A 113,055-nucleotide genomic window follows, 5' to 3' on the forward strand; every position below is an offset into this window, starting at 1 on the left:
AGTAATGAAAGAAACGACAAGCCAAAACGCACAAACTCCGGTTAAGAATGCAATCGAAGTGCGTAACCTAAACTTTTTCTACGGATCCTTTCAAGGTTTGCAAAATATAAACTTGGATATTGAAGAGGGCAAAGTAACCGCCTTTATTGGCCCTTCTGGTTGCGGCAAATCTACTTTGCTTAGAACCTTGAATCGTATGTATAGCCTGTATCCAGGTCAACGTGCCGAGGGTGAGATTAACTTCTATGGCCAGAACATTTTGACTACAGATCAGGATGTGAACCTTCTACGCTCAAGAATCGGTATGGTTTTCCAAAAGCCAACTCCATTTCCAATGTCGATTTATGAGAATATTGCTTTTGGTGTACGTCTTTACGAAAAGCTTTCCCGCTCTGAAATGGATGAGCGTGTTGAGTGGGCCTTAAATAAGGCTGCTTTGTGGAACGAAGCAAAAGACAAGCTGAACCAAAGCGGTTTATCTCTTTCCGGTGGCCAGCAGCAGCGTTTATGTATTGCCCGTGGTGTGGCTGTTAAGCCTTCCGTAATGTTGCTAGATGAGCCAACCTCTGCTTTGGATCCAATCTCTACGGGTAAGATTGAAGAGTTAATTAATGAACTGAAGCATGAGTATACGATTGCGATTGTGACTCATAATATGCAGCAAGCTGCTCGTGTATCGGATTACACTGCCTATATGTACCTAGGAAGCTTAATTGAGTTCGGTAAGACTGATGAAATCTTCATTAAGCCTAAGCGTAAAGAAACAGAAGATTACATTACCGGCCGTTTCGGTTAATTGGAGAAATAAATGCAAGATAAGCACCTTTCGTCACAATTCGATGCCGATTTAAATGGGCTTTCAAGCCGTTTGCTAGAAATGGGTGGTCTCGTTGAATCCCAAATTTCCACAGCGATGCGTGCTTTTACGCAAATGGATATTGAGACGTGCAATGTTGTCATCCAAAACGAAAAGCTCGTAAATGATCTCGAGATCCAGATTGATTTAGCCTGTACTGAACTCATTGCTCGTCGTCAGCCTACCGCTCGAGATCTTCGTCTCGTCATGGCTGTCTCAAAAGCGATTACCAATTTAGAGCGTGCCGGTGACGAGGCGGAGCGCGTTGCTAAGAGAACAAAACATTTAATTGAAGCCAGCGCTACTCATAATATTAATGTTGCCGAAATTCGTCTATCTGGACAGATGGCAATTTCTCTCTTGCGTCGCAGCTTAGATGCTTTTGCAAGGTTAGATACGATTGCTGCTGCAGAAGTAGTTCAGGAAGATCGCCAAATTGATGAAGAGTTTAGAGGCTTTGTTCGTAAGCTGATTTCATACATGATGGAAGATCCCCATACTATTTCAACAGCCTTGGATATGTTGACTATTGCTAAGGCGATCGAGCGTATTGGTGATCATGCAAAGAACATTGCTGAATTCGTTATTTATATTGCCAAAGGCTCTGATGTGCGTCACATCCCTCATGAGGATTTGGTCCGCGAGGCAAATAAACCGTAACTCATCAAAGCGGAATCCAAGATGACTCACCGAATATTGATTGTTGAGGATGAGCCTTCGATTGCTGAGCTGATTGCAATCAATCTGACTCATGCAGGCTATGAAGTTGAAAGGGCGCTTCAGACTGATCTTGCTCTGAATATGATGCGAGATCAGCTACCTTCTCTTTTAATCTTGGACTGGATGCTCCCTGGTAAATCAGGTGTTCAGTTTGCCAAAGAGCTACGTTTAAATGAGCGTACTCGCTCTTTACCTATTCTGATGTTGACGGCTAAGAGCGATGAGTCCGATAAGGTTCTGGGCTTAGATTCTGGTGCAGATGACTATGTAACTAAGCCTTTCTCACCTAAAGAGTTGGTTGCGCGGGTCAAGGCGATTCTACGTCGCCAAACCCCATTAGAAGACTCTGGACCTTTGGCTGTGGGTCCACTCAGAATGGATCCGCTTTCTCATCGTGTGACAGCTGTTTGGCCTAATTTAGAGCCTCAATCCATCCCCTTGGGACCTACCGAATACCGCTTATTGCAGTTTTTGATGTCCAACCCTGAGAGGGTGCACTCCCGGACAAATTTACTCGACAAAGTCTGGGGGAATGAGGTCTATATCGAGGAGCGCACGGTAGACGTTCACATCAAGAGATTAAGGGCGGCCTTATCACCTACGGACTGCGATCGCTATATAGAGACGGTGCGTGGCAGTGGTTACCGAATTACCAAGATGCCGACCCAGACCTAATTAGAATCGAGCTGTACACCAGAGTTTTAGGTCTGATGGAGCAGATGCTCTAAGATTGTCGTATGTTATCTGTTATTTCTCGCTTTATTGTGCTGATTTGCCTGGCTTTTCTTGCGGCATACATAGCATCTTCCAATTTAGGCTCCTTTTCGGGGGTTGCGGCTGCAGTATCCGTTCTATCAATCCCCCTGATTTATTCCTACATCAATTTAGCTCGTTTAAGAAAATTTACCTTATCCGACTCACTCGAATCGATGCCTTTGCCAAGTGGCTACTGGGAGGAAATCTTTTTTCGCCTGCAGCGCTTAGTTCGCAATCTCAAGCAGCAAATAATCTCTATCGAAAAACAGCACCATCGTTTCATTGAGGCTTTTCAGGCCTCTCCTAATGGCATTGTGATGCTTGATAGCGAAGATCATATTGAGTGGTGTAATGCCATTGCTGAGCGTTTCTTTGGCTTGAGTTTTAAGCGTGATGCGCTCCAGAGGATTAATTTTCTGATACGACGCCCAGAATTTATTCAATATTTATATAAGAGGGACTTTGAGGATCCATTGTTTATGGAGAGAATGGGGTCAAACGCTAATCTGAGTTTGATGTTGCAAATTTTCCCATTCGGTGATCAACGACATCTCTTGCTTGTACAGGACGTAACTGACCTTCAGAAAGCTGACGCAATGCGACGTGATTTTGTGGCTAACGTGTCACATGAAATGAGAACGCCAATCACTGTTTTGATGGGTTTTTTAGAGACCATGCAATCGCTTGACCTAGATAGAGCCCAGCAAAGCCAATATTTTGATATGATGATGTCTCAGGCTCAGCGAATGAAGAGTTTGGTGGAAGACTTACTGACTCTGGCCAACCTAGAGGCCAACACCTTGCCCGCCCCATTGCAAGAAATGAGTATTACTACTCTGATGGCACTTGTAAAGAATGATGCAGAGGCTCTCTCTCAAGGCCATCATGCCCTTAGCTTTGAGATCTCAAATCCAAATAATTTAATGGGTGAGGAGCGGGAAATTCTTTCTGCATTTGGTAATCTGGTTTCTAATGCTATTCGATACACACCAGAAACTGCTTCAGTTAAGGTGCGTTGGAGCGTAAATGAACGTGGGGAAGGTGAGTTTTCAGTTGCCGACACGGGGCCGGGCATTGCATCCGAGCATCTTTCAAGGCTGACTGAGCGCTTTTATCGCGTGGATAGAAGTCGTTCTAGAGATACTGGAGGCACTGGTTTGGGATTGGCGATTGTGAAGCACATTGCCAACCGCCATCAAGCCCAACTCATTATTACTAGCGCCCCCGGACAGGGCAGTACCTTTACTCTTCGATTTCCTAAGGAGCGTATTTCAGAATAAAGGCACGTATATTACTTAGTCCTTCTTGTCTTTCTTATCCTTCTTGTCTTTCTTATCTTTTTTCTTCTTAGACTCTTTCGGTAGCTTGTCTAACTTACCGTTGGCATACAGACACCAAACCTTGATCTCCTCAAATAGCTCGTTTAAGTCTTCATAAGATAGATTTTTAAAGTCTTGTAAGCCAATAGCACCAGACTCTTGTAGCTGTTTTACAGCATCTTCATATTTATATTCGCTCATGGGTATCCGGGTAAAGAGTAATAAGAACGAGTTAACTTTATCAAAGTAATATGACAAAAGTGCTTTTTTCGCATCTGGAAGCGCTTTTATTCAGGATCGGGGGGGTTTTGGCAGGCAATATCCCCCGTCTAATACTAGGGCACTGGCCTCCAGCCCCCTATTTAAGCAATCTAGCTGATCGGTGTTAGATGATTTTTCTGACCCTAAGGACGGTGTATACAGTAGCACCGGCAATTGCCATGAGAACCATGACGAAATAAAAAGATTCTTTGAGGCCTGGCAGGTCCTCCATATTCATACCCATAATGCCGGTTAGCAGTGTCATCGGTAAGAAAATGACGGTCATCACAGATAAAACTTGCAGATTTCTTGCATTAAATTCTGCAACGTGAGCAGCTTGCTCATCCTGCAATACTTTAGCGCGATCATATAGATTAGAAATCTCTTGCACCAAGAATGAGAGTAAGTCTAAGTCGTCATTTAGGCGGAACTTATCGTCCTCAGAGAACCAGTAAGGAAGACGTTTTTGTAGGCGATGTAAGGCAATCAGTTCGGGAGAAAATTGACGCCTCAGGCGGCTACATTGGATTCGAATCCTACCCAAAAACTCATGCTCAGGAAGCTCTTTTCCTTTGAGCAGAAGCTCCTCCAAGTCATCCATCGTTTCGGATAAATTATTGAGGAGCGTGCGCAAGTATTCTGCGCGTAAATCAATCAACTCATGAAAGAGTTCGATTGCGGAGTTCGGATTGAGTAGGCCGGACCGCAAATCAGATCGTAAGCGATCGGTCGTTCTCAGCGGGATATTTCTCAAGGAGATCATGAGTCGTGGGGTAAGGATGGCCCAAAGGGTGCCTAATTCACCATTACTAAGGTCATCCCCAAACTCTTGCTCAAAATCATTCATCACCATTAATAGGCAGTCATCTAACTTTTCAATCCTCTCTAAGCGACTACGAGTTACGCCCTCATCGATCATCTCCACAACCCGATCCGGAATGAGGGGGGTATTTTTAAGCCAGCGCTGTACTTGAGAGTTAGATAGGTTGAGATGCAACCAAACTGATAAATCTGAATTGTTTAAGGCATCTGCAATATCAAATAAGGGAATTTCATAATTCTTGCCATCCGTTGTCATTGCCCAAGCAAAAACAACACCATTAATGGGGAAGGGAAGAGTAGGAATTAAAGTCAAAATAAATTTCCCGGGATAGTAAAAAATATCTACTTATTGTAAGCGTTTGACATCAGTCTGAAATACTCAGGCGATAGGATGAAAGCAATTGATTTTGATTAACTCTGTGGAGGTTTGTATGAAGCGATTTTTTGTTAAAGCGCTGATTATTTGGCACGAAATTAGAGTGGCCTATCGCAATCGGAATACTCAACATCGTCTAGGTAGTTAAAAGCGCCAAGTGAACCCGATCTCTGAGCGAGAGGCATTGATGCCTGAATTACTTGCAATGATCCCCATATTTGCAGCGCTTCTCATATAAGAGATGCCAATATCCACACTATCGCTTGCCGAGATGATAGCCGCAACTAAGGCGTAGTTGCTCAGATATTGTTCGTTGCTGGGTGGATTAGTCGTCAAACCCAAATCCAGTGCCAGTCTGACCTTGTCTGCCACCCTCCAAACGGGTGCCATAGAGAAGAACCAGATATTGGTCCTATTTTCTGTAACACCCGAACCAATGCTGTAATTTGTGTTGTAAAGGGACTTGCTATACATTGCATTGAAGTGAACTTCTACTACGTCCCAATATCGTGAAGCAATCAGATTGACCCCATAGTTTGGCAGCGCGAGGTCCAGTCCAGCAACCTGCTGCTGCGGGGAACCAGGCAGAGTGATGCTGGGTTTAACTGCCAGGCCCCACTGATCATTTTCAGCAAAGCGCCATTTCATGGCGATTACCTTATTAGATAGCGGCGAGAAGCTGCCCCTTGGGGCTGCAAAGTAGGTGCTACCTAAGGATAGCTCTACGTTTTCTGCAACCCCTCGGATATAGGTAAATGGGAAAGCCTTAGCTCCTTGCCCGCCAAAATATTCTTCTCCGGGAGTAATAATATCTGCGGTATTAGCAGACCCGCCACCATGTGAGGCAGTAGTAAAAAAATACTGCTCAATCTGATTTAAACCCTTAGGTACTGTACCGGAATCATCTGTGTTCAGTGGTTCAAATGCCTGACATACGAACGGAATCAGCAGTAAGAGGACGGCAATCGATCGCATTTAACTGGTATACCTAAAGCTTCAGATTCTAATTACAAAACATGACAAATCGATGTCAAAAAAGAGCTGATCCCTTGGTGTATAGACTCTAGAATTGCAATGAATCTGAAATATTTTCTTCTTAATATCAGTATTTAATGCTTACAAAAGTACACCATGAATACGAACGACGATATTAATCTATCTACTATATTTCGGCGCAATCTTGATACGCATGCACCAGATAGCATCAATATCAAGCAGCAATTTCTCAATGAAAAATATGATAAAAGTGAGTACCGTACCAGTGTATTTCTGGTTGATAAAAAGTACGCCTTAAATCTCGATGAACTTATTTAGCGATTGAGCCATGGAAAAAAATTACAACATTCTCTTTCTTTGCAATGAAAACTCTGCGCGATCGATTATTGCGGAGGCGCTGACCACTACACTAAGTCACGGTCGCTTTACGGGATATTCTGCAGGCGCCAAGCCTAGTGGCACAGTTCACGAAATTGCTTTTGAGATGGCTAAGTCCATGGGATTTCCCATTCAGCTTCTGAGAAGCAAAAGTTGGGATGAGTTTAGTCGCGAAGGCGCTCCCAAGATGGATTTTATTATTACCTTGTGTGACACTGCCATCGCTGAGGAGTGCCCGATTTGGCCGGGGCATCCCTCAACAGCCCACTGGGGATTCCCTAATCCAGCTGATTCTAAAGTTGGCGATGATGAAAAAATATCTCAGGCATTTAAGCGGGTAGAGATGGGTTTGCGGAACCGAATTGAGTTGCTGATTGACTTGCCAATTGAAACTTTGAATAGACTGCAAATACAAGACCAACTTCATAGCATTCATTACAGTAGTTAACTCAAGCGACTCTCAGCATTATTCGTATTGTAGGAATTTGTATTATCAATATTTTAGTGTCACGATAATGACATCAAAAGTGACGATCATAAAATTCACTCACACTATAAGAAATGACGTATGCCTTTAATCAAAATTGCCTATCCAATTTTATTTATAATTCTTCTTCTGCAGGCAATTTGGGTTGAGGCTGCGGCTATCTATCCCATTAACAAGGCTTCTATTCTTGCAGGCTCATCATTTGATATCAAGATTGAATTTGATCAAGAGCACAAATTTGAGGACTTGGATATTCAGCTTAATAATTCACCCCTCAAAGCGCAGATCAAGTCACAGCCAGTATTTATTTCAAATGAATCAGGAAAAGGAAGCTCTCTGATTTATCGAGATGTTCAACTTACTAAGCCCGGTCAATACTCGCTCATTGCCAAGAGTGGTCAGGAGAGTATTCAGGTGAACTGGGATGTCTATGCAAGTGGTCCCCGAAAAGTAAAGAATGTCATCTTTTTTGTTGGTGATGGAATGACGATTGCAAATCGTACTTCAGCTCGTGTTTTATCTAAAGGCATTGATGAGGGTAAATATCAGGGTAAGCTGTCATTTGATGACATGCCCAATATGGCGCTCATCGGAACTTCTGGATCTGATTCTCTCATTACCGACTCTGCAAACTCGATGAGTGCTTATACAACGGGTCATAAGACTGCGGTGAATGCCATGGGGGTGTATGTTTCACGAGCCACGGATAACTTATCCCACCCTAAAGTAGAAACTATTTCTGAATTAATTAAGCGCAAAACTAAAATGTCAGTTGGCATTGTCTCGGATGCTGAATTACAAGATGCGACTCCAGGTGCGATGGTTGCTCACACCAGAAGACGTGCAGATAAGCCCTATATTGCTGATCAACTCTTTGCTAGTGGGGCTGAGGTCATTTTAGGTGGAGGCTCCGCATACTTTTACCCGCAGTCTACTAAAGGGTCCAAGCGCAAGGATGATAAAAATCTTGTAGCCCAATTTGAAGCTTCAGGATATTCCATCGCCTTAAACAAACAAGAGTTATTGGCAGCTGGCAATGCTAAGGAAACTAAAAAGCTGTTTGGTGTATTTCATCCAGATAATATGGATGGGTCTTTAGACCGATTTTTCTTAAAGAAAAATACGGTTGCGCAATATCCTGATCAGCCTGATTTAACAGAGATGACGCAAGCAGCCATCAATGTCTTATCCAAAAATCCTAACGGCTTTTTCTTGATGGTTGAAGCTGCTTTGATTGACAAGTTTAACCATCCACTGGACTGGGAGCGAGCTGCTTTTGACACCATTATGTTGAGTAATGCTGTACAAATTGCAAAAGATTTTGCAAAGAAAAACCCAGATACTTTGATCATTGTGACCCCTGACCATACCCATAGCGGCTCGATCAGTGGCGTTGTGAATGACGCTAAGCCAGGACCCCTAAGAGACAAGGTTGGCGTATATGCAGAGGCTGGCTATCCAAACTATCCCAAAGCCAATGTGGCGGGTTATCCAAGTCAGATTGATGTAAGTAAACGTTTGGCCTTCTTTTACGGAAACTACCCCGACCACTATGAAACGCTTCACCCAAAACTCGATGGCACATTTAAGCCAGCAGTAAAAGATGGGTCCGGAAAGTATATTGCCAATCCCAAATATATTCAGCTACAAGAAGATGCTATTCATATGACTGGCAACCTGCCTTTACACCAAGAGATGGGTGTTCACACGGCTGATGATGCAGTGCTAAATGCCATGGGCCCCGGATCGGAAAAGTTCCGTGGATTCATGGACAACACTGAGGTATTCAAGGTCATGGTCGAAACTCTTGGTTTGGGTTATACCAAGCGTTAGCAAACAAATTGAACGATGCCATCTAAGATCGAACACCTTAGATGAATCTCTATTTGACTGTGCATTTACTTTATTAATTGATTGCTGTCATTCGATGGCTTTGTAGTTCACAATGAATACTGACAAGAAATCTCTTGTTATGAATGGACTTGGTCTTAATGAAAAGAAAGTTATACGATTCACTGGTAGATTTAAGACTGACAGTTTCTAAAGTCCTGGGGTTCACTCAAGAGATCCAACAGATCACCCCAATCACCACGATGGATGGGTTAGGGTTTGCTCAGGATACCTCTCATAAACCTTTAGATGTCATTGAGCTACCGCCTAAAGAGGGGCCTACTAGTCCTAATCCACTTTTCAAGCCAAAGATAGACCTTGCTCCGCTAGAGACTCGGTACTTTGATATTGCGGATGAGGGTGGCAATAGAAAGCTTGCTTACAGCATTTCTGGGAATATAAATGCAGAAAAAATATTGCTTTGCTTGCCTGGTCTATTGGAGACCAAAGAATCCTTCACTGTTTTGCATGCGCATTTTTTAAGATTTGAAGATTGCAAAGTAGTCAGCGTTGATTTTCCTGGAAGAGGGGATTCTGAGTCCATTGCATTGTCTCAAAACTACACTATGTCTCTCTATTTATCGGACATCAAAAGCCTCATCAAGATGCTTTTAATTAATCATTCATCGAGTCCCCAATTTACTATTTTGGGGACAAGTATGGGTGGTGTGTTAGCGATGTACTTAACACAGTCACTAGGAAAAAGAATTTCCGAAATCATTCTGAATGACATTGCCTTAACTGTGAATTGGACTGCCCTCTATTCTTTATATAAATCCATGAAAAATGAAGTTGGTTTTAAAGAGGTCAAACAATTGGCAAAAGATTTGAGGGTGGACGAGAGAGCATTCGCAGATGTTCAATTACCCGGTCACTTTGATTTAAGTTACAAAGCTGATGTGTGGGGGATGAACTTTCATGAGGCTATGGAGGGCTACAAAGGGAAGGTGGCGCTTATTTATGGTGCCGACTCAAAGATATGTACGCGCCAACGTGTACGCTCAGCGAAGACTGCAATACCTGGGTTAATTACTTTGGAGATCGAGGATGCAGGGCATCCAGTTCCTTTTACACCCCAGGTTTGCGAGTTCATCCAACTACAGATGAGGCTTAAATAAGCTGTCGCTAATTATTTTCTTTGAGAATAATTGGTCTAAAGCTAAAGGGTTGCTCTTGCGCAGGGTTTACCTGAACCTCAACCGCCTGAACTTGATCGGCTCCCATCACTTGTAGCCGTAATACATTCTCCAGTACCTTTTTTTGATTCTTACGATGCAGAGGCTGGTCAATTTTGAGTCGATGAGTATCACCATGAATCAACAGCACTGGTTTATTAAAAATTTCCGACTTGGATATGAGGCTCTCTAATGTATCGCGATAGCCGCTATCGCTGCTCGTCAATTGGCTGGGCTTATAAAACATATCGGCTTGATAGGCAAAGATGATGCCATTCAAATTTCTTTGGGTAGCCAAATTAAATGCTTGATCGATCCATGCTAGGTTCGCTTGATTTCTATCTTGATATTCCTTGATGGCTGTCTCTGTACCCTCATTATTGTTATTGGATCCGGGTATATGGATACTGACAAACAGGAAATTATTTTTGATCCAGTAGGCGTTCTCTACGTACTTAGAGTATCTCGAATCAAGATCTGCCTGCCTTTGGAGGCGGATTGTATTTTTACCTAAGCTTTGATTGCTACTAAAAAATACTGTCCTCAGCGCTTCCAATCGTTCTAAAGGGTCGTAAGCGCCGGCTAATACCCGGTGGCAGTCAGTCCATTCATTATCTCCAGGGCTGTATACCAAGGGTGTCTTAAAGCTTGAAAAATAGGATTTAATGATTTGATTGTGCTCATCACTGCAAAGCGATGAGCCAGATTTAGTATCACCAATAAAAATACTGAAGCTAGGTTTTAGCCGGTTAATTTCTGCAATTAAGTTTTCAAAGCGTCGCAAATCCTGCGGTAGCGAGTAGGGCATATCACCCAAGGCAACGAACTTAAAAGTCTGGCCAATCGCAGCTGTTGAAAAACCCGCTATGGTTACAGTAAGAAAAAAAAGACCGAGGCGAAGTGTTTTGAAAGATTTCATTTACTTATATTGTTCAGGTTCATCATTGATTTCTTTAATTTCTAGCTCACCAAAGATATACGTATTTTCTCCCATTGCCTTCCATCCTAGATCTTGAAAGACATGGGTGTATTCCCCTGAAAACTTTTTCGATTTGCCATAAAAAATATCTGTAAGCTCATCTTGCTCGTCTTCATCTACAGTTTCAGAAAAGTAGATGACCTTTTCTCCATCATAAGTCTTACTAATTTCTGCTCCAGGTATATCCCCAATACAGATGCCCACTTGAGCTTGATAACGACTTATGAACTTCGGTTTTATAGTGGTAGTGATGGATCCAAGCTTCCAAACTGTCCCACATTTAATTTCTTTATTCTGTTTTTTAAAGATATATCTTTGGACTAATGAGCCCATTTCAAGAGGGATAATTTGATACAGCATCCCATATCTCCTATAGTGAATTTAAGCTCTGATCATGCTCTTAAAGTATGACGATTCGGTGAAGATCGGTCGGTCTGGATCCATGTCTTCATTCTGTAATAGTTCCAGTTCATGATCAGCCCTGTGAATTCACTGCATACAACTATCACCTGCCCCCACTGCCGCGGACAAGAAACCCTTGAGATCTCTGTAGGCTACTCCCAGCATTTATATCGCTGCCCAAGTTGCAGTACCATTCTGAGGTCTAGATCAGGAGATTGCTGTATTTTCTGCAGCTTCGGAAGCCAAGATTGCTCTAGTGCGGAGCAAAATTTAGCTGCTTGAGCTACTTCCCAGTAGACTAAGGTCTCGTTTCATGAATGTGTCATCAGAGTTTCATAAAATAGACATATTCAAGTAAACCTGTTTCTATTGGAAATGCTGTGGCCTTACAACCAAATAAATCCCTAATGAATGCTACTGAGCTTGTCGCTGCTGTCGACCTTGGCTCCAATAGTTTCCGTATGTTAGTGGCCCAAGTCGTCAAGACGCCCTCGGGCACTCAGCTTCGCCCAATTGATACTCTGCGCGAGTCTGTCCGCCTTGCTGCTGGATTAACGGATAACAAGTTATTGGGCAATGATGCCTATCAGCGTGGTATTACAGCAATTCGGCGTTTTGGTGAGCGTATTCGGGGTTTTGATCCAGCTAATGTGCGCGCTGTTGCCACCAATACCCTGCGTGTAGCTAAAAATGCACCTCACTTTATCCGGGAAGCTGAGGAAGCTTTAGGTTTCCCCATTGAGGTGATTGCAGGAGTTGAAGAGGCGCGTTTGATCTATATTGGCGCTGCTCATGAAGTGCCGGCAGTGCAGGGTAATCGCTTGGTAGTGGATATTGGTGGAGGCTCCACCGAACTGATTATTGGCAAAGGTTATGAGCCCAGGTTAATGGAAAGCCTATATATCGGCTGCGTTTCTCATAGCCTAAGATTCTTTCCTAAGGGCAATATCGATTCTCATGCTTTTAAGGAAGCAGAACTAGCCGCAAGAAGAGAAATTCAAGTCATTTCCGAGGCTTATCTGAAGGCTGGCTGGAAGCAAGTGATTGGTTCTTCCGGAACTGCACGTGCTTTAGCCGAACTGATTGCCGAAAACAACTTCAATGGTCCGGTAGATGGCTCCGATGGTTTGATTACCCGCGATGGCTTAAGAGCCATGAAAAAGCATCTGCTGAAATATGACCACATCAATCAGGTAGAGCTTCAAGGCCTTAAAGATGATCGACGCTCAGTATGGCCTGGCGGTCTTGCCATCATGATTGCTGTATTTGATGAGCTTGGTATTGAGTCTATGGAGGTCACTGATGCTGCTTTGCGAATCGGTGTGCTTTATGACTTACTAGGCCGCTCGCAGCATGAGGACATGCGCTTTGTGACGGTTGAGCAATTTATGCAGCGCTATGCTGTAGATCGGGAGCAGGCTAAGCGTGTTGGTAATCTCGCTGCTGAGTTCTTAGCGCAATTACCGAAGCCAGATGAAGAGAGTCGGGCCGATAATATCGCACTACTGCAGTGGGCTGCCAATCTTCATGAAATCGGTTTATCGATATCGCATAACGGATATCACAAGCATTCTGCATACATTGCTGGTAATGCTGATATGCCCGGTTTCTCAAAAAATGATCAAGCTAGATTGGCCGCCTTACTGATTGGTCATACAGGTAAGTTAGGGAAGTTGGCGAATAACGCCTCGTTCTCTGATTGGCGTATGTTATTTTGCATGCGGCTTGCGCAAGTACTTTGCCGTGGGCGAAGCGACATCAATTTACCCAAAGTGAAAGTCTCTGAGCACAATGGAGACTACTTAGTCAGTCTTTCCAAGGACTGGGCTAGAGAACATCCATTGACTGAATTTAGTCTGCAAAAGGAAGCGGCCGAATGGGAACGCATCGGCCGACCTTACAACATTAGCTTGAAGTAATTTTTACAGCCCGAAGAAGTGTTTAGCGTATCTAGGATTGATATCTGATAGACGTAACATAGTCAAGACATCTGCTGTATTGAAATCTGGATCCCAGGCAGGTGCGCTACAAATCTTAGCGCCTAACTTTAAGTAACCTTTAATCAACGGTGGAGGTTCTACTGCTAGGCCGCCATTGAGTCGCTCGAGAGGTAAAGGTAGGCGAGGGAAGGCATGGTTTTCAACTGGCGCCATCTGATCATTGCTCAGTGAGTTGTATAGACTGGCTGCAAAGTGACCACCATCACCCATAGGGATACTGGCGCAACCGAGCATGATTTCATAATCGTGTTTTTGCATGTATTGCGCTAAGCCGCTCCATAAAGCCATGATGACCGCACCAGAACGAAAGTCTTCGTGCACGCAAGATCTACCAAGCTCAACTAATTTAGGGCGTAAGTGATCCAAGCGGCTTAAATCAAACTCGGAGTCTGAGTAGAGGCGTCCAATCTCTAGCGCTTTGTGTGGAGGGAGTACGCGATAGGTACCGACTACTCTTAATGACTCCTGATCACGTATCAGCAAATGATCGCAATAGGCATCGAATTCGTCAATATCCAGGTTTTCAGGATTACTTGGAAGCTTAGCCCCCATTTCCTCTGCAAATACCTTGTAGCGCAGGCGCTGTGCTTCTTTAATCTCACTAGCGCTACAAGCCCAAGTAATTTGAAATGCAGGGCGCTTTGGCTTAGCGATTGCCTTCTCAACAACTGGCTCTATGGTTCTGAGCTCAGCTCTGGCTTTAGTGGCAAATTTTTTACCAAATAGCTTCTTTGCAATTTTTTTAGAAAAAAGCTTTTTAATCGCCTCAGTTTTACTCTTTTTAAACTTCTTTGGCTTTGCTTCAAAGCGCGAATTAAAGAGATCAAATGCAGCAAGAGGATTTGGAATATCAGACATGGCGTTCCTTAATTATTAATGATCAATAGTAAAAAATGGGTATTACTAATTGATGACAAGGGGTATACAAATCGTTGCCCACAATAAAGCGGCAATGAGTAGGGCGAGCATGACTGCAGCTGAGCCAAAATCTTTCGCTCTTTTTGATAAGTCATGATGATCAAATGAAATTCTGTCGATAGCCGCCTCAACACTGGAGTTGAGTAGCTCCACCACTAAAACCATGATGAGCGATGCAATCAGAGCGCATTTCTCGAGAGGGCTAATTGGCAAGAAAAGGGCAATGGGGCTCAGCACAATGAATAAGAAAAGCTCTTGTCTAAAAGCACTTTCCTCTTGAAATGCATAGACTATGCCGCACCATGAGTTTTTGGCGGCATGCCATGCTCTGGTGAGTCCCCGATTCCCTTTATGGGGGTTTTGCTTAATGTCGTAAGGTGCTGACAAAATAAATTCTTAAGCAAGGGCGGTGGAATGAACTGCAGTCGAGGGCACGGGCTTTAGATGTTTGGCAAACTGCTCTGAAGCTGCTCTCCAAGAAAACTTCTCAGCATGTGCTCTGGCTAGTTCACGAGGAATCTTCAGAGCTTGCATACAAGCCACTCGTAGATCTTCATGCATTGCGCCGGCAGTAGAATTGCCTAAAACATCAATTGGACCGGTCACTGGATAGGCTGCTACTGGCGTGCCACAAGCCATAGCCTCTAATATCACTAGCCCAAAAGTATCGGTTTTACTTGGGAAGACAAAAACATCGGCAGCAGCATATACCTTGGCTAACTCCTGTTGCTGTAAAACGCCAAGATAATTGATGTTAGGATATTTTTCTTTAATGCTGGCCATTGCAGGTCCATCACCAACAACCCACTTGGAGCCTGGTAGATCTATCTCCAAAAAGGCATTGATATTTTTCTCTACTGCTACTCGACCAACATATAAAAAGATGGGGTGAGCGCTATTGAGGACTTTGGAGTCTTGCATTTTGAAGATATCTAAATCTACACCGCGAGACCACAGTACGACATTTTTAACACCGTACTTCTCGAGATCGTCTTTAACAACAATAGTTGGCGCCATCACAGCCATCGATGGGCCATGAAACCAGCGAATAAAAGCATAGGTAATGGCCAAAGGAATTCCGGTGCGGGCTTTGACGTACTCAGGAAAACGGGTGTGATAAGCGGTAGAGAATGGCAAGTTATTCTTTACGGCATAAGAGCGAGCTGATAAGCCTAATGGACCCTCTGTAGCAATATGCATTGCATCTGGCGCAAATGCTTTAATGCGGCGAGCTACTTCTTTTCCGGGGAATAAGGAAAGGGCAATATCTGGATAGGTAGGGCAGGGGATCGACTTAAAACCTGTTGGGGTAATCATTTCAATTTCATGACCCATGCCGATAAGTTCAGCTATAGTTTGTTTGAGCGTTCTCACAACACCATTGACTTGTGGATCCCATGCATCAGTAATGATCATAATTTTCATACGGAAACCTCTTTAATTAGCGCTGCAATCTCGGGTTGGAGAGTAATTTCAGGTACTTCCACTGGATCACCGTGAATCTGAGTCCAGTAAATAATTTTGAGTTCACCAGTCGTGGTCTCAACTAGTGCAGATAGGCTTTCGACCCAATCGCCATCGTTGCAATAGAGAAGTCCATCGATTTCACGAATTTCTGCTTTATGAATATGACCGCATACGACGCCATCACAATTTCTTAAGCGGGCTTCTCTAGCCATGATGTGCTCAAAGTCGGCGATATAGCTGACTGCATTTTTTACTTGATGCTTGAGGTATTGAGAGAGGGACCAGTATTGCAACCCCATCTTGACCCGCATCATATTGAAGTAGCGATTGATGTATAAAATAAAGGAATACAGTGAGTCGCCAACATAGGCAAGCCATTTAGCGTATTGCATTACGCCATCAAATAAATCACCATGAGTTACCCAAAGCTTACGTCCATCTAAGGTCGTATGTATGACCTCTTCTTGCACCTTGATATCTCCAAAGGACATACCAAAATACTGCCGAGCTGCTTCGTCATGGTTGCCGGGGATGTAAATCACTTCGGCACCCTTACGGGCTTTACGTAATAACTTTTGCACCACATCATTGTGGGTCTGTGGCCAGTAAAAGGACTGCTTTAAGCGCCAACCATCGATAATGTCACCTACCAAGTAAAACTGGTCAGCTTCATTATGTTTTAAGAAATCGAGAAGGTAGTTTGCCTGACACCCTGATGTTCCTAGGTGTATATCTGAAATCCAAATCGCTCTGTAATGCGTCATGAGTAACTATTAAGCCGATTCATTATGAAGGCCTCATGACACTTTTACGACAGTTTGATGACTTGATTTATATTACGGCTAGATATGAAGCGCTCACAATCAAGCCCCACCTCAATTCCCACCTCAGCCCTAAGTGGTTGGCTTCGCTATTGTAAATGGATGCAAATCTTGGCCCATGTCATTGGTGGGGTCTGCATACTATCTTTTCTGTTTCCTTGGCTAAATCGAGGGCAAAAGGACCGCCGCATACAGCAATGGTCTCAGAAACTATTAAAAATCTTTGGTATTCGGTTGCGGGTGATTGGCGCCGAGAGATTGCTAACTAGCCCCTATTTGCTGGCGTCAAATCACATCTCCTGGTTAGACATTCATGTGATTAATGCATTTAAACCCGTCCGTTTTGTTGCCAAATCGGAAGTCCGGGGATGGCCTGTATTTGGATGGATGGCAGAGCAGTTGGGTACCGTCTTTATCCGTAGGGATAGTGCGCGCCATGCAAGGCAGGTTGTAGACCAGATGGCCGAGGTTCTGAGAGTAGAGTCGGTCTGTATTTTCCCCGAGGGGACTTCTACCGTCGGGGAGGCAGTATTACCGTTTAAGCCCAATTTATTTGAGGCTGCCATCCTGGCGCCTGCGCCAGTCTTTCCGATGGCAATTGCTTACCGATCAAGGTCTACGGGTCTGAGGAGCGATGCCCCTGCCTTTATTGGAGATATGGGGCTACTAGAATCGATGTCCAATGTCATTTCCAGCGGGGATGTGGATGCCCATTTAAGCCTAATGGATCCCTACTTAATAGGCGGTCCAAATAATCCGGATCGCAAGGAACTTGCTCTCTACTGCCAAGAGGCTATTTCTAAAACCTTATAAACAGCATATGTAATAAAAATGTCATATGCTAGAGGTACAAAGAAATACCTGTATCGGAAAGTGACATGACATCAAAGCATAAAGAAATAGATGAGTGGTACAAGAGCGCTCGTGAAGACATTCTAGACAGCATGGATGAAGAGCTCGAAATGGAGCTCGACGATGATCGCCTGTCACCGGATGGCGGAAGTGCCTCTGTCATACCTCGAAATGTTTACTTTAAGGAATTGTTTCGCCTGCAAGGTGAATTGGTCAAACTCCAAGATTGGGTAGTGGAAAACAAACTCAAGGTGGCTGTTTTATTTGAAGGTCGCGATTCTGCTGGTAAGGGTGGGGCGATCAAACGGATCACACAACGTCTTAATCCTCGCGTTTGTAAAGTCGTTGCATTGACTGCGCCTAGCGAGCGTGAAAAAACCCAGTGGTACTTTCAGCGCTACGTATCTAATTTGCCTGCTGGTGGTGAGATCGTATTGTTTGATCGTAGCTGGTACAACCGTGCTGGCGTTGAAAAGGTCATGGGATTTTGTAATGATGCCGAGTATGAGGAGTTCTTGCGTACAGTTCCTGAGTTTGAACGCATGATTATTCGCTCCGGAATCATTCTGATTAAATACTGGTTTTCTATCTCAGACGATGAGCAATATAGTCGCTTCATGGTGCGCATTCATGATCCACTAAAGCAATGGAAACTGAGTCCAATGGATTTAGATGCTCGCCGTCGCTGGGAGGACTATACCAAGGCAAAAGAGATCATGCTTGAGCGTACAAATATTCCTGAGGCGCCTTGGTGGGTTGTGGCTGCAAACGATAAGAAAAAAGCCCGTCTTAATTGTATTTCGCACCTGCTGTCTCAAATTCCCTATAAGGAAATTGATCATCCTGAAATCACCTTGCCTGAACGAGTGCATAATCCGGATTATCTTCGTGGACCGGTGCCGAAAAATATGTACGTTCCCGAGATCTATTGACTTTCTAATATAGTCCTCGAAGTGTTAATCTCTCAGTATTTACCAAGGGGAGTAGCACTTGAAACCAAAGCAAGGCATTACTAATAGAGAATTTAAGCTTCTGATTAAGCCTCAGGGCTTAGATAGACGCAGCCGCATCACTATATTGAGCGATCAAATTCTTCAGTTTTGCAAAAAAAGCAAGGTGGAATTTTTTCACTTAGATAACGCTACAACAGGCTTACGGAATATTTATTTTTACGATACGCCTGGTGAAGATTTCAGGCGCAATAATATTATTTTGCGTGTACGTGAGTCTCGTCAAAACATCTGGGTTGATGACTGGTGCGAGATTACCCTGAAGTGCCGTACAGGCGATTTACAGAAGTCTCATGAATTTGATCCATCACCTAAAAAAACAATCAAATCACGTTTACGCCTGAAAGAAGAAATTCTACGAGGCGATACGGTTGGAACAAGCAGGGCGATTTACTCCAATAACGCCATTTTAGATGCGGTGCCTATTGACAGCCTTTTTGAAAAATCCTTAGCTAGTGTTGCCAAGTATTTCCCTGGCTTGATGACTTTGCCGATAGATAAAAAATCACCGATTCGGATTGTTGGTGGCCGTACGAATAAGATTCTTGAGGCATGTCTGCCGATCGGTAATCTAGTCTTTGGGGATGGCGTTCAAGCGCATTGTGAGATCGCCATCTGGATGAAGAGTGTGGGTGATCCTATTGTTGGAGAGCTGGCTTTTTCTTATCGAGTCAATGATGCCAACCGTGGTCAAGCTAAAGCGCATAAGCGCGCTGATAAGTTCTTCAAGAAACTCCAAGTGGAATTAGAAAGTTGGCTAGAAATTGGCAGCACCAAAACTGCCTTGGTATACGGAAAACCTGAGTGAGCTCACCGCTTCCAGTGAATACACAGTTAGCTAAGTCTCCCGACTTGGTTGATCTGTTTATTCAGTTTTTAACTATTGGCGCCATCAGTTTTGGTGGGGGCATCATTGCCTACGAACGAATCCTCTTGGTAGAAAAGCGCAAGTGGCTCAGTGCTGATGAGTTTATGGCGTACTTAGCTATTAGTCAGACAATGCCGGGCTTAAATTCTGTCAATATGGCTGTGCTAGCTGGAGATCATCTTCGTGGTGTCCTTGGCGCTATCATTGCGACCCTTGGCTTGATCCTGCCGGGCTCAATCTTTGTATTGGGCATTGGCCTCATTTACGCCAACGCTGGAGACCACCCCTCGATTAATTGGATTCTTGGAGGTATTGCAGCGGCAGCTACCGGTTTGCTGGCAGCCATTACTTATAAGATCGGCGATACCCACTGGCGTCACGTGAAGTCTCTAGCGATCATTATTTGCACATTTGTATTGATGAGCATCTTCAAGCTTTCACTGCCATATGTGATCTTGATTATGGCGCCAATATCGATCTATCTCTATAGTCCGGGTCAATCCCAATGAGTCTATTGATTCACTTGGCCTGGACTTTTGCTTTGCTTTCCATTTTGGCGGTTGGTGGTGGCACTGCCGTGCTGCCAGAGATGCAAACCATACTCGCACATCAGTTCGGCATAGACCATACTCAATTTGTTCATATTTATAGTATTGGACAGTTGGCGCCCGGCCCCAATATGTTGATGGTCTTAGTGATTGGCTATCAAATTGCTGGGCTCCTCGGTGCAGGCGTAGTCTTGCTATCTTTCTTTTTACCTTCAAGTCTGATGTGCTTTTATATGGGAAGACTTTGGAATCGTTTTGGAGAGAGTCCTTGGCGACGATCTATTCAAAATGCACTTGAACCCATTTCTATTGGCCTCATGTCATCCGGTGTTTATGCTGTTGCTAAGGCATCTATAGTGAGCAGCATTACCTTGGCGCTTGCTCTCGTCACTCTGTACCTTATCCTCAGAACCAAGATTAATCCGGTGTTAGTTATTCTTGGCTCAGGAGGGTTTGGTGCTTTACTAATGGCCTATTTGTAATAAGAAAAAATTAGAAGGTTCCACGTAATCCAAGCATGAGGCTTCTACCGGGTTGCGGCGCAAAGAGTCTGACAGCCATTGGTGTAGTGGCATACCGAATTTGCTCATTAAGTAAGTTTTTCAGATTCAGATACACAGTCCAATTCACATCTTGAATTTTCTCTGTATAAGAGATGCCAGCATTTAATAAGTTGTAACTCGGTGCTGGTCCAATTTCCCAGTTAGCCAGTTTGTTCTGTTGATAGCTATAGATGTAGGTAGCATTAGTAAGCCAGCCATTACGCTGATGTGCGATCTCAGCGCCTAAACGCGGAGCAGGCTGGAGTGGCAGATTGCCACCTGCATCAAAGGTTCCTTGGGAAGCATCTCCAAAAACACGACCACCAACACCATGCTCACGCCAGTTATAAGTAAGCTCGCCCTCAACACCCTTAATGGTTGCTGCAGCTTGCTGTGCTGTAACTACAGAGAAGTTTTCTTGGGTAGGGATATATTGGCCAGTGTAGTAACCATAAATATAGTTATTAAAACGATTGGCATACACACTAGCTTTAGCGCGCATCAATCCACTAGTTTTTTGAAGATTGAATTCTAGATTATGTGAAGTTTCTTTATTAAGATTGGGATTGCCAATATCAAAAGTAGCAGTAGATTCATGTGCACCATACGAGTAAAGTTCTTGGGCGCTCGGAGCACGTTGTGAAACTGTATACGCTGCACCTGCACCATGACCTTGCATAAAGTTCCATAAACCACCAGCTGAGTAAGAGAGTAAATTAAAGCTACGATTTTGCAATGTTATCGCTGGTGTATTTCCACCGGTATTGACTGTTTGTTGCTCTAGCGCAGTTCCAAGATTTGGCTTTTGTGCCATATTGTTATAGCGCAGGCCAAGATTACCTTGTAGAGAATTCCACCTGCCTTCCTCAATCCAAAATAAAGCATTGGAATTGGTTTTAGTTGGCGGCACTATTGCATAGCTTCCGGTGCCAAGTTCCGTAGCATTGAGTGAGGCTGTAGATATCTGCGCCCCAAAAGTGCCTTTCCAGCCGGCTATTGGATTATGGGCTAATTCAAAACGCGCTTCGTTAGCAATATTTTTCCAGAGTGATGCTGCTACACCCGTGTTATTAAATTCAGTGTGGTTGTAATTTGAATTGGCTGCACTAAATTTGAATGAAGAAAAGCCTGCAAATGGATCGCGCGTTTGATGTTGCAGATCATATCGATTTTGCGACTGATTGATTGATCCACCTTCAGGTGTTGGTATGCCGTACTTATTATTTAAGCGCTCGACTGAAACGCCGGTATATCCATTTTGGCCAATATGAGAAACACCAACGCCCAAATTATTCTGATTACTAAATGAGTTTGGCAACTTACCTGAGTATGGAACGCTCTGCGCTTGGCCAGGATTAATAGACCACGCTTGATTTGGACCACCCTGATTGGCGTATCCAGGTATGCGATAGTCATTGGCATTATTGATGGCGGTATCTACGTGAACCGCTACTGAGCCAAAAGCGCTATCTACCTCTACCGCTCCAGCTCTGCCATTGTTCACTGTTTCATAGCTGGTATTGATAGCGCCCGTTGGTCGATCAGGTAGGTTAGTCAAAATACGATCATTCACTACGTTAACCAGGCCGCCACTAGATCCCGAGCCATAGAGGAGGGCAGCAGCACCACGCAAGATTTCAACTTGATGTGCATTTTGCATATTATTACCAACCGCATGATCTTGCGAGATGTTTGAGACATCGCCCACTGATAGACCATTTTGCAAAATTTGTACTCGAGCACCTTCAAGGCCGCGAATGACTGGACGCGATGATCCTGCGCCATAGCCTGTTGCGGATATACCTAATTCATTGGCAAGCGTGGCACCTAAAGTACTGCCTAATTTATTAAGTAGCTCATCGCCTTGCAAGATCTTGGTTGGCGTCAAAATACTTTGTGTTGCCTCTTGAGATCCAGTAGCCGTGATTTCAAGAGAGGGCTCAGATTGTGCGAGGGCGGCAGTGCCAATGAATCCTGATATCAAAACATAGATCAGCTTGTGCTGAGCTAGTGGCTTGTTGGTTTGATACATGTAATTTCCTTCAATCCTTATGCGCGCTAGCAATTAGATAGCGCAATAAATCTAGAGGCCAAACATGTTTAGTTTGGCGTGTCGGGTGATTTACAGGATGAAGCTAGGTGGGGCTCTAGATTGGTATAGCCCAATTTGAATTCGGGCTGGTGAAGGATTGTTTGATGCTAAATGTGCTTCCTGAGAGAGATCGCTAGGAAGGAAAAGTTTTGATGTTGAGGCAACAAAGCCAGCAAGCGTCAGGGCATCGAGTAAATGACAGCTTTCAAAGCTATGACCAGTTACAGGCGCTTGATCTGTGCAACTCAGTTCAACAGTTTGATGATGTATGCCGGAGTGAGAAATGCTGTGAGCAAAGCCAATCCAGTGGGTACCCAATAAGCTAGCAAGTAGAAAACTGAGGGCAAGAAATCCCCTGAGATGCTTTCTGAATTTGCTTAAAAATGAGGCTTCCATGTCCCGAATCTTACAGTATTTGCCCCTGTAGGGCATCTCGGTGTAGAATATCAATTCCGTCGGAGTGTAGCGCAGCCTGGTAGCGCACCTGCTTTGGGAGCAGGGGGTCCAAGGTTCGAATCCTTGTACTCCGACCACTTTCCCTTATTGTTCTAGATAGACCCAGCATATAACTGCCCATAGCTCAGCTGGATAGAGCAACGCCCTTCTAAGGCGTAGGTCGCACGTTCGAATCGTGCTGGGCAGGCCAAAAACTAAAAGCCGAAAGCAAGTAAAACAAAGGCTTGCGGGTAGAAATCTCAAGAACAGATAACGCCGACTAGATTCAATTTATACACCCTTTTTGACCAGATTTGACTATCGTTTGACCAAAATTTGACCACGTTCAACGGCTTTTGGTTGCAAATACTAGATATGGGGTACCACCCCCACCTAAGTATTTTTCCTAAGTCCTAACAAAGACCCCTATACCCCCGATACACAGTTAGGAGTCCCTAGATCAGACTTACATAGTATTTTGGACAAAGGTCTTCGTATGCACAAACTGATAAAAATATGTGGATCTTGGACGCTATTTTAGAAAAATAAATCTCTTGCAAAACTAAGGTCTCCAATTCAAGATTGAAATCTAAATAAGGGGCAGTTAATGAAGGGATTTTTTATTATGTGGGGCGTGACGTTTTTATTTACTTTTATTACGGGTATGTTTGATAAAAGTTATAAGGAGCCTTGGTTTAATAGAGCATTTAGAGCGGCTGGCTACACATTTATGTTTTGTATCGTCTTAGTAATTCTTAGTTTTTTGGGTATAAGTGGGTCTGGTGATGAATACGGCGAGACTTATTACCGACGTTAAGACTAATGGCAAAAATTGAACTCTACTTTGGAAACCCCACGACCGATAAAGAGTGGGAAATGGTTGAGGCAGAGGCACATGCTGGTGATATATGCATTGAATCTGCGGTGATACAAGACTTTTACTCAATAATTAAACCAATGTTGGTAAAGACGAAGGAGGGGGATAACTACTTTGAATTAGTCATATATAGGCTTTTTGATGTCCTAGTTACGCTTCCACGCATATCTATGGGTGCTTACAGGCACAATGGTTTTGTATTACCAAAAATGACAATTCATGGGGAATATGCTAAAGATAAAGAAACGCATGAAAAAATAATGATTTCAGACACAATGATTGAGGATTTAGGAAGTGAGTTTGAATACAAATGGAATTTTGAATATTTTGACTTTAAGCGTATAGGCAAGGTTGAAGTGTTAGAAAACGAAGTGATTTACCTGCTTAAAAATAAACCGCATGTTTACCGTTTTGGTAGTTTCATGCAGGCTAAAAGGATAAAAAATGCTTAAAAGCCTATTTTTTTTATCTATCTTATGTTCAGTCACGGCATACGCTAAGACTTATGATTTAATTCTGACCCCTTGCGATGTAGGAACAAACTGTAAAAAGTGTTATGAAGTTGTAAAGGTGTCTTATTCAGTTGATGTAGTTAAAAAACAAGTAACCATCTCAGGTAAGAGCATTGAAGGAAAAGACATTAATGAGGTTAATGACAAATGCAAGGTGATCGATGGGAAAAACTGGAGCTGCGACTCGGTCTTCATGACTACTCAAGCAAAGAGCGGAGTCGTTACTATTGCCAATAAATCTTCATCAAGTCTAGCAAACAATAAAAAAGAGGTTTGCTTGGTCAGTCTTTAACTTTCTTTAATTTACGTACTGCAACCAAGGGGGATCAATGGGGTCATTTCATAAAGCAAGCTGTCCTTGTGGATTTGAAACAAGCGTTGTTGTCGGCGGGAGCAGAGAAACTTATATGACAGATTCTACTTTCCCCTTTTACTGTGAAGAGGATGGTCTTATATCTGTAAATTTTAGAGAAGAGCCTTTTACTTGCGATTGTTGTAAGTCCACCGACATTAAGCAGTACGGTATCCCGCCGATATCTCTCCCACCTACGGGTGAATCCCCTTGGCCAACACTTCAAGCATGGGATTTTCAGGCATATCGAGAGGGCAACCTTTGCCCAAAGTGTAAAAAAATGACTCTTATCTTTGGTGGCTCAGAAATACGTTTTGATTAAATCTTTTTAGTTATTAAAAATATATGAATAAATTATTATGTATGAGTCATGCTCGAGGAGGCACTGTGCAAATTAAGTTAATAGTTTTAACCTTTTTAATTTACAACTCTAATGCGGTATTTGCAGATACTATTTGGTGCAAGATGTTCAATGCAGGCTGTATTACTGAAGAACAACTACAAAAGCAGCGGAACTATTGCGCACAGATGGGAAATGATTCTTATCGTGAAAACCTTAATAAAGCCTTAGCCGACCCCACTGTGTGGCAATTTGCGGGTAGTAAAAGCGCACAAGATTACGCTACGATACGTGAACGTCAGATGACTATTACCTGTTTCAAAACGACTACTCCACAAAGTTACTAAATTGTATTCGAACAAAAACCTAAGCTATTTCTTTGAAAAATATTTTAGAAATTATCTTTTAATAAAGAATTTACGAACAATATTCAAAATAAAAATATGTTATTCCACTGGTGCTTATGTTCTTTAAAATACTAATATTGATCAGCTAACATGAAGTTACCAAAAAATTTACAGCGGTTTCAAATAATTGTTCCGGCTTTTAATGAAGAGGAGTCGCTCGATGCTGTAATACAGCATGCCTATGATTATGGTTATTTCAATAATCTACTCATCGTAGATGATGCTTCTACGGATTCAACGCCCGAAATTCTTAAAAAGTGGAGCAATAATTTCGGACTCCGTGTAATTCGACTTCAGGAAAATTGTAAGAAGGAGGGAGCGGTAAAGGTTGCAATGAAGGCGTTACAGAAAGCTGGCGAATTAAAACCATTTACCTTATTGCTAGATGCTGATTCTATGCTTATCGGGGATCTCTCTAATAAGGACGTACCTCAACAGATCGAAAAGTGCATTCAGCAAATGCTGGTATCTTTGTGCAAAGGCATGGCGTTTCGTATTGAAGTATCGCCGCTTTGCAGTACAACATTTTTTGATAAATGTGCTTTTGCAGACTATACAGCCATGCAGTTTGATCAGTGGCTACTCGCACTTCAACACCAACTTTGGGTTATCAACGGAGTTGGCGGCATATTTGATACAAATCATCTGATGAAAATTTTAGATGAGATAGAACCAGACTTTGAGACGGGCGATTTAATAATTACTGTCAAACTGATGATTGACAAACAGATAGTTGCCTTTTCTTCTGGATTTTCCGTAGAAACATTTGTACCACGGGATCTCCGTAGCTACTTTAATCAACGGCGTCGATGGGAGCGCGGAACTACTAAGGTTCTCTGGAATGAGAGGTTTTTTTACTTTAAACTTTTCCCCGGCCTGCGTTTAATGGCCCTATCAACCATAATCCACCTTTCCCTCTATCTCGGGTTAATTACTTCGACGGTGTTAATTATTTTAGATAATATTACTTGGATCGATTTTTTTACTATTTGGATTTTTTCTGCATTAGCATGGTTTGCGGTAAGTATTATTAAGGGTGCAATCATAAAAATTACAAGGCCTGATTTGCAGATGAAGCGCTTTGTACTATGCGCTGCCCTAAATAGCTTGTTATGGTTTTTTGTAACATCCCCGGCTAGACTTACTGGATTTTTCGAGGCTATTTATCAAATAATTACCGGAGCTTCTAGATTTAAAAGCCATAGCCAAATTACAGTCAAGTATTCATGGGTGCCCACTCAAGATACACATGTTGTTGCAGCGAGAAAAATTGCGTTAACCGAATAATGAAGACAATTTTAGTTATTGTGGTTAGCTTAATTGCGTTACCAGTAGCATTTAGTAATGCTCAAGCATCTATTCAATGCGTCAAAAAGATCTCAGTGCAAGCCCATGACAGAGGGATAGTGGTTGATGGCACATTAATATATGTTAAGTCTGTATCCTATACAGTACCAAAATTATCGAATACTGAAAATGATGATATAGCACTCGTAAAAGCTGATTTTTTAGCCATTAAGAATGCTGGTTTTAATACTATTAGAGGTTATGAGCCACTTTCTCCAGAGGTTCTTGACGAAGCAGAAGATCAAGGGATTTTTGTCATTCAAGCCTTAGTACATCTTAGTGATGAAACAAACTTTGATTCGGATGACGAGCTGCAGGAATTGATAAAGCGGGCGCAGCGAGTAGTAGCTCGAGATCGCTGTCGATCTGGAGTGATACTTTGGAGTATTTGGAACGATGCCCCCTTTAATTGGGGATCCTCTGGCGGTAATGTTGTCGAGCGCTTTGGAGCGCCCGTTGTGCATCAGTTCCTTAGGCGCCTTAGAGACTCTGTAAAGAATGCAGATAAGTCACGTCCATTGACTGCTGCAAATGTCTTAAATGCAAAACATGCCGAAATCGGAATGAGCTTGCTTGATGTTATTGGCGTTAATTCATATCTTGGTATTTTTGACTGGCCTTCACAAAAGTATTCATATACTTTAGCTGCGGAGACTTTAACTCGTATTTTGCGAATCTCAGAAAAATATCGAAAACCTATCTGGATATCTGAAACTGGGATTTCTTCAGTTCTTGGTGCAGATCCGGCTTGGTTAGTAATACCTGATCAATTACAGATGATTGAAGGTAAAAAGTTTCTTGGCTTTTCACTTTTTCAGTGGAGAGATGACCCAGCTAAAGCGATTCAAGGCGCAGAAATAAGTCGAGATATTGAGGCTAACTGGGGGCTTTTAACCTCAGAGGGGAAGCCAAAGAATGCACTTGCGCATGTTTCTGCATTACTTAGGGGGAATGGTAAAAGTCACGAATCCATAAACACTGCTATTGGAGGCTGGAAAGTCTTTAATCCGAATTTACTTAGAATATCGAGGTCAAATATATTTGAGGACTTTCTTTTTTCTGATGTCGAATCGCTTCGATTAGCATATCGAATTCAATCTAAAGGCAAATCTCGTTCTTACATTACAGCGCCGAATAGTCAGGGTCAATTATCAGGAGGAATTCTCGTTCGATATGTCCCAGAGGACTTTGGCGCTTGGCTTGCCTTTGGGCGTATATTAGTAAAGCCCGTTCCCTTAGTGAACTACGATAGTCTCATTATTGATATTGGGGAGCATAAGGGGGGTAGCGTAAACTTAACAATTATGTTTCGACTAACTGATGGTCATATTATTCGTACACCGCCACTCTTGTTACGCAGCAATAAGTCCAATATGTATCAGTTAGATTTAAAGGAGCTTATGGGAAATAGACCCGTGAATGCCCCTGCGATAAATTTTTCGGAGATTAGTTTTAAACTGAACGATGTAGCAAACTTTGAAGAAGTTGGTGTTCCAGTCCGACTTTTAATTAATAACGTACAGCTTATCAATATGCAATGAATAGTTTGGTAGTTGAACTACACCTTCAATACGTACCTGTATACAGTAAGACATTTAGGACTAGTTCCACAGCTTCCCATGATTCATAATTGCTGTAATGTTCTAATGTTCTAATGTTCTAATGTTCTACGATTTTTCCCATTTAGAGCAATAAATTTTATTAATAACCCCCTTGTCCGATCTTCAATTTTTAAAAATACACGGCTGACGTATAGCCCGCCTTAGCGGGCATAACGTCTTTAGACGTACCAAGTGGCTGGCGGGCTTCCCCCTTGTGTTTATTTGGGCTTGAAGTCCGCTAGTTAATGGTGGCTTGCGGCGGGCTTGACTTATCTGCCACAAACCTATATCAGTCATGGGGTTCTAGTCCGCCATGCTACTTTTAGTATTTGAATGAATGGCTGACTTAACAGCGGCCTTGGCAGTATTTACTTTTAGGACTCCCTTTACTTGCTTTGGTATTGAATGTTCCTGACGTTCTATTTCACTTGGCTTATGTATCAAGATGTCACCGCAATCAATTAGACTCTGTAATGTATCCCTTAGCTTTGCTTTACTACATTTAAAGTAACCATCCTTACCTGAGAGGGCATCCAGATTGTTCTTAGTTGTATTTAAGTGAGTATTTATGTATTCAATTATTTTCTGACCTATCTTTTCATACTCAGAAAGTTTTCCCGCTGGGCTAGGAATAATTAATGTGGTCGGCTCTATTACAATTGTGTGAAAGGATGGTGAGAATACTTTTTTAAGCCATACACCTTCATTGGTTCCTCCGTAGCTATTTTTGGCGAGACTGAACCATACATACTCTTTTCTCGATAATTCAAGTCCATGCTTCTTAGCTATAGCTTCAGTCATAGGAATTAATCCTGACATCTGCCTTGTTGCGTTCTCAAATGCAAGCGAACCAACTGCAAATCCTTGCTCAAACTCTTCAGCTTTAATATTATTTTTTCCAATATGAGCTGCAAGTACAACTGAACTCCCCGTAGCATGCACAATCTTATTAGCCTCCCTGCATATTGCAGTTGCTGTTTCAGAGATATTCAAATCTCCCGCGGTAAATCCTTGCATATGATCAAGGATTATCAGACCATCTTTTAACGCATGTTGATTTAAGAGCTCAATTATTTCTTCTGCAACACCAGATCCCTTATAGTGCCCTTTATCAATGACTGTTAGCCTCGTATCTAATCCCATTAGGGGAATTAGTAGTAGGTTGTCGATGGCAGCTTGCCTCTCATTTGCTGGCCATGAGTCAACTAAAGCACTAAATTTCCTATTGACCTCCTCCTGATCTTCTTCGCAAAAGAACATCGCTGATTTTTGTTGATTTAGGGGGTATCCATTCCATTCTTTGCCAGCTGCTACATGACTAGCAATAGAAATCAGGAGTGAGGTTTTCCCCATGGCCCCAAGCGCCACTAGTGTAGATAAGGCATTACTAGGAAATAGTCTAATCCCATCACAAATTTTTGGACCTACAAATTGTCTTGGGGGCATTCCTTGTGGAATGTAGGTGGGCCTATAGTTTGTAATATTTGAAAGGATAGGTTTTTTTATGGTACTTATAGTCGGCGCCGACATTGCTGAATTTTGAATATCTGAAAACGCCTTTTTTAAAGTTCGCTCCCCATATGTTTCTTCCCCCCGTTTTTCATCCCATTTAGCTCTGCAAAGCTGTGAGGTTCTAAATACATGGTCAGCCTCAGAGGAAGTTAAACCTTGCCTAGCTAGGTATCCGCATAAAGCGAGGTCAGCTGCAGAGTGATCGCTTCCATAGGGGCTTAAATTACCGTGGAAGATCTCTTTATATTTATTGCTCCCGCTGGCAGGGTTATAGATATCAGGAAGTTTCATTTGAATACTCATAGGAACTAGTGCCATGTTTTTGCTGACAGCATTTGACGATTGAGTAATGCTTACGGGCTGCTGTTCCCCCCCTTGTGATAGAAGTGTTATGAATTCATCGATTAGATCTTGGCCCTGGATTAGCGTTTTCATTATTTGCCCTCCTTGCTTCCAATCGTGTGACCAGTGACTGTTAAAAACCGTCCATCGTCATAGACTTCTAGACTATCTTTTTTTCGCCCGCCACCCTCTAAGCTACCCGCAACAAATAACCTTATGCCACTTCTACTAGGTGATATTTCGCAATGAGCACCATCTTTAAATGCCTTCTTCACCCATTCTTCAACTTCGGGTCTTTTCTCAAATACTTCTGCTGCATCATCAATATCAATTCCTGTTATTCCATTTCCTGTTAGAAGAACGCCGACTCCAGAGTAATTCTTCTCCTTATAGGCTTTCATTGCTTCTGCCAATGTTCCAAATTTCTTAGGTTGATTTGCGCCTTCCTTCCGACCTGTCAAGGGATTCCTTGGGGCTTTATTCCATTTCCCAGTGTGCTTACCATCTTTATCTAATCTTGGTTCGGCTTTCCAAACGCCCCATGGTTGAGCTTTAAGTTCATCTGGAATATTGTCAAAATTTGGCTCAAGCCAATCTGGTTCGTTAAATTCATCTTCAATAATTACATCATCAATAGTTTTCATATTTTTCCTAATTTCAGTTTTAAAAAGTACTGCGAATTTGGAATATTATGTTTTTTTATCTGTGCGATGTAGGCTATTTCTTAATGTCACCTATTGCTAGAGCAATACGAAAAAACTCAATAAATATATGGCTCTAGAGGTTTTTAAGCTTGTTGTATTTTTTCAACATTTTTATGAAATTAAATTTTTACTTCATCAAGTTTTAAAAATATAGCTTCGTGAGAAGGGTGTGTATATCGCTTTAGCATTTCCAAAGTTTGATGTCCGCTGATGTGAGACAACTCAATTACATTTAGGCCAGCATCAGATAGTCGACTTAGGGCTTCATGGCGTAAATCATGAAATCGTAGGTCATCAAAAGGGTTAGCTCCAACACCATTCCATTGACCTTTTACATAGTCTTTAAGGCGCCCAAATTGGCTCCGCAGAGCGTCCATTCCCATCGGAAATATCTTTTCCTCTTCTTTAGTCAGAGCCTCTAATACCTCCATTGCTTGCTTTGTAAGTGGCACTTGGCGAGGTTCACCATTTTTTGTCTGATGAAGATAAGCTTTACGATTAGGTAGGTCAATATCAGCCCATGTAAGCCCCATGAGCTCTCCTCGCCTCATTCCTGTGTGGATGGCAAATTGAATGATTGAGCGTAGTAGGGGGATTGATAGCTGGTCGCAACCAGATAGAAGCAGAGATTCTAATTCAGCATTGACACGTTTATTTCTACCTTTTGATGGTGGCATCCGTTTTATACCCTTAATAGGGTTTGCAATATCTAACTCCCATTCATCATTGAGCATCTGAAAGAGTTTTGAGACGGTATTGAAATAGTGGTTAATGGTTTCACCAGAGCGTCCTAGCTTAAGAAGGTCGTCACGAAGCGCTAGAACAGCAGGTTTATGGATTTGAACAACTGGTAGGCTTCCCCACCTTTTAATGAGGATATTTAGCCTAGAGATTTCACAGCGCACAATCTTTTTGTGAATAGAGTGCGTTTTTTTATAGTGCTCGGCAGCATCTTTAAAGAGGGTGCTTTTATTCAATATACGTATTGAACTGTTATTAGATGGCCTTACTAGGCCCTGATCGATTTGATTCTCAATGTTTCTGCTCCAGCGAACTGCCTCGGCGTGAGTGTTAAAAGTTTTTGATTGAGTGGGATAACCTCTACGTATAACTCTGACTCTGTAATTCTTTCCACGTTTTTGAATGGCTGCCACAAATGACTCCGTTGACCAAAAATTGACCAAATGACGTCATCTATTTTTTTATTTCCTTACAAGTCTTTGATTCACTTAGTTTTTCCCATAGCTCAGCTGGATAGAGCAACGCCCTTCTAAGGCGTAGGTCGCACGTTCGAATCGTGCTGGGCAGGCCAAAGGCCCGACTGGCCCGCGAGAAGACATCAAAAAACCCAGTTTTATAGCGGTCAGTTGACCAAATATTGACCAAGCTCGTTAATCATATGGATCGCCGCGGTAGGGCGTAGGTTGATCAGTAAATTTGTAGGGTAAACCGACAAATTTCCACTTAGAAAGTGTTTAAATTCCACATTCTTACAGCTTATTCATTAGGGTAACTACGCCCCACATGATCCGTAAATCTATATCTGTATAAGGATAATTATTCTAATTAATACATATATTTAAATGAGTGGGGGCTTCAATGTTCTTTAAAAGATTTTTGGTTGGAGTTTTTTCAATCTCAATAATTACTGGACCTGTATTTGCTCAATCCGATTCTGTCCAAAAACAAAAAAAGCCCAATATTGTTTACTTCCTTGTCGATAACACCGGGTGGGGTTCCTTCGGTGTTTATGGTGGAACAGTAGCCACACCAAATATTGATAAGTTGGCCAGCCAGGGTATTCGCTTTAATAACTACAACGTTGAAGTGCAGTGCACCCCATCTCGCTCTGCCATCATGACCGGTCGTATGCCTGTGCGTTCCGGAACTTACACAGTTCCTTGGCCGGGTCAAGGCAAGGCTGGAATGGCGCCATGGGAGTACACCATCGCTAAGCTGCTTTCTGATTCAGGCTATGCAACTGCTTTGTATGGGAAATGGCATCTTGGAGATACTCAAGGTCGAATGCCTAATGATCAAGGCTTTGATGAATGGTGGGGCATACCAAACACTTGGGATGAGGCAGGATATACACAGTGGCCTCTATTTAAGGAGAGCGGGGTTCCTGTGCCGATGGTATGGGAAGGCAAGAAAGGTCAAAAATCTAAACCCGTCATACCACTTGATCTAAAGATTCGTCCAGTGATTGATGAGAAGTACATCATTCCCAAGACGGTTGAATACATTAAACGTAATGCAGCAGCAGATAAACCCTTCTTTGTTTATGTGGGCTATTCAGAAATGCATGAGCCACCAATGGCTAATCCAAACTTTGCCGGAAAATCTTCTCAACGCGGCGGACTCTTCGCAGATTTAGTTGCCGAGATGGACTATCGGGTTGGGCAGGTAATGCAAGCTGTTAAGGATGCCGGCGTTGAAGACAATACGATCTTTATCTTCAGTAGTGATAACGCTGGAGGTGGTGCGAGCCCACAGATTGGTGGCGCCACCAATGGACCATGGCGCGGCGATTTCTTCAACACTCCGTTTGAGGGAAGCATGAGGGTGCCTGCAATGATTCGTTGGCCAGGAAAAGTACCATCAGGCGTGGTGACTGAGCAAATGTTTGCTGCAGTAGATTGGATGCCAACAATCGCTGGTATGGTTGGCTCATCTAATTTAGTTCCTAAGGATCGACCTATCGATGGTGTTGATGCCTCGCAATTCATGCTGGGTAAAAGTAAAACAACTGGTCGTGATTTATATCCATTCTTTGGTATCGATGGCGAATTAATGTCTATTAAATGGAAAACATATAAGACGATCTTCCGGTACGCGCAATCTCCAGTTTCTATTCAGCAGCCTTATGTGAAAGCACAGATTCCGATGATTTACGACTTGAGTAGTGATCCGCATGAAGATAATAACCTTATGTATACGGATCTGACCTTGGGTTGGGTTTACGCCCCAAGCTTTAAATGGATAGAGGGTTACGAGCAAAGTGTGAAGAAGTACCCAAATATCAAGGTTGGTGAAGATTTCAAAGGTTACACAAATAAATAGGTAGTTGTATTAATAACAGCATAGGAATTGAAATGTTTTTAAAAAGAGTATTGATTGGAGTTTTATCTATTTCAATCGCTGCGCCAACTGTATTTGCACAGTCGGCCCCAGCATCCTCCAAAAAGAAACCGAATGTTGTTTTCATTCTTGCAGATAACGTAGGCTATGGTGATATGGGGCCTTACGGTGGCGGTGAATTACGAGGTGCTCCTACGCCACGCACTGATGAATTAGCCAAGAGTGGGCTGAAGCTGACCCAGTATTTGGTAGAGCCAGCATGCACACCATCTCGTGCTGCATTAATGACCGGGCAATACTCCATTCGGAATGGTTTGTCACTTGTTGCAGAAGCTGGTACTCCTAGCACTTTGCCAGGCAAAGCCTACACAATGGGTAAATTGTTTAAAGATGCAGGTTACGCAACGGCAATCTTTGGCAAATGGCATTTGGGCGCAGCACCTCAAAGCTTGCCTGGCGCTCATGGATTTGATCAGTATTATGGTTTGCCGCCGGATGTCTCTTGGGACTCTGCCACCTACGTTGCACAAGCCATACAAACACACTCCTATTCAAATGTACCCGCTAAGGTCTTGTATGAAAAAGGACCTTGGATTAGTCAGCAAAAAGGAAATGGACCGCTTGAGCGTGTGAAGCCATTTACGATGGAGGTCAGAGCAGAGATTGATAATGAATTGACAGAAAAATCAATTGCATTCATGAAGCAAGAGAATGCCGCTGGTAAACCATTCTTTCTTTATCTGCCGTTCTCAATGGGTCACTCCCCCAATCTTTCCTCTAAACAATTTGCAGGAAAGTCTCGCATTGGTCAGTACGGCGACAAATTGATGGAAGGGGATTATCACGTTGGCCAAATCATGGATGCCCTCAAAGAAATGAATATTGAGGACAATACTATTTTGGTTTTTGCCTCTGATAATGGCAGTACCGGACAATACATGATGACTTATGATCGATTGGGTTTGGGCGCTCCTGACATGGGGTCAAATGGACCGTTTCGAGGGGATTTAGGCGAGGCCACGGAAGGCGCTGTTCGGACTTTTTGCTTTATTCGCTGGCCTGGTCATATCGCTCCAAATACCTCTTCATATGCCATGTTTTCGATCATGGACTTTATGCCTACCTTTGCCGCTGTCTTAGGTGCTAAGCTACCAACAGATCGAGCCATTGATGGAGTCAATCAATTAGATACGCTTACTGGTAAGAACAAAATAGGTAATCGCGAACATTTAATGTCCTTTATTGGCGCAGATTTAGTAGCAGTACGCTGGAAGCAGTGGAGAATGTATTTTAGGGATATGAATCGCACGGGCACTGGACAACAAATGCTTGGCGGAATAGCTGCTAATTCAGTTCCAATATACTACCCAAAGGTTTACAACATCGAAATGGATCCGCATGAAGATTTACAGTTAGTAAATTATGAATCCATTTCAGTTAACGCATTCAAAGTAATTCAAGAGTATCTTGCCTCGGTTAAGAAGTTCCCCAACCCTCCACCTGCTAACTTAACCAACTTTAATCAGCGTTAAGAGGAAATATTGAGTGCATAGCCAGATTTGCAAAAGAGGTTTAGGAATTTTTTCTAAACTTTTTTTGATTTCAATCAGCTTCTTTTCGTCACAAGCACTATTGGCAGATGAGGGTGGAGTTCCCTTTTGGATGTCTGGTCAATACGCCAGTATGGCTGCAGTTCCATCACAACCTGGTTGGTCATTGGTATTGATGCCTTATGTCTATAGTGGTAGTGCAGATAAATCAAAAAACTTTCAACATGGCCAAAGTGTTAATGCTGGCTTAAGCGCCAGAGAATCCATTTTCTTATTTCAGTTGGGATACTCAGCAGAGGAAAAGATCTTAGGCGGGCAGCCCTATGTTGGAGTAGGCTGGGGTCCTGGTTCCAATACCACTACAGCATTTACAAGCGTCTCAAGTCTAAATACTGAATTTAATAAAGCAAATTCGGTAACAGGAAGTACTGATATATATCCCCTGGCCAGTTTGGCTTGGAATAAAGGTAATAATAATTTTATGACCTATGTGACTGGAGATATACCAGTGGGTACCTATAGTGCAACCAGTCTTTCTAGTATTGGTATTGGTCATGCTGCAATGGATGCTGGTGGTGGTTACACTTATTTGAACAACACTATAGGCTTAGAATTTTCTAGCGTGCTGGGTGCCACTTATAACTGGATGAACAATCAAACCAATTACAAGAATGGCATTGATTCCCACTTGGATTGGTCTATTTCACAATTTCTATCGCAAAATTGGCAGGTGGGTATTGCGGGATATGGCTACTATCAACTCACTGCGGACTCTGGTAGCGGAAATAGGGTAGGAGCCTTCAAATCCCAAGTTGCAGCCATTGGCCCACAAATTGGATATCTACTTAATATTGGTAAAAAACAAGCCTATATTAATTTACGTGCCTATAAAGAGTTCTGGGCGCAGAACCGAGTTGAAGGGTATGCCATGATTTCGACCATTAGCATCCCGTTAGGAAAGTAGCAAGATGAAAAATCTGCAGGGTCGCGTGTTGCTGATTGCAGTTCTTGCAGCTTTCGGATTAGGTTCTTATTTACTCTGGACTAATTTCTTTTCTAAGCCTCAGCAAGCTATTTCAGAAATCCGTTTAGGTGATGGCGTTAATGGCCCAAAAGGTATGGCTTGGGTTCCTGGTGGTGAATTTTTAATGGGTAGTGATCATAAAAAAGCGCAAGCCAATGAGAAGCCTACACATAAAGTGAAGGTGTCTGGATTTTGGATGGATACCACTCATGTCACTAATGATCAATTCGCACAATTTGTAAAAGAAACCAATTACAAAACCACCGCAGAGCAAGTTCCCGATTGGGAAACCATTCGCGTACAACTTCCACCAGGAACTCCTAAGCCGCCAGCCTCAGTATTTGTAGCTGGAGCAATGGTTTTTGTTGGTACAAAGACCAAAGTTAATCTGAATGACTACTCTCAATGGTGGGCCTATGTGCCTGGTGCAAATTGGCGGCATCCAACTGGCCCAAAAAGTAATATTGATGGCAAAGGCAATCATCCAGTAGTTCAAGTGAGTTACGAAGATGCTTTGGCATACGCCAAGTGGGCTGGAAAGAGATTGCCTACCGAAGCAGAATGGGAGTTTGCGGCTCGAGGAGGCTTAAATCAAGCAACCTATGTATGGGGCGACCAACTAGAGCAAGAGGGTAAGCTGCCAGCCAATATTTGGGATGTAAAAAAGCAAGCATTCCCGGTAGTGAGTCCAGTCATAAGTCCTAAAGCTGGCGGCGCAATCGGTACCAGTTCCGTTGGGACATATCCTCAAAATGGGTATGGCTTGTTTGATATGACTGGTAATGCTTGGCAATGGGCTGCCGATTGGTATCGCGCTGATTATTTTGCAATACAAGCTAAGGAGTATGGAAATAGCGTTGTGAATAATCCTCTTGGACCTAGTAATTCGTATGATCCTGATGATTATGGCGTTCCACCCAATGCCCCAAAACGGGTCATTCGTGGTGGATCCTTTTTATGCAATGAAGATTACTGCCAGTCGTATCGTCCAAGCGCACGTCGGGGTGCAGATCCATATAGCCCTATGTCGCATTTAGGATTTCGATTGGTAAAAGACTCCTTACAGTAAGATGCACATTAATATTAGGAGGCAGTATTTACTGAGGTAAAAATTATCAATTCTCCTATTTCCCCTCCAGTTGCCACTAGCCTCAAATCTGTCAAACAGTAATTAACTCATGAAAATTCTTAAACTGCATTTAGCCGCATGCTTACTTTTGATTGCCACCCAAGTCTTTGCCGACAATGCAGCGATTTATTTCAATGGCGACATCCTGACGATGGAGGGTGATAAGCCACAGTATGTTGAAGCGGTTGTGGTAAAGAGTAAGAAGATTACTTTTGTTGGCAATCTGCGAGACGCTTTAAATGGAGCCGGCGCTAATCCAGTAATGCAGGATTTAAAAGGTCAAACTCTATTACCGGGATTTATAGATGCTTGGGGCCACTTTACTCTGATTGCTCAGAACACTCTCGCTGTCAATCTGGGGTACTTTTCAAAAAATCCGCCGAAAACTACTAAGCAGCTAATAGACCGCTTGAAAGCAGAAGCAAGGCCATTTAATGGTTGGATTATTGGCGCAGAGTATGCAGACGCTTTTCTTACCGATGGTCCTTTAACCATTGCTCAGTTAGATGTAGCATTTCCGAATCAACCAGTATTTGTTAATAATATTTCTACCCTTACCGGGATTGTGAATACTGCGGGACTAAATAAGCTAGGATTTACCAAAGCCACTAAAGTCAAACAAGGTATGCTGCCCGTTGATCCAAAGACAGGAAAACTCACTGGTGAGTTGATTGGTGATCCTAATTTCGAGGCAACAGCGAAGGTATTCGGTAAGTATTCTCAAGATTTAATGATGGAAACTTATCGCAAAGCCGAACAGATCTATGTCTCAAATGGATACACTACTGCGCAAAGTTATGAAACTACGATTCAAGATATTAGTAATATGCGCCAAGCAGTTGATCGTAATGTGATCAGCTTAGACCTGATTGCGCTTCCCACCTATGATGTGGTTGATCAACTGCTTGCAACTAATAAAAATTATCCTTTTGGAGTCTATACCAAGGGTGATGGCGGCTTTAAGGTTGCTGGAATATTGGTTTCTACAGACGGTGCGCCACAATTGCGTTTGGCCTATTTCACCAAGCCTTATAACGACACTACAGGATTTCCAAAAGAATGGCGCGGTATGGCTGTTGCTTCCCAGGATTTGGTTAATAAGTACGCAAAGTTAGCTTATGAAAAAAATATCCAGTATTTCGGCTATTCCAATGGCGATGCTGGTATTGATATGGCGCTTTCTGGAATTTCTAAAGCAATAAAAGAAACGGGCGTTACTGAAGATCGTAGATCAGTGATCTCTCATTCATTCTTTGTTCGTGATGATCAACTCGACCAATACAAGGCCAATAAAATCTTGCCCCAATTCATGCCTAACCACATCTGGATGTATGGGGAAGTGTATAGACGGATTCTGGGGGACGAGAGAGCTAACAATATGGTTCCACTCAATTTGGCTAAGAAAAAAGGAATGCAATTTGGCCTTCACAATGACACGCCTTCATCTGGCCCCAGTGCATTGTTCACGATTTGGACTGCGGTTAATCGCAAGACCTATGGAGGCAGTACTTTAGGACCCAATCAACGCATAGATCCATATACCGCTCTGCGTGGCTTTACTGCTATGCCTGCATATCAGTACAAAGAAGAGGCATCAAAGGGCACTATTACAGCTGGAAAACTTGCGGATATGGTGATTCTTGACCGCAATCCAATGAAAGTGGACCCAATGGAAATTAAGGATATTCAGATTGTGAAGACCATTAAGAATGGTAAGGATTTGTTTATTCGTCCATAGTTGGACAAATTGTTTTTTTGAGGTTAACTAAACTTCGTGCGATAGATTGCTTTGTGATTAGCAACAGCCCATCGCGGCCCTGACGCTGTAATGTCGGTTTAACCGACACTAATTAATTCAGGTCGCCCAAAGACCCCAAACTGCATTGCACAGTTTATTACACAGTCCCGATTTATTAATCTAAGTCATTGAAATATATAGACATTCCAGTAGCCACGAATTCTTCTAAGGCGTAGGTCGCACGTTCGAATCGTGCTGGGCAGGCCAAAAATTCTGCATCCCTTTAGACTTTACAAAAAAGAGCTATCTCATTGATAGCGCTCCTTGCAGTTTGTAAATATGTAGCCTGTAAGTGAAATACATGCCATCTCTCTTTATAAATTTGTAACGTGGTATTAATCTTAAATTCCTCAGCAACTTCAGCAAGTTTCAATGAGTCAGCTAGAAGTATTTCTTCGCTACCAACTTGTATCAGTAAGGGCGGAAATCCACTGAGATCCTGTGAAAGCGGACTGTGATAGATATCTTTTGAGTCATATTTGTACCAATCAAAAGCCTGTTTCATTAACCCTATCGAAATCATTGGGTCAATCTCTTTTGCAAGTTCAGTTATTGGACTCCGAACCTCAAAATCTGTAACGGGAGATATTAAAAATATCTTATTGGGTAGCAAGAGTCCTAGCTTCTTTAGTTTGAGTGCTAGCGCCAGTGCAAGGCTACCTCCAGCTGAGTCTCCGCCAATGATGATTTGATTAGCAGTAAATCCAATTTCGATTAATTTGAGGTAGCAATCTAATACATTAGAAAGACCTTCCGGGTATTTATATTCAGGCGCAAGCTTATAGTCTGGAGTCCATATCGAGTAGCCTGTAAGCATTGCAAGTCTGGTTGTAATCGATCTATGTGTTTTTGGGCTTCCGAGGCAAAATGCACCGCCATGGATATATAAAATTACCTTATCGGTTTTTTTGTTAGGTGGGTTAAGAATTTCGACGCTGAAATCTTTCAAGCTAATAAATTCTCTCTTCATACCTTTGATACCAAAGAGTAAAGGGGTGATCATCCCCAGTATGAATCGCTGGGTTTTAACACTTTGAGGCGGCCGTATAAATTTCTTGAAAACTAGCTTTATAAGTGACCTTAAACAAAAAGAGCTAATACTTTCAATGAGATTGTTTGGTGGATTTATTTCCATTGAAAAAATTTTCAATTAATGACACATTAGCAGAGAGTGCACATTCAAAAACCTATCCATGCGCCTAGTTTTAAACCTGAAAAAAATCTAGAGCTACTGAAGTTTAGAGCGCTTTAGGCATAGACCATAACTACTCAAATACAAGGTTAGCCCATTTAATAAATGCCATAACCAATGCGAACCACCAATAGAGTCACATAGGGACATATCAATTTGACGACTCAGTAGGGAGGCTGGAAAAACAATGACCGCCATCCATAAGAAACGAGCCGCTGACAGATTCGAGTATTGGGTGGCCAATGCATACATAATCAGCGCCAACCAAGCGCCTAGGTACATGCCAGGGGGTAACCAAGGTAGAGCGGGATTTAAGTAAGTTATTAATAATTGAGCTAAAACAATGCTGAGGATGAGTAGGATAACTGACCCCGACTGAATCAACATCGAGTTTCTCGACCATTGCTTGGGGATGAGAAATGCAAAGGTTACTAAATAGAGTGCTATTGCTAAGACATCAATTAGACCAGTAAGGCGATTTGCAAAAGTATGAAAGCTAAAACTACCTAGGCCAATGAAGATTATCAAAATAGCCATTAGTTTGGAGCGGGAAGATCTTAGGCGCCACAGAAAAAATCCTGCCACGATGAATGACAGGTTGCTCATGGCATTAATGGGCTCAGCCCAAAAACTTGCATCTAAGCGCTCACAATAGATATCTACAGAATTGAACCAAGAATTCATAAAGGGTATCTTAATGGAGCATCAAGAGACTAATGCAATCCCCTGCATAAGCACTTTGCCATTCCGGCATAAAGAAAAAAGCCATCACATGGATGGCTAGATAACAGAAATTAGGGTTTACGCATAAAAGCACAAGATAAAAATTACGGCCAATAAGGCGGTGCATGAAAGAGTCAGATATGTGCCTCGTCCTGGGGTGTGAAACAAAATATCCTTATTCATAATTTACTCCGGACTGAAATGAGCGATCATTGGGCTCATCAAAATCAAATAAGAAGTTATTTTTGCGTCGCCGCAGATGTTTGATGATCAGCCGATCTTTTGGACGCTCTTCCAGGTTTAACTTTCTACTAAAACTTTTGAGTTCAAATAGTTTTGCATTACTTTTGTTCACTTGCATGGCCAAAATCTCCTTGAAAAATGATTGAAGACGTTATATTCCAGGGAAAATGTTCCTGGGAAGTTATTTAACAGCTGTCATATGAAATTTTAATGGCACTCTAGACACAAATAATCAGACTTTTATTGTTGCATGGCCGCATTTCAATCAAGGATAATTGTTTTGACAGGTAAGTAATAATTCACAATACCTAAATTACTATTACTTAATAATTTATCTGTATAAAGAGGCTGTCATATAGATTTTGTAGAATTGAAACATGCAATTAAAAGTAATCGACAGCTTTTTAGCTAAAACAGTTCTTGATGATGACGTAATTGGGCTCACGCCTTTAAAGGCGGGGCGATACCCAATCAAGGCGATTGAAGATGAGCAATATGAGGTTGCCAAATCAAAGACCACAGTTTGCTATCTCACAAGTCATGAGCTTGAGCAAGTCATTAAATCGAAGGCTGCTGTCATCATCAATGAGTGATGTTGATTCGATTTGCTTAGGATGTTTTAATCTGTGGCCTTACACGAGGAGTTAATACATGTGTCGATGGATGGCCTACGCTGGAGAAAAGATTTATCTAGAAAATCTTCTTTTTTTGCAAAAGAATTCACTGATCTCCCAAAGCCTTAAAGCTACAAAATCTAGCTTTACCACCAATGGTGATGGTTTTGGGGTAGCTTGGTATGGGGGTAAAAAAACTCCGGGACTATTTAAGGATGTTTTACCTGCATGGAATGATGAGAATTTAAGACAGCTGAGTCAGCATGTCAAAAGTGGTCTATTTTTAGCTCACGTACGGGCTACTACAGGTACCAGTATCTCCCGAGCTAATTGTCACCCTTACACATATGGCAAATGGAGCTTTATGCATAATGGCCAAATTGGACATTGGCAATTTCTGCGCCGAGATATTGAGTCTTTGATTTCAAAGGATTATTATAATCACCGACTAGGCACCACAGATAGTGAGGCTTTTTTCTTGCTAGCGCTTTCTTGTGGATTGGAGAAAGACCCTATACGCGGCATCAAAAAGGCAATCGAAAAGGTCATCTCTCTTTTAGAGGCTAATGGGGCAACTGAACCGTTTAGATTTTCAGCAGCCCTAAGTGATGGTAAATCTATTTGGGCTTTTAGATATTCAAGTGATCAGCAGTCACCATCCCTTTTTTATGGGACGCCTGATTTACATAAAAAACAAGCTCAATCGAAGATGATTAACACGATTGCGTCTGAGCCATTTGACGATGATTCAGATCATTGGACTGCGGTGGGGGAGTCTAAAATTATTTTATGGAAAAACAAGGCGGTTTCAATTAGTCCGCTTTTCTAATGTGTCTAATAAGATAAACATGCAATTTCAATCAAAATTTCTTTCTTTGATTCTTGCATCCTTCCTGTTCATGAGTCTTCCAGTATTTGGTCAAAATACCCAATACGGAGTAAGACCCTTTTATTTAATTGACGCAATGAAAGAGGGGCCCTTAAAAAGGAAGCTAAAAAGTTGTACTAGTAATACTCCCAAACCAACATCATTTTCTATAGCTCACCGTGGAGCACCCTTAGAGTTTCCCGAACATACCGTACAGTCCAATAAAGCTGCCGCACTCATGGGGGCTGGTATTTTTGAATGTGATGTCACGTTTACTCAAGATAAACAATTGGTTTGTCGCCATGCGCAAAATGATTTACAAGCAACAACGAATATATTGCTAACAAATTTACAAGAAAAGTGCACCAAGCCCTTTACCCCAGCAAATGGCACAGAGCCTGCGCTAGCGGAGTGCCGTACAACTGATATCACCCTAGACGAATTTAAAACCCTGCGCGGCAAGATGGCTGGGTTCAATAAAAATGCTCAGGATATTCAGTCATATCTGGCGGGCACACCAAGTTGGAGGACCGAATTGTATTCAGAGGCGGGCGGTACTTTATTAACGCATCAAGAATCTATCGCTTTGTTTAAACAATTTGGCGGTAAATTTACTCCTGAGTTAAAAGAAGCAGTTGTGCCAATGCCTTATTTAGGATTTACCCAAGACCAATATGCACAAGCTCTCATTAATGACTATAAGCGAGCTGGCGTTTCTCCAAAAGATGTTTTTCCACAATCCTTTAATTTGAGTGATGTGATTTATTGGATTCAGAATGAACCCGAGTTTGGAAAGCAAGCAATTTATTTGGATGGTAGATATGAGCAGAAAGGATTTAATGCTGCACAGCCTGAAAATTTAAAGCCAACCATGCAAGAGCTCTATGCGAAAGGAGTGCGATATATTGCTCCTCCTATATGGGTGCTGCTGACCACAGGTAGTAATGGAGAGATTACTCCATCGGCTTACGCTAGGGCGGCAAAAGAGGCTAAATTAAACATCATTACATGGTCTCTAGAGCGTGATGGGCCGATGAATAAGGGGGGAGGCTGGTACCACCAGTCAATTAAATCTGCCATTTACACCGATGGCCAAATTTACGAGGTTTTAGATGTACTAGCTAAGCAAGTTGGTATTAAGGGGATATTTTCAGACTGGCCTGCAACTGTTACCTACTATGCAAACTGTATGGGACTTAAGTAAGTACGTAAATGAATAATCTCTATTAAGGCATTGCACAGTTTATTACACAGCGCCGATTTATGCGTTTCAGTCATTAAAATATATAGACATTCCAGTAGCCACGAATTCTTCTAAGGCGTAGGTCGCACGTTCGAATCGTGCTGGGCAGGCCAAATTCTCTTATTAATCGTTACTCTAGCTTCAATACAGTGCTCCATTGGCAAGGTTTAGATTGGATCATACCTATTGCTCATAAATCTTCGTTTATAGTGCAAGAAAGCACCCACTCAAAGCTTTTAATCCTTAAATTGCAAGACTCTTATTGGAAATGGAAAGCAGATGGGCGATTACACCAAGATGTCGGCACATTACGACACGATTATGACCTCAGGGTATTACGACTATCCAGCAATTGTTGATGGATTACTTAGTCATCATCCTTTTGAGAATGTTTTGGAGATTGGGTGCGGCACGGGTTTAATTTTGGAGGAGATTGCCAAGCGTGAACCAACAGCCAATATCCGTGGCATAGACTTAACTCAATCGATGCTTGACATAGCACAAAAACGTTTAGAGACGTATCCAAATATTAAGTTAAGTCAGCAAAATATTACCGAGTTAAGTCTTGAGCAGCAATATCGTTTAGTTTTTTCATATGGCGGCGTTTGGTATTTCGTGATTGATGGCAATAAAGAACCATTTCTAGTTAGCCATATCTATGATGAGCAAGCAAACCATCTTGGACTTGAAAGTTTAAGTAAATTTGTTCAGTCCGGCGGAAAATTGCTACTGGGAATTCAAGGACCACACTATGATTATGAAAAGCCAATTTCTAATGGGATGATCTATTCACAAAAGATTGAACCTTTAGAGCTGGGGTTCACTAAGCACTATTACTTAGATGACAAAGATAATCGTGTCATGGCACAGACGATTCACTATCGCACCTATAATTTTAGCGATGCCAAGAAATTGCTATCAAGCTATAGTTTTGAGTATGAAGATCGCACAGAAAAGCACCAACATTTTCTTGAGTTTAAGCGTCTTTAGAAATGTCTATAAAGATGAATGACCCACTAATTGGCTTTATTGGCGTAGGTAATATGGGCAATCCCATGGCAGCTAATTTATTAAAAGCGGGTTATAGGCTAAGCGTATTTGATCTCGAGTCTCATAAAGCAATAAATTTAGTCTCATTAGGCGCAAGTCTTGCTGAAAGTATTGCGCAAATCGGTGAGCAATCCCATGTAGTGATTTGTTCATTGCCAGGTCCAACACAAGTTAAAGAGGTAATGTTTGGTGGCGGCGGGCTCATTAATGTAATAAAGCCAGGATCGACCATTATTGATACTTCCACCAGTTCGGTAGAGCTAGCACAAGAGTTATCAAACCTACTGGAACAAAAGAATGTAGGCTTTTTAGAGGCGCCAGTGACTAATGCTGTTGACTTTGCAGCACTTGGTAAATTATCGATTTTTGTTGCCGGTAAGCAGTCAGATTTTGCGATGTGGAAACCCATTTTTGAAGTTCTTGGCGAAAAAATATTTTATGTTGGTAAACCTGGTAATGGGGCTACGATTAAGTTACTCACCAATCTGCTATGGTTTACACATGCCGCAGTGATCGGTGAGGCTTTGATGTTAGGTGCTAAGGCTGATATTCCATTAGATATTGTTGCTGCAGCGATTCAATCAAGTGCTGGTAATAGCTGGGTAGCTCAACATGACATTCCATCGATTTTTGCAGGTCACTATGACCCAAGTTTTTCTCTAGCGTTATGTTGTAAAGATTTGGATTTGGTCAATCAAATTGCGCAGTCTCAGGGCTTTACGTTGACTATGGGTCAATTTGTTCAAAGCCTTTTCGAGGAGGCTCAAAAAACATATGGGGCATCTGCTGCTGAGTTGCATGTAGTCAAATTATTGGAAGATCGGGTTGGTACTTATTTACGCCCTCAATCACAAAATTTGCTTCCATAACGGTTATACAGATCATGACATTAAAGAATCAAGTCAAACTCATGCAAGAAGCGCACTTGCACATGCCTCAAGGGGTAGCAGAAAATTACCGCTATTGGGGTGATGAGCAAACTGTATTTATCTCCTCAGCCAAGGGGGCTCAGCTGATGGACTGCGATGGCAAAAAATACATTGATTTTCGTTTGGGATATGGCCCAATTATCTTGGGCTATCGCGATGATCGTATTGACCAGGCCGTTATTCGACAAATTCAGGAAGGCGGAACGCTATCGGGTTTTTCTACATCTCTAGATACAGAGGTGGCGAAGCAAATCAAAGCGCTATGCCCACAAATTGATAAGTTACGTTTTGCTAATTCTGGTACCGAAGCAGTGATGGGCGCAGTCAGAACAGCGCGTGGTTTTACTGGCAGAGATCGAATTGCTATTGTAGAAGGTAGCTTTCATGGCCTAGTTGATGAAATGATGTGGAAATCTGATATCGAAAATTGGAATTCTGGCGATCTTCTTCCCCCCAAAATTATTCCATTTGGGGCAGGTATTCCTAACAATACGTGCGAGCTGGTTGACTTTATTGAGCTCAATAATTATGAATCTCTTGAGCAACTTTTTATGGCAAGGAAAGATTCCTTAGCCTGTATTTTATTGGAGCCAATTATTGGTAACGCAGGCAGTATTGCAGCCTGTAATTGCTGGTTACAAAGATTGCGTGATCTATGTACCGAAAACGGTACGATTCTCATTATTGATGAAGTTAAAACGGGGTTTAGGGTAGCTAAGGGTGGCGCTCAATCTTTGTATGGAATTTATGCAGACCTAACAACGTATGCTAAGGCCATGGGCAACGGCTATCCTATTGCGGCTTTTGGTGGAAGATCCGAGGTGATGGACGTGGTTGGTTCTCATCATGGAGGTGTTGTGCATGGTGGAACCTATACTGCCAATTTAGTCAGCTTAAGTGCAGCATATGCAACCTTAGATATTTTGGGAAAAACCAATGCTCTTAAAACAGTGGATGAGGCGGGACAGAAGATTAAAGCGTTATTAGGTCGTGTCTTTACTGCTGCTGGAATTGAACATGCTTTTGCTGGACCGCCTGCAATGTTTGGCATTCACTTTTCTAGGGAAGTACCCAATAATTATCGCCAGTGGCGAAAAGTGAACAATACCCTATATCAAAAATTTGCCTGGAAATTAATTGAGTATGGAGTGATGCTCGAGCCAGACTCAAGAGAGCCTTGGTTTATTTGTGAGGCACATGGTCAAATAGACTTTGCTTGGTTAGAGGATGTGGCCACTAAAGCAATTAAATCCGCACTCTAGAATAAGTAGTCAAACGACCTGCGTTATTGCACGATTTATTACACAGTGATACAACAAATTATTCCATAAAGACTAGTTAAATTACTATCAAAACTAATTTAAAAAAAATCCCAAACAACCGGTGTCACAAAAGTTTCATTTAATTGGCGCAAAATAAATTCACTAGTAGTGCCCTCGAAAATCATAGGATAACCATCAAATTATTAGAAGTATTAGACCCAATCAATAATCAATATGCTTTAGGAAATAAATATGCAATACAAGACAAATAAGCAGCGCAAGCCTGAGAAGCACGACAATCTAAATGTTAAGCACAAACCATGCTTTTACGTATCTTCCACTGCTATTGCAGTTTTCACAACTGTTTTATGTACAGCCGCCTTTGCTATCGATGGCATAGTATCTACGGGTATCAAGATTCTCTCGCTTTAGAAGGCCCGTATTGAGCACATGGTTTGAATCAGTACTATTAAATTGAGTCTTTTAAGCGCTCAACACACTCTAAACCGCATCGCACAGTTTATTACACAGCGCCATTTTTATCGTGTAAGTCATTGAATTTGTTGGACTTTTCAGCAGCCACAATTTCTTCTAAGGCGTAGGTCGCACGTTCGAATCGTGCTGGGCAGGCTACCAAAGTACTCCCCAATTCCTTTAAATCAACGCTTTGCAGTCAACTGCAGCGACTAAGACAGCATTCACTTAGTTGTCCAACATAGCAAAAGCTTGTCCAAAACACGGATTGGATTAAATAACACTTGAATAGATTCCAGACTTAAGGATATACTTTTTCGCAAGCAGGAGAGTGAGGTTTTATCTCCACCGAAGGCGCAAACTCCCATGAACGCTCAGGTATCCATCAGGAAGGTACTGCTTATCCTAAATAGCCGTCTGGAGAGTCACCATCTTTATGGTGCACCGAAGGAGCAAGCACTCAGCCACGCTGCAGTGTGAATCTCTCAGGTATCAGGGACAGGGGGAGCGGCAGCCATATTGATATGGAACTTTAGGAGATTTCGCATGCGCGCACTTCCGAGCTAATTCAGTTTTTGGCAATACAGATCATTTGATTCAATTTTCACTTACTGAATAAGGATATTCATCATGAGCAATAAACTAGTCCAAGAAGCCCCTTTTCATCCTGGATATGAGGATGCTGGCTACAAAAATGAAGTTTCACCAGCAATTGCCGAACTAGAAAGCTTTAGAAAAACAAACGCACGCTATCTCGGCTTTTCAGAGTTAATAGTAGATTTCTGTAAGTCATCAAAGCCATTTACTCCAGCCTGATAGTCAAACAACAACCCCAGTTAGCAATAGCTGGGGTTTATTTAAAGCGTAGGTCTCACGTTTGAGGCATGCTAGGTAGAGTAAAAAAATCTATGAGCATCACCTTAAATAAGGATTCAAACTACATCTTGGTTAATGGATTTATCAGGACACATCTAAAACTCAAAAGTAAATTGTGAGCTTGTATCTTCCCCTTTGGCCTTAGAGCTGTTGCGTTCATTTCTTTTTGCTCGCGAGGCATGTTTATCAATAACAGATTTTTTACCAGCCCGAACTTCTGACAAGTTACGTCTAGCATATAGACGATCTTTAGATTGCTTTGTGGCAATGGCAATTTCTACCACTGGATCTGGGATTTCTTTACCAGTATAGAGTCCGATACTCTTTTGCACTTCCTGAGGCATCATCCATGGCTCAAATATCCATGTATCTGGTATCTGTCGCATGTAAGGAAGCCACTTTCTAACGAAAATGCCTTTTGGGTCCTGGTCTTGCGCTTGCTTAATGGGGTTATAGACGCGAGTCACATTAATTCCGGTTGTGCCGGATTGCATTTGTAGCTGACTCCAATGGATGCCTGGCTCATAGTCTAAAAACTGAGTAGCTAACCATTCCCCTACCGGTCTCCAATGCAGCCAAAGTGGGTAGGCGGCAACAGAGACCAGCATTGCACGCATTCTAAAATTAAGCCATCCCGTCTCGCGCAGCATAGTGACGCAGGCGTCTACCATGGGCCAGCCCGTCTTAGCGTCCTTTAGGGCATTAAAGTAATCTTGATTAAATTCATTCTCACGGAGTCCGTCATATCCGCGGTGCATGTTTTGCCATTCGATTTCAGGTTCACTCTCTAGCTTTTGAATGAAATGACAATGCCAATATAAGCGACTCATGAAGGCACTCAGACCTGATATTTTTCGGCTAGCTTGAGGCGGAGTTTGCAGTAATTCTTCGTTTGTAGCTTGAACTACTTCTCTAATGCTAAGGCACCCATAGCTCAGATATACCGATAAGCGGGAGCAAGCATCTGGCGCGGATAGAGGTGAAGAAATCCCGCCGCGGTACTGCATGCTTCGTTGCTTTAAAAAACTATTGAGTGTTTTGAGGGCGACAGACCTTCCTCCGTGTTGTCTGCGGGGAGGGTTGTGGTGCAAGTGCTGAGGCGCCTGCATTGTTGAGGGCGTTAAAAGAGAAGTGCCTGAATTCAGTACTAAGGTGCTTGAAAGAGGGGCTTTCCAAAAATGAATCTGTGAGAGATCATGTAAGGGTGCTTCCATGTGTCTTTGCCAATTGGCTTGCCATACATTACGGTTCTTAAGACCCCTAGTCACGCCAAACTGGGGATATTCACCCCATTGAATGCCGTGAGACCTGCACCAGTTACCAAGTTCTCGATCTCTGGCGTAAGTAAATCCATTTCCAGTTTCTTCATGAGAATGGATGTCCTGAAAAGGATTGGCTTGCCAAATTTTAGTAAGCACCTCAATCAGTTCACCTTCATGGATCTCTAAAGAGCCGCCACGTAAACGCAGTTGGGCATCTAGGTCTTGAAGGGATTCTCGAATGAACTCAAAATGTTGAAGGGAGACATCTGGTTGCAGCCAAAGCGTTGGCTCAATGACGTAAATGCACCGAATAGGTCCACGCTTTATAGCTTCGACAAGGGCGGCGTGGTCCTCACAGCGCAAGTCACGCTTAAACCAGACCAGTTGATAACTCATAATTTGATGGTATTAAAAATTAACTCAGATTAATGTCAATACATCATTAATCTCTTAAAAAAGTAATCTCCCATCATAAGAGCCTTTGACTAATTTTGCCTAGCTAGCAAGATAACCTTTTACATTTTGTACTGACACCAAGACACTACGTAGACTTTAGCCTTCGACTTTTGCGTGTACGCTCAAAAAATTCATCGGGCTTTAAGCGAACCCACTCAATAAATCCTGCTAAGTCAGCTTGTAGTTTAAGTTGTTCAACAGTGTTATATTGGCGCGCTAGCTCAGCTTCAGTAAAGACGGCGTGTATCTGTCGATGGCAAATGCGATGTAAGACTGCAGTTTGACGACCCCCATGAGATTTAGGAATCAGGTGGTGCTCATCTCGCTGCGATTTTGGGATGGCTCTGTCGCAAAGTGGGCAAATCAATAATTCGGGTTGTGGACCTGGTAAGTTACTTAACTCAGACAGAATCAGTTTTTTCTTGATGCGTCCTGTCATAGCGTTAGTAACCTGAAAATAGGTCGGCTTATTGGGCTGCTAAATCAACAATCACAAATCCAACCGCGACGATATGTACCAGGGTTATAACAACAGATAAACCATGTAACACTAAAAAACGCTGCTTCAGCTTTGCATCCGCAGCTGCATTGATTGCGGGCATCAGGATTTGACGAGTAGGAATAGTGGTTAGAAAAATGAGCGCCAAAATACTAGCGCTAAATAAACTGCTCGTTATAGCTAGTAGCGCTGCAATGAGTGATGTGATGGCAACAAATATATAAAAAGATGGGAAGGCCTTGCGTATTAATGCACGAGCTTCTTCTGGTGGTAAAGATTTAAATAGAAATGCGGCAAAGCTTGCGGAAAATAACAGCATGCCTCCAAATAGTAAGGAGGAGCTTAGTAAGGCAGATGTGTGGAGAACGGTTTTAATCAAAGGATAGCCTCGAGATAAGCAGTTTTACAAGTAGCGCTGTTGGGTAAGAAATAGAATGAATCAAAATAGCAAAGCATTATGGTGAATCAAGTTAAGCCCTGGTCTACGCGATGATTTCAGAAAATAGGCAGAGTGCTGAGTCAGCCACTAAGTTTCTTGCTCTTTTTTCTTCTGATTTTTTTCTCGTTCTTTCCGAAGATCGCGTAACTGCCACCATGCGAATAGTAAAACTCCTCCAAAAATCAGCACTACTTCAATCAAAATAACGGGGCCAAAGTTATCCATTTGCTTCCTAAATCCTATGTACTCATTTTAGGGTCTGCAATGCAAGCCTTAATAGCCTTTGACTCTAGAGTCTTGAGCCACTCAGGCTTTGCTTTTGGATTCATGACTAGCTCATTAACTTGTCGATTCGAAGCATTTTTAGAAATGAAGTCGGCTTGGCAAGCGCAATAGGCTGTAAAGTCCTCCTCAGTGAGGGTTTTACCTTTAATGCCTTGATGTTCAGCTACTTGCTCGCGAGCGCAATTCTTTTGATAATCTTTAGAGATTGCTTGGGCAAATGACTGGTTGGTCATCACCAGCAAAAATACCAAGGCTAGACCTGCACGAAATATTGACATTTTTACTTCTCCCTCAAATTGTTAGATTGCCGTCCTAAATTCCCATCTCCGCAAAGACCTCTTTCGCACATCGGAAACTATCAATCGCTGCAGGTACCCCACAGTAAATCGCCGCCTGCAAAAATACCTCCTGAATATCCTCTTTGCTTAATCCATTATTAATTGCGCCTCGTACGTGAAGCTTTAGCTCATGAGGGCGATTTAAAGCGGTAATCATGGAGAGATTAATGATGCTTCTTGTTTTACGATCTAATCCAGGGCGATTCCAGATTTCATTCCAGCAATATTCAGTGACCAATTCCTGCATAGGCATATTGAACGCATCAGCATTCTTAATAGAGTTGTCTACGTACTCAGCCCCCAGTACTTCGCGGCGAGTTTTGAGGCCTTTTTCAAATGCTTCCTTATTCATACCAATCTCCTGTGCTGTTGCCATGTTTTGAATAGATTTCATATATTGCCACTATTTAGGCAATCCCGTTTAGCCTAGAATGATTTGTATGAATATGACTCTTGCTTTGCGTGTTGCCGCCTTATCCTGCACTCTGACTTTACTGAGTGCCTGTACTGTTGATAAGTTGGAGGCTAGGCTTCAGGCTGATCCACAATGTAAGTCAGTTATGAATGTTAAAACCGGCGCCTTAATGCCATGCCCTGGAACTGATAAAGAATTTTATCAATCTGTAGCTACCCAAAATGCGACTGCACCAAAGGTGACTCAAGCTGAAGTTCAGCGGGCATTTGCTTCTAGCCCATCGCCAACCCCAAAAGCTGTCACCGCACCAGTAGAGTGCAGACCACAACTTCATCAAAAGTCAGGGAGCTTGATGCCTTGCCCAGCACCTTAGGCAACTTAGATTCATAACCTGCATTCAGCGTATGATCTAAAAGATGCAGCTGTAAAGCTGGTATCAAGCAAACCTCTCACCGGAAGAACACATGAATAAATTAGGCGCATTAGTTGCGACAATCTCTGTAGCTACTTTGTTGGCTGCCTGTAGCAATACGCCTAAATTGGCCAGCGAGCCAATGCCCAAGTCGGGGTTTTTGCCAAATTACTCGGTATTAGTGCCGATGGCTACATCTGAAGCGGATACTCGTATTTGGAGATATCGTAAAGCTGGCGTGAATCCAGGCGCCTACACTGCAGTCATTTTGGATCCAATCTACTTGAACCAAAACGCTACGAGGGAAATTTCTCCAGAGCTCATTAATCAAGCGCAGATTGCATTGCAAGATTCCATTGTTAGTGCAGTGAATAGTCGTGGTAGTATTAAGATCGTAAATCAACCCGGTCCAGGTGTTGCTCGAATCTCCGTTGGCATTACTGGTGCAGAGAGTTCGGCAGATAGCTTGCAGCCATGGAATTTCACGCCAATTGGATTGGCAATGAATGCAGCAGCTTATGCCGGTGGCGTGAACTCTAAAACTCCGGCAATGTTGGTAGAGAGCAAGATTACCGATAGTCAAACTAAAGAAGTCATTGGTGAGGGCTTAGTCACTATTCAGGGTGAATCTTTCCGCACGGGCGGTGGTTCAGTTGAATCATTTGTTGCTATGGCTAAAAAAGTAGTCAGGGTTGCATTAGAAACCGCTGCTGATCCAAGAGTAACTTCTGCAAAATAAGAATCTCTGTGCGATTATCCATCGGCAAAATATGCTCTATCAGCGTGGCAGCGTTTATCTTTATAGCAGCCCCTGCTTATGCTGATGACGCATCACGTAATAAAGAAATTCAAGAGCGCTTCGCTAAATGTGATGCCAATCGAGATGGTAGGCTGACCATGGATGAGGCCAAAGACTGTATGCCTCGAATCTATAACCATTTCAGCAGAATTGACGTGCAGGGCAGGGGCTATGTCACTGTTGCTCAAATCGAAGCAATGGCAGATCGTTAATTTAGTGAGCGAGCTTAGGTAACTTTTTAGAATCTGCAGGCCAAGTCAGCACAATCTTTGGATCAATCTTGAAGATCTTCTTGTCTTTGTCTGGGTAATCAACTCGTGACAACAAATTGGCAATCAGATTGAGGTGCGCAAGTCTTTTATCGTTGGCACTAACGACTGTCCAGGGAGCATCTGATGAGCTAGTTTTTTTGAGCATGCTATCTCTAGCTTCCGAGTAAGCGCTCCACATCTTCTGTGCCTTTTGGTCTATTGGACTAATCTTCCATTGCTTTAGTGGATCCTTTGCGCGATCCTTTAGTCGAGCTGCTTGCTCTTCTTTGCTGATATCTAAGTAATATTTAATGATTTGAATATCCGATCCAACTAGTAGAGATTCAAAATCATTGACTGTATTCATAAACTGCTTGTATTGGTCGTCAGTGCAAAATCCCATGACTTTTTCGACGCCCGCACGGTTATACCAACTACGGTTAAATAATACGAATTCACCAGCGGTCGGAAGTTGAGCAACGTATCTTTGGAAGTACCATTCGCCTTCCTCGTGCGGGGAGGGTTTATTCAAAGCAACGACTCTACTATCTCTGGGGCTTAAATGTTCGGTAATACTTTTAATGGAGCCATCTTTACCGGCGGTATCGCGTCCTTCGAAAATAACTAAGAGGCGTTTACCTTTTTGAATAATGTGACGCTGAAGTTTGACTAATTCAATTTGAAGCAGTCTGAGGTCTGCCTCGTAAGTATGTTCATGAATTTCAGAATTACTCACGGGCAGCCTTCGCAAAACATTGGATTATTCAGCAATAGGTGTTTCTGAAATTACTTTTTTCGCAACAGCTTTTTTGGCCACTACTTTTTTAGCTGGAGCCTTTTTTGCTACTACCTTCTTTGCTGGCACTTTCTTAGCTGCAACTTTTTTAACTGGGGCCTTTTTGGCCGCTGCTTTTTTGGCTGCTACCTTTTTAACTGGCGTATTTTTCTCAAGCTTATCCAAAGCTTTTGCCAGCTTGTCGATGAGTTTTTCTCTATCTGCCTCGAGCTTGTCTAGTTTTTTCAATAACTGCTTAACTAATTTTTTCTGACTCATGGTGTATTCCTTTCAAGAGAGTACTGTTTATTTAATCTGCGTAAATGGCCGATGTCTAACTTCTGATGCTACGTTTTATTGCAATCAGTTTCAAGTGATTATGACACTCAGATTCATATTCCCAATATGTTCAATATTTTTTGCGAGGAAAATTGAAGCGATCTTGCAAGAATTATTAAGTTATGCAAGAAGCAGGAATCCGATGATTCGGGGATCAGCTATTGCTTGACCCCCCAAAGTAGAAGACCCCAGACAGGAGATCTTCTAGGTTTTTTGGAGTGAGGCGGATTATTCTGGGTGGAAGTTATTGCTGGCCATAAAGCTAATAGTGCGCTCAAAGCCCAAAATACGAATGTAACGCCAAGCGATATCGCGGTATTTGCTGTCTAAATAGCCAATAGCGACTTCAGGCGTCCTTTTGGACAAGTCGATTTGCTCAATAGTGCGGGCCCAGCGTTTTAGTCTTGTTGACATATTAACTACCTCCATGGTCATACAACGCATGGAAAAGTGGCTGAGATGACAGAAATAAGTAATATTTTTAAAGAATTTGGCAAAAAGTCGGCAAATCAGCTCCTTTAAGGCCTTTACTCTGGGATTTCGGCTGCAGCCCGCTCTTTTTTTGCTGCCTTAGCCCGCGCTTTGATGGGTTTGAGGAACATCAGCAGACAGACAAAACCCACTGTTCCAATGGTGGTCTCTAAGGCTGCCATCCAGAAATTGACTCCAGTTTCCAAAATACGAACTAAGCCCTCGGTGATATAGAGCAGGATCAGCATAGAGGCCCACTGCATGGTGTAGACATTACCTTTCCACAGGCCTGGAATGGCAAATAGTAGGGGAATGGCCTTGAGAATGAGCCAGGAGCCACCGGGCCTGAGTGGGGAAATGAACCATTCCCAAGCAACGCACAGAATGAACAGATCAACAAAAGCTGCCGTAGCTATCAGCTGATAAGGGTTTTTGGAGAGCCAGCTTTTGAACATAAATTACCCTTAAATCAGTTTGATAGCTGCAAGTGCTAAGCGTTTGCCTTGAGCAATCGCTAGGCGCTGTTCTTCAGGGCTAATCGGCGCTCTACCATCGGCATGCGCAAGGTGGGTGACGCCATAAGGGCTACCCCCGCTTGAGGTGCTCATGAGGTCAGGTTCGCTATAAGGAATGCCCATGAGCATCATGCCGTGGTGAAGCAAGGGAATCATCATTGTGAGAAGGGTGGTTTCTTGGCCGCCGTGCAGGCTGCCAGTGCTGGTAAAGACGCAAGCTGGTTTGCCAACGAGTGCACCATTTAGCCACTCTGAAGAGCTGCCATCCCAGAAGTATTTCATGGGAGCGGCCATATTGCCAAAGCGTGTGGGAGAACCTAGAGCTAGACCAATACATTCTTTTAAGTCGGCATATTCAACATAGGGAGCACCATCTGCTGGGACTGCAGCTTCCGTAGCTTCACAGACAGTGGAGATTGCTGGGACAGTGCGTAGTCTGGCATTAACACCCGGGACACTTTCAATACCTTCGGCAATGAGTCGAGCTAAGTCTCGGGTTGCTCCGTAGCGTGAGTAGTACAAAACTAAAACGTCAGATTGGCTCATATTCTTCTCTTATCTTTTATGATATGGGCGATGCGCCTCATACGGAATCCTCAATTATGGCTCTCTCTGGGAAAAGAGATATGGGAGCGTAACCGGGGTCAAAATTTGAAGCAAGTAGCGGCTAGCTTGGCCTTTACTACAACGCTTGCCTTAATTCCCATGCTGACGGTAGCCTCCATTTTGATTGGCTATCTCCCAAGTGTGATTCGAATTAAGTATGCCTTTCAGGCTTGGCTACTAGATACCTATATGCCGGGGGGCTTAAATCAGCAGGTCTTTAATTACTTAGATCAATTTTCAGCTCAGGCTAAAGGCCTCACCTTAATTGGTTTGGTCGGCCTGGTAATTACGACGATCATGACATTAGCTGTCATTGAGAGTGCGTTTAATCAGATCTTTCGCATCTCTGAAACTCGTCCTATTTTGAAGAAGGTGGCAATCTATTTTTCCGCAACCATACTGGGACCTATCTTATTGGGTATTGGTACCTACCTGAGTGGTCTCCTATTTAGTGCGGCAGAGGGGTGGACGGAAACCCTAAGCTTTGGTTTGGGGTTTGTGGCAACGGTGGTGCCAGTACTCCTGGCCATGGCCGTATTTTCAGTGGCTTACAAAATCCTACCTTACGCCAAGATTCAGTGGCGTGATGCTTTGAGTGGCGCCTTCTTTGCGGCTTTAACTTTTGAGTTGATGAAGTTTGGCTTTGGCCTCTTTTTAACTAATGTCGCCTTCTACAAAACGGTCTATGGCGCCTTTGCGATCTTCCCCTTGGCGCTGATTTGGATTTACCTTACCTGGTGGATTACCTTGGCTGGGGCGGTTTTGGTTGCCAATCTCCCTAGCATTCGTAATGGGTTGCTCAAGGTGATTAGCTACTGAAACCTCATATGCCCCTTGATTCCTTTGGGGCATAAGCATATATTGATTAAATGAAAACCCTTTGCTGGAGATCAAATGAAAGTTTGCGACATACTGCGCGTTAAGGGCAGCACACTATTTACAGTGGCACCGGATACTGCTTTGCAAACTGCTGTCTTAGTGATGAGTGAGCATGACATCGGCTCATTGGTTGTGATGGAGTACGACAAACTCGTGGGTATCTTGACATTCCGTGAAGTGATTTCAGCTTTAGCAAAACACCATGGCAAGTTAGATGATCTCAACGTCCAAAGCGTGATGAATGCCAAGCCTTTGACGTGCAATATGGAGACGGAGATTGATGAGGTTCGCCGCATGATGCTAGTTGACCATGCTCGTTACTTGCCGGTGATTGACCAAAAGATGCTGATGGGTGTGATTTCTTTCTACGACGTGGCCAAATCCGTTGTTGAGGCCCAGGACTTTGAAAACTCCATGCTCAAGGCATATATCCGCGACTGGCCAGAAGGGGCTGAAAAAGCTAGCCCATAGGCTCAGCCTAGCCCAAGCCCCCGAGCAATGACATAATGTCTATATGTCAGGAAATACATTAGGCCTTCTCTTTACTGTCACCACTTTTGGTGAATCCCACGGTCCCGCCATTGGCGCTATTGTTGACGGCTGCCCTCCAGGTATGTCTCTGTCTGAAGCTGATTTGCAGCTAGACTTAGATCGCCGCAAGCCAGGAACCTCGCGGCATGTAACCCAGCGTCAAGAGGCTGACAGAGTAGAAATCTTATCCGGTGTATATGAAGGCAAAACTACGGGTACGCCCATCGGCTTGTTAATTCGTAATACTGATCAACGCAGTCAAGATTACGGCAATATCCTGCAAACATTCAGACCTGGTCACGCTGATTACGCTTATCACTATAAATATGGCTTGCGTGATCCTCGTGGGGGCGGGCGCTCTTCAGCAAGATTGACTGCACCGGTAGTTGCTGCAGCAGCAATTGCCAAGAAGTGGCTCAAAGAGCAATATGGCACGGAGTTTTATGGCTACATGAGTCAACTCGGTGAAATTGAAATCCCATTTAAAGACGCGGCACTGATTGAGAGCAATCCTTTCTTTGCCGCTAATACCGATATCGTTCCTCAGTTAGAGGCTTATATGGATGGACTGCGCAAAGCAGGGGATTCTTGCGGAGCGAAGATTGAAGTGCGAGCGCGCAATGTTCCCATTGGATTGGGCGAGCCTTTATTTGATAAGTTAGATGCGGATATTGCTCATGCCATGATGGGCATCAATGCAGTGAAGGGTGTTGAGATTGGCTCTGGCTTTAAGTCAGTAACGCAACACGGTAGTGAGCATGGCGATGAGTTGCATCCAGATGGTTTCGCTAGTAACAATGCGGGCGGTACTGTAGGCGGCATCAGTACTGGTCAAGATTTGCGGGTGTCGATTGCCATCAAGCCAACCTCTAGTATTTTGAGTCCAAAAGAATCGGTTGATTTAGACGGCAAGCCGATTACCGTGAAAACCAAAGGTCGTCATGATCCTTGTGTTGGAATTCGTGCCACTCCAATTGCTGAAGCGATGCTAGCCTTAGTATTGATGGATCACGCTTTGCGTCATCGCGCTCAGTGCGGCGATGTGAAACATCCTATTCCTTCGATCCCAGCTGCACGTCCCGACTCTGTAAAAGATTGATACAAAATTTACTTTAGAAACCTAAAAAGAAAATGACACCTTCAGTGCGTTGGGCCTTCGGGTCCTTTTTCTTTTTATATTTTGCTTATGTTGGTTTAGTTTCTCCATACGCCAGTCTCTTTTTTTTAGATCGTGGCTTTAGCGTTATTGAGATTGCGGTCTTAATGTCCATGCTACAGATCACCCGAATAGTGGGACCGTTCTCTTGGGGGTGGTTGTCAGACTACCTATCGGATCGCATTGGCATCATTCGCTTTTGTGCGTGTTTAGCAGCAGTCACTTTTCTGAGTATCTTTTTTCTCAATAGCTATATTGCATTTTTTATTTGGATGTTTGTACTGCACACCATTCTCAGTAGCTTGATGCCATTGGGTGAGTCGGCAACTGTACATGCCTTATTTAAAGACAATTCATTTGATAAGCGTTACGGCCGTTTGCGTTTGTGGGGCTCAATTGGTTTTATTGCGATGGTCTTATTTGCGGGCGAATTATTTCAACGCAAAGGTATTGAGCTCTATCCCATCGTAGGCGCGGTAATTTTGACCTTCTTAGCGCTGGTCACCTTTCGCTTGGATGAGCCCAAGATGGAGCGTCGCAAGATGGTCAAAGGCGAACTTCTAATTGTTCTCTTGAATCCGGATGTGCGTTGGTTTTTGCTTTCTGGATTTTTCATGATCTTTGCGCATGCTGCTTTATATGTCTTCTATTCGCTGTACCTGGCTGATTTAGGTTACGACAAATTCCAGATTGGATTGTTCTGGGCCTTAGGTGTCGCAGCTGAAGTGATCTTCTTTTATTTCCAAAGCAAAGTACTGAGTCGCTTAGATCCCGAAGTCGTTTTGCAAATCGCTTTTGGTATTGGCGTGTTTCGATTTATCTTGATGGCATTCTTCCCACTCACTTGGGTTCTGATTCTGGCTCAGCTCATGCATGCCGCTACTTTTGGAGCGCACCATAGTGCTGCTACGAAACTATTGCAACGTTGGTTTACTGGTCCACTGCAGGCTCGAGGACAAGCTCTAATGGCAACCGTGTCTTATGGCTTAGGCGGAACCTTAGGCGGTTTATTTGCTGGTTGGCTATGGGATGCTACTGAGCCTCGCAATGTCTTTGTGATGGCCGCTTTAGCCTGCGGCCTAGGGGGCATGGCAATTGGAAAGCTACGACCTCGCCACTAGCCCGCTAGATAACTGGATCAGCAGATTTACATTGATCCATAGTTTGGGCCACCACCACCTTCAGGAGTAACCCAAACAATATTTTGACTTGGGTCCTTGATGTCACAAGTCTTGCAATGCACGCAGTTTTGCGAATTGATCTGTAACTGCGGCTGACCTTCTTTTTCAACATACTCGTAAACACCAGCAGGACAATAGCGTTGCTCTGGGCCTGCATAAGTTTTGAGATTCAAGTTCACCGGTACCGACGCATCTTTTAAGGTGAGGTGAATAGGTTGATTCTCAGCATGATTGGTATTGGAGATAAATACTGATGAGAGGCGATCAAAAGTAATCTTGCCATCCGGCTTTGGATAATCAATTGCTTGATGCTTCGCTGCTGGCTCTAAGCATTCATGGTCGGCATGTTTTAAGTGAATCGTCCATGGCATATTGCCGCCCAAAATTTTCTGTTCAAGGCCAACCATGAGGGTGCCTAAATACAAACCTTTTGACATCCACGGTTTAAAGTTGCGCGCCTGATTTAATTCAGTATGGAGCCAGCTATTTTTGAATGCACTGGGATAGGCGGCCAGCACATCAGCGGAACGATTCTCAGCAAGCGCAGCAACTGCAGCTTGTGCAGCCAGCATGCCGGTCTTAATGGCAGCATGACTTCCTTTAATGCGTGAGGCATTCAAGAATCCAGCGTCGCAACCAATGAGTGCGCCACCGGGGAAAACTGTTTTAGGTAAGCTGTTTAAGCCACCAGCTGTCAGTGCCCGCGCACCGTAAGCTAGGCGCTCACCACCTTCAAAGGTTTCACGAATCTTTGGATGCAACTTATAGCGTTGAAACTCTTCAAACGGAGAGAGGTAGGGGTTCTTATAGGACAGGCCAACTACTAAACCAACGGCAACCTTGTTATCACCCAAGTGATACAGGAAGGAGCCGCCATAGGTATCGCTCTCTAATGGCCAGCCTGCGGTATGAACCACAAGACCAGGCTTACTCTTGGAGGGTTCAACTTCCCACAGTTCTTTAATGCCAATGCCGTAGCTTTGGGGATCAGCATCTTTGTCTAAAGCAAACTTGGCAATCAGTTGTTTGCCTAAATGTCCGCGTGAACCTTCAGCAAATAGGGTGTACTTGGCACGCAATTCCATACCTAGCTGAAATTGGTCTGTGGGTTGACCTTCTTTGTCTAGACCCATAGATCCAGTAATCACACCACAAACTGCACCTTGTTCGTTATAGAGAATTTCTGCAGCAGGAAAGCCTGGAAAGATTTCTACGCCCAAGTTCTCAGCCTGTTGTCCCAGCCAGCGAGTGACATTAGCCAAGCTGACAATATAGTTACCTTCATTCTTAAAGCAATGGGGCAGCATCCAATTCGGAACTTGAAACGAGCTCTCCTTGGTCAGAAATAAAAACTCATCTTGGTTTACTTCAGTATCTAGTGGTGCGCCTAGCTCTTTCCAGTTAGGAAATAATTCAGTAAGTGCTTTAGGATCCATGACGGCGCCAGACAGGATGTGCGCGCCGATTTCAGACCCTTTTTCAAGTACGCAGACGCTGATTTCTTTGCCAGATTCATCGGCTAGCTGTTTTACTTTAATGGCTGCGGATAAGCCTGCAGGACCACCCCCTACGATGATGAGGTCATAGTCCATGGATTCTCTAGGTCCAAACTGTTCGAGTAATTCCTGGGCAGTCATTTCATTTCTCCGACATTACTTATCAATAGGGCACATTAGTCATTAGGCATTGTGGGTATTTAGGTATTTTGAGCATTTCTGCCACCTTTAAAGCTCCAAGCTATACCTATAGTTTAGTTCTAAGCCATAGAAACCAAGTAAGTGCCCAATGCCAATGGGCGCAGGAGCCTAAAGCGTTATGATTACTTTTTTACCTTTTTTGGCAATATTAGGACGAATTTATGAAAAAAACTTACCCATCGGCTGTTGATGCCTTAAGGGATATCTTAAAAGATGGCCAAAAACTGGCTGTTGGTGGTTTTGGCTTGTGCGGCATTCCTGAAGCCTTGATCCAAGCGGTTAAGGACCTTGGTGCGCAAAATCTGACAGCGATTGCTAATAACGCAGGAGTGGATGGCTTTGGTTTGGGTCTACTGCTGAACTCAAGACAAGTCAAAAGGATGGTTGCTTCCTACGTTGGTGAGAACAAAGAATTTGAGCGTCAGTTTTTGGCTGGCGAGCTCGAGCTGGAATTTACTCCACAAGGAACCCTGGCAGAGAAGTTGCGTGCTGGTGGTTGCGGTATTCCGGCTTTTTATACCAAAACAGGTGTTGGTACTTTGGTTGCTGAGGGCAAAGAAGAAAAAGAGTTTGACGGTGAGCGCTACATCATGGAGCGCGCAATCGTTTCTGATATCTCGCTCGTAAAAGCATGGAAGGCAGATAAATCCGGTAATTTGATTTATCGCTACACCGCTCGAAACTTCAACCCCATGGTTGCAATGGCTGGCAAGATCACAGTTGCTGAAGTTGAAGAAATCGTAGAGAACGGTGAGTTAGATCCCGATCAGATTCATACGCCAGGCATTTATGTTCATCGCTTAGTACTAAACACGACGCCTGAGAAGCGTATTGAGCAACGCACTTTGTCTGCTGCTTAATACCCACATACACCATATAAAAACAGTACAGAATATTTAGGAAGATTGATATGCCTTGGAATAGAGATGAAATGGCAGCACGTGCTGCTAAGGAGCTAAAGGATGGTTATTACGTCAATTTAGGCATTGGTATGCCAACCCTAGTGGCCAATCATGTGCCGGAAGGCATGGAAGTATGGCTTCAGTCCGAAAATGGTTTGTTGGGTATTGGTCCATTTCCAACTGAAGAAACGATTGATGCGGATTTAATTAATGCGGGCAAGCAAACGATTACGACTTTGCCTGGCTCCTCGATTTTTTCTTCTGCAGATTCCTTCGGAATGATTCGTGGTGGAAAAATTAATATTGCAATTCTAGGTGCGATGCAGGTTAGTGAGTATGGTGATTTGGCGAACTGGATGATCCCGGGCAAGATGGTCAAAGGTATGGGCGGCGCCATGGACTTGGTTGCTGGCGTAAAGCATGTAGTTGTCTTGATGGAGCACGTTGCTAAGAAAAAAGATGGCACAGAAGAAATCAAGATTCTGCCTAAGTGCACTCTGCCATTAACTGGTGTGGGTGTTATTAGTCGCATCATTACCGATCTCTGCGTACTCGACATCACGCCAAAGGGTTTAAAGCTAGTGGAATTGGCTCCTGGTGTAACTAAGGAAGAAGTCATATCCAAAACTGGTGCCCCTATAGACGTCGCAGGTTTCTAACCTTTTTTGATGGATAGTGAAATAATGGGGTCATTGACCCCATTTTCTTTTTTAAAGACTCCTTTATGAGCGTTGTAGATCATTCACTTCACGCACACAAGCAGGGCGATGCTAAGCATAGCCATAGGAAGGAAGTCTCTAATCAGAATCTCCTGCTCATTGCCCTGGTGCTCACACTGGGTTTTTCTGGAGTCGAAGGGGCCGCTGCTTACTTTGCAAATTCTTTAGCGCTAATATCCGATGCTGGTCACATGGTGACTGATGCTGCTGCCTTAGGACTGGCTTTGTTGGCGCAAATCATTTCTCGTCGTCCACCATCGCCAAAACATTCGTTTGGGTTTGGAAGGGCTGAGGCCTTGGCGGCCTTTGTTAATAGCATTGCGATGCTGGCCTTGGTTGCCTGGATTATGGTTGAGGCAATTAGTCGATTCTATGATCCGCATAAAGTGGATGGCTTAACTGTCACGATAGTGGCGGCCATTGGCTTACTCATGAATATTGTGGTGGCATGGGTGCTGTCGCGCGATAAAAAGAGTGTTAATACTCGTGCTGCCTTGGTTCATGTCATGGGCGACTTGCTAGGCTCAATAGCTGCTCTGATTGCGGGTATCGTGATTCAGCTCACTGGATGGATGCCGATTGATGCCATCTTATCTATCTTGGTCTCCCTTTTAATTTTGAAGTCCACTATTTCTATTCTGAAAGAGTCCTATCACTTCCTGATGGAGGGGGTGCCTCTCCATATCGACTACCTTCAAGTGGGTCAGGATTTAAAAAAGGTACCCGGCGTTTTAGCGGTACATGATCTGCATGTTTGGGAGATGACTCCCAGCTTTCCAGCGCTCATTGGCCATATTGAGATTGAGCATATTGGTGAGTGGCCAGAAATCATGGCGCGTATTAATGAGATGCTGCTCAATAAGCACGGAATTGATCACGTGACTTTACAGCCGGAAGTTCCTGGTATGTCAGATGAGCATGTGCACGCCGAAGACTTCAGTGCTCATCAGAAAATACCGAATGTTATTCATCAGGGAGATACCTTCTTCGTTACGTGTACCAGTCCTGACGGCCCCCATCGTATGGCGTATCACGCCTGGGGCAATCCTGATAACCCCAAAGTCTTAGTTTGTGTTCATGGTCTAACACGCAGGGGAAGTGATTTTAAAACCTTGGCTGAGGCAATGAGTCAGGACTATTACGTTGTTTGTCCGGATGTAGTCGGTCGCGGAGATTCGGATCGACTAAAGAACCCCATGCTCTATGCTGTCCCACAATATGTTGCAGATATGGCAAGCTTAATTGGGCATCTTGGCGTTGCGCAAGTAGACTGGTTTGGTACCTCAATGGGTGGTTTGATTGGCATGGTCTATGCCGCAATGCCTAAGAGTCCGATTCGTCGCATGCTGATTAATGATGTAGGTCCACGCATTGAGCCTGAGGCCATCAAGCGCCTAGGTTCTTATGTTGGCCAAGCTTTTAGCTTTTCTCATCGTGCAGATGCTTTGCAACGCCTCAATGAGATCTGCGCCTCTTTTGGCAGTCACACCCCAGAAGAGTGGGAGATTTATAACGGCCCCATGCTCATACAAAAAGATGGGCTTTGGGTAATGCACTACGACCCTGATATTTCTGTTCCGTTTGCGTCGGTTAATCCGATTATGGCAAAGGCGGGAGAGATGGCGATGTGGCATGCCTTCAAGCAAATTCATATCCCGATGTTGATTGTGCGTGGCGGTGAGTCAGATTTGCTTTCGGCTAAAACTGTAGCCGAGATGTGTAAGGTCAATCCTTATATTCGGAGTATTGAAATTCCGGGAGTAGGGCATGCGCCTGCCTTTGTGAAGTCTGAGCAAGTGGCTTTAGCAAAAGAATTCTTTAGTTAAGGATTTCTATAGCCCATGTCAAATGCTGCTTCTGCATCTGAGAGCATCAAAATTATTGATGGTTGGTATGGCGAGCCTTCTGAGCATCATGCTGCTGGCGTTCTCAGCATACTGAAGTTGCTTCACCTTGATGAAGCAACACTGATCGCTGCACATAATATTGCCCGCACCCATGGCAAAGAATCACTCACCAAACTGATTGGCGACGAGTCAGCTAGGTTACTGATTGGCTATCGCGGCCTGCGGCAGGCTCAAGCCAAGCTAGTACGTAATGATGGCGGCCTGAGTATTTCTGGGCAAGAAGAAATGCTCAGAAAAATGTTGCTCGCGTTTGGTGATGACTTACGTGTTGTTTTGATTTATCTTGCTTCACGCTTACAAACCTTACGTTGGATTACTCAAGAAAAAATCGAGATGCCAACAGCTTGGGCGCAAGAGATTCTCAATATTGATGCATCGCTTGCCAATCGCCTTGGTATTTGGCAAATGAAATGGGAGATGGAGGACTTGGCATTTCGAGTTCTCTCTCCAGAAACCTACCGTGACATCGCCAAGATGTTGGATGGTAAGCGTATTGAACGTGAATCTTTTATTAACCAGATTGTTAGCAAGCTTAAAGAAGAATTAAATGCTGCCCGTATTGAAGGTGAGGTTCAGGGTCGCCCAAAGCACATCTATAGCATTTGGAAAAAGATGCAGGGCAAATCGCTCGACTTTGCTAATCTTTATGACGTCAGGGCATTTAGAGTCTTAGTAGATGACGTTAAATCCTGTTACGCCATTTTAGGAATAGTCCATAACGTCTGGCAGCCAGTCCCACGTGAATTTGATGACTATATTGCCAGACCAAAACCAAACGGATATCAATCCTTGCATACCGTAGTGATGGATGAGCACGGAACAGCATTTGAGATTCAGGTGCGCACCAATGAAATGCATCAACAGGCTGAGTATGGTTTGGCAGCTCATTGGCGCTACAAGGAGGGAGCTTATGTTGGCACTGCAACTCCGCCAAAAAATAAATCCAATGATGTCAATCCAAGTCATCAAACTGGTACCCACAGTGCAGCGGTTGCCTATGAGCGCCAAATTGCTTGGGCAAGGCAACTCATTTCTTGGAAAGAGGATGCTTGGGAGCAACTCAAGCACCATGAGATCGATGACCATATTTATGTACTCACTCCTTTAGGAAAGGTCATTTCTTTAGAGAAGGGTTCATCGCCTATTGATTTTGCATACGCAGTTCATACCGATCTGGGTCATCGCTGTAGAGGTGTGCGGGTAGATGGCGCGATGGTGCCTTTAGATACTTCATTGCAGAATGGTCAAACTATTGAAATCGTCGCTGTAAAACATGGCGGCCCTTCGCGAGATTGGATCAGTCCGAGCCGCAATTACTTGCGATCACAGCGTGCTCGTACACGTGTACGCGCTTGGTTTAATGCCTTGGATGATGAAGAGGCTGGATCTAAGTCCGCCGACACCAAAGCAGAACAAAAGACAGAAGCAAAGGTTATTGCCCCAGCCCCAGAAATCGTTCTTAAACAAAGCGCTCGCAAGCAGGGCCAGGTAAGTGATGTTTTGGTGGTGGGGGTGGATTCATTGATGACCCAGTTGGCGAGGTGCTGCCGGCCGGTGCCACCCGATGCGATTGCAGGCTTTGTGACCCAAGGTCGTGGTGTATCGATTCATCGGCGCTCTTGCAAAACGTTTAGAGGTTTATTGGAGCGAGCCCCTGAGCGCGTTATCCAAACCGCTTGGAATGATTCTGGGCTTGAAACAGCAGTCGTAAATGACCCCAAGCGAGTATTTCCTGCGGATTTAGCTGTAACCGGCCTCGATCGCCCCGAGTTAATGCGTGAGCTGTTTGAGATTCTGTCAAGGCAGGGCGTCCATGTGATTGATCTTCGTAAATCTGCCAAGCGAGGCCTTGCTCAAATACTGCTGACTGTGGAGATTAAGGACTCGGAAGCCTTGCGGCTTACCCAAAATGCGCTAGAAGAAGTCAAAGGGGTGACCCAAGTACGCCGCCGGTGATAAACTCTATGGCTTATATAGGCTCGTAGCTCAGCTGGTTAGAGCACCACCTTGACATGGTGGGGGTCGTTGGTTCGAGTCCAATCGAGCCTACCAACGAATAAAGACCCAAAAGTGCGCGGTTGCCCAAAAGCTCCCGCGCTTTCTTTTTGGTGGATGTTGTGCAGTAAATCAGTCTTTCGGCTGAATCTTAATAAGATGGAGCGGTCATGCTTGTAGTTACTCTGCCAGATGGATCTAAACGTGAGTTTGAAGCTCCCGTGCGCGTTCTTGATGTTGCCCAAAGTATTGGAAGTGGGCTTGCCAAAGCTGCCCTCGGCGGCATAGTAGATGGCAAGATGGTGGATGCCAGCTTTCTGATCGACAAAGATAGTCAATTGGCAATCATTACCGATAAAAGCCCAGAGGCGCTGGAGATTGTGCGCCATTCCACAGCCCACTTATTGGCCTATGCCGTAAAAGAACTGTTCCCGGAGGCGCAAGTCACCATTGGACCTGTCATCGAAAACGGTTTTTATTACGACTTCTCATTTCATCGCGCATTCACGCCTGAAGATTTGGTGGCAATTGAGAAGAAAATGGCTGAGCTGGCTAAAAAAGATGAGCCAGTGATGCGCACAGTCATGCCGCGTGATGAGGCTGTGAAGTTCTTCAAGGATCAGGGCGAAAACTACAAAGCAGAAATCATTTCTAGCATCCCACAGGGCGAAGATGTGTCTTTGTATGCCGAAGGAAAATTCACTGACTTATGTCGCGGACCCCATGTGCCATCTACTGGCAAGCTCAAAGTGTTTAAGCTTCTGAGCGTTGCTGGTGCTTACTGGCGTGGCGATAGCAAGAATGAAATGTTGCAACGGATCTACGGTACAGCTTGGCTAAAAAAAGAAGATCAAGACGCGCATTTGCATATGCTCGAAGAAGCCGAGAAGCGTGACCACCGTCGCCTTGGTAAGTTTTTGGATTTATTTCACTTTCAACCTGAAGCGCCTGGTTTAATTTTCTGGCATCCAAAAGGCTGGTCTATTTGGCAAGAGGTTGAGCAGTACATGCGCCGCGTTTATCAGCGCGAAGGCTACCAAGAAGTTAAGGCCCCACAAATTTTGGATCGCGGTCTTTGGGAAAAGTCTGGCCACTGGGATAACTACAAAGAAAACATGTTTACAACCGAGTCAGAGAATCGTGCCTATGCATTAAAGCCGATGAACTGCCCAGGACACGTGCAGATTTTTAACTCCGGTTTACATAGTTATCGTGAATTGCCATTACGCTACGGCGAGTTTGGTCAGTGTCACCGTAACGAACCGTCTGGTGCGCTACATGGTTTGATGCGCGTGCGTGGTTTCACACAAGATGATGGCCACATTTTCTGTACTGAAGATCAAATTCAGTCTGAAGTAGCCGCGTTTGATAAAGCAGTTCGTGAGGTTTATCAAGATTTTGGTTTTAGTGAAGTTGCTGTAAAGCTGGCACTTCGCCCAGCTAAGCGCGTTGGCGATGATGCAATTTGGGATAAAGCGGAGGCTGCCTTACGTGGCGCCTTGACTGCTTCAGGCCAAGAATGGGAAGAATTGCCAGGTGAGGGTGCTTTTTATGGTCCGAAGATCGAATATCACCTGAAAGACTCGATTGGACGTACTTGGCAGTGCGGCACGATTCAGGTGGATTTCTCGATGCCAGCTCGTTTGGGCGCTGAATATGTCACCGAAGAGAACACTCGTAAAGCTCCAGTGATGCTCCATAGAGCAATTGTCGGCTCTTTGGAGCGTTTTATCGGTATTTTGATCGAAAACCATGCTGGAAATATGCCAGTTTGGCTAGCTCCGACCCAGGCTGTAGTCCTTAATATCTCGGATAATTCTGCTGCATATGCTCAAAAAGTCCAGCAATCTCTGAAAAAACAAGGGTTTAGAGTCGAATCGGATTTGCGGAATGAGAAAATTACGTATAAAATACGCGAGCACGCATTACAGAAGCTCCCATTTTTGTTAGTTGTAGGGGATAAAGAAGCAGAAAGTAATTCGGTGGCCGTTCGTGCCCGTGGCGGAGTGGATTTAGGGGTAATGCCTCTTGATGCCTTCGTTGCCCGACTCCAGCAGGATATTTCTCAGAAAGTCGGACCCGAGCCTAGCTAGGGGTGGAATGGTTTTTATTGTTTTTTTAAAGGAATTAAGAAGATCGCTACTGATAAATCGCAGCGCATAAATCGGGAGATTACTGCTCCTGAAGTGCGTCTGATTGGACTGGATGGAGAACCCATCGGTGTAGTTAAGTTGAGTGAAGCCCTGGCTTTAGCGGAAGAGAAAGAGACCGATTTGGTTGAAATTGCTCCGACAGCTGTGCCACCTGTAGTCCGGATCATGGACTTCGGCAAATTCAAGTACCAAGAAGCCAAACGTTTGCATGAAGCTAAGCTAAAGCAAAAGGTGATTCAGGTGAAGGAAGTGAAGTTCCGTCCCGGCACAGATGATGGTGACTATGGTGTGAAGCTACGCAATCTAATCCGCTTTTTGGAAGATGGCGATAAGACAAAGATTACGCTGCGGTTTCGGGGTCGTGAAATGGCCCACCAAGAAATCGGAGTCAGAATGTTGGAGCGTTTGAAGTCAGACCTGATTGAACATGGTCAAGTAGAACAGTTTCCAAAGATGGAAGGTCGCCAGATGGTGATGGTATTGGCCCCCATTCGTAAGGCTAAGTAATAAACCAAATCGCAAGATGGGGTTTGTTGTTTAAGTAGGGAGGAGCTCCCAAGAATTAATAAGGGCTCTGGTAGTTAGAAGTGCTTCTAGGTACAGGAAGCGTAACCGTCGGTTACCACCTATGTTGCACAAGTAATTGAAGGGGTGCTTTATGCCCAAGATGAAGAGTAAGAGTAGCGCCAAAAAGCGCTTCACGGTTCGCGCAGGCGGAACGATCAAACGAGGCCAGGCTTTCAAACGCCACATCCTCACCAAGAAGACCACAAAGAATAAGCGTCACTTACGTGGTACTACTGAAGTTGCGAAGGCAGACGTTAAGTCAATTCGCTCCATGCTTCCATACGCTTAACCTCAGACTAGATTAGGAGAAATAAATGCCAAGAGTCAAACGTGGGGTTACAGCAAGAGCCCGTCATAAGAAAATCACCGATGCCGCAACAGGCTATCGTGGACGTCGTAAAAACGTATTCCGTATTGCTAAGCAAGCGGTTATGCGTGCTGGTCAATATGCATATCGTGACCGTCGCAATAAGAAACGTGTATTCCGCGCATTGTGGATTGCTCGTATCAACGCGGCAGTTCGTCAGCATGACATGACCTATAGCGTATTCATGAATGGTATGAAGAAAGCTGCGATCGAACTCGACCGTAAAGTGCTTTCTGATATGGCCATTGCTGACAAGGCGGCTTTCGCTGCTTTGGTTACTCGGATCAAATCCGTAGTAAGCGCTGCAGCTTAATTCTTAGTTCATAAAAAACTAAGCTGCAATGGTTTCTCTCGACCACATTGTCGAGGATGCTAAACGTGATTTCCTCGGAGCTGCCGATTCGGCAGCTCTAGAGGACGCGAAAGCCAAGTATCTCGGTAAGTCAGGTGTTCTCACTGAGCGTTTAAAAGCGCTAGGTGGAATGTCGCCTGATGAGCGTAAGAGTGCTGGCGCCCAGATTAATCAAATCAAAACCCAAGTAGAAGTTGCATTACAAGAGCGTCGCCAAGCACTGGCTGATGCAGTATTGCTACAACGTCTTGCGGCGGAATCCATCGACGTTTCTTTGCCTGGCCGTGGCCAAGCAGTAGGTAGTCTGCATCCGGTGATGCGCACCTGGGAACGTGTTGAAGAGATCTTTCGCTCCATTGGTTTTGATGTAGCTGACGGCCCTGAAATTGAAACTGATTGGTTTAATTTCACTGCCTTAAATAGCCCCGAGAATCATCCCGCACGTTCTATGCAGGACACCTTTTATATCGATGGCAAAGATTCCAATGGAAAGCCTTTGTTGTTACGTACGCATACCAGCCCGATTCAGGTTCGTTATGCCAGTGAGCATGTCAAGAAATATGCCCATGCTGATGTAATGCCACCAATCAAAGTGATTGCGCCTGGCAGAACCTATCGCGTGGATAGTGACGCAACCCATTCACCGATGTTTCACCAGGTTGAGGGCTTGTGGATTGCAGAGAGCGTTTCCTTTGCAGACCTTAAGGGCGTGTATACCGATTTTCTCAGAACCTTTTTTGAAACGAATGAGCTGCAGGTTCGTTTCCGTCCATCGTATTTTCCATTCACTGAGCCTTCAGCTGAAATCGATATGGCCTTCGGTAGCGGCAAGCTAGCCGGCCGTTGGTTAGAGATTTCTGGTGCAGGGCAGGTTCATCCAAATGTATTGCGCAATATGGGTATTGATCCAGAGCGCTATACCGGTTTTGCTTTTGGCTCTGGCTTAGAGCGTTTGACGATGTTGCGTTACGGCGTTGATGATTTACGTCTTTTCTTTGAGAACGATCTCCGATTCTTAGCGCAATTTCCGGCTTAATTCGCCAACCTTCTAATAGTAGATAGCGTATATGCAATTTTCTGAATCTTGGTTACGTCAATATGTAAATCCTTCGCTTGATAGCAATGCCCTGGGTCATGCAATGACGATGGCTGGCCTTGAGGTGGAAGAGCAGCATTCAGTAGCGCCTGCATTTACGAAGATTGTCGTTGCTCAAATTCTTTCTGCCGAGCAGCATCCCGATGCAGATCGTTTACGTGTTTGCAAAGTTGATGCTGGTACTGGTCAAGAGTTGCAAATCGTCTGTGGCGCTCCAAATGCACGTGCTGGGATTAAGATACCGTGCGCATTAGTTGGCGCAGAATTGCCACCAGCTGAAGCGGGCGGTAAGCCATTCTTGATTAAAGTAGGCAAGCTACGCGGTGTAGAAAGCCAAGGCATGTTGTGCTCTGGTCGAGAGCTGGGTCTTGGCGATGACCATGAGGGTATTCTGGAGCTGCCTGCTGATGCACCAGTTGGTGAGGATATCCGCAAGTACTTAAGTCTGGATGACCAGATCTTTGTTATTAAGTTAACACCCAACAAAGCTGATTGTTTATCTCTGATGGGTATGGCACGTGAAGTGTCAGCAATTACAGGTGCTGCACTGTGTGCTCCAAAGTGGACCACTGCAAATGTCACTATTGCCGATAAGCTCAAAGTGACAGTTGAAAGCCCAGATCTATGTGGGCGCTTTTCAGGACGCGTGATTCGTGGAGTTAATCCAAAAGCACAAACACCAGATTGGATGATTCAGCGTCTTTGTAATGCTGGGCAAAGAAGTATCTCTCCCTTGGTAGATCTTTCTAATTATGTGATGTTAGAAATGGGTCAGCCGACCCATGTATTTGATATTGATAAATTGACTGGTGACTTATCAGTTCGTTGGGCGAAGCCAGGAGAAAATCTTGAGCTATTAAATGGCCAGACAGTTGTTTTGCAAGGCCCAGATTCTGCGGGAAAACTACAGGATGCTGGTGTTGTTGCCGATCAAAATGGTCCTGTGGCATTAGCGGGAATCATGGGTGGTAATCACTGCGCAGTAACAGATGACACTAAAAATATTTATATTGAAGCGGCTTATTGGCAGCCTTCAGCCATTCAAGGTCGTGCGCGCCGCTTTAATTTCAGCACCGATGCCGCGCACCGCTTTGAGCGTGGTGTTGATCCGCAAAATACGGCTAACTGCTTAGAGTATTTAACAGCTTTGATTGTTGAAGTATGCGGTGGCCAAGTTGGCCCAATGGATGATCAAGTATTAGCTATCCCTGAGCGTAAACCAGTGCGTATGCGTTTGGCTCGCGCCATGAAAGTCATTGGCATTCCTTTGACCGCTGAAATTGTTGCTGATGTGTACAAGCGTCTCGGTTTTGATTTTAAGCAACAAGTAGGTGATGTGTTTGTTGTAACGCCACCAAGCTATCGCTTTGATATCGAAATTGAGGAAGATTTAATTGAAGAAGTCGCCCGCATGTACGGCTTTGAAAATATTCCTGATGTACCACCAGTCTCCTCTTTAAAAATGAGTGCTAGGGCTGAGGCAAAGCGCGGAGTGCATTTATTGCGCCAGCGTTTGGCTCTGCAAGGCTATCAAGAGGCGGTGAACTTCGGGTTTACTGATCTTGAGAGTGAACAACGATTAGCTGCAGCCACGGACAAAGACCTCATTGCTGTACTCAACCCGATTGCCAATCAATATGGCGTCATGCGCAGCAATCTGTGGGGTGGTTTATTGGCTAACCTAAAGTCAAATCTGAATCGTGGTGCTGGCCGTGTCCGTTTATTTGAGACGGGTCGTGTATTTAAGCGTGATGTAAGCGTGCAAGAAGAGGCTGGCAGAGTTGCAGGCTTTCATCAGCCTCAGCAAATTGGTGGTTTGGCTTATGGATCATTCGTAGCGGAGCAGTGGGCAAGCGCTGACCGTGCAGTTGATTTCTTTGATGTAAAGGGTGACTTGGAGCGTGTGCTCGATCCGTTGAATTTCACAACTGAGGCCGCAGTTCATCCTGCGCTGCATCCTGGACGTTCGGCGCAGATTCAATTATTAACCCCATCTGGCAAGCACAACATTGGCTGGATTGGTGAATTACACCCTGGCTTACAGCAAGCTTACGAGTTACCGCAGGCTCCAGTTCTATTTGAAATGGATTTAGAGGCTATTCGTAATTTAGGCATTCCACAGCCGGAAGAATTGAGTAAATTTCCTGCTGTGCAGCGAGATCTAGCGGTAGTGGTGAAGCAATCCGTTCCTTCGCAGGCTCTGCTCGATGCAATGAATGCGAAGAAGCAGAACTTTGTTAAGGCGATTGAGCTATTTGATGAGTTCAAGCCCAAGGCTGGCTCTAGTAGTATGGCTGATGATGAGAAGAGCTTAGCCTACCGTGTGACTTTGCTCAATCCACAGGAAACTTTGCAGGATGCGCAAATTGAAGCGGTTATGACTGCTTTATTGGCAACACTTGAGAAAAATTGCGCAGCCCGTCTGCGCTAGGTTTAATATTAGTAACAGATCTAGTAAGAAGAGACTTCCGCCATGAATGATTTAGTTAGCAACGATACCGTTACCAAGAATGAGCTCTCGGAAGCCCTCTTTGATCAAGTTGGTCTAAATAAGCGTGAAGCTAAGGATATGATCGATGCCTTTTTTGATCGTATTGGCAAGTCTCTGGAGACTGGTGTTGAGGTGAAGATTTCTGGGTTTGGTAATTTCCAGTTACGTAATAAATCTGCTCGCCCAGGCCGCAATCCAAAAACTGGTCAAATGATTCCCATTGCCGCTCGTCGCGTTGTGACATTTCATGCAAGTCAAAAGCTCAAGGACGTAGTTGAGTCTCATGCTCGAGAAAACAGCATTTGACGCTGGGTCGGTGCTGCTGAGTTCGCAGCTTCCCCCAATTCCTTCTAAGCGTTATTTCACTATTGGTGAGGTATCTGAGCTTTGCGGCGTTCGTTCTCATGTACTGCGCTATTGGGAGCAAGAATTTACCCAATTAAGCCCTCAAAAGCGTCGCGGTAATCGCCGCTACTACCAACATCATGAAGTCGTCCTCATTCGTAAGATTAGGTCGCTTTTGTATGAAGAGGGCTTCACGATTAGTGGTGCCCGAAATCGTCTTGATGAGGCTCGTGGTGAGCTTCGCTTGCGCGATGAGTTGCAGGCTGTCCTGCAAATTCTCTCCAAATAGTTACTGATACAATTTTGTTTCTCGTCGGGGCGTAGCGCAGCCTGGTAGCGTACATGCATGGGGTGCATGTGGTCGGAGGTTCAAATCCTCTCGCCCCGACCATTTTATTCAATTAAATCAAAGACTTACGATACTAACTGTTAACATAAGTTTCAGTGTTAACACAAAATTAAATAATTCCCCCTAAGCCATTCCTCAGAAAAGCCTAGAGGTAAGCATTTAGATGGAGTTATCGACCCAGCCCACGATCTTGTCGGGCATGGCTCTAACAACATACAGGGAATGCTCTACATTTTGAAGAATCCCAGCGTTTAGGAAGTTTCCTAAGCTATTGGTTACCCCGTTAAGGGTTAGCTTTTGCAAGAGGTGGTCTGTCGAGAGTTGGACTGTGGAGTCTATGGCTATTTGTCGGTTCATATTCTTTCCTTAGTTTGGGGCTAGATCCAGCCCATCTTGGTGGCGGTGGTTAGTGATACCCACTCACCTTTAATCTTTATCGTTGTTGTTCCCCCAATATCTCTTACAGGGACATTAGCTTTCTTAAGGGCATCTAGAGAGGGTGGGGTGGCTTTAGCGTAGGCATCAGCCAGCTTTTGCCATCCTCTGTATGAGTTGCCCTGTACTTGATGATTGAGAGCGTCCTTGAGGAGTTGTCTTCCTTGGTTGCTACCCTGTGCCCACGTATAGAGATCTTGTCGATCATCTGACTCAAATCCAAAGTCTTTTTCTAGGATGTGATTGGCTTGAACTTCATAAGCTCCGACAATGTGATTGAGTCGTTGCAATACCTCACCTTGTTCAACCCCACTTAAGTGTGAGAGTTCGACTGCAAGGTTTGCAATATCGCCACCCTGAGCTAAGGCTTCAATTGCTTTAGGCATAGCTACTGAGATAGTTTGATCTGAGAATGGCTCTAAAGCTAAGTTCACAGTCTCGATCAGCTCATTCGGTGCATTGATCTCCTGAGGATCACTCTGAGCGATCTGAGGAGTTCCTATAGCCTCATTCTTCTCATAGTTACCATTGCCATCGCTGATTAGAGTACCGGCCTGTAGGTGTGCTTTAACACTAGACTGAATGCCTCCTACTGTGACTACTGTCTCTTCATTGATAGTGCTTGTGGGAATCCCATAATGATTTTGGGCTGAGGCTCGCCATGAGTTTGCTTTGTAGGCCTCAAGTTGAGCGAGTGCCTCTGAAGAACTTCGGTTCACTGTGTCGTATGAGGAAGTTGCCTCACCGCCACTAATGGAAATTCTATGGACTCCTGGGGAGTTAACTGAGGGAGAAGATTCGGTAGTGTTTTCTTCTCCATCGGCTACATAAGTTTGTACTGATGTGTAGTTAGACATTTAATAATTTCTTTTTAGTCAAATTGGGATAGGGGATCTAGAGCTATGAGACTCAGTAACTTCTTGAGACAAGCTTTAGAAAGCTAGAGCGAAAGGTGGATAAGACTGTTTTATTTGTCGGTGTTGTAGTACATCTTGGACAGGCTGGATCTTTGGTAGTTGTATTCAGCTTCGTCTGTTTCTGAGATGATTTCGAGGTCAGCAATGTTCCGCAAGTCCGACAGTGCTTCTTCATCGGATAAGGTTTTATCTTGGTTGTATTGGTCATGTTTATTTAGTGCTTGATACAGTTGATAGTTAATCAATGCCTCACAAAACTTCTTAATATGTAGAGGATTGTTTGGTTCACTCATTAGCCTATTAACGGCCTTCTTGAATGCCACCTTCACTGGTACAGGTTCGGCTGCTTTGTACTTCTTCGTCACGTTTATGCCTCTTTGTAATGATTGAACAAGTTCGATTCAAAGCTCTGAGCATCTCCTTAGTAGTGGGTGTTGGCTCAATAGACTCCCAGCACTCAATCATTGCTGGAGCTAACTTTAAGAATCGTCTTTGGTTGGCTTTAGATCCTCTAAGTACGTCTAGGTCTATATGCTCAGGTGGTATGTATGCTCCATGGGCATCAGCTACCATTTTTATCTTTTGCTTGGTAGGGTCTAAAGATATAAAGAGGGCACTTAAAGACTTGGCAATTAGTGATCTCGTCTCTTTGTTCGTGGGAGCATGAATAGCACATAGCTTTAATGGCTAGTGCCTTGCTTGTGGGGTTGTCTTTAAGTTGGCCGTAAGGATTTCTCCTCATTACTATCGGGGATGTATTCATAGAATCGATTTCTAGGTAATTTAAGTGCTATTTTTGCCCAATAACGAAAGCTAACTTTCCTCGGTAATACCTCGGCCTACCTTTTGGATTTAATTTCCGTTATGGGGGTTTTTGAGCACTCATGGTTGAGTTAAGACTTCTTGCCTTGTTTGGCTAGAAGTTCTATCTTTTGCTTCTGACCTTCTAGGAAGTCAAACTTCTTAGCGGTCTTGCATTGGGCAATCACTTCAGCATAAAACCGAATGGCTTGCCTAGTGATTAAGGTTCTACTGGGTAATCGGTTATCTCCTAGGAGAAACTCAGGAGACTCTTGGAGCTCCTTTAATCGACCAAGTGTCCATCTATCGAGATACAAAGAGAAGGACTGGGCGGTTGTAGCCGAAGGGGCTTTAATTAGTTTGGGTGTGTTACTTAGGTTATTCATTAGGTTATCCATGCAGTCTTTTAAAAACATTGATTAAGAGACAGAGGTCTGAATCTTTTTGGGGATAGGGTAGGGATAGCCACCTAGAGAAGCCTCTAAGGCTTAAGACAAGTCTCAGTTTTTAGGTGTAGATGGCTTAAGTAGTCTGAAAGACTTCTCTAGGGGGTTATCTCTAGATAACTTAAGGTTGTCTTAAGTTAGAGACATATTTGATTTATTACTAATAAGGTCTTATTACTTAAAGTCATCTTTAGATATCTTTAGTTAAAGACTATTAAGGTTGTATATGTAAGAGTAGATACTTAAGATTCTTTAGAAAACTTAAAGTTAGACTTTAGGTTTCCCCCCTTACCCCCCCCAATGATCCCCCCTAGGTCATTGGTTTCACCCTCAGAAAACTACTCTCATACCCGTGCCTGAGCTGACCATCCCGAGTCTTTTAGTTCATTTTGGGTCGAAAGTAGTTATCTGAAGGTGGCTTGTTCTTCTAAATAAGCAATAGTCAAATTACGTGCCATCCTCTAAATAGGCAACCTTCAAAATATTGGCTCACTTATCCAATTGTGTAATAGTTAAATTGCGAGCCTCTCTATCCCATTGTGCAACTGTCAAATTACGAGCTACCTTCTCCAACTGTGCAACCGATCGTCTGTCGGCTATTTACTCCAATTGTGCAATATACAAAAAAGCCCCAGTGAAGGGGCTTAGTTGTCTTAAAGTGGTGTGTTGTTTATCGCTGAGAACCCACGGCATAGATAGAGGGTCTGTCTTCCCATCCTGACATAGAGACTCCAGAGTTGAATCTCGATTTCTACAGTCTTGCCTATTGATAGCTTCATGTTTACCCCCTTTAAGTTATCGAAACGTCAGTTTCGTTTTGAATTCTTCTCGAGCTCAGAAGGAGGGATGGAACTTTAGTGAGCCCAAGGATGTCTAGGTATCTGGCAACTTGTTTGCTATGCCACCTTGTCGAGCCTGAGGCTGTTTTGGCTTTTGTTGACTCAAGTACCCTTGCTATGGCGCTATAGGACATGCCTTGCTGTCTAAGAGGCTTGATTAGCGGCTCTAAGGCCTTCGCTCTAGCTACGGAGTTATCTTTCTTAACTTTGTTTCTTTTGAGCGTCTTATCTCTCAGGCCACCCAGTTTTACACCCCGGGCTTTTGCTTCTTTTAGGGCTGCAATAGTCCTTTGGGATATGAAGTCTCGCTCCTGCTCGGCAAGTGCTGCATATAGGTGAAGTTGAAACTTATCCGCCTGGGGAAGGCAGGCAACCTTAAATTGCAATTTTTTGTCCTCCATTAGGCTTGCAATAAATGCAACCTTCCTTGATAGCCTGTCGAGTTTTGCAACCAGCAGAATTGCCTTTTCCTTTTTCGCGAGTTCGATGGCCTTCTCAAGCTCCTCCCTGTTGTCATCAGACCCCGAAAGGATGTCTACGAACTCAGCAATTACCTCATATGGCTGACCAGAGTAATGCGTCAAGTATGTATATAAATCTCGATTTTGGGCTGCTAATCCAAGGCCTGATTTGCCTTGTTCTGCTGTAGAAACACGTCTATAGGTTATGTACTTGTGCACCCTAATCACCTAGTTAAATGTAATAACTAGATCTTATCCATTTCTGGACATATGTCAACGACCGTTGTGACTGTCTCAATATGTCATAGTTTCATAAACGAGAGTAATTAATTGACGAAAAGGGTCTTAGCAGTGTGGTGCAGGGGGGGGTAAGAAAAAAAGTCAATGTATCGAGTGGGAACTCAAAAATTTCTACTAAATTATTTTGAGTGCTACTGGAATCTAGAGGCTAGGTGTTCCTTATGCTCTACATCGGTCATTCGTGTCAGAGCTAGTCTCTTGCATTCCAGTCGCCCCACACAGAATTGCATACGGTTCTCGGTCAGAAGTTCTTCATTCAAACCTTTGAGATACAAAAGCAGTGAGCCTAGGGTGTGAACTCCAAGGGGGTGATCGGTCTTGAAGGTGGCATCACCAGTAAAAACCACCATTGGGAAGATATGCTCAGGTGGAATGAAGTCCAGGAGTTCTTGAACTGCTTTTAGGTGTTTGAAGTTTTGGCGAAGTGGATTTTGAAATCGGAACTTCTTTTTGTAGATCACCTGAGTCCAGTCCTTCGAGTTGGCATCTCCAAAAATCCAGCCACTGTAATGCTTGGTCTCAATTACAAAGACACCGAACCTGGACACCAAGATATGGTCAACCTGAGTGGTGCCTTTATCAAGTTTGAGGGTGATGTTGTTGAGTAGGTGCCAGGAGTCGCTCGGAAGGTTGGTGATGATGGCATCACGAACTAGGGCTTCACCTTTGTTCTGAAAACGGTATCTGCCATAGGATTGAAGCAAATAACCGCCCCCAAGCACGGCTGGGATGAGGAGGAGCCACAGATACAGGTTCATGATTTACTTCTGATTGCTATTCTTTGTGACATTCGTAATCACCATTGACTGTATTGCTATGCTTCTCATAAAGGGCAGCAACGGTTCCCATGATGCAGTCATCTTCAGTTTTATATTTTCCTGCATCAACGACATTCGACAAGTTGTATCGATCGGGGTAGGCATACCCCTGCCAATCTTTGCTTTGTGATTTGACGAGCACAACGATAGCGATAATTCCAATAAACCAGTAGATGTATTTTTGATCGTTCTTTGCCATCAACTAATCTCTATGCAGACCTGATAAGTGTGCGTATATTTTCCCGATTCCAACCATGATGGCTAGGTAGAACAAGCCCATCCCAAGTGCCCTTACAAATTCGGGGGTGTTTGAGGTGTTACGAACAATGACTGAATTTTCTTCAGCCAGGAGGAACATAAAAAATTCAGCAACAAAAACGGCACCAGCAAGTGCAATTTGTTTAATGATGGTTTCAATCCGATCCATCCAGTCAGGATTTTCAAGTGAGTCAATGTGCTTGTCGTATGCCATATAGCAAAGGAGGCAAGCCAGGAAGACCCCTAGAACGGAAGTAATTATGATTCCCATGGTTAAACCCCAATATTTCTCAATTTCATAACTATAAACCCTCAGTTTTTAGGATTAAATACTTGGGGGTGCATTATTCTTAAAGTGTGACCAATTTAATTGGTATTTGATGGATCTAACCGAGGTGCAGTAATGGAGTTTCTGATAATCATTGCCTTAGCTGGTATCGCTTTTTATTATTTTAAAAAAGCGAAAAAAACACCGCCAATTCAAAAAACCACCAAAGACTTCAAAATTGGTAGTAACTATGCATTTGGTAAAGGTAGCCCAGGCATTGATAAATTATCAGCAGAGGTATTTACGGAGCAGGCTGGCAAAGGTGACATTGAAGCCCATGCAGCGTTGGGGAATATGTATGGGCTTGGCATTCACTTCCAAAAGGATGTTGAGCAATCAGTCAAGCATTACCAAATTGCCTCCGATGCTGGTCATGCAACTGCAACATACGAATTGTTTGGTTGCTACCTTGAAGGTGCTGGTGTGCCAAAAGATGAGCAAAAAGCCATTGAGCTATTAAAGAAAGCTGCCGAAATGGGGGAGCCATCAGCACAGGCAGTTATGGGTATATTTATTAGCGGAGGTGTGCATGGCTTTACGCAAGATCAAACAGAGGCTTTGCATTGGTTTATGAAGGCTGCCCAAGGAGGTTCTGCACACGGACAACTGAGGCTGGCTGATGCCTACATTGCTGGAGAGCTTATTCAGCCAAATTATGAAAAAGCATTTGAGTATTACAAAAAAGCGGCAGACCAGGATATGTTGGCAGCCTGTGAGCGATTGGGTATTTTTTATCAAACAGATGCTTACAACGAAAAAAATGCGGCTGAGGCATTTAAGTGGAATATGAAGGGTGCGACTCTTGGCTCACCCAAGTGTGCCTATTTTGCGGGGGCAGCTCTTTTATTTGGTGATGGTGTCGAGCTAAATTACGAACACGCAAGAACTGTTCTAGAAGTGGCAGCAGAATCTGATTACGCAGATGCTCAATACCTTTATGGAATGATGCTTGATCGTGCTTTAGGTGGTGATAGAGATCAGCTGAAAGCGATCGAATGGCTAGGCAAGTCGGCTGACCAGGGAAATGAAAAAGCTTTGGCAGAACTCCATCAGATGCGTGAAGATATTGATAGATCACTGGATGGGATCACTGGGATTTCGAGGTAAGGTTCTAAGTCTTAGACTGAGTAATTAAGGATTAATATGGATTTTCACATTAGCAAAACTGAGATTCACGCAAGCTTTCATTGCACTGATGGGTCTGATTACAGAACTCGATCAATGGTCACTCTGTATGGTGCAATGATTCAATTTGATAATCCGAATGAGCAGTTCAGGAACGAATTCCCGCAGAATATTCGAAATTCAAAAAATCAAAAAATCCTTGCGGTATGTGCAGGCAAGAGTGAACAGGAATTTCTTGAAAAGGGTTCAAGTGTTGAAAAAACTAATATCAAGCTTGATTTGTCGGTCGTAAATAATGAGCTCGAGATTAGCGGAACGCTCTATTTGCTGAAAGATGATTTCGATCGTCTAGTTCGCATTGTCGAGGGATTGCCTCGTCCAAATACATACTTATATGGGACTATCGTGACCATCGGCGGGAAAGTGTCAAGCCCAAGCAAGGCATACATTGAGGGCTACTGTGAAGGGCTAACAACATTGAGTTATTTGCATGGTGAGGAGAAAAGTAATGGCTAAGTATGAGGTCAGGATTCACCATAAAAGAAGGGGATGAAATTGAGGGTTAAAGAATTGCTAAATGGTTTAAATGGTTGGCAAAGATTATTTGCAGGCTTTCTTATTTTTATTTATTTGCCGATTACCTTTGTAATTGTTTCTGATGCAGGAAGATTTCAGATTCCGAATGGTCAAGAGTTGACCAAGATCATGCCCGATCAAGTGTTGAATAGTCTTCATACAAAGGAATCAATATTGCAGCAAATGTCGGATGGCATCGACTGGGATCTTGCAACTGAAAAGGACTACAAGTTATATCGTGTTGGCGATCCTGATAGGAGCTGGGAATATGCCTTGTATGTCTCAAATAAAATTGAACCAGCTAAAGCTAAGGCCATGGCAGACGACTTTAGTAGGGCAATGAAATCCTATGCATTCAGATCGATTCTTATTGAACGATTGGCGACCTTCATTTACTTTCTAGTCGGTGCGATCTGTATCTACGCTTTCGGTTTGACTTTGGCTTGGATTTATAGAGGGTTCAAAAGAGGTGCAAATGGATAACGAAGTTGGCGGGTTAGTCTTTTTCCTGTTTGGAATATTTTGTGCCTATTGGGCACAGACGACAAACCGGAGTGCATGGCTTTGGTTTTTCCTGGGGCTTTTCTTTGCTCCGATAGCTGGACTGGTTTTGCTTTATAAGAACTCTAAGGCGAGTAAATAATGTTGATGATGATTATTGCCGTGGTAATCGGTGTGCTGATTGCCCTGGTGATTTATAACAATCCTGAAATCATCATTGACCTGGCAAAGCTTGCGTTTTATGGTGCTATTGGCATAGGGGCAATATTTATATTGGTGATGATTTATTTCTCAATTTTTGAGAGTGGATCAAAAACTACCAGCAAGATGATTCCAGTAAATGTTAAAAGTGGGCAAAGTCTTGCAGCTGAGTCCGTAAATCTAGCTCTGTCGCAATACGAGCCAATTAATAAGCAGTGTACCCAAGAGCTGACGAATAAGCATTTGCACACTGCATTTGAATTTAATTTTAAAAAATATCTGATTGTCGAATCGAGCTGCACTCCCCAGGGCGGTAACCAGAATTTTGACTACATCAATTTAATTGAGATAGATTCATCGGGAAAGTTCATTGAGCGAGATGCAATTAATTTTAGAGGTATTCTAAACAGCGTCAATATTGAAAATGGATTTATCAATATTCGGTATGCTGGTTACGCTGCAAACGACCCAAAATGTTGTCCATCACTAGCAACCATTGAAAAGTATGAGATTTTTGACAATCGTTTAGTTAAAAAATGATCTACCCCAAAAAGCCACCTAAACCCAAAGCCACCATCAAAGATCTGCTCAATAGCGATCAACTGGTGAAGGGTAAGGTGCTGCTTGAAAAGAAGCTGGCAGAACAGAAGGTTATGGCAGAGGCAATGGAATTTGAAATGCGGAACCGAAAGTCAAAAGCAGGGCGAACTAAATGACCTTTTCTGAGTTAAAAAAATTTATTACCCAGGATATGTCTATGAGCCATATCTATCAGCCCGTGATGCTGATAGAGCTATTGAAAGGCGGTGGTAAGGCTTCAGTTCGAGAAATTGCCCAGGCAATCCTCAATCATGATCCAACTCAGGTCGACTACTACTCTGAGATTGTTAAAAACATGGTCGGCAAAGTTCTGACCAAGAGCAGGGGCATTACAGAAAAAGAGAAGGATACATACTTACTTCGTGGATCTGATCAATTAAGCGATGCTGAGAAGGCAGAGCTCGTTGCCCTGTGTGAGTCCAAAATTCTTGATTACGAGATTAAGCGCAATGGTGAGCACTGGGATCACCGTAAGCGTGGCAGGAACCCAATCTTAGGATCGATCCGCTACGAGGTGCTAAAGCGATCTAAGTTTCGTTGTGATCTATGTGGTATCTCAGCTGACAAACGTAGCCTAGAAGTTGACCATATCCATCCTAAGAGTTTGGGTGGCAAGGATGACATCAGTAATTATCAGTCACTTTGCTATCTATGTAATGCACAGAAAAATAATCGTGATGATTCTGACTTCAGAAATCATGAGCACTTTTACGATCACCGTTCTGAAGGCTGCTTGTTCTGCGATTTACAGGCAACTAACCGCACCAGGATCGTTGATGAGAACGAATTAGCCTATGTAATCAGGGACGGCTTTGCGGTCACTCCGCATCACTCACTTTTTATTCCTAAGAGACACGCAGCTGACTACTTTGAATTGACTCAGCCTGAAGTCAATGCAATTAACCAGCTGATACAGATGCAAAAAGTTGCTCTGGAGAAGCTGGATCCAACCATTGAGGCATTTAATATTGGAATGAATTGTGGTGAAGCGGCAGGGCAGACGGTATTTCATTGCCACGTGCACCTCATTCCAAGGCGAAAGGCTGATGTAGATAATCCCAGGGGTGGAGTTCGCCATGTCATCCCAGGTAAAGGTCATTACCAGGATAAAAAATAAACGGTTAGAGTTGACGATATGAAAAAACTAATACTTGTGGCATTAATTTTTCTAAGTGCCTGCTCTGTTCGGTACACGCAGCGTATCCCTGGCATCCAGCCTGGCTATGTCGATACTCAGCTGGGTCAAGATACATATCAGGTCAAGATCGGAGAGGCATGGCAAAAGGACTGGGCTGACTTGGAGAAGTTTGCGATGTACCGTGCTTCCGAAATCACAGAGTCACGAGGTAAACGCTACTTTATTGTGCTCAATTCAAGCACCCAAGTATCGACTTACTACATTACAACACCGTCAACGACCAACACTAATGCCACTGCTACAGTTTCTGGATCTACTGCATATATCAATTCAACTTCCACCACGACTCCGGGAGTTACCGCACCCATTAGTGGTGGTTGGTACACATTGGACTTCAGAATCCTCAGTGATGCTGATCTAGCAAAGACCCCAAGGGTGGTTGATGCTCAGCAGGTAAAGCGTGATTACCAAATGTTTATTGATGGTAGGCGGTAATGAGTGATATTGAGTTTTTTGCCAAGCTAAATCCAAAGCCTTTTAAGAGCCTTGCAATCATTGAGAAAGACCGGGTCGAGGAGCTTAAGCGGGAAAAGGAGTTGGCTCTCCTGAAGGCTGCTGGCAAGATCCCGGCCGAGCCTGAACCACCAGAAACACGGGAACCGTTCTACGACTAATGCGATTAATTTTGAATTGCTATTGACTTTGTCCTATTGAATTTGCTAAAGGTGGTAGCACCACACCCAATAAGGACAAGAAATGTCTGAAATACCATTTGTTTTAGCTCAGCAAGAAAAGGACTGTATGTCCTTCAATACTGAAACACCCCCAAATCCAATTGTGGATTCATACAAGGAATCAGCCTTTTTCCCTGAAATTCATGCCTACGTGACTACAAATGCGAGGGTCAGGGAGGATGGCGACTTCTGGATTGAGTTTAATACCATGGCTGGAGAGCGTCTATCGGGAATGGAAATGTATATAAACCGATTTACCAATGTCGAGGAGGGGCTCCAATTCCTTAAGAAGCTTCAGAGGGTATCTGAAAACCTCATTGGTTTTATTGAAAAGAATCACTTGAAGCAAGCACCTAAGGATTGAGTATGGGTAATGCAGGATCTTACTTGTTGCTAATCTTTCCGATCATCATCCTTGTATGGATCTTTATGCCTTCAGCAAAGACTCCCCCAGCTGATTATGCGCACATCGTATTGTTTGAGAATAGCAAGAAGTCCAACTCTAGTCGTTATAAGATCGTAATTAATGGTGAAGATGTTTCTTCAAAGTTTGGTGCTGATTCAGATGGCTTTATTAGGACTCATCATCTCGACTGGGAAGGTAAGTTTAATAAAGGGTGTAGCCTCAGAAGTCAGACTGGGTTAGAGCCACTTTTCTATCACAAAGTTTATCTAAAAGGCGAAGAGCCTAACTATTCATACGGTTATGGAAAGATAAAGTCTTATTACCATGAGAATAATCCTCAGGCAATGTATGAAGCCGTGCTAGACATAAGTAAAAATAAATCCTAGTTGTGCTTATTTATTACCTTCCGTTAGGTCGATAGTAAGGGTTATTAGGGGTCGGTTGCCGATACCCGTCTGCCCCTTGTTGATACTGAGTTGTTCCACTACCGATTGTGTTGTTTCTGATATCCCCGTAGTAGGAAGTATCTCCGACTCTGTTCTCCGTTCCCACTACTGTATTGGTTGTATCTTTGTAATAGGTCGTATTCCCCACAGTATTGGCTGACCCCACTACATTGTTGTATTGATCCCTGTAGTAGGTGGTCTGAGCGATAGCTGAGGAGGAGATAAGAAGTAGGGAGAGCAAGATCTTATTCATTCTAGCTCCTCATCACTTTGTTGGGGAAGAGGCTCATCGTGATCCTTGTCATCCTTAGGAGTTAGGTCAGTCTCATAGTCCACTAAAGCAGCGACTACTTCATCTCTAGATAGGTCATCAGTCTTATTCTTTGGCATGGTTATTTGACTCTATACCCTTTAGTTACTTACTACCTACGACTTTAAGAAACTTCTTGGCTACCTTTGCGTTCCAAGGCCTGAGCGTATCCATCTCAGCCTTAGAGTAGGTGTCAAAGGTGATCTTTCCAGTGGTGTGCCTCATCAATCGAACAATGTTCAAAGGCTCACACCCAATTGCCTCAAGCTCCTGAGCGTATCTCTTACGAAGTCCGTGGGTTGTCTTTGAGCTATATCCAAGGTCTTTAGATAGTCCGTTGAAGTTCCTCTGAATCCTCCTAAAGAGCCCCTTGTTCTCGAATGGAATTCGTTTCAGCAAGGTGTTTACCTCAGGAATCACTGGAAGATAGGCCGAGGAGGCCACGTTCTTAGTGCCTTCTACATAGATAGACCCAGTGTCTTTAGGTTTGATCTTGAAGACTTCGCTTATACGAAGGCCAAGGAGGAGGGCTACAGTTACACAATCTCTCGTATCGGAGAATAAGTCGGGGTGATTAAAGAGGGCTTTTAGCTCCTCATCGGTGTGGGCTATAGCTCCATCTCCACCTTTGCCCTTAGCCCCAGCACCCTCAGCGTAGTTCCTCTCAACAATTCCAGACCTGATGGCTGACTTGAAAAGTAGAGATATTTGGGAGAGTTTGTTGTTTGCTGTTTTCGCTGAGAGCTTCTCCTCGGTGGTCATATGATCTACCCAAGAGGCTAAGTGTTTGGTTTTAACAACATCAATAAAGACTAGTCCACTGTGCAAGGAGAACTCTCTGACGGCTTCTTTTAGTCTTCTTTCTGCGTTCTTTTGGTCGAACTTTTCGGGATACTTTTTCTCTGCAATCCATCGCTTAATTTGTTGCTCAGCGAGTGTGTGAAGTGAGGTTCTTCCTTCGAGTTCACCCATCAATCTTTGAGAGGTGATCTTGTCTAACTTCTCTGAGAGGTTCTTTGCAATCTCCCAAGATCTTTCGTCTGTCTCATCATCTTTAGTGTGGTGTTTGATATCAAGAATTAAGTTCGTTACGTAGTCTCGTGAATTGAACTTCTCAAACTCTTTGAAGATCTCGCTTACTACTTCGTGAAGTCTTCTCTTAGCTACCTGTAGATCCTTTGTACGTAGTGAGCGAACAATGATTTCTTTACCAACATAGGGTGCGAGTTTCGTAGGTACACGAACACGGGCGTAAAATGTCCCATCAGGTCTAGGTTGGAAGAGATAGTTAGGTTTCATGACTGTTAACACAATTTAGATAAATGTTAACACATAATAATATTCAAAACTCTATGGAATAAGGCTTAGAGAGGGGTGGCATAATGTTCAAATCCTCTCGCCCCGACCATTCAATTTCCCATCTACTTCCCATGACATCAAACTCAAACAACACTACGTATTTTGGATTGACCATTCCGTTTTTAGCTCACCTGGGGGTAGTGCCTGAGTATGCCGAAGGCGGTAAATCACGTATTAGCTTAGTCATTCAGCCAGAATTTGAGAATAGCTTTCAGATTGCTCATGGTGGTGTTGTGATGACCCTTTTGGATTTTGCAATGGGGGCGGCAGCTCGTAGCACTGTCAACCAGCAACTTGGCGCTATGACAATTGACATGAACGTCAGCTTCTTACGCCCAAGCGTTGGCAAGATTGTGGTGGAGGGTAGTGTTCTCAAGTTTGGTAAAACGATTCATTACTGTGAGGCCGTAGTATTAAATGAGGCTGGTGAAGTTACTGCTAAATCTAGTGGTACATTTATGCTGAGAAGGTAATTTTTAATAATCACTATAAATATAGTATTTATAATGATTATGTTGTTTAATTGATTAATTATTAAAATACAGCCCTATTAGTGTGGGGTTATAAGCGCCATTTAATTAAATACCATTATTCTTTAATATATGGATATAATAAATGCTTAGGAGTATCAAATCCTTTGTTATTCTATAAATTGATTATCTGGATAAACTAAAAATGTCATCATATAAAGAGTTGTTAGCCCAACGTGATTTGTTGGATAAGCAGATTAAAGAAGCAGTTTTACGTGAAAAGGCCGATGGCATTGCTAAAGCCAAGCTCATCATTGAACAATACGATTTAACAGCATCAGACTTATTTAGCCGTAAGGCTGGCGTCCGTAGTTCAGGCGGTAAGGTTGCCCCTAAGTATCGCAATCCCTCTAATGGTGATACTTGGACTGGTCGCGGCAAGGCGCCTAAATGGATCGAAGGTAGAGATCGCAGTAACTTCTTGATCTAAATTATTGATTTAAATAGATTTATTGTTAAAAAAAGCCGCTCATTGCAAGATTGAGCGGCTTTTGTGTTTTATGTAGCAAGGTCAGAGCTTAGGCGCACTTTCTATTGAGCGCCTGAATAAATATAGGCTCTAAGAGTTCATGGCGATTTTTATCTCCCATAGTATTTTCTAGTTCTGGGTTGGTAGCTGGATAGCCAATAATCAGTGGATTTTGGTCAATTAGGCCATTTTCAAGCTCCTCCTGAAGAACTTCAGGGTAGCGTGACTTTACCCCCACTGTATTTTCATCAGCTAGGCCTATAACCCCAGGATGAAGGCGAATAAACCCTTCATCTACCAAAATAGGAATACGCTGTGTGTCCTTGTTTTTACTCAAATAATGGATGAGATGCACCTGCTCAACTGGTGGAATCAGGGCATCTAGAAATATGAGGTCGGGGGCGATTGAAACTGCCTTCATCAGACCCTCAAGGCTATCAACAGATACCTCCATATCTACCTTTAGCTGCCAACATTGAATAGATTCGATTAACTCGTGGCTATTTTCGGCTCTTCTGAATATCCCCATGGCAATACAGTTTTGGGTAGTTTTCTGGCGCATCGCTCTTTTGCGACGTGCTAGCTGCTGATCTAAAGAGCTTGCCAGGATACGCCTATGACCTCCACGGGTCTTCCAGGCGATTAATTCACCTAATTCAACCATTTTCTGGACGGTGCCAAGTGATACCTGCAGCACTTTTGCGCTTTGACGGGTGCTTAGATATTCCAATTCTGGGGTAATCGCTTTCATATGTCCCTAATCTCATTAATTTATTTGGAGATTTAGAGAATACGAATCAAGTCTGAGGGAATCTGTCGGGCATGGTTTAAATCAGAGTAGGAAAATTCTTATTCAAGTCCTAAAAAGGGGTAGCAGCTCTAAAAGTCCTCAAATCAGGGAAAGCCCTTTATGAATCAATGGGTAGTCGTGTTAAATTAGCATGGTTGTAAGAGTATTCGCACAGATCAGTTCGTAAAGCGGTTTAGCCGCAGAGCGAATGGTTTTAACCACAGTTTTTATTCGGGAAACCCGATGAAAGGTGAGCATCATGATGCAAGATCAAAGAGATAGCTCCTATCTCTTCGGTGGAAACGCCCCTTACGTAGAAGAACTCTACGAATCCTATTTGCATGATCCAGGCTCTGTAGCTGATCATTGGCGAGATTATTTTGATAATGTGAAGCAGGTCCCAGCGGTAGATGGTTCTTCAAGAACTGACATTGCCCATGGACCTATTGTTGCTTCATTTGCTGAGCGGGCCAAGCAAGGGCCCATCAGAACAGTTTCTGATTCGGCTGACTCTGAGATGGGGCGCAAACGCGTTGCCGTTCAGCAGTTAATCGCCGCATATCGTAACGTCGGTAACCGCTGGGCCGATATTGATCCTTTGAAGCGAACTGAGCGCAAGGATATTCCGGAGTTAGATCCAGCTTTTTATGGCTTTACAGATGGCGATATGGATATCGTCTTCAATACTAGTAATACCTTCTTTGGTCGCAATGAAATGACCTTGCGTGATTTATTGCAAGCATTGCGTCAAACTTACTGTGGCACCTTAGGTGCTGAGTACATGTTTATTGCTGACCAGACTATCAAGAAATGGTGGCAAGAAAAATTAGAGTCGATCCGCTCAACTCCGAGATTTAATATGGACGAGAAGCGCCATATTTTGGATCGCGTTACTTCGGCAGAAGGTTTGGAGCGCTATCTTCAAGCAAAGTATGTAGGCCAAAAGCGATTTTCTCTCGAAGGTGGTGAGAGTTTTATCGCTTGTATGGACGAGTTGATTCGTGAATCTGGTGCCAAGGGCGTCCAAGAGATTGTGATTGGTATGGCCCATCGCGGCCGACTGAACGTGCTGGTGAATGTTTTAGGAAAAATGCCTTCAGATCTTTTTGCTGAGTTTGAGCATAAGGGCCCAGAAACATTGCCTGCAGGTGATGTGAAGTATCACCAAGGATTCTCGAGTGATATTTCTACTCCGGCAGGACCTGTCCATCTGTCGCTGGCATTTAATCCTTCCCATTTAGAGATCGTGAACCCGGTAGTAGAGGGTTCTGCACGTGCTCGTATGGAGCGTCGTGGAGATATGTTAGGTGAGCAAGTATTGCCAGTATTAGTACATGGAGATGCAGCTATTGCTGGTCAAGGTGTGATGCAAGAAACCTTAGCAATGGCGGAGGTCCGCGGCTACTACACTGGCGGCACGATTCACATCGTCATTAATAATCAGATTGGTTTCACAACATCCGATCCTCGTGACTTGCGCTCAAGTTTGTATTGCACAGACATCATGAAGGTGATTGATGCGCCTGTATTGCATGTGAACGGTGATGATCCTGAAGCGGTTGTTTTGGCTACCAAGCTGGCTGTTGAGTTCCGTACTCAGTTTCACAAAGATGTTGCCATCGATATTGTTTGCTTCAGAAAGCTGGGTCATAACGAGCAAGACACTCCTGCCATGACTCAACCTCTGATGTACAAGATCATTGCGGCTCATCCAGGTACACGTAAGTTGTATGCAGATAAATTAGAAGCTCAAGGTGTATTGCCTGCCGGCACCGGTGAATTAATGGTGAAGGAGTACCGTGCGGCCATGGATGCTGGTAAGCAGACTTCAGACCCTGTGCTCAGTAATTTCAAAGGTAAGTTTGCAGTTGATTGGTCTCCATTTCTCAATAAGCGTTGGACCGACGAGGCTGACACTGCCATCCCATTGACTGAGTGGAAGCGACTCGCAGAACGAGTCTCTACTGCTCGAGAAGGATTTAAGGTTCATCCTTTGGTCGAAAAGGTCTTAAAAGATCGTGCTGCTATGGGCCGCGGAGAAACTAATGTTGACTGGGGTATGGGTGAGCATATGGCTTTCGCATCCCTAGTAGCTAGTGGCTACCCAGTTCGCTTATCCGGCGAGGATAGTGGTCGCGGCACCTTTACCCATCGCCATGCAGTTTTGCATAATCAAAACCGCGAAAAATGGGATACCGGAGTCTATATTCCCTTGCGCCATATAGCCAAAGATCAAGCTCCTTTTTTGGTAATTGATTCCATCCTCTCTGAAGAGGCGGTACTTGGTTTTGAGTATGGTTACGCAGCTGCTGAACCAAATACCCTGACTATTTGGGAGGCTCAGTTTGGCGACTTCGCGAACGGCGCTCAAGTAGTGATCGATCAATTTATCGCTTCAGGAGAAGTAAAGTGGGGTCGTGCAAACGGCTTAGTCATGATGTTGCCTCACGGCTATGAGGGTCAAGGCCCAGAACACTCATCTGCACGATTAGAGCGCTTTATGCAGTTATGCGCTGATACTAATATGCAAGTGATTCAGCCAACAACCGCATCGCAGATCTTCCACGTCTTGCGTCGTCAAATGATTCGTCAGTTCCGCAAGCCTCTGATCTTGATGACACCAAAATCATTGCTCCGTAACAAAGAGGCTGCTTCGCCATTGACTGAGTTCACCAAGGGTGGTTTTCATACCATTCTTCCGGAGCGCGATGAGAGTATCGATGGCAAAAAGGTCACTCGATTAATTATGTGTTCCGGTAAGGTCTATTACGATTTGGCCAAAACACGTGCCGATAAAAAACTAGAGGATGTGGCGATTATTCGTTTGGAGCAGCTCTATCCATTCCCTCATAAGGCATTGACTGCTGAGTTGAAGAAGTACCCAAATCTGGAGGAGGTAGTGTGGTGTCAAGATGAGCCACAAAACCAAGGCGCCTGGTTCTTTGTTCAGCATAATATTTTGGAGAATATGTCTGAAGGCATGAAATTAGCCTATGCAGGTCGTCCAGCTTCTGCTTCACCAGCTTGTGGCTACGCCCATCTCCATCAAGAACAACAGAAGTCTCTTCTTACTGCAGCATTCGCAAAACTTAAGGGTTATGTCATTACGAAGTAATCGTAGACCTCACTCTTATATAAATACTAAATAGGATTAATCATGGCTATTTTTGAAGTTAAAGTCCCCCAGCTCTCCGAGTCAGTAGCAGAAGCTACTTTGTTGCAATGGAAAAAGAAAGTCGGCGATGCCGTCGGTCAAGATGAGATCTTGATTGAAATTGAAACAGACAAAGTTGTATTAGAAGTTCCTTCACCGTCTGCTGGTGTGATTACCGAGATCGTTATTGCTGATGGCGGCACTGTAGTTGCTGAGCAACTGATTGCGAAGATTGATAGCACAGCTGTCGCTGCTGCGGCTCCTGCCGCCGCTGCTCCAGCTGCCGCTCCAGCTAAAGCTGCGCCTGCAGCAAAGTCATCTGGCGCTGCTGCTGCACCTTCCGCAGCAAAAATTTTGGCTGAAAACAATATGACGACTGGTCAAGTTGCAGGCTCTGGTCGTGATGGTCGTGTGACAAAGGGTGATGCACTCAATGCCGTTGCGGGAGGTTCATCTTCCGCTGTATTACCAAGCGCACCAATTCCGCTAGGTAATCGCCCAGAAGAGCGTGTACCAATGAGTCGCTTGCGTGCTCGTATTGCCGAGCGTTTGTTAGAGTCCCAGGCAAACAATGCCATCTTGACTACCTTCAATGAAGTCAATATGGCTCCAGTAATTGCTATGCGCAACAAGTACAAAGATCAGTTTGAAAAAGTGCATGGCGTGAAGTTGGGCTTCATGTCCTTCTTTGTTAAAGCAGCTACCCATGCCTTGAAGAAGTTCCCATTATTGAATGCATCTGTTGATGGCAATGACATCGTGTATCACGGTTACTTTGACATTGGTATTGCAGTGAGCTCACCACGCGGTTTGGTTGTTCCAATTTTGCGTGACGTGGATCAAATGAATTTGGCTGATATCGAGAAGAAGATTGCTGAGTTTGGCGTAAAAGCGCGCGAAGGTAAGTTGTCATTAGAAGATTTAACTGGCGGCACATTCTCCATCTCTAATGGTGGCGTATTTGGTTCGATGCTTTCTACTCCGATTATCAATCCCCCACAGTCTGCGATTTTAGGCATTCATGCAACTAAAGAGCGTGCAGTGGTTGAGAACGGTCAAATCGTGATTCGTCCGATTAACTACCTGGCTTTGTCATATGACCATCGCATTATTGACGGTCGTGAGGCAGTGCTTGGCTTAGTAGCCATGAAGGATGCATTGGAAGATCCTTCACGTCTTCTCCTAGATCTGTAAAAGGAAAGAACATGAGCCAATCATTTGACATAGTAGTAATCGGCGGTGGTCCTGGCGGTTATATCGCTGCGATTCGTGCGGCGCAACTTGGCTTTAAGGTTGCCTGCGCTGAATCCAGTGCCTATGACGATCCAAAGGGTGAGATACGTCTGGGTGGAACTTGCTTGAACGTTGGCTGTATTCCTTCTAAAGCTTTGCTTTCTTCGTCTGAGGAATTCGAGAAGATTAGTCATCACGTAGCTGATCATGGCATTACTGTTGGATCAGTCAAGTTAGACTCTGGCAAGATGATTGCTCGTAAAGATGGGATTGTGACCAAGATGACTGCTGGTATTCAGTTCTTGTTCCGCAAAAATAAAATTACCTTGTTAAAAGGCCATGCATCTTTTGAGGGTAAGAATGCTGACGGTTATCAAGTCAAAATTGACGGTAAAGATAAAGAAGTAGTTAATGCTAAAAATGTGATTATTGCTACCGGATCTAAAGCGCGTCATTTGCCAGGCATTCCAGTCGATAACGTGTTGATTAGCGATAACGAAGGTGGTCTCAAGTTTGATTCCATTCCCAAGAAACTTGGCGTGATCGGAGCTGGTGTAATCGGCCTGGAGCTGGGCTCTGTATGGCGTCGTGTTGGCTCTGATGTGACTATTCTTGAAGCGCTCCCAACTTTCTTGGGCGCAGTTGATCAGGGTATTGCCAAAGAAGCTCACAAAATCTTTACCAAGCAAGGCCTCAAGATCAATATGGGCGTCAAGATTGGTGAAGTCAAAGCCGACAAAAAAGGCGTTGTAGTTAACTACACCGATAGTGAAGGCAAGGCTCAGAAATTAGAGTGCGATCGTTTAATCGTTTCTGTTGGCCGGGTTCCGAATACCGATAAACTGGGTCTCGATAAGATTGGTCTGAAAGTAGATGAGCGTGGTTTCATTCCAATCGATGACCATACTTGCGCAACAGCAGCGCCCAGTGTTTACGCTGTGGGTGATGTAGTGCGTGGACCTATGCTGGCTCACAAGGCAGAAGACGAAGGTGTGCTCGTTGCTGAAACGATCGCCGGTCAAAAGCCACATATTGATTACAACTGCATTCCTTGGGTGATTTACACCGACCCCGAAATTGCTTGGGTTGGTAGAACTGAAGAGCAGCTCAAACAGGCTGGCATTGCCTACAAAGCAGGTCAGTTCCCATTTGCAGCTAATGGCCGTGCACTAGGTATGGATCGTGCAGAGGGTTTTGTCAAAGTATTGGCCGATGAAAAAACAGATGAAATTTTAGGCGTCCATATCATTGGACCAAACGCATCTGACCTAATTGCAGAAGCAGCCGTAGCGATGGAATTTAAAGCAGCAGCGGAAGATATTGCTCGTATCTGTCATCCACATCCAAGCCTATCGGAAGTGGTTCGCGAGGCAGCATTAGCGACGGATAAACGTGCATTAAACATGTAATTGAAAGCATTAGAGTTTTACCATCAAGAGTTAAAGGCGCGCGGGTATCACAGTGATCCCGCGCAACTAGCTGCTATTGAGCGCTTGCAGCGCTGTGAAGATGAGTGGGTTGCTTATAAAGAAATCCGCAGCAATGGCTTAAAAAAGAAGCTCTTCAAACCAAAACTTCCACGCGGCGTCTATTTGTGGGGCGGAGTAGGTCGCGGCAAATCCTTTTTGATGGATGTTTTTTTTGCTGCATCTCCTCTGGAGAAAAAAATCCGGATTCATTTTCATGAATTCATGCGAGAAGTGCATCGTGAGCTTCATGAGCTTTCCGGTATGGCGGATCCACTAGATGAACTTGCCAAAAGAATTGCTAATAGGTACCGACTCATTTGTTTTGATGAGTTTCATATCAATGATATTGCCGATGCCATGATTTTGTATCGCTTGCTGAGCGCACTCTTTGAAGATCGCGTCCAGTTTGTGATGACCTCAAACTATGAACCTAGCCAGCTCTATCCCAACGGCTTGCATCGGGATCGTTTGCTACCGGCCATTAAGCTATTAGAAGAGCAACTCGATGTCATGAATGTCGATGCCGGTAATGACTATCGCCGCGTACAGATGGCTCAGGTTCAGGCCTACCTAACACCAGTCAATGCCGCCACCCATGCGATCTTGATGCAGATGTTTCAAACCCTAATCGGCAATCAAAAAGAGACTGTTCGTCCGGTGTTACGCATTGAATCTCGGGAGCTAAGACCTCTGCATATGGCCCAAGGGGTGGTTTGGTTCGATTTTCAAACCTTATGCTGCGGTCCAAGGTCACAAAACGACTATTTGGAGATTGCTAAACAGTTCCATACGGTGATCCTGTCGGGAGTCCCTTATATGCCCCCTAGAATGACTAATGAAGCCCGCCGCTTTATTTGGCTTATTGACGTCCTTTATGACCATAAAATCAAATTAATCATCTCCGCAGAGGTTCCAGCGGTCGATTTATATACCGAGGGCCAGATCACCAGTGAGTTCTCCAGAACGGTTTCTCGTTTAATTGAGATGCAGTCTCGGGATTACCTAGATGCACCCCGTCGGGTAATTGATACCAGCTTGACCTAAAATAGGTTCATGACTAGCAATTCCAACCTAAATGCAGATTTACACTGCCATTCCGTTGTGTCTGATGGAACTCTGACCCCTGAGGAGCTGGCGGAGCGTGCCTATTCGAACGGCGTGCGTCTATGGGCATTGACCGACCACGATGAGTTGGGTGGTCAAGAGAGGGCACAACTTGCTGCAAACGCACTGGGTATGGATTATCTACCTGGGGTTGAGATTTCGGTAACTTGGATGGGGCAAACCATCCATATCGTTGGCTTAGGAATTGACGCTGCCCATGCCGGAATTCTAGAGGGCTTACGTCGTACCCGCGAAGGTCGTGGTAATCGCGCTAAACAGATGGCCGAACAATTATTGAAAGCCGGGATACCTGGCGCCTATGAAGGTGCATTGCATTTTGCGGGTAATCAAGAACTCATTTCTCGTACACACTTTGCACGCTTTCTGGTGGAGCAGGGTATTTGCAAAGATACTGACCAAGTCTTTAAAAGATATCTCGTTGAAGACAAGCCAGGTTACGTGCCGCATCTGTGGGCAACATTAGATGATGCGGTTGCTTGGATCAAAGAGGCTGGTGGAGCAGCTGTGATCGCACATCCCGGCCGTTACAAGCTGAGCGCCATGCAGATGGATGAACTCTACAAGCACTTCAAAGAAATTGGCGGCATGGCCATTGAGGTCATTACTGGCAGTCATAGCCCCAATCAATACCAAACCTATGGCAAGATTGCTCAGCACTATGGATTTTTAGCTTCCCGAGGATCAGATTTTCATGACCCAGAGGAAAGCTATATTGACCTGGGCACCTTGCCTCATTTGCCGGATCACCTTACTCCAGTGTGGTCGCTATTTCATTAAGCCGTCCACACCAAACCTTTTTAACTACTCTTAAAGAATAAAGATCAAGATGTTTGCAGAACGAGTTCTCTCTGGCATGCGCCCAACTGGTAGCTTGCACCTTGGCCACTACCATGGTGTTTTAAAGAATTGGGTTCGCTTGCAATCTGAGTACCCCTGCTACTTTTTTGTCGCAGACTGGCACGCCTTAACGACTCACTATGAAACTCCAGATGTAATAGAGAAGTCGGTGTGGGATATGGTGATTGATTGGTTGGCATGTGGCGTAGATCCAAATCAAGCGACTTTATTTATTCAGAGCAAAGTGCCTGAGCATGCAGAGCTATTTTTATTGCTGGCGATGGGCACTCCTTTGGGTTGGTTGGAGCGCGTGCCAACATATAAAGATCAAATTGAAAAACTCAAAGAGAAAGATTTGCAAACCTATGGTTTCTTGGGATATCCCCTCCTGCAAGCGGCTGATATTTTGATGTACCGCGCTCAATTTGTTCCAGTAGGCGAGGATCAAGTACCGCATGTGGAGATGACCCGTGAGGTAGCGCGTCGTTTTAATTATCTCTATGGTCGCGAGCCTGGCTTTGAAGAGAAAGCCTTAGAAGCGGTTAAAAAATTAGGAAGTAAACGCGCCAAAATGTACGCTGAATTGCGTGTCGCTTTTCAGGAGCGGGGCGATGAAGAGGCTCTAGAGCAAGCTCAAGCATTGTTACAAGAAGCGCAAAGTTTGTCGATGGCTGATCGCGAGAGACTGTTTGGTTTCTTAGAGGGCGCACGCAAAATTATTCTGCCAGAGCCACAAGCTTTGTTAACCACCGCATCCCGCATGCCGGGTATTGATGGGCAGAAGATGTCCAAGTCTTACGGTAATACGATTAGTATTCGCGAAAAACCTGAAGAGGTAATTCGTTCAATCCGCACTATGCCAACTGATCCTGCTCGGGTGCGCAGAACTGATCCAGGCGACCCCGCACGTTGCCCTGTGTGGCAACTCCATACTGTGTATTCAAATGAAGACACTAAAACCTGGGTTCAAAAAGAATGTCAGTCTGCAGGCATCGGCTGCTTAGAGTGCAAGCAACCCGTGATTGATGCCATTCTTGCTGAGCAGCAGCCCATGTTCGAGCGTGCCCAAAAATACTTGGATGATCCAAGCTTATTGCGTTCCATCATTGCCGATGGTTCTGATAAAGCGCGTAAGGTTGCTCAAGAAACCATGCGCGAGGTCCGAGAGTCTATGGGCTTGGCTTACGACTGAGGAAATCTTGACTGCAATGCATGATGCAATCGCAAATGCTTCGCCTTGGGTGAAGCGTTTCGCTGCAGTAATTCCGACTGATGGTGTGGTTCTTGATCTGGCCTGTGGCTCCGGTCGGCATACTGCCTTGCTGGATTCTCTAGGCCATCGGATTCTGGCGGTTGACCAAGATATTTCTACTATTGAGCTGTTGAAAAGTGATGCTGTCCAAATCCAGAAACTCGATCTGGAGGGCTCAGATTGGCCATTACTAGACCAGCGGTTTTCAGGAATTGTGGTGACGAATTATCTTTATCGTCCATTTTTAGAGCAATTGCCCAACATGCTGTCTGAGGGTGGAGTCCTCATCTACGAGACCTTTGCCGACGGGAATGCTGAATTCGGCAAACCTTCAAACCCAAACTTTTTGCTAAATCCAGGTGAATTGCTAGCTTTGGCGCAGCGTTCAGGCCTTAAAGTGATTGCCTACGAGGATATTTACCTCGATCAGCCTAAACCAGCTGTGGTTCAGAGGATTTGTGCCGTAAAAGGGCATTTAAAAGGGTGCATTCCGTTACAATTTGCTGGTTAACATTCAGAAAATTCAGACACATTCAGTGACTAACACAACACTATCCAAAGTCAGTAAAAAGCCTATCGCAGGCAGCATGCCTGCTATTGTGACGCCGATGTTCGAGGACGGAAGCCTGGATTTTCCTGCTCTGCGTTCCTTGCTAGATTGGCATGTTGCTGAAGGTTCTGATGGCATTGTCATTGTCGGCACTAGTGGTGAGTCTCCCACAGTATCTGTAGAAGAACATTGCGAGCTGATTAAAGTGACTGTAGACCATATTGCTGGGCGTATCCCGGTAATCGCCGGTACTGGTGGTAATTCCACTACCGAGGCAATCGAGTTGACTAATTTTGCAAAGTCAGTTGGTGCTGATGCCAGCCTCCAGGTTGTGCCTTACTACAACAAGCCAACTCAAGACGGTATGTATGCCCACTTCAAGAAAATTGCGGAGTCGGTTGATCTGCCTGTGATTCTGTATAACGTTCCCGGTAGAACAGTTGCTGATCTTGCTGGCGAGACAACTGTTCGCCTGGCAGGAGTGCCGGGCATTATTGGTATCAAAGATGCCACTGGAAGTATTGAGCGCGGCACTTTATTGCTTGCTGATCTAAAGCGTGCTGGACACCAAGAATTTTCCGTATTTTCTGGCGATGATCTTAGTGCGGCAATGCTGATGCTCATGGGCGGCAAAGGCAATATTTCTGTAACGGCTAATATTGCGCCTCGCTTGATGCATGAGCTGTGTCAGGCCGCAATGTCTGATGATGTGGTCAAGACGCGCGCTATTCAATATCAATTACTGGCTGTACATAAAGCCATGTTTACCGAGGCAAATCCGATTCCTGTGAAATGGGCCCTGCATGAAATGGGTAAAGTGACCTCAGGCATTCGATTACCTTTAACCCCTTTGAGTCTCGCCTTGCGCGAACCTTTGAAGGCTGCATTGAAACAGGCTGGCTTACTATGATGAATTTGATGCGACCTTTGCGCCAACACTGTGCAACCCTACTAACGCTCTCGTTGGTAAGCGTTGTTTTAATTGGCTGTAAATCTGTAACAACGAGTGATACAGTCGACTACAAATCTGCTGGTGCCGTGCGTGGGCCTAACTTATCCTACCCCCCAGATCTGATTACTGCTCAAGCCGATCGTCGTTATATCGTTCAGGATGGTTCTGCGACCATGTCTGAGTACAACGCAGCAGTAAAAAAATCGGTACAAACTCGCAAGAACGTCATGACTGGTATTCCAGGTATGCGTATCGCTCGTGACGGTGAGCGTCGTTGGTTGGTTGTAGAAAAGCCAGCTCCAGAGCTGTATCCAAAAATTAAAGATTTTTGGCAGGAGAATGGTTTCCTTTTGGTAATTGATTCACCCTCTACCGGCATTATGGAAACGGATTGGGCTGAAAACCGCGCTAAGATCGCGCAAGACTTTATTCGCTCCACAATTGGCGGCGCATTAGATTCTCTTTACGATACTGGTGAGAGAGATAAGTACAAGACCCGCCTTGAAGTCAGCAAGCCTGGTGAAACAGAAATTTATATTACACAACGTGGTGCTATTGAAAAGTGCGTAACAGACAGTACAACTACTGCGTGTAATTCAACTATATGGACAGGGCGTCCAAATGATCCCGAGCTTGAAGCAGCATTTTTGGCTCGCTTAATGGAGCGCTTGGGTATGACCCAGGAAATGGCTAAAGCTCAAGTTGCGGCGCCACTTGGCCCAAAGACGCCTAAGGCGAAGTTAGTTCAAGAGGGTGTGAATACTGCTTATATTGAAATGGCGGCTGGCTTCGACCGCGCATGGCGCGACACTGGACTTGCCTTAGATCGTTCCAACTTTACCGTTGAAGATCGTAATCGTGCGAATGGTGTTTACTATGTACGTTACGTCAACCCTAAGGATTTGGGTGATACCAAAGGGTTTTTCACTAACTTATTCAGTAGCAAAGACGACTCAAGTTTGAAGGCGAAGAAATACCTCGTGGTGGTCAAGTCGACTAGTGATGGCTCTTCAAATGTATATGTTCAAAATGCGGATGGTAAGCCCGAAAATACCGCTGCTGGATTGCAACTCTTGACATTGCTGACGGAGCAAATGGCTCGATAGATGCCAAAGCTGAGAGAAATTAGATAATAAAAAAGCCGCTTATCAGCGGCTTTTTTTTCTTCAATAAGAAGATTACTTCTTAGCGTCAGCAGCAGGTGCAGCTGGAGCGGCTGGAGCAGCTGGAGCAGCAGCAGGAGCGTCAGCAGCTGGAGCAGCAGCAGGTGCAGCTGGAGCAGCTTCAACAGGTTTTGCTTCTTCTTTTTTACCGCAAGCGGTCAAAGCGATTGCCAACATTGCTACGAGTGCTAGTGACTTCTTCATTTGTAATTTCCTCTTAAAAAAATATCTTGAATAACCGGTTATGAATACTTGGTTAGTATAGGGTTAGACCCTAAGTACTTTCCAGAATGCATTATAGCCATCTACTAATTGATCGTTAAAAAAGCAGCCATCCTGCCTCAAAAGCCCCAAAAAGACTGTTATTTAATCCAATTTTCCCTAAGGATCCTGTGAACTGTTTGCTACGTGCCAGTGAGCGCCAGGCGGCTTGAGTTGAGGCATCTTGACCGTCGGTCATCTCTTCACCATTGCAGTAAATCCTTGGGCCCAGAGCGAGAACCCTTGTATAGGGGTGTACTTTTAAAGCTTGCTTGCCAAGATGACGTCTAAATTGTTCGGGCGAGAGATTATTGGCTACTCCATCAAAGTAGGCCTGAGGTTTTGGTTCGCTGAGATAGGCGGCTATGCCGGGAAGGAATGTTTCTACACGATCGAGTTTTAAGCCTTTTAACTTTTGCCTTACTTGCGTAATGATTTCTGCTGGAAGTTGTTCTGCGCAATGAGTTGCTGATTGTTTGGGATCTGCAAAGTGACTATTTAACTCAGGAATATCTTCTAGTGACTCAGCCAAACGCCACAAGCCTTCTTGCAAGATTTCTTTATAGCTTTGTGATCTAAAGCCAACTGACCAAGTTTGGCAGCCTGCATCCAAAGCAATGCCATCATGAGCAATATGTGGTGGTAGGTAAAGCATGTCGCCTGGCTCCAGATCCCACTCTTGCTCCACTCTAAAGTCCTCCAGAATTTTCAAGGGCAAATTTGGATTCAGCGTTAAATCCTTTTGCTCAGAAATGCGCCAACGTCTGCGTCCCGACATCTGAATTAAAAAGACATCATAAGAATCAAAGTGGGGGCCTACGCCACCACCAAGACCAGCAATGCTGATCATTAAATCATCTAAGCGTGCATCCGGAATAAAGCGAAACCAAGAAAGTACTTTTGCAGCTGCAGGATGTTTTGCCTCCATACCTTGAAGTAAAAGTGTCCAATCCGTCTTCTCAATAGCAGGAATCAATTTCTTTTTAAATGGGCCATTTGTAAAAGCCCAAGGCTTTGCCTTAATTAATCTGGATTCCACCGTATCATCACCCGCTATTTTGAATAACTCTTGAGGTGATATCGCGCTACCCAAGGGCTGGCCTATTTGTTTGGCGAGCTCAAAGGCGGGGATGGCGCCTCGTACTAATAGTGGTTTCTTATGCCAATAGGATTTCATGAACTGTTGAGGGCTATTGCCCCCTAGAAGAGCCCATGGGCGATCTAGCGGAAGGTTTTGGGGTGCCTGTGGCGGATCGTAAGGCTTGCTCAAGTAAAATGCTGTCATATCAGTAAGAAGCTGTTTAAAACACAATGTTGAATGAATTACGCATGAAGATCGAAAAAAATACTGTTGTATCCCTGCGCTACAAACTAACTGATGCGCAAAATAATATTATCGAGGAACCAGACTCCCCGATGGTATACCTGCATGGCGGATATGAGGGCACTTTTCCCAAAATTGAAAACTTATTAGATGGCCAGGATGTGGGTTATGAAGCTAGCATTCAGCTTGAGCCTAGCGAAGCCTTTGGAGAGTATGACCCAGAGTTGCTCAAGATTGAGCCACGCGCACGCTTTCCTGAACCCTTGGAAGTCGGTATGCAGTTTGAGGGTGTTCCTGATGAGGAAGTAGAAGACGATGGCGACGAAGATGAAGAGCCCTTGATCTATACCGTAACTGATGTGGCTGATAGCCAAGTTGTTTTAGATGGGAATCATCCACTTGCTGGTATGGCCTTGCGCTTCTGGGTTCAAGTGGAAGATATCCGAACTGCTACAGATGAAGAGATTGAAAATCGACATCCTGAGGGCGCAGAAGCATTTGCATTTGGGATGCCTGACGATTTAGACGATGGTGAGGATGACTCTGCCGACCCAATCTCTCAACCTGGTGGTTCTTCACCAACTCTGCATTAAAACTAAAAGACTACTCTTTAAGCCACTCTTTTAGGACTCCAAGATCACGCTTGGTATCGCTAGATTCTTCTGCATGTGATGGCGTATTGCTCAATTTCGCTAGCGCTTTCTCAAGTGCAGCGATCTTAGCCTCTTGTTCTAAGGTAGCATCAATTAAACCTTTTAATGCCATAGAAACTGGATCATCTACATTGGGTGTGACGCCATAGGCTGAAAAGTATTCTTTAGCCTTGCTATCTGGTGTGCTGGCCTGAGGCAAATCAGGATGCAAGATGCGCGCAGGAATTCCCACGGCAGTTGCTCCAGCTGGGATTTCCTTTAGAACTACTGCATTAGATCCAACACGAGCGCCATCACCTACAGTAAAGCCTCCAAGAACCTTAGCTCCCGCGCTAATGACTACGCCCTTGCCTAAAGTGGGGTGACGTTTTACACCCTTATAAAGGGATGTCCCGCCTAAGGTAACGCCTTGATAGATAGTGCAGTCATCGCCAATTTCAGTAGTCTCGCCAATCACAATACCTAGGCCGTGGTCCAAAAATACTCTACGACCGATTTTTGCTCCAGGATGTATTTCAATGCCAGTAATGAAGCGAGCTAGCATCGATAGAAGGCGCGCAATCCACTTCAAACCTAAGTTCCATAGACCATGTGATATCTGATGTATCCAAACAGCATGTAGCCCCGGATAGCAGGTTATGACCTCTAAGCGATTCCTTGCGGCAGGGTCACGAACAATGATGGAGTCGACTTGGTCGAAGAGCGAATTAAGCATAAATGGATTTTAACGGGTAAAGCCCAATCTATTTTTTCAAGAGCATCTGTTTGGCAATCCCACGGAGCAGGTCGATTTCTTCTTTGTGCAGGCGCGTTCTAGCAAATAGTGCTTGTAAGCGGGGCATGAGTTTTTTGGGATTTGTGGGATCAAGGTAGCCAATCGCCTCCAAACCCTCGCGCCAGTGCTCCAGCATGGCAGCTACAGCTGCAGGATCCGCATAACCTACCGTCTCAGTGTTATTGCCTAAGGCCACTAGCCCCAAATCCTCCCCAAGGGATTCTCTGAGGGTGAAGGCGCAAACCATGATGGCTTGGGCGAGGTTAAGGGAAGGGTAGAGTGGGTTCGCATCAAGCCATACGCGATGGGTGCATAGTGAGAGATGGTGGTTATCTAGGCCAGTGCGCTCTGGCCCAAAGAGGAGCGCGACTTGCTGATTGGCCGCGATAGCTGCCTGAACTAACGGGCGAGCGGCTTGCCAATTTAATGCTGGTGGCCCAAATTCACGATCACGACTGGTGAGGCCTAAAACAAGACTGCAGCCTTGAACAGCTGATCCCAAAGATGAAGTTTCTTGACTGGACTCCAGCACATCGACCGCACCACTGGCTAGAGCAATGGCCTCTGACGTCTGGGCAACACCCGCAATCTTGGGTGAAATTAAGTGCAGGTCACTAAACCCCATGGTTTTTAGTGCGCGGGCTGCCGACCCCACATTTCCAGGGTGGCTGGTTTCAACTAAAACCCAGCGTAGTAACTGTGCTTGGGAGGCATTCATATCAACAGGAATTCTCTAGTAGCTTGGGAGTTCAATGTAGCAATCGTTTAGAATCAGGATGTTAGCTCCTTATTGTCCTGCAGTTTGCAATCTGGTGAGCTCGTTCTTATTTAATTTGTCCATCAATACTATGCATCCCATGTTAAATGTGGCCGTGAAGGCTGCCCGTCGTGCCGGAACCGTGATTAATAGAGCCTCTCTGAATTTAGAGCGACTTCAGATTGACCGCAAACAACATAATGATTTCGTAACTGAGGTGGACAGACAGGCCGAAGCAGCCATTATTGAAACGCTCAGCGAAGCCTATCCTTCGCACGGCTTCTTGGCTGAAGAAACTGGCGCCCAAAATACTGATGCTGAAAATGTTTGGATCATTGATCCACTCGATGGCACAACTAACTTTATTCATGGTTTTCCGCAGTATGCAGTTTCCATTGCACTGTCTGTCAACGGGGTAACCCAACAAGCAGTAGTTTACGATCCGACCCGCGATGAACTATTCACTGCCACGCGCGGTGCAGGTGCATATTTGGATCGTCGGCGTTTACGTGTTGCCACGCAAGATCGTTTAGCGAATTCATTATTGGGTACTGGCTTTCCTTATCGCGACGACCAAGACTTAGAAAAATATTTAAAAATCTTTGCAGATATGTCGCGCCAATGTGCCGGCCTGCGTCGTCCTGGAGCTGCATCTCTTGACTTGGCCTATGTTGCTGCTGGTCGTTACGATGGATTTTTTGAGAGCGATCTCAAGCCATGGGACATGGCAGCAGGGGCTTTATTGATTACTGAGTCTGGTGGACTTGTCGGCAACTACCGCGGCGAAGAAGGCTTCCTACAAAGCGGTGAAGTGATGTGCGCTAACCCTCGCATCTTTGCCCAGATGGTTCAGTGCTTATCTAAATATTCCACCTTTTAATACGGCAGCAGTATTAAGTTTTGATCAGGTCGGTGTAACGTACTCCGTCTTGATTAATGAGTAGGGCGCTTGCGCGTGGCCGCCCACTTTCAGGGTGATCTAAATCCCAATCTGATAAGACCCAGCGTTGCCATTCCTGATCTTGTAGATGCTCTTGATGTTGTTTTGGTCGGTGAGTGTGACCATGTATCAGTTGATACCCAGCTTGATCTTTAAGCACTGCAGCGCAGGCAGCTAAGGTCACATTCGTTTTGGCTTGTGCGCCTTCAACTGAAAATTGCATTGACCGTTGATATTGCACGCTACTATTACTGCGCAGGTGATTAGCAATAGAGCGGCGCCAATTTAAGGGCATTCTCAAGAATAGTTTTTGGATCCAAGGTTTGCGGACCCAGCTACGAAAAACTTGGTAGCCAATATCTGCCGTGCAAAGTGAGTCGCCGTGACAGAGAACATATTCAGAGCCTGCAATATGAATCTTGCTAGGATCAGGCAAGAGTGTCATGCCTGTTTTACTTAAAAAATGCTTACCAACTAAAAAGTCCCGATTACCATGAAGGTAATAGGTTTTCACTTTAGTGGACAGGGTTGCAAGTGCATTCTTTACCTCTTGGTGAAAAGGTGAATGTAGAGCAGCATCATCTCCAACCCAATACTCAAATAGATCACCTAAGATCAATACAGCTTCTACCTTAGGCGCATCTTTTTCACAAAAATCAAAGAAGCGTTGCGCCGTCAAGGGCATTGACGGCGTGAGATGTAAATCAGAAATGAGCAGTGCGCTCGCGTATTGCGGAATCATTCCTCGAGAACGCTTGCCTTTTCAATGAGGACGTCTTCAGCAGGAACATCTTGATGAAAGCCGGAATTACCTGTTTTAACTTTACGAATGACATCAACCACATCAAGACCATCAGTGACTTTGCCAAAAACAGCGTAACCCCAACCTTGAGCATTAGGGGCGGTGTGGTTTAAGAAGTCATTGTCATTGACGTTAATAAAAAATTGCGCTGTCGCAGAGTGCGGATCGCTAGTGCGAGCCATAGCTACTGTGCCACGTTCGTTTTTAAGACCATTGTTCGCTTCATTCTCAATTTGGGCGCCAGACGATTTTTCTTTTAGGCCAGCAGTCATGCCGCCACCTTGAATCATAAAATTATCAATCACGCGATGGAAAATCGTGCCATCGTAATGACCGCTTTTGACGTACTCTATAAAATTAGCAACAGTCTTTGGCGCTTTTGCAGCATCCAGGGTAAGAGTGATATCGCCCTTATTTGTTTTTAGTAGAACTTTGGACATGATGAATTTACTTTCTATAAGTTAGTAGATAAAAAGGTATGAAAATTATTTTGAAGTAGGCGTTGCTGGGATTGCAGGCGCCGCTGACACAACGCCTTTTTTAGCCGGCTTCAGTATCTCCATCAATGCTTTTGCACGATTGGTGTATTGACGCTGATTTAAGACTGCATCTTTTGCGGCATTGTCATAGGCTTGAGCTGCCAGGCGAATATAGACCTCGCCTAAGTTAGCTGAGGCAACCGTGTAGCTCGGGCGTAATTTCAGGGCGAGCTCTAAATAGTCTCTTGCCTCAATCCAATTGCCTTGATTTGCTGCTAGTGCAGCTAAGTTGTTATAAGGCTCAGGCAGCTCCGGAAACTGTTGGGTAATCTCAACCAAGGTCTTTTTAGCTTCTACCCACTGGCGCGTTTCAATCTGGATACGTGCCTTAACGTAACGTAACTGCACATTACCCGGTGTTTTCTGAAGTTGCTTATTGATACTGTCGATAGCTTCAGGATATTTTTTGGCTTTGACTAGCTTTTCAATATCGGACGGAACTCCATTTCTAGTTACTGGGTCTGGCTCAATAATCAAAAAGGATAAAAACGGAACGGCGACAGAGTCAGACAACTCAGCATTAAATTGATCGTATCCAGCGTCGTTTCCGGCAAGTCTTGGAGGGTCATTGGGGCCGTAAGATCCTAGATAGGGCGCTTGAGTACCTTGAGCACTAGCGGGGGCACTATTCAGGGCATTAATTTCAGCCTCTGCTAACTGTTGCCCAGGAGTGCTACAGCCCGCAAGGAATAAAACAGCAAAAAAGGCGCACAAGCCGCACAGCTGAGCTGGACGTAGAAAAAAATGGTTAGCTGACATAGGGTTTGGGATGAAAAACGGGCTCATTCGATATACTCAGCGCTCAGTCTAACAAATTGGCGCTACTTGCCCACCTTTATAGCCTCTATGCTGCAAATCTATAACACCCTCAGTCGTTCTAAACAGGCCTTTAAACCCATTGAGCCGGGCAAGGTAAAGATGTACGTCTGCGGAATGACGGTTTATGACTTTTGCCATATTGGCCATGCCCGGGTGATGATTGTCTTTGATATGGTGGTGCGCTGGTTGCGTGCCAGTGGTTATGAGGTTGTTTTCGTCCGCAACATCACCGATATTGATGACAAGATCATCAATCGTGCGATTGAGAATGGCGAGCCTATTTCTGCATTAACACAACGTTTTATTGATGCAATGCATGCCGACTCAAATGAATTGGGCTTGATGCACCCCGATCACGAGCCTCGTGCCACTGATTACATCGGGCAAATGCAGGACATCATTGGCCGCTTAATTGAAAAAGAATTGGCCTATCAAGGCGAGGATGGGGATGTCAATTTCGCGGTTCGATTGTTTCCAGAATATGGTCGCCTTTCCGGTAAATCCTTGGATGAATTAAATGCTGGTGACCGTGTCGCAGTTGGTGGTGGTAAACGAGATCCATTGGACTTTGTTCTATGGAAGAGTGCCAAACCAGAGGAGCCTGCGGATACCCGTTGGAAATCCCCCTGGGGTGAAGGTCGCCCTGGATGGCATATTGAATGTTCTGCCATGTCATGCGATTTGCTAGGTGAGCATTTTGATATTCATGGCGGTGGTGCGGATTTGCAGTTTCCGCATCATGAAAACGAGATTGCTCAGAGCGAGGGCGCCCTCTATGGACAAGATCATCAGGCTAACGATCAGCCTTTTGTAAATTACTGGATGCATAACGGGCATATTCGGGTAAATGAAGAAAAGATGTCGAAGTCATTAGGCAATTTTTTCCTCATTCGTGATGTCTTGAAGAGTTTTGACCCCGAGGTCTTGCGTTTCTTCATGCTCCGCGCCCACTACCGTAGCCCAATTAACTATAGTGATGCGCAGCTTGAAGAGGCTCGTGCAGGACTGATCCGTCTTTACACCGCTTTAGCGCAAGTGAGCTCAAGCGATCATCCTGTAGACCCCCATTCGCCATGGTCTGAGCGCTTCACTAATGCGATGAATGATGACTTTAATACGCCCGTGGCGATAGCAGCCCTGTTTGACTTAGCTAGTGAAGTGAATCGTGCGCAGGGTGAAGAGAAGCTTCAATTGGCTAGCGTTCTCAAAAGCTTGGCTGCAGCTCTCAATTTCTTGCAACGTGACCCGATCGTATTCTTGCAAGAAGGATCCCGAGGTGGCGATGCTGGATTATCTGCTACTGCTATTGAAGAGCAAATTGCGGCACGAGTCACTGCAAAACTCGCCAAAGATTTTGCGAAAGCAGATTTAATTCGCAAGACATTATTAGATCAGGGCGTAGTATTGGAAGATAAGCCCGGTGGCATTACCGAATGGCGCAAAAGTTAATTGAAGAATATTTATTTTGAGTAAAGCTGCACAGCAATTAATCATTGAAGAAGTTGCTCCTGATTATTGGGAGCAGGCTTGTGCTGAGTTGATGAAGCATGATCGTATTTTAAAAAAACTGATTCCAAAATACGGCCTAGGTTTTTTGCGAACGCGTGGAGATGCATTCACTACTTTGGCAAGGGCTATCGTTGGCCAGCAAATTTCGGTTGCTGCAGCTCAGTCTGTCTGGAGCAAGGTTTTATTGGCATCCAAAAACAAGGTAAACCCTAAAAATATTCTTGCTTTAAGTATTGAAGATTTGCGTGCAGCAGGATTATCGGGTCGCAAGGTGGAATACATCCGCGATTTGGCTGAACACTTTGATTCTGGTCGTTTACATGCCAATCAGTGGAAAGGCATGGAAGATGAGGTCATCATCAAAGAATTGTGTGGGATTCGGGGAATTGGTCGCTGGACAGCGGAAATGTTCCTGATTTTCAACATGATTAGGCCCAATATTCTCCCTTTAGACGACGCCGGCCTGATTAAGGCTATTTCCCTCAATTACTTCAGCGGAGAGCCTGTGAGCAGGCATGAAGCCCGTGAAGTAGCTGCAAATTGGGCCCCATGGCGCACGGTAGCGACATGGTATATGTGGAGAAGTATCGACCCCAAGCCCGTTGAATATTAAAATCAAGCTATGAAAACGACTTTCCTGGATTTTGAGCAGTCAATCGCTGAATTAGAGTCAAAGATTGAAGAGCTGCAATTTGTGCAAGATGAATCATCAGTAGACATTTCTGATGAGATCAAAACCTTGACTGAAAAAAGTCAGCAACTTACAAAAGATGTCTATGCCAATTTAAGTCCATGGCAAGTTTCTCAAGTAGCGCGCCATCCTCAGCGTCCTTACACATTAGATTATGTTGGAGCATTGTTCACCGATTTTCATGAGCTTCATGGCGATCGTAATTTTGCAGATGACCAATCCATCATTACTGGCCTGGCTCGTTTTCAGAATCAACCTTGCATGGTCATTGGCCATCAAAAAGGCCGCGATACTAAAGAGCGTGCTTTAAGAAACTTTGGCATGAGTCGCCCTGAGGGTTACCGAAAAGCAAAGCGCGTCATGCGTTTAGCGGAAAAATTTAAATTACCGGTGTTTACGTTTGTGGATACGCCGGGTGCATTTCCTGGAATTGATGCAGAAGAGCGCAACCAATCAGAGGCGATTGGTCACAACCTCTATGTTCAGGCGGAATTAGAAGTGCCGATCATTGCCACCATTATTGGTGAGGGTGGTTCGGGTGGCGCACTTGCGATTGCAATGGGTGATGTGGTGTTGATGTTGCAAAACTCAACTTACTCGGTCATCTCACCAGAAGGCTGCGCATCCATTCTTTGGAAGACTGCAGATAAAGCACCTGAAGCTGCTGAGCAATTGGGCTTGACTGCACAACGTTTAAAAGCCATTGGCTTGATCGATAAGATCGTCCCTGAGCCTACTGGTGGCGCACATCGTGATTACGACACCATGATGAACAATATGCGCAAAGCATTAGCTGAGTCACTAAAGACTTTCGATGGGATGAAAGTGGATGCGCTGTTAGAGCGTCGCCATGAGCGCTTGATGAGTTATGGCAAGTTCAAGGAAATCGAAGTCAAGTCTTAAGGCAGCTTTACCAGCAGCCAAACGGATTGGGCTTGCCTTAAGTGGTGGGCTTGATTCTGTTGTGTTACTCGATACAGTTTGTAAAGCCCTCAAAGCAAATTCTAATGACCCAACTGAGCTTTGGGTATTTCATATTCATCATGGTTTGCAAAAGCCAGCCGATCAATGGTTGGAGTTTTGTGAGCGACTGGCCAAAAAATACCAAGTACATTTTGACTTTCGTCTACTGCACTTTGCTGATCTATCTCAGGGCAATATTGAAGCTAGAGCGAGGGCAGAGCGTTACGATGCTTTGACTGATTTATGTATTGAGCATGGCATTGAGGATTTGCTGCTCGCACACCATCAAAACGACCAGGCTGAAACTGTGCTTTTACAGCTGCTACGTGGCTCTGGCGTAGCTGGTCTCTCTGGCATGCCTTTGCATCGTGCTAACGTCAACCAGGGCGACTCAATTACTCTCTGGCGCCCATTACTCAATCAATGCAGGGCAGAGTTAGAGGTCTATGCCAAAGAATACAAACTCAAATGGGTAGAAGACCCTAGCAATCAAAATACACGCTATCGCCGCAATGCGATCCGTAAAGAAATCATTCCAAGGCTGGAAAAAATTCAGCCAGGCGCAATTGGCAATCTAGCTCGAAGCGCTACTTTATTGGCTCAATCTCAAGTGTTGCTCGATCGCCTAGCTAAGCTAGATGGGAAAGATCTTTTTAAAGGTAGTAAGTTAAAGCTGGCGCCTCTCTTGGCCCTAGCCAAAACAGATCAAGCTGCAGCGAATAATGTCCTGCGTTATTGGTTGAAGTTAAATAATCTGGCAATGCCATCCCAGGAACGTCTTGAATCTTGGTGGAAAGACCTTAAGGCTGTAAAACCAGACTCTAGCTTGGAGTGGCAACATGATGAAGTCAGTATTTATCTGTGGCGCAACGTCTTGCAGATAGCGCATTGCATGACAGGGCAGTGGGTGTTTCAAAATGTGCCCTTACG

Annotated in this window: 126 protein-coding genes, 5 tRNA genes, 1 pseudogene and 1 riboswitch (1 of these 133 running past the window's edge); of the genes and pseudogenes, 83 read left to right on the forward strand and 49 right to left on the reverse strand. The window is 44.2% G+C overall.

Translation table 11 applies throughout. The annotated features are described in order from the left end of the window. Positions 1-4 precede the first annotated feature (4 nt). The 4 genes from pstB to phoR all read left to right on the forward strand — a co-directional run bounded on the left by pstB (position 5) and on the right by phoR (position 3,612). Entirely contained in the window at positions 5-796 is a 792-nt protein-coding gene (gene pstB, locus C2759_RS04210; RefSeq protein WP_251367048.1) for a phosphate ABC transporter ATP-binding protein PstB, read from the forward strand. A gap of 12 nt (positions 797-808) precedes the next feature. Then, the gene (gene phoU, locus C2759_RS04215) at positions 809-1,516 is read left to right on the forward strand and encodes a phosphate signaling complex protein PhoU (protein ID WP_215356414.1); all 708 of its coding nucleotides are present in this window, start codon (positions 809-811) and stop codon (positions 1,514-1,516) included. 21 nt (positions 1,517-1,537) lie between these two features. Continuing rightward, the gene (gene phoB / locus C2759_RS04220) at positions 1,538-2,251 is read left to right on the forward strand and encodes a phosphate regulon transcriptional regulator PhoB (protein ID WP_215356415.1); all 714 of its coding nucleotides are present in this window, start codon (positions 1,538-1,540) and stop codon (positions 2,249-2,251) included. A gap of 62 nt (positions 2,252-2,313) precedes the next feature. Continuing rightward, positions 2,314-3,612, forward strand: a complete 1,299-nt coding sequence (gene phoR / locus C2759_RS04225) for a phosphate regulon sensor histidine kinase PhoR (protein WP_215356416.1) — start codon at positions 2,314-2,316, stop codon at positions 3,610-3,612. A gap of 15 nt (positions 3,613-3,627) precedes the next feature. Here the strand turns inward: phoR and C2759_RS04230 are convergent, their stop codons facing one another. The 3 genes from C2759_RS04230 to C2759_RS04240 all read right to left on the reverse strand — a co-directional run bounded on the left by C2759_RS04230 (position 3,628) and on the right by C2759_RS04240 (position 6,085). Then, positions 3,628-3,852, reverse strand: coding sequence for a hypothetical protein (locus C2759_RS04230; RefSeq protein ID WP_156156263.1), 225 nt, complete (start codon positions 3,850-3,852; stop codon positions 3,628-3,630). Positions 3,853-4,036: 184 nt separating this feature from the next. Continuing rightward, complete coding sequence (locus tag C2759_RS04235; protein WP_251367025.1) at positions 4,037-5,047, reverse strand: CorA family divalent cation transporter; 1,011 nt, start codon at positions 5,045-5,047, stop codon at positions 4,037-4,039. A gap of 207 nt (positions 5,048-5,254) precedes the next feature. Then, positions 5,255-6,085, reverse strand: a complete 831-nt coding sequence (locus C2759_RS04240) for a hypothetical protein (protein ID WP_215356417.1) — start codon at positions 6,083-6,085, stop codon at positions 5,255-5,257. 156 nt (positions 6,086-6,241) lie between these two features. On the opposite strand from C2759_RS04240, the gene C2759_RS04245 reads away from it, so the two are divergent. From C2759_RS04245 to C2759_RS04260, 4 genes are all read left to right on the forward strand, one after another. After that, complete coding sequence (locus C2759_RS04245) at positions 6,242-6,424, forward strand: hypothetical protein (RefSeq protein ID WP_215356418.1); 183 nt, start codon at positions 6,242-6,244, stop codon at positions 6,422-6,424. Between the two features lie 10 nt (positions 6,425-6,434). Continuing rightward, on the forward strand, positions 6,435-6,932 hold the full coding sequence (locus tag C2759_RS04250; protein WP_215356419.1) for an arsenate reductase ArsC: 498 nt from the start codon (positions 6,435-6,437) through the stop codon (positions 6,930-6,932). 120 nt (positions 6,933-7,052) lie between these two features. Then, positions 7,053-8,804, forward strand: a complete 1,752-nt coding sequence (locus C2759_RS04255; RefSeq protein ID WP_215356420.1) for an alkaline phosphatase — start codon at positions 7,053-7,055, stop codon at positions 8,802-8,804. Positions 8,805-8,962: 158 nt separating this feature from the next. Next, positions 8,963-9,979 carry an alpha/beta fold hydrolase gene (locus tag C2759_RS04260; protein WP_215356421.1) on the forward strand — a complete coding sequence of 339 codons (1,017 nt, stop codon included), beginning with the start codon at positions 8,963-8,965 and terminating at the stop codon, positions 9,977-9,979. A gap of 7 nt (positions 9,980-9,986) precedes the next feature. On the opposite strand, the gene C2759_RS04265 is transcribed toward C2759_RS04260, so the two are convergent. Both C2759_RS04265 and C2759_RS04270 read right to left on the reverse strand, forming a co-directional pair. Further along, positions 9,987-10,955, reverse strand: coding sequence for a hypothetical protein (locus tag C2759_RS04265; RefSeq protein ID WP_215356422.1), 969 nt, complete (start codon positions 10,953-10,955; stop codon positions 9,987-9,989). After that, entirely contained in the window at positions 10,956-11,375 is a 420-nt protein-coding gene (locus C2759_RS04270) for a hypothetical protein (RefSeq protein WP_215356423.1), read from the reverse strand. 111 nt (positions 11,376-11,486) lie between these two features. On the opposite strand from C2759_RS04270, the gene C2759_RS10630 reads away from it, so the two are divergent. Together C2759_RS10630 and ppx are read left to right on the forward strand one after the other, a co-directional pair. After that, a complete protein-coding gene (locus C2759_RS10630) occupies positions 11,487-11,699 on the forward strand; it encodes a GDCCVxC domain-containing (seleno)protein (protein ID WP_305849436.1) in 213 nt (70 codons plus the stop codon). 125 nt (positions 11,700-11,824) lie between these two features. Then, on the forward strand, positions 11,825-13,336 hold the full coding sequence (gene ppx / locus C2759_RS04275) for an exopolyphosphatase (RefSeq protein WP_215356638.1): 1,512 nt from the start codon (positions 11,825-11,827) through the stop codon (positions 13,334-13,336). Between the two features lie 3 nt (positions 13,337-13,339). Here ppx and C2759_RS04280 read toward each other — a convergent pair whose 3' ends face one another. Genes C2759_RS04280 through C2759_RS04295 form a run of 4 tightly spaced genes read right to left on the reverse strand, consistent with a single transcriptional unit; the run spans position 13,340 to position 16,566 of the window. Continuing rightward, complete coding sequence (locus C2759_RS04280) at positions 13,340-14,275, reverse strand: GNAT family N-acetyltransferase (protein WP_371816914.1); 936 nt, start codon at positions 14,273-14,275, stop codon at positions 13,340-13,342. A gap of 45 nt (positions 14,276-14,320) precedes the next feature. Further along, positions 14,321-14,722, reverse strand: coding sequence for a diacylglycerol kinase (locus C2759_RS04285; protein WP_215356424.1), 402 nt, complete (start codon positions 14,720-14,722; stop codon positions 14,321-14,323). Positions 14,723-14,731: 9 nt separating this feature from the next. After that, positions 14,732-15,760 carry a glycosyltransferase family 1 protein gene (locus tag C2759_RS04290; RefSeq protein ID WP_215356425.1) on the reverse strand — a complete coding sequence of 343 codons (1,029 nt, stop codon included), beginning with the start codon at positions 15,758-15,760 and terminating at the stop codon, positions 14,732-14,734. Continuing rightward, positions 15,757-16,566, reverse strand: a complete 810-nt coding sequence (locus C2759_RS04295; RefSeq protein WP_215356426.1) for a UDP-2,3-diacylglucosamine diphosphatase — start codon at positions 16,564-16,566, stop codon at positions 15,757-15,759. Before C2759_RS04295 ends, C2759_RS04290 begins: the two co-directional genes overlap by 4 nt. Positions 16,567-16,650: 84 nt before the next feature. Here C2759_RS04295 and C2759_RS04300 point away from each other — a divergent pair, with 84 nt between their 5' ends. The 5 genes from C2759_RS04300 (at position 16,651) to C2759_RS04320 (ending at position 20,383) form a co-directional block, all read left to right on the forward strand. Continuing rightward, a complete protein-coding gene (locus C2759_RS04300) occupies positions 16,651-17,436 on the forward strand; it encodes a 1-acyl-sn-glycerol-3-phosphate acyltransferase (protein WP_215356427.1) in 786 nt (261 codons plus the stop codon). 65 nt (positions 17,437-17,501) lie between these two features. Beyond that, complete coding sequence (ppk2, locus tag C2759_RS04305; protein WP_215356428.1) at positions 17,502-18,407, forward strand: polyphosphate kinase 2; 906 nt, start codon at positions 17,502-17,504, stop codon at positions 18,405-18,407. A gap of 58 nt (positions 18,408-18,465) precedes the next feature. Next, complete coding sequence (locus tag C2759_RS04310; protein ID WP_215356429.1) at positions 18,466-19,293, forward strand: hypothetical protein; 828 nt, start codon at positions 18,466-18,468, stop codon at positions 19,291-19,293. Further along, entirely contained in the window at positions 19,290-19,862 is a 573-nt protein-coding gene (locus tag C2759_RS04315) for a chromate transporter (RefSeq protein ID WP_215356430.1), read from the forward strand. Before C2759_RS04310 ends, C2759_RS04315 begins: the two co-directional genes overlap by 4 nt. Next, positions 19,859-20,383 carry a chromate transporter gene (locus tag C2759_RS04320; RefSeq protein ID WP_215356431.1) on the forward strand — a complete coding sequence of 175 codons (525 nt, stop codon included), beginning with the start codon at positions 19,859-19,861 and terminating at the stop codon, positions 20,381-20,383. The genes C2759_RS04315 and C2759_RS04320 overlap by 4 nt, the downstream gene beginning before the upstream one ends. Before the next feature lie 10 nt (positions 20,384-20,393). Here the strand turns inward: C2759_RS04320 and C2759_RS04325 are convergent, their stop codons facing one another. Beyond that, positions 20,394-22,475, reverse strand: coding sequence for a TonB-dependent receptor (locus tag C2759_RS04325; protein ID WP_215356432.1), 2,082 nt, complete (start codon positions 22,473-22,475; stop codon positions 20,394-20,396). 90 nt (positions 22,476-22,565) lie between these two features. Beyond that, positions 22,566-22,931: a hypothetical protein gene (locus C2759_RS04330; protein WP_215356433.1), complete on the reverse strand. Its 366-nt coding sequence runs from the start codon at positions 22,929-22,931 to the stop codon at positions 22,566-22,568. Positions 22,932-22,991: 60 nt separating this feature from the next. Here C2759_RS04330 and C2759_RS04335 point away from each other — a divergent pair. The 7 genes from C2759_RS04335 (at position 22,992) to C2759_RS04365 (ending at position 28,346) form a co-directional block, all read left to right on the forward strand. Further along, positions 22,992-23,068: transfer RNA gene (locus tag C2759_RS04335), tRNA-Pro, on the forward strand. A gap of 36 nt (positions 23,069-23,104) precedes the next feature. Continuing rightward, a tRNA-Arg gene (locus C2759_RS04340) sits at positions 23,105-23,181 on the forward strand. Positions 23,182-23,792: 611 nt separating this feature from the next. Then, positions 23,793-24,299 (forward strand): hypothetical protein, encoded by a 507-nt coding sequence (locus C2759_RS04345; RefSeq protein WP_215356434.1) that lies wholly within the window; start codon positions 23,793-23,795, stop codon positions 24,297-24,299. Then, on the forward strand, positions 24,292-24,651 hold the full coding sequence (locus C2759_RS04350) for a hypothetical protein (protein ID WP_215356435.1): 360 nt from the start codon (positions 24,292-24,294) through the stop codon (positions 24,649-24,651). Before C2759_RS04345 ends, C2759_RS04350 begins: the two co-directional genes overlap by 8 nt. 405 nt (positions 24,652-25,056) lie before the next feature. Continuing rightward, positions 25,057-25,398 (forward strand): hypothetical protein, encoded by a 342-nt coding sequence (locus tag C2759_RS04355; RefSeq protein WP_215356436.1) that lies wholly within the window; start codon positions 25,057-25,059, stop codon positions 25,396-25,398. Between the two features lie 150 nt (positions 25,399-25,548). Next, on the forward strand, positions 25,549-26,745 hold the full coding sequence (locus C2759_RS04360) for a glycosyltransferase family 2 protein (protein WP_215356437.1): 1,197 nt from the start codon (positions 25,549-25,551) through the stop codon (positions 26,743-26,745). Further along, positions 26,745-28,346, forward strand: a complete 1,602-nt coding sequence (locus tag C2759_RS04365) for a glycoside hydrolase family 2 TIM barrel-domain containing protein (protein WP_215356438.1) — start codon at positions 26,745-26,747, stop codon at positions 28,344-28,346. The genes C2759_RS04360 and C2759_RS04365 overlap by 1 nt, the downstream gene beginning before the upstream one ends. A gap of 363 nt (positions 28,347-28,709) precedes the next feature. Here C2759_RS04365 and C2759_RS04370 read toward each other — a convergent pair whose 3' ends face one another. From C2759_RS04370 to C2759_RS04380, 3 genes are all read right to left on the reverse strand, one after another. Then, the gene (locus tag C2759_RS04370) at positions 28,710-30,353 is read right to left on the reverse strand and encodes an AAA family ATPase (protein ID WP_215356439.1); all 1,644 of its coding nucleotides are present in this window, start codon (positions 30,351-30,353) and stop codon (positions 28,710-28,712) included. Continuing rightward, the gene (locus tag C2759_RS04375) at positions 30,353-30,904 is read right to left on the reverse strand and encodes a hypothetical protein (RefSeq protein WP_215356440.1); all 552 of its coding nucleotides are present in this window, start codon (positions 30,902-30,904) and stop codon (positions 30,353-30,355) included. Before C2759_RS04375 ends, C2759_RS04370 begins: the two co-directional genes overlap by 1 nt. A gap of 179 nt (positions 30,905-31,083) precedes the next feature. Then, positions 31,084-31,941 (reverse strand): site-specific integrase, encoded by an 858-nt coding sequence (locus C2759_RS04380; RefSeq protein WP_215356441.1) that lies wholly within the window; start codon positions 31,939-31,941, stop codon positions 31,084-31,086. 258 nt (positions 31,942-32,199) lie between these two features. On the opposite strand from C2759_RS04380, the gene C2759_RS04385 reads away from it, so the two are divergent. The 6 genes from C2759_RS04385 (at position 32,200) to C2759_RS04410 (ending at position 39,486) form a co-directional block, all read left to right on the forward strand. Beyond that, positions 32,200-32,276, forward strand: a tRNA-Arg gene (locus C2759_RS04385). Positions 32,277-32,563: 287 nt separating this feature from the next. After that, the gene (locus C2759_RS04390) at positions 32,564-34,027 is read left to right on the forward strand and encodes an arylsulfatase (RefSeq protein WP_215356442.1); all 1,464 of its coding nucleotides are present in this window, start codon (positions 32,564-32,566) and stop codon (positions 34,025-34,027) included. Positions 34,028-34,059: 32 nt separating this feature from the next. Further along, a complete protein-coding gene (locus C2759_RS04395; protein WP_215356443.1) occupies positions 34,060-35,577 on the forward strand; it encodes an arylsulfatase in 1,518 nt (505 codons plus the stop codon). A gap of 64 nt (positions 35,578-35,641) precedes the next feature. Then, positions 35,642-36,559 carry a transporter gene (locus C2759_RS04400; RefSeq protein ID WP_215356444.1) on the forward strand — a complete coding sequence of 306 codons (918 nt, stop codon included), beginning with the start codon at positions 35,642-35,644 and terminating at the stop codon, positions 36,557-36,559. Between the two features lie 4 nt (positions 36,560-36,563). After that, positions 36,564-37,688, forward strand: coding sequence for a formylglycine-generating enzyme family protein (locus C2759_RS04405; protein ID WP_215356445.1), 1,125 nt, complete (start codon positions 36,564-36,566; stop codon positions 37,686-37,688). 109 nt (positions 37,689-37,797) lie between these two features. After that, on the forward strand, positions 37,798-39,486 hold the full coding sequence (locus tag C2759_RS04410) for an amidohydrolase (protein ID WP_215356446.1): 1,689 nt from the start codon (positions 37,798-37,800) through the stop codon (positions 39,484-39,486). Between the two features lie 283 nt (positions 39,487-39,769). Here the strand turns inward: C2759_RS04410 and C2759_RS04415 are convergent, their stop codons facing one another. From C2759_RS04415 to C2759_RS04425, 3 genes are all read right to left on the reverse strand, one after another. After that, entirely contained in the window at positions 39,770-40,681 is a 912-nt protein-coding gene (locus C2759_RS04415; protein WP_215356447.1) for an alpha/beta hydrolase, read from the reverse strand. Between the two features lie 93 nt (positions 40,682-40,774). Beyond that, entirely contained in the window at positions 40,775-41,422 is a 648-nt protein-coding gene (locus C2759_RS04420; RefSeq protein WP_215356448.1) for a ceramidase domain-containing protein, read from the reverse strand. A 214-nt stretch (positions 41,423-41,636) separates the two neighbouring features. After that, positions 41,637-41,822 carry a hypothetical protein gene (locus tag C2759_RS04425; RefSeq protein ID WP_215356449.1) on the reverse strand — a complete coding sequence of 62 codons (186 nt, stop codon included), beginning with the start codon at positions 41,820-41,822 and terminating at the stop codon, positions 41,637-41,639. 259 nt (positions 41,823-42,081) lie between these two features. On the opposite strand from C2759_RS04425, the gene C2759_RS04430 reads away from it, so the two are divergent. The 7 genes from C2759_RS04430 to C2759_RS04460 all read left to right on the forward strand — a co-directional run bounded on the left by C2759_RS04430 (position 42,082) and on the right by C2759_RS04460 (position 48,960). Next, positions 42,082-42,297 (forward strand): hypothetical protein, encoded by a 216-nt coding sequence (locus tag C2759_RS04430; RefSeq protein ID WP_215356450.1) that lies wholly within the window; start codon positions 42,082-42,084, stop codon positions 42,295-42,297. A 70-nt stretch (positions 42,298-42,367) separates the two neighbouring features. Beyond that, a complete protein-coding gene (locus tag C2759_RS04435; RefSeq protein WP_215356451.1) occupies positions 42,368-43,147 on the forward strand; it encodes a class II glutamine amidotransferase in 780 nt (259 codons plus the stop codon). Further along, complete coding sequence (locus C2759_RS04440) at positions 43,062-44,390, forward strand: glycerophosphodiester phosphodiesterase family protein (protein ID WP_251367026.1); 1,329 nt, start codon at positions 43,062-43,064, stop codon at positions 44,388-44,390. Before C2759_RS04435 ends, C2759_RS04440 begins: the two co-directional genes overlap by 86 nt. Positions 44,391-44,708: 318 nt before the next feature. Beyond that, positions 44,709-45,419 carry a trans-aconitate 2-methyltransferase gene (locus C2759_RS04445; RefSeq protein WP_215356452.1) on the forward strand — a complete coding sequence of 237 codons (711 nt, stop codon included), beginning with the start codon at positions 44,709-44,711 and terminating at the stop codon, positions 45,417-45,419. A 14-nt stretch (positions 45,420-45,433) separates the two neighbouring features. Next, positions 45,434-46,348 (forward strand): NAD(P)-dependent oxidoreductase, encoded by a 915-nt coding sequence (locus tag C2759_RS04450; protein ID WP_215356453.1) that lies wholly within the window; start codon positions 45,434-45,436, stop codon positions 46,346-46,348. 14 nt (positions 46,349-46,362) lie between these two features. Next, positions 46,363-47,670 carry an aspartate aminotransferase family protein gene (locus C2759_RS04455; protein WP_215356454.1) on the forward strand — a complete coding sequence of 436 codons (1,308 nt, stop codon included), beginning with the start codon at positions 46,363-46,365 and terminating at the stop codon, positions 47,668-47,670. An 881-nt stretch (positions 47,671-48,551) separates the two neighbouring features. Then, positions 48,552-48,656, forward strand: a riboswitch (glycine riboswitch). A 118-nt stretch (positions 48,657-48,774) separates the two neighbouring features. Beyond that, a complete protein-coding gene (locus tag C2759_RS04460; RefSeq protein ID WP_215356455.1) occupies positions 48,775-48,960 on the forward strand; it encodes a hypothetical protein in 186 nt (61 codons plus the stop codon). A 155-nt stretch (positions 48,961-49,115) separates the two neighbouring features. Here C2759_RS04460 and C2759_RS04465 read toward each other — a convergent pair whose 3' ends face one another. The 6 genes from C2759_RS04465 to C2759_RS04490 form a co-directional block, all read right to left on the reverse strand. Further along, positions 49,116-50,678: a cryptochrome/deoxyribodipyrimidine photo-lyase family protein gene (locus C2759_RS04465; RefSeq protein WP_215356456.1), complete on the reverse strand. Its 1,563-nt coding sequence runs from the start codon at positions 50,676-50,678 to the stop codon at positions 49,116-49,118. A gap of 145 nt (positions 50,679-50,823) precedes the next feature. Then, positions 50,824-51,177, reverse strand: coding sequence for an HNH endonuclease (locus C2759_RS04470; RefSeq protein ID WP_251367027.1), 354 nt, complete (start codon positions 51,175-51,177; stop codon positions 50,824-50,826). Positions 51,178-51,205: 28 nt separating this feature from the next. Further along, positions 51,206-51,616: a DUF4149 domain-containing protein gene (locus C2759_RS04475; RefSeq protein WP_256441206.1), complete on the reverse strand. Its 411-nt coding sequence runs from the start codon at positions 51,614-51,616 to the stop codon at positions 51,206-51,208. Positions 51,617-51,763: 147 nt separating this feature from the next. Further along, on the reverse strand, positions 51,764-51,901 hold the full coding sequence (locus C2759_RS04480) for a hypothetical protein (RefSeq protein WP_215356458.1): 138 nt from the start codon (positions 51,899-51,901) through the stop codon (positions 51,764-51,766). A gap of 14 nt (positions 51,902-51,915) precedes the next feature. Continuing rightward, positions 51,916-52,239 (reverse strand): hypothetical protein, encoded by a 324-nt coding sequence (locus C2759_RS04485; protein WP_215356459.1) that lies wholly within the window; start codon positions 52,237-52,239, stop codon positions 51,916-51,918. 34 nt (positions 52,240-52,273) lie between these two features. Further along, complete coding sequence (locus C2759_RS04490) at positions 52,274-52,651, reverse strand: carboxymuconolactone decarboxylase family protein (RefSeq protein ID WP_215356643.1); 378 nt, start codon at positions 52,649-52,651, stop codon at positions 52,274-52,276. A gap of 88 nt (positions 52,652-52,739) precedes the next feature. Between C2759_RS04490 and C2759_RS04495 the strand changes: the two genes are divergently transcribed. The 3 genes from C2759_RS04495 to C2759_RS04505 all read left to right on the forward strand — a co-directional run bounded on the left by C2759_RS04495 (position 52,740) and on the right by C2759_RS04505 (position 54,137). Further along, positions 52,740-53,087: a hypothetical protein gene (locus C2759_RS04495; RefSeq protein ID WP_251367028.1), complete on the forward strand. Its 348-nt coding sequence runs from the start codon at positions 52,740-52,742 to the stop codon at positions 53,085-53,087. A 91-nt stretch (positions 53,088-53,178) separates the two neighbouring features. Then, positions 53,179-53,865 carry a DUF3313 domain-containing protein gene (locus tag C2759_RS04500; protein WP_215356460.1) on the forward strand — a complete coding sequence of 229 codons (687 nt, stop codon included), beginning with the start codon at positions 53,179-53,181 and terminating at the stop codon, positions 53,863-53,865. Between the two features lie 8 nt (positions 53,866-53,873). After that, on the forward strand, positions 53,874-54,137 hold the full coding sequence (locus tag C2759_RS04505) for a hypothetical protein (RefSeq protein ID WP_215356774.1): 264 nt from the start codon (positions 53,874-53,876) through the stop codon (positions 54,135-54,137). A gap of 1 nt (position 54,138) precedes the next feature. Here the strand turns inward: C2759_RS04505 and ppk2 (C2759_RS04510) are convergent, their stop codons facing one another. From ppk2 (C2759_RS04510) to wrbA, 5 genes are all read right to left on the reverse strand, one after another. Continuing rightward, positions 54,139-54,912, reverse strand: a complete 774-nt coding sequence (gene ppk2 / locus C2759_RS04510) for a polyphosphate kinase 2 (RefSeq protein WP_251367029.1) — start codon at positions 54,910-54,912, stop codon at positions 54,139-54,141. A gap of 24 nt (positions 54,913-54,936) precedes the next feature. Continuing rightward, a complete protein-coding gene (locus C2759_RS04515) occupies positions 54,937-55,230 on the reverse strand; it encodes a serine/threonine protein kinase (protein ID WP_215356462.1) in 294 nt (97 codons plus the stop codon). Positions 55,231-55,518: 288 nt separating this feature from the next. Beyond that, on the reverse strand, positions 55,519-55,704 hold the full coding sequence (locus C2759_RS04520; protein WP_046330073.1) for a hypothetical protein: 186 nt from the start codon (positions 55,702-55,704) through the stop codon (positions 55,519-55,521). Positions 55,705-55,817: 113 nt separating this feature from the next. After that, positions 55,818-56,216 (reverse strand): DUF2069 domain-containing protein, encoded by a 399-nt coding sequence (locus C2759_RS04525; protein WP_215356463.1) that lies wholly within the window; start codon positions 56,214-56,216, stop codon positions 55,818-55,820. Positions 56,217-56,225: 9 nt separating this feature from the next. After that, entirely contained in the window at positions 56,226-56,822 is a 597-nt protein-coding gene (gene wrbA / locus C2759_RS04530) for an NAD(P)H:quinone oxidoreductase (protein WP_215356464.1), read from the reverse strand. A gap of 30 nt (positions 56,823-56,852) precedes the next feature. Here wrbA and C2759_RS04535 point away from each other — a divergent pair, with 30 nt between their 5' ends. The 4 genes from C2759_RS04535 to C2759_RS04550 all read left to right on the forward strand — a co-directional run bounded on the left by C2759_RS04535 (position 56,853) and on the right by C2759_RS04550 (position 60,569). Then, a complete protein-coding gene (locus tag C2759_RS04535) occupies positions 56,853-57,701 on the forward strand; it encodes a YihY family inner membrane protein (RefSeq protein WP_215356465.1) in 849 nt (282 codons plus the stop codon). A 75-nt stretch (positions 57,702-57,776) separates the two neighbouring features. Further along, a complete protein-coding gene (locus tag C2759_RS04540; RefSeq protein ID WP_215356466.1) occupies positions 57,777-58,232 on the forward strand; it encodes a CBS domain-containing protein in 456 nt (151 codons plus the stop codon). A 43-nt stretch (positions 58,233-58,275) separates the two neighbouring features. Next, on the forward strand, positions 58,276-59,391 hold the full coding sequence (aroC, locus tag C2759_RS04545) for a chorismate synthase (RefSeq protein ID WP_215356467.1): 1,116 nt from the start codon (positions 58,276-58,278) through the stop codon (positions 59,389-59,391). 32 nt (positions 59,392-59,423) lie between these two features. Next, positions 59,424-60,569, forward strand: a complete 1,146-nt coding sequence (locus C2759_RS04550; RefSeq protein ID WP_215356468.1) for an MFS transporter — start codon at positions 59,424-59,426, stop codon at positions 60,567-60,569. Between the two features lie 26 nt (positions 60,570-60,595). Here the strand turns inward: C2759_RS04550 and C2759_RS04555 are convergent, their stop codons facing one another. After that, positions 60,596-62,266, reverse strand: coding sequence for an electron transfer flavoprotein-ubiquinone oxidoreductase (locus C2759_RS04555; RefSeq protein ID WP_215356469.1), 1,671 nt, complete (start codon positions 62,264-62,266; stop codon positions 60,596-60,598). Positions 62,267-62,487: 221 nt separating this feature from the next. On the opposite strand from C2759_RS04555, the gene C2759_RS04560 reads away from it, so the two are divergent. The 14 genes from C2759_RS04560 (at position 62,488) to C2759_RS04625 (ending at position 75,611) form a co-directional block, all read left to right on the forward strand. Continuing rightward, on the forward strand, positions 62,488-63,186 hold the full coding sequence (locus C2759_RS04560) for a CoA transferase subunit A (protein ID WP_215356470.1): 699 nt from the start codon (positions 62,488-62,490) through the stop codon (positions 63,184-63,186). A 50-nt stretch (positions 63,187-63,236) separates the two neighbouring features. After that, the gene (locus C2759_RS04565) at positions 63,237-63,887 is read left to right on the forward strand and encodes a CoA transferase subunit B (protein ID WP_215356471.1); all 651 of its coding nucleotides are present in this window, start codon (positions 63,237-63,239) and stop codon (positions 63,885-63,887) included. Between the two features lie 65 nt (positions 63,888-63,952). Then, positions 63,953-65,773, forward strand: coding sequence for an alpha/beta fold hydrolase (locus C2759_RS10645; protein WP_215356472.1), 1,821 nt, complete (start codon positions 63,953-63,955; stop codon positions 65,771-65,773). A gap of 15 nt (positions 65,774-65,788) precedes the next feature. Continuing rightward, positions 65,789-67,810 carry a bifunctional (p)ppGpp synthetase/guanosine-3',5'-bis(diphosphate) 3'-pyrophosphohydrolase gene (locus C2759_RS04575; RefSeq protein WP_215356473.1) on the forward strand — a complete coding sequence of 674 codons (2,022 nt, stop codon included), beginning with the start codon at positions 65,789-65,791 and terminating at the stop codon, positions 67,808-67,810. Positions 67,811-67,829: 19 nt separating this feature from the next. Further along, positions 67,830-67,906, forward strand: a tRNA-Val gene (locus tag C2759_RS04580). 113 nt (positions 67,907-68,019) lie between these two features. Beyond that, positions 68,020-69,942, forward strand: coding sequence for a threonine--tRNA ligase (thrS, locus tag C2759_RS04585; RefSeq protein WP_215356474.1), 1,923 nt, complete (start codon positions 68,020-68,022; stop codon positions 69,940-69,942). A gap of 33 nt (positions 69,943-69,975) precedes the next feature. Then, positions 69,976-70,509 (forward strand): translation initiation factor IF-3, encoded by a 534-nt coding sequence (infC, locus tag C2759_RS04590; protein ID WP_370624483.1) that lies wholly within the window; start codon positions 69,976-69,978, stop codon positions 70,507-70,509. A gap of 151 nt (positions 70,510-70,660) precedes the next feature. After that, positions 70,661-70,858, forward strand: coding sequence for a 50S ribosomal protein L35 (gene rpmI / locus C2759_RS04595; RefSeq protein WP_046330084.1), 198 nt, complete (start codon positions 70,661-70,663; stop codon positions 70,856-70,858). A 25-nt stretch (positions 70,859-70,883) separates the two neighbouring features. Then, entirely contained in the window at positions 70,884-71,249 is a 366-nt protein-coding gene (gene rplT / locus C2759_RS04600) for a 50S ribosomal protein L20 (protein WP_015421011.1), read from the forward strand. 28 nt (positions 71,250-71,277) lie between these two features. Further along, a complete protein-coding gene (gene pheS, locus C2759_RS04605) occupies positions 71,278-72,324 on the forward strand; it encodes a phenylalanine--tRNA ligase subunit alpha (protein WP_215356475.1) in 1,047 nt (348 codons plus the stop codon). A 31-nt stretch (positions 72,325-72,355) separates the two neighbouring features. Beyond that, the gene (gene pheT / locus C2759_RS04610; RefSeq protein WP_215356476.1) at positions 72,356-74,815 is read left to right on the forward strand and encodes a phenylalanine--tRNA ligase subunit beta; all 2,460 of its coding nucleotides are present in this window, start codon (positions 72,356-72,358) and stop codon (positions 74,813-74,815) included. 42 nt (positions 74,816-74,857) lie between these two features. Beyond that, positions 74,858-75,181 (forward strand): integration host factor subunit alpha, encoded by a 324-nt coding sequence (locus C2759_RS04615; protein ID WP_046330087.1) that lies wholly within the window; start codon positions 74,858-74,860, stop codon positions 75,179-75,181. After that, the gene (locus C2759_RS04620) at positions 75,159-75,509 is read left to right on the forward strand and encodes a MerR family transcriptional regulator (protein WP_215356477.1); all 351 of its coding nucleotides are present in this window, start codon (positions 75,159-75,161) and stop codon (positions 75,507-75,509) included. Before C2759_RS04615 ends, C2759_RS04620 begins: the two co-directional genes overlap by 23 nt. Before the next feature lie 25 nt (positions 75,510-75,534). Further along, positions 75,535-75,611 (forward strand) — tRNA-Pro (locus tag C2759_RS04625). A 117-nt stretch (positions 75,612-75,728) separates the two neighbouring features. Here C2759_RS04625 and C2759_RS04630 read toward each other — a convergent pair. The 10 genes from C2759_RS04630 to C2759_RS04670 all read right to left on the reverse strand — a co-directional run bounded on the left by C2759_RS04630 (position 75,729) and on the right by C2759_RS04670 (position 81,115). Continuing rightward, a complete protein-coding gene (locus tag C2759_RS04630; protein ID WP_215356478.1) occupies positions 75,729-75,926 on the reverse strand; it encodes a hypothetical protein in 198 nt (65 codons plus the stop codon). Positions 75,927-75,946: 20 nt separating this feature from the next. After that, on the reverse strand, positions 75,947-76,861 hold the full coding sequence (locus C2759_RS04635) for a hypothetical protein (RefSeq protein ID WP_215356479.1): 915 nt from the start codon (positions 76,859-76,861) through the stop codon (positions 75,947-75,949). Between the two features lie 110 nt (positions 76,862-76,971). Further along, on the reverse strand, positions 76,972-77,214 hold the full coding sequence (locus C2759_RS04640) for a hypothetical protein (RefSeq protein WP_215356480.1): 243 nt from the start codon (positions 77,212-77,214) through the stop codon (positions 76,972-76,974). 7 nt (positions 77,215-77,221) lie between these two features. Beyond that, positions 77,222-77,494, reverse strand: coding sequence for a hypothetical protein (locus C2759_RS04645; protein WP_215356481.1), 273 nt, complete (start codon positions 77,492-77,494; stop codon positions 77,222-77,224). Between the two features lie 320 nt (positions 77,495-77,814). After that, on the reverse strand, positions 77,815-78,108 hold the full coding sequence (locus C2759_RS04650; RefSeq protein WP_215356482.1) for a hypothetical protein: 294 nt from the start codon (positions 78,106-78,108) through the stop codon (positions 77,815-77,817). Between the two features lie 713 nt (positions 78,109-78,821). Next, on the reverse strand, positions 78,822-78,947 hold the full coding sequence (locus C2759_RS10610) for a hypothetical protein (protein WP_256441207.1): 126 nt from the start codon (positions 78,945-78,947) through the stop codon (positions 78,822-78,824). Positions 78,948-78,958: 11 nt separating this feature from the next. Continuing rightward, positions 78,959-79,687 (reverse strand): recombinase family protein, encoded by a 729-nt coding sequence (locus C2759_RS04655; RefSeq protein ID WP_215356483.1) that lies wholly within the window; start codon positions 79,685-79,687, stop codon positions 78,959-78,961. Between the two features lie 212 nt (positions 79,688-79,899). After that, positions 79,900-80,526 carry a nuclease-related domain-containing protein gene (locus C2759_RS04660; RefSeq protein WP_215356484.1) on the reverse strand — a complete coding sequence of 209 codons (627 nt, stop codon included), beginning with the start codon at positions 80,524-80,526 and terminating at the stop codon, positions 79,900-79,902. A gap of 16 nt (positions 80,527-80,542) precedes the next feature. Continuing rightward, complete coding sequence (locus C2759_RS04665) at positions 80,543-80,785, reverse strand: hypothetical protein (RefSeq protein ID WP_215356485.1); 243 nt, start codon at positions 80,783-80,785, stop codon at positions 80,543-80,545. A 3-nt stretch (positions 80,786-80,788) separates the two neighbouring features. Further along, complete coding sequence (locus C2759_RS04670) at positions 80,789-81,115, reverse strand: hypothetical protein (protein WP_215356486.1); 327 nt, start codon at positions 81,113-81,115, stop codon at positions 80,789-80,791. Positions 81,116-81,247: 132 nt separating this feature from the next. Here C2759_RS04670 and C2759_RS04675 point away from each other — a divergent pair, with 132 nt between their 5' ends. From C2759_RS04675 to C2759_RS04720, 10 genes are all read left to right on the forward strand, one after another. Next, on the forward strand, positions 81,248-82,279 hold the full coding sequence (locus C2759_RS04675) for an SEL1-like repeat protein (RefSeq protein ID WP_215356487.1): 1,032 nt from the start codon (positions 81,248-81,250) through the stop codon (positions 82,277-82,279). 36 nt (positions 82,280-82,315) lie between these two features. Beyond that, a complete protein-coding gene (locus C2759_RS04680; protein ID WP_215356488.1) occupies positions 82,316-82,813 on the forward strand; it encodes a hypothetical protein in 498 nt (165 codons plus the stop codon). Positions 82,814-82,852: 39 nt separating this feature from the next. Beyond that, positions 82,853-83,356, forward strand: a complete 504-nt coding sequence (locus C2759_RS04685; RefSeq protein ID WP_215356489.1) for a hypothetical protein — start codon at positions 82,853-82,855, stop codon at positions 83,354-83,356. A gap of 159 nt (positions 83,357-83,515) precedes the next feature. Continuing rightward, positions 83,516-84,115 carry a hypothetical protein gene (locus tag C2759_RS04690; RefSeq protein ID WP_215356490.1) on the forward strand — a complete coding sequence of 200 codons (600 nt, stop codon included), beginning with the start codon at positions 83,516-83,518 and terminating at the stop codon, positions 84,113-84,115. Further along, on the forward strand, positions 84,112-84,291 hold the full coding sequence (locus C2759_RS04695; RefSeq protein WP_215356491.1) for a hypothetical protein: 180 nt from the start codon (positions 84,112-84,114) through the stop codon (positions 84,289-84,291). The genes C2759_RS04690 and C2759_RS04695 overlap by 4 nt, the downstream gene beginning before the upstream one ends. Before the next feature lie 41 nt (positions 84,292-84,332). Continuing rightward, on the forward strand, positions 84,333-85,292 hold the full coding sequence (locus C2759_RS04700) for an HIT domain-containing protein (RefSeq protein ID WP_215356492.1): 960 nt from the start codon (positions 84,333-84,335) through the stop codon (positions 85,290-85,292). A gap of 18 nt (positions 85,293-85,310) precedes the next feature. Then, entirely contained in the window at positions 85,311-85,808 is a 498-nt protein-coding gene (locus C2759_RS04705; protein ID WP_215356493.1) for a hypothetical protein, read from the forward strand. Next, the gene (locus C2759_RS04710; RefSeq protein WP_215356494.1) at positions 85,808-85,987 is read left to right on the forward strand and encodes a hypothetical protein; all 180 of its coding nucleotides are present in this window, start codon (positions 85,808-85,810) and stop codon (positions 85,985-85,987) included. Before C2759_RS04705 ends, C2759_RS04710 begins: the two co-directional genes overlap by 1 nt. An 82-nt stretch (positions 85,988-86,069) precedes the next feature. Continuing rightward, on the forward strand, positions 86,070-86,411 hold the full coding sequence (locus C2759_RS04715) for a hypothetical protein (RefSeq protein WP_215356495.1): 342 nt from the start codon (positions 86,070-86,072) through the stop codon (positions 86,409-86,411). Between the two features lie 2 nt (positions 86,412-86,413). Further along, a complete protein-coding gene (locus C2759_RS04720) occupies positions 86,414-86,839 on the forward strand; it encodes a hypothetical protein (protein ID WP_215356496.1) in 426 nt (141 codons plus the stop codon). 309 nt (positions 86,840-87,148) lie between these two features. Here C2759_RS04720 and C2759_RS04725 read toward each other — a convergent pair whose 3' ends face one another. After that, positions 87,149-87,289, reverse strand: coding sequence for a hypothetical protein (locus C2759_RS04725; RefSeq protein ID WP_215356497.1), 141 nt, complete (start codon positions 87,287-87,289; stop codon positions 87,149-87,151). 25 nt (positions 87,290-87,314) lie between these two features. After that, on the reverse strand, positions 87,315-88,508 hold the full coding sequence (locus tag C2759_RS04730) for a site-specific integrase (protein WP_215356498.1): 1,194 nt from the start codon (positions 88,506-88,508) through the stop codon (positions 87,315-87,317). Between the two features lie 131 nt (positions 88,509-88,639). Between C2759_RS04730 and C2759_RS04735 the strand changes: the two genes are divergently transcribed. Further along, positions 88,640-89,041 carry a PaaI family thioesterase gene (locus C2759_RS04735; protein ID WP_215356499.1) on the forward strand — a complete coding sequence of 134 codons (402 nt, stop codon included), beginning with the start codon at positions 88,640-88,642 and terminating at the stop codon, positions 89,039-89,041. Positions 89,042-89,243: 202 nt separating this feature from the next. Next, positions 89,244-89,528, forward strand: a complete 285-nt coding sequence (locus tag C2759_RS04740) for an H-NS family nucleoid-associated regulatory protein (protein WP_215356500.1) — start codon at positions 89,244-89,246, stop codon at positions 89,526-89,528. A gap of 88 nt (positions 89,529-89,616) precedes the next feature. On the opposite strand, the gene C2759_RS04745 is transcribed toward C2759_RS04740, so the two are convergent. After that, complete coding sequence (locus C2759_RS04745; protein ID WP_215356501.1) at positions 89,617-90,318, reverse strand: excisionase family DNA-binding protein; 702 nt, start codon at positions 90,316-90,318, stop codon at positions 89,617-89,619. Positions 90,319-90,616: 298 nt separating this feature from the next. On the opposite strand from C2759_RS04745, the gene C2759_RS04750 reads away from it, so the two are divergent. From C2759_RS04750 to bamC, 9 genes are all read left to right on the forward strand, one after another. Then, positions 90,617-93,472 carry a 2-oxoglutarate dehydrogenase E1 component gene (locus C2759_RS04750; protein WP_215356502.1) on the forward strand — a complete coding sequence of 952 codons (2,856 nt, stop codon included), beginning with the start codon at positions 90,617-90,619 and terminating at the stop codon, positions 93,470-93,472. Positions 93,473-93,514: 42 nt separating this feature from the next. After that, a complete protein-coding gene (gene odhB, locus C2759_RS04755) occupies positions 93,515-94,705 on the forward strand; it encodes a 2-oxoglutarate dehydrogenase complex dihydrolipoyllysine-residue succinyltransferase (RefSeq protein WP_215356503.1) in 1,191 nt (396 codons plus the stop codon). 11 nt (positions 94,706-94,716) lie between these two features. Further along, positions 94,717-96,153, forward strand: coding sequence for a dihydrolipoyl dehydrogenase (gene lpdA, locus C2759_RS04760; RefSeq protein WP_215356504.1), 1,437 nt, complete (start codon positions 94,717-94,719; stop codon positions 96,151-96,153). Continuing rightward, a complete protein-coding gene (gene zapE, locus C2759_RS04765; RefSeq protein ID WP_215356505.1) occupies positions 96,154-97,257 on the forward strand; it encodes a cell division protein ZapE in 1,104 nt (367 codons plus the stop codon). 9 nt (positions 97,258-97,266) lie between these two features. Further along, positions 97,267-98,115, forward strand: coding sequence for a 3',5'-nucleoside bisphosphate phosphatase (locus C2759_RS04770; protein ID WP_215356506.1), 849 nt, complete (start codon positions 97,267-97,269; stop codon positions 98,113-98,115). Positions 98,116-98,164: 49 nt separating this feature from the next. Next, entirely contained in the window at positions 98,165-99,367 is a 1,203-nt protein-coding gene (locus tag C2759_RS04775) for a tryptophan--tRNA ligase (protein ID WP_046330106.1), read from the forward strand. Between the two features lie 16 nt (positions 99,368-99,383). Further along, positions 99,384-99,938, forward strand: a complete 555-nt coding sequence (locus tag C2759_RS04780) for a bifunctional 2-polyprenyl-6-hydroxyphenol methylase/3-demethylubiquinol 3-O-methyltransferase UbiG (RefSeq protein WP_215356646.1) — start codon at positions 99,384-99,386, stop codon at positions 99,936-99,938. 76 nt (positions 99,939-100,014) lie between these two features. After that, positions 100,015-100,887, forward strand: coding sequence for a 4-hydroxy-tetrahydrodipicolinate synthase (gene dapA, locus C2759_RS04785; RefSeq protein WP_215356647.1), 873 nt, complete (start codon positions 100,015-100,017; stop codon positions 100,885-100,887). Continuing rightward, the gene (bamC, locus tag C2759_RS04790) at positions 100,887-102,035 is read left to right on the forward strand and encodes an outer membrane protein assembly factor BamC (RefSeq protein ID WP_215356649.1); all 1,149 of its coding nucleotides are present in this window, start codon (positions 100,887-100,889) and stop codon (positions 102,033-102,035) included. Before dapA ends, bamC begins: the two co-directional genes overlap by 1 nt. A 72-nt stretch (positions 102,036-102,107) precedes the next feature. Here the strand turns inward: bamC and C2759_RS04795 are convergent, their stop codons facing one another. Together C2759_RS04795 and C2759_RS04800 are read right to left on the reverse strand one after the other, a co-directional pair. Beyond that, complete coding sequence (locus C2759_RS04795) at positions 102,108-102,296, reverse strand: hypothetical protein (protein ID WP_215356507.1); 189 nt, start codon at positions 102,294-102,296, stop codon at positions 102,108-102,110. Positions 102,297-102,411: 115 nt separating this feature from the next. Beyond that, positions 102,412-103,638 (reverse strand): cupin domain-containing protein, encoded by a 1,227-nt coding sequence (locus C2759_RS04800; protein WP_215356508.1) that lies wholly within the window; start codon positions 103,636-103,638, stop codon positions 102,412-102,414. Between the two features lie 44 nt (positions 103,639-103,682). Between C2759_RS04800 and C2759_RS04805 the strand changes: the two genes are divergently transcribed. Continuing rightward, positions 103,683-104,270 (forward strand): peptidylprolyl isomerase, encoded by a 588-nt coding sequence (locus tag C2759_RS04805; RefSeq protein ID WP_215356509.1) that lies wholly within the window; start codon positions 103,683-103,685, stop codon positions 104,268-104,270. Between the two features lie 10 nt (positions 104,271-104,280). On the opposite strand, the gene cysE is transcribed toward C2759_RS04805, so the two are convergent. Both cysE and C2759_RS04815 read right to left on the reverse strand, forming a co-directional pair. After that, the gene (cysE, locus tag C2759_RS04810; RefSeq protein WP_215356510.1) at positions 104,281-105,045 is read right to left on the reverse strand and encodes a serine O-acetyltransferase; all 765 of its coding nucleotides are present in this window, start codon (positions 105,043-105,045) and stop codon (positions 104,281-104,283) included. Between the two features lie 28 nt (positions 105,046-105,073). After that, entirely contained in the window at positions 105,074-105,823 is a 750-nt protein-coding gene (locus tag C2759_RS04815) for an RNA methyltransferase (protein WP_215356511.1), read from the reverse strand. Positions 105,824-105,953: 130 nt separating this feature from the next. On the opposite strand from C2759_RS04815, the gene C2759_RS04820 reads away from it, so the two are divergent. Beyond that, the gene (locus tag C2759_RS04820) at positions 105,954-106,742 is read left to right on the forward strand and encodes an inositol monophosphatase family protein (RefSeq protein ID WP_215356650.1); all 789 of its coding nucleotides are present in this window, start codon (positions 105,954-105,956) and stop codon (positions 106,740-106,742) included. 13 nt (positions 106,743-106,755) lie between these two features. Here the strand turns inward: C2759_RS04820 and C2759_RS04825 are convergent, their stop codons facing one another. Genes C2759_RS04825 through C2759_RS04835 form a run of 3 tightly spaced genes read right to left on the reverse strand, consistent with a single transcriptional unit; the run spans position 106,756 to position 108,902 of the window. Then, entirely contained in the window at positions 106,756-107,544 is a 789-nt protein-coding gene (locus C2759_RS04825) for a UDP-2,3-diacylglucosamine diphosphatase (protein ID WP_215356512.1), read from the reverse strand. Next, positions 107,541-108,044, reverse strand: a complete 504-nt coding sequence (locus C2759_RS04830; RefSeq protein WP_215356513.1) for a peptidylprolyl isomerase — start codon at positions 108,042-108,044, stop codon at positions 107,541-107,543. The genes C2759_RS04825 and C2759_RS04830 overlap by 4 nt, the downstream gene beginning before the upstream one ends. Before the next feature lie 45 nt (positions 108,045-108,089). Beyond that, the gene (locus tag C2759_RS04835; RefSeq protein WP_251367031.1) at positions 108,090-108,902 is read right to left on the reverse strand and encodes a lipopolysaccharide assembly protein LapB; all 813 of its coding nucleotides are present in this window, start codon (positions 108,900-108,902) and stop codon (positions 108,090-108,092) included. A gap of 87 nt (positions 108,903-108,989) precedes the next feature. On the opposite strand from C2759_RS04835, the gene cysS reads away from it, so the two are divergent. From cysS to tilS, 4 genes and pseudogenes are all read left to right on the forward strand, one after another. Then, entirely contained in the window at positions 108,990-110,411 is a 1,422-nt protein-coding gene (cysS, locus tag C2759_RS04840; protein ID WP_215356515.1) for a cysteine--tRNA ligase, read from the forward strand. Positions 110,412-110,457: 46 nt separating this feature from the next. Further along, a pseudogene (locus C2759_RS04845) lies at positions 110,458-111,084 on the forward strand (DNA-3-methyladenine glycosylase); the annotation flags it as partial. Positions 111,085-111,093: 9 nt separating this feature from the next. Beyond that, a complete protein-coding gene (locus C2759_RS04850; protein WP_046330116.1) occupies positions 111,094-112,065 on the forward strand; it encodes an acetyl-CoA carboxylase carboxyltransferase subunit alpha in 972 nt (323 codons plus the stop codon). Then, a protein-coding gene (tilS, locus tag C2759_RS04855; RefSeq protein WP_215356516.1) for a tRNA lysidine(34) synthetase TilS crosses the window boundary here: on the forward strand, positions 112,031-113,055 show its 5' portion. 289 nt of this gene lie beyond the right edge of the window; 1,025 of the gene's 1,314 nt are visible here — the first part of the coding sequence; its start codon is at positions 112,031-112,033; its stop codon lies beyond the right edge, outside the window. The genes C2759_RS04850 and tilS overlap by 35 nt, the downstream gene beginning before the upstream one ends.

The sequence above is a fragment of the Polynucleobacter sp. MG-Unter2-18 genome, from assembly GCF_018687675.1.
Classification (GTDB): Bacteria; Pseudomonadota; Gammaproteobacteria; order Burkholderiales; family Burkholderiaceae; genus Polynucleobacter.

Coding starts and splice junctions, on each gene's coding strand:
- C2759_RS04745 (WP_215356501.1), bottom strand. CDS start 90,318: ATGAAAGCGATTACCCCAGAATTGGAATATCTAAGCACCCGTCAAAGC.
- C2759_RS04700 (WP_215356492.1), top strand. CDS start 84,333: ATGAGCCATATCTATCAGCCCGTGATGCTGATAGAGCTATTGAAAGGC.
- C2759_RS04365 (WP_215356438.1), top strand. CDS start 26,745: ATGAAGACAATTTTAGTTATTGTGGTTAGCTTAATTGCGTTACCAGTA.
- pheS (WP_215356475.1), top strand. CDS start 71,278: ATGGTTTCTCTCGACCACATTGTCGAGGATGCTAAACGTGATTTCCTC.
- C2759_RS04660 (WP_215356484.1), bottom strand. CDS start 80,526: ATGAACCTGTATCTGTGGCTCCTCCTCATCCCAGCCGTGCTTGGGGGC.
- C2759_RS04630 (WP_215356478.1), bottom strand. CDS start 75,926: ATGAACCGACAAATAGCCATAGACTCCACAGTCCAACTCTCGACAGAC.
- C2759_RS04710 (WP_215356494.1), top strand. CDS start 85,808: ATGAGTGATATTGAGTTTTTTGCCAAGCTAAATCCAAAGCCTTTTAAG.
- C2759_RS04300 (WP_215356427.1), top strand. CDS start 16,651: ATGAAGCGCTCACAATCAAGCCCCACCTCAATTCCCACCTCAGCCCTA.
- cysE (WP_215356510.1), bottom strand. CDS start 105,045: ATGCTTAATTCGCTCTTCGACCAAGTCGACTCCATCATTGTTCGTGAC.
- rplT (WP_015421011.1), top strand. CDS start 70,884: ATGCCAAGAGTCAAACGTGGGGTTACAGCAAGAGCCCGTCATAAGAAA.
- C2759_RS04485 (WP_215356459.1), bottom strand. CDS start 52,239: ATGTCAATATTTCGTGCAGGTCTAGCCTTGGTATTTTTGCTGGTGATG.
- C2759_RS04635 (WP_215356479.1), bottom strand. CDS start 76,861: ATGTCTAACTACACATCAGTACAAACTTATGTAGCCGATGGAGAAGAA.
- C2759_RS04320 (WP_215356431.1), top strand. CDS start 19,859: ATGAGTCTATTGATTCACTTGGCCTGGACTTTTGCTTTGCTTTCCATT.
- C2759_RS04425 (WP_215356449.1), bottom strand. CDS start 41,822: ATGCAAGTGAACAAAAGTAATGCAAAACTATTTGAACTCAAAAGTTTT.
- C2759_RS04615 (WP_046330087.1), top strand. CDS start 74,858: ATGAATGATTTAGTTAGCAACGATACCGTTACCAAGAATGAGCTCTCG.
- C2759_RS04820 (WP_215356650.1), top strand. CDS start 105,954: ATGCATCCCATGTTAAATGTGGCCGTGAAGGCTGCCCGTCGTGCCGGA.
- C2759_RS04290 (WP_215356425.1), bottom strand. CDS start 15,760: ATGAAAATTATGATCATTACTGATGCATGGGATCCACAAGTCAATGGT.
- phoR (WP_215356416.1), top strand. CDS start 2,314: ATGTTATCTGTTATTTCTCGCTTTATTGTGCTGATTTGCCTGGCTTTT.
- C2759_RS04515 (WP_215356462.1), bottom strand. CDS start 55,230: ATGAGTCAGAAAAAATTAGTTAAGCAGTTATTGAAAAAACTAGACAAG.
- C2759_RS04430 (WP_215356450.1), top strand. CDS start 42,082: ATGCAATTAAAAGTAATCGACAGCTTTTTAGCTAAAACAGTTCTTGAT.
- cysS (WP_215356515.1), top strand. CDS start 108,990: ATGCTGCAAATCTATAACACCCTCAGTCGTTCTAAACAGGCCTTTAAA.
- C2759_RS04830 (WP_215356513.1), bottom strand. CDS start 108,044: ATGTCCAAAGTTCTACTAAAAACAAATAAGGGCGATATCACTCTTACC.
- C2759_RS04455 (WP_215356454.1), top strand. CDS start 46,363: ATGACATTAAAGAATCAAGTCAAACTCATGCAAGAAGCGCACTTGCAC.
- C2759_RS04395 (WP_215356443.1), top strand. CDS start 34,060: ATGTTTTTAAAAAGAGTATTGATTGGAGTTTTATCTATTTCAATCGCT.
- C2759_RS04355 (WP_215356436.1), top strand. CDS start 25,057: ATGAATAAATTATTATGTATGAGTCATGCTCGAGGAGGCACTGTGCAA.
- C2759_RS04280 (WP_371816914.1), bottom strand. CDS start 14,275: ATGTCTGATATTCCAAATCCTCTTGCTGCATTTGATCTCTTTAATTCG.
- C2759_RS04695 (WP_215356491.1), top strand. CDS start 84,112: ATGATCTACCCCAAAAAGCCACCTAAACCCAAAGCCACCATCAAAGAT.
- odhB (WP_215356503.1), top strand. CDS start 93,515: ATGGCTATTTTTGAAGTTAAAGTCCCCCAGCTCTCCGAGTCAGTAGCA.
- C2759_RS04715 (WP_215356495.1), top strand. CDS start 86,070: ATGTCTGAAATACCATTTGTTTTAGCTCAGCAAGAAAAGGACTGTATG.
- C2759_RS04435 (WP_215356451.1), top strand. CDS start 42,368: ATGGCCTACGCTGGAGAAAAGATTTATCTAGAAAATCTTCTTTTTTTG.
- C2759_RS04500 (WP_215356460.1), top strand. CDS start 53,179: ATGAATAAATTAGGCGCATTAGTTGCGACAATCTCTGTAGCTACTTTG.
- C2759_RS04270 (WP_215356423.1), bottom strand. CDS start 11,375: ATGCTGTATCAAATTATCCCTCTTGAAATGGGCTCATTAGTCCAAAGA.
- C2759_RS04825 (WP_215356512.1), bottom strand. CDS start 107,544: ATGATTCCGCAATACGCGAGCGCACTGCTCATTTCTGATTTACATCTC.
- C2759_RS04405 (WP_215356445.1), top strand. CDS start 36,564: ATGAAAAATCTGCAGGGTCGCGTGTTGCTGATTGCAGTTCTTGCAGCT.
- C2759_RS04450 (WP_215356453.1), top strand. CDS start 45,434: ATGAATGACCCACTAATTGGCTTTATTGGCGTAGGTAATATGGGCAAT.
- C2759_RS04690 (WP_215356490.1), top strand. CDS start 83,516: ATGTTGATGATGATTATTGCCGTGGTAATCGGTGTGCTGATTGCCCTG.
- pstB (WP_251367048.1), top strand. CDS start 5: ATGAAAGAAACGACAAGCCAAAACGCACAAACTCCGGTTAAGAATGCA.
- wrbA (WP_215356464.1), bottom strand. CDS start 56,822: ATGAGCCAATCTGACGTTTTAGTTTTGTACTACTCACGCTACGGAGCA.
- C2759_RS04725 (WP_215356497.1), bottom strand. CDS start 87,289: ATGCCAAAGAATAAGACTGATGACCTATCTAGAGATGAAGTAGTCGCT.
- C2759_RS04260 (WP_215356421.1), top strand. CDS start 8,963: ATGAAAAGAAAGTTATACGATTCACTGGTAGATTTAAGACTGACAGTT.
- C2759_RS04770 (WP_215356506.1), top strand. CDS start 97,267: ATGACTAGCAATTCCAACCTAAATGCAGATTTACACTGCCATTCCGTT.
- C2759_RS04720 (WP_215356496.1), top strand. CDS start 86,414: ATGGGTAATGCAGGATCTTACTTGTTGCTAATCTTTCCGATCATCATC.
- C2759_RS04520 (WP_046330073.1), bottom strand. CDS start 55,704: ATGTCAACAAGACTAAAACGCTGGGCCCGCACTATTGAGCAAATCGAC.
- C2759_RS04740 (WP_215356500.1), top strand. CDS start 89,244: ATGTCATCATATAAAGAGTTGTTAGCCCAACGTGATTTGTTGGATAAG.
- C2759_RS04370 (WP_215356439.1), bottom strand. CDS start 30,353: ATGAAAACGCTAATCCAGGGCCAAGATCTAATCGATGAATTCATAACA.
- C2759_RS04815 (WP_215356511.1), bottom strand. CDS start 105,823: ATGAATGCCTCCCAAGCACAGTTACTACGCTGGGTTTTAGTTGAAACC.
- C2759_RS04240 (WP_215356417.1), bottom strand. CDS start 6,085: ATGCGATCGATTGCCGTCCTCTTACTGCTGATTCCGTTCGTATGTCAG.
- C2759_RS10645 (WP_215356472.1), top strand. CDS start 63,953: ATGAGCGTTGTAGATCATTCACTTCACGCACACAAGCAGGGCGATGCT.
- C2759_RS04440 (WP_251367026.1), top strand. CDS start 43,062: ATGATTCAGATCATTGGACTGCGGTGGGGGAGTCTAAAATTATTTTAT.
- C2759_RS04780 (WP_215356646.1), top strand. CDS start 99,384: ATGCATGATGCAATCGCAAATGCTTCGCCTTGGGTGAAGCGTTTCGCT.
- C2759_RS04540 (WP_215356466.1), top strand. CDS start 57,777: ATGAAAGTTTGCGACATACTGCGCGTTAAGGGCAGCACACTATTTACA.
- pheT (WP_215356476.1), top strand. CDS start 72,356: ATGCAATTTTCTGAATCTTGGTTACGTCAATATGTAAATCCTTCGCTT.
- ppx (WP_215356638.1), top strand. CDS start 11,825: ATGAATGCTACTGAGCTTGTCGCTGCTGTCGACCTTGGCTCCAATAGT.
- C2759_RS04330 (WP_215356433.1), bottom strand. CDS start 22,931: ATGGAAGCCTCATTTTTAAGCAAATTCAGAAAGCATCTCAGGGGATTT.
- C2759_RS04535 (WP_215356465.1), top strand. CDS start 56,853: ATGCGCCTCATACGGAATCCTCAATTATGGCTCTCTCTGGGAAAAGAG.
- C2759_RS04445 (WP_215356452.1), top strand. CDS start 44,709: ATGGGCGATTACACCAAGATGTCGGCACATTACGACACGATTATGACC.
- C2759_RS04410 (WP_215356446.1), top strand. CDS start 37,798: ATGAAAATTCTTAAACTGCATTTAGCCGCATGCTTACTTTTGATTGCC.
- C2759_RS04325 (WP_215356432.1), bottom strand. CDS start 22,475: ATGTATCAAACCAACAAGCCACTAGCTCAGCACAAGCTGATCTATGTT.
- C2759_RS04675 (WP_215356487.1), top strand. CDS start 81,248: ATGGAGTTTCTGATAATCATTGCCTTAGCTGGTATCGCTTTTTATTAT.
- C2759_RS04420 (WP_215356448.1), bottom strand. CDS start 41,422: ATGAATTCTTGGTTCAATTCTGTAGATATCTATTGTGAGCGCTTAGAT.
- C2759_RS04805 (WP_215356509.1), top strand. CDS start 103,683: ATGAAGATCGAAAAAAATACTGTTGTATCCCTGCGCTACAAACTAACT.
- rpmI (WP_046330084.1), top strand. CDS start 70,661: ATGCCCAAGATGAAGAGTAAGAGTAGCGCCAAAAAGCGCTTCACGGTT.
- C2759_RS04250 (WP_215356419.1), top strand. CDS start 6,435: ATGGAAAAAAATTACAACATTCTCTTTCTTTGCAATGAAAACTCTGCG.
- C2759_RS04295 (WP_215356426.1), bottom strand. CDS start 16,566: ATGACGCATTACAGAGCGATTTGGATTTCAGATATACACCTAGGAACA.
- C2759_RS04670 (WP_215356486.1), bottom strand. CDS start 81,115: ATGGGAATCATAATTACTTCCGTTCTAGGGGTCTTCCTGGCTTGCCTC.
- C2759_RS04560 (WP_215356470.1), top strand. CDS start 62,488: ATGAAAAAAACTTACCCATCGGCTGTTGATGCCTTAAGGGATATCTTA.
- thrS (WP_215356474.1), top strand. CDS start 68,020: ATGCTTGTAGTTACTCTGCCAGATGGATCTAAACGTGAGTTTGAAGCT.
- phoU (WP_215356414.1), top strand. CDS start 809: ATGCAAGATAAGCACCTTTCGTCACAATTCGATGCCGATTTAAATGGG.
- C2759_RS04390 (WP_215356442.1), top strand. CDS start 32,564: ATGTTCTTTAAAAGATTTTTGGTTGGAGTTTTTTCAATCTCAATAATT.
- C2759_RS04555 (WP_215356469.1), bottom strand. CDS start 62,266: ATGACTGCCCAGGAATTACTCGAACAGTTTGGACCTAGAGAATCCATG.
- C2759_RS04345 (WP_215356434.1), top strand. CDS start 23,793: ATGGCAAAAATTGAACTCTACTTTGGAAACCCCACGACCGATAAAGAG.
- C2759_RS04470 (WP_251367027.1), bottom strand. CDS start 51,177: ATGACAGGACGCATCAAGAAAAAACTGATTCTGTCTGAGTTAAGTAAC.
- C2759_RS04565 (WP_215356471.1), top strand. CDS start 63,237: ATGCCTTGGAATAGAGATGAAATGGCAGCACGTGCTGCTAAGGAGCTA.
- C2759_RS04800 (WP_215356508.1), bottom strand. CDS start 103,638: ATGACAGCATTTTACTTGAGCAAGCCTTACGATCCGCCACAGGCACCC.
- C2759_RS04620 (WP_215356477.1), top strand. CDS start 75,159: ATGCTCGAGAAAACAGCATTTGACGCTGGGTCGGTGCTGCTGAGTTCG.
- C2759_RS04575 (WP_215356473.1), top strand. CDS start 65,789: ATGTCAAATGCTGCTTCTGCATCTGAGAGCATCAAAATTATTGATGGT.
- C2759_RS04480 (WP_215356458.1), bottom strand. CDS start 51,901: ATGGATAACTTTGGCCCCGTTATTTTGATTGAAGTAGTGCTGATTTTT.
- C2759_RS04640 (WP_215356480.1), bottom strand. CDS start 77,214: ATGAGTGAACCAAACAATCCTCTACATATTAAGAAGTTTTGTGAGGCA.
- C2759_RS04750 (WP_215356502.1), top strand. CDS start 90,617: ATGATGCAAGATCAAAGAGATAGCTCCTATCTCTTCGGTGGAAACGCC.
- dapA (WP_215356647.1), top strand. CDS start 100,015: ATGCCTGCTATTGTGACGCCGATGTTCGAGGACGGAAGCCTGGATTTT.
- C2759_RS04735 (WP_215356499.1), top strand. CDS start 88,640: ATGACATCAAACTCAAACAACACTACGTATTTTGGATTGACCATTCCG.
- C2759_RS04775 (WP_046330106.1), top strand. CDS start 98,165: ATGTTTGCAGAACGAGTTCTCTCTGGCATGCGCCCAACTGGTAGCTTG.
- C2759_RS04645 (WP_215356481.1), bottom strand. CDS start 77,494: ATGGTAGCTGATGCCCATGGAGCATACATACCACCTGAGCATATAGAC.
- C2759_RS04495 (WP_251367028.1), top strand. CDS start 52,740: ATGAATATGACTCTTGCTTTGCGTGTTGCCGCCTTATCCTGCACTCTG.
- C2759_RS04230 (WP_156156263.1), bottom strand. CDS start 3,852: ATGAGCGAATATAAATATGAAGATGCTGTAAAACAGCTACAAGAGTCT.
- phoB (WP_215356415.1), top strand. CDS start 1,538: ATGACTCACCGAATATTGATTGTTGAGGATGAGCCTTCGATTGCTGAG.
- lpdA (WP_215356504.1), top strand. CDS start 94,717: ATGAGCCAATCATTTGACATAGTAGTAATCGGCGGTGGTCCTGGCGGT.
- C2759_RS04350 (WP_215356435.1), top strand. CDS start 24,292: ATGCTTAAAAGCCTATTTTTTTTATCTATCTTATGTTCAGTCACGGCA.
- C2759_RS04465 (WP_215356456.1), bottom strand. CDS start 50,678: ATGAGTTATCAACTGGTCTGGTTTAAGCGTGACTTGCGCTGTGAGGAC.
- aroC (WP_215356467.1), top strand. CDS start 58,276: ATGTCAGGAAATACATTAGGCCTTCTCTTTACTGTCACCACTTTTGGT.
- C2759_RS04550 (WP_215356468.1), top strand. CDS start 59,424: ATGACACCTTCAGTGCGTTGGGCCTTCGGGTCCTTTTTCTTTTTATAT.
- C2759_RS04525 (WP_215356463.1), bottom strand. CDS start 56,216: ATGTTCAAAAGCTGGCTCTCCAAAAACCCTTATCAGCTGATAGCTACG.
- C2759_RS04850 (WP_046330116.1), top strand. CDS start 111,094: ATGAAAACGACTTTCCTGGATTTTGAGCAGTCAATCGCTGAATTAGAG.
- C2759_RS04650 (WP_215356482.1), bottom strand. CDS start 78,108: ATGAATAACCTAAGTAACACACCCAAACTAATTAAAGCCCCTTCGGCT.
- C2759_RS04375 (WP_215356440.1), bottom strand. CDS start 30,904: ATGAAAACTATTGATGATGTAATTATTGAAGATGAATTTAACGAACCA.
- C2759_RS04245 (WP_215356418.1), top strand. CDS start 6,242: ATGAATACGAACGACGATATTAATCTATCTACTATATTTCGGCGCAAT.
- C2759_RS04730 (WP_215356498.1), bottom strand. CDS start 88,508: ATGAAACCTAACTATCTCTTCCAACCTAGACCTGATGGGACATTTTAC.
- C2759_RS04490 (WP_215356643.1), bottom strand. CDS start 52,651: ATGAATAAGGAAGCATTTGAAAAAGGCCTCAAAACTCGCCGCGAAGTA.
- C2759_RS10630 (WP_305849436.1), top strand. CDS start 11,487: ATGATCAGCCCTGTGAATTCACTGCATACAACTATCACCTGCCCCCAC.
- C2759_RS10610 (WP_256441207.1), bottom strand. CDS start 78,947: ATGAAGCTATCAATAGGCAAGACTGTAGAAATCGAGATTCAACTCTGG.
- C2759_RS04415 (WP_215356447.1), bottom strand. CDS start 40,681: ATGGAAATAAATCCACCAAACAATCTCATTGAAAGTATTAGCTCTTTT.
- bamC (WP_215356649.1), top strand. CDS start 100,887: ATGAATTTGATGCGACCTTTGCGCCAACACTGTGCAACCCTACTAACG.
- C2759_RS04460 (WP_215356455.1), top strand. CDS start 48,775: ATGAGCAATAAACTAGTCCAAGAAGCCCCTTTTCATCCTGGATATGAG.
- C2759_RS04665 (WP_215356485.1), bottom strand. CDS start 80,785: ATGGCAAAGAACGATCAAAAATACATCTACTGGTTTATTGGAATTATC.
- ppk2 (WP_215356428.1), top strand. CDS start 17,502: ATGACATCAAAGCATAAAGAAATAGATGAGTGGTACAAGAGCGCTCGT.
- C2759_RS04795 (WP_215356507.1), bottom strand. CDS start 102,296: ATGAAGAAGTCACTAGCACTCGTAGCAATGTTGGCAATCGCTTTGACC.
- C2759_RS04705 (WP_215356493.1), top strand. CDS start 85,311: ATGAAAAAACTAATACTTGTGGCATTAATTTTTCTAAGTGCCTGCTCT.
- C2759_RS04265 (WP_215356422.1), bottom strand. CDS start 10,955: ATGAAATCTTTCAAAACACTTCGCCTCGGTCTTTTTTTTCTTACTGTA.
- C2759_RS04255 (WP_215356420.1), top strand. CDS start 7,053: ATGCCTTTAATCAAAATTGCCTATCCAATTTTATTTATAATTCTTCTT.
- C2759_RS04835 (WP_251367031.1), bottom strand. CDS start 108,902: ATGTCAGCTAACCATTTTTTTCTACGTCCAGCTCAGCTGTGCGGCTTG.
- C2759_RS04360 (WP_215356437.1), top strand. CDS start 25,549: ATGAAGTTACCAAAAAATTTACAGCGGTTTCAAATAATTGTTCCGGCT.
- C2759_RS04680 (WP_215356488.1), top strand. CDS start 82,316: ATGGATTTTCACATTAGCAAAACTGAGATTCACGCAAGCTTTCATTGC.